We start from the raw sequence: 113074 nt of genomic DNA, 5'->3' as shown, positions 1-113074 counted from the left end.
TGGGAGTGCTTCTGTGGACGACCAGCGGCCCGCTCGCCGCCTACGACGACTCGCTCATCAGTATGCGATTCCTCTCCTTCGCTCTCCTCAGTCTCGCGATCCCCTTGCTCCTTGTCTTCGCGGCGCCCCTCACCCTCGCAACCTTGGTCATCCATCCACGGGACGATGGAAGCCGAGGGCCGCGGGAATGGCTTCTCTGGGCCGCCCGCAGCCCGCTGGCACGGTTCGCTCAACGCCCCGTCGTCGCCGCGGCTCTTTTCGCCACATCGCTGGGGTTGATCCACTACTCCGACCTGTTCCGATGGTCGCTCTACGACCAACTCGGCGCGGAATGGATGATCAGCCAGCTCCTCGTCACCGGGTGCCTCTTCGCACGATCGCTCGCCCTAAACGCGTCCACGACCCCCGAGGGGCGGTGGCGTTTGGCTTCACTCACTGCGCTCACAGGCGTGGCCACCTTCTTCGGCATCGCCACGATCACCCGCTCCGACCTCATCGTCGCGGAGTGGTTTGGCGCCATGGGGCGGACGTGGGGACCCACCCCCCTCCAGGACCAGGCCCTCGCCGGAGGCGCCACCTTGATGATCGCGGGAACGCTCGCAATCCTCACCGGCATCTCCGTCCTCCACACGAAACGCAACAACCGACCTACCGACAGCACCCCGGTGCCCGCCGTACGAAAGGACCCGAACCTGTGACCTCCACCCACCGCACCCGCTGGCTCGCCAGCACCCTTCTTGCCCTCATCACACTGGGAATCGTGGCCGCACCGGCCCCCGCAGCTCTCGCGCACGACAACCTCCTGGACACCGTGCCCGGGGCAGACGAAACCGTCGCCCAACTTGAGGACGTCGCTCTCACGTTCAGCGGGGAACTCATCGACTTCAGCCAGGCCAGCTTCGCCCAAGTGCAAGGACCCGACGGCCTCTTCTACGAGTCCAGCTGCTCCACCATCGACCGCAATATCCTCACCACCCCGGTCTCACTGGGAGAGCCGGGCGTCTACACCGTGCTGTGGAACGCCGTCTCCAGCGACGGTCACCCCATCTCCGAGAGCTTCACGTTCACGTACGCTCCCACCGGCAGCGAGCCAGGGCTGGGATGGGACAAACCAGCATGCGGGAACGAACAATCACGGATCCAACCGGCAAAGGCGTTGCCCTCCACCGCGCCAACCACCGAACCTCCAGCGGCCGACACTCCTCCCCCGGCGGCATCCGCAGGCGAGAACGAGGTGGCTTCGATCGCGATCCCGCTCATCATCGCCGTCACTGTCCTAGGTGCCGCGGTGATCACCGCCACCGCTGTCGTACGGCAAGTGAGGAAGAAGAAACACAACAGGTTGAGCGCCGACGTCCACACGGACACGAAAGAGTGAGCTTCGTGTCAGGGCAGTCGAACTCAAGTTCGCTGCGTCAGATATGGGCCACAGATCAGAGATCATGGGCGAGTCGGCTCTACTTCTTTCCCCACGAACGGACGATAGACCAGACGGCGGGCAATGCGGGCATGGCCAATCTGTGCGCCCATGGCGGCAGAATCCACGAAGCCGAGCTCGAGGAGAGGGCACAGTGAACGGACGAAGCATCTCTGCGGCTACGGAGGCGGCTGAAGAATGCGGGTGTGCACCCACGCCCGCCGAACGCGACTCGTTCTGGAAGCTGAGTGTTACTCGACGTGGCGCTTTCGGGCTCGGAGCCCTCGGCGTCGCTGCATTCGCTGCGTTCGGTATCGGCTCCGGCGTTTCAGCTGCGTACGCTGCGTCGTACCCGAGTTGGGACGATGTGCAACGCGCCAAGAACAGCGAAGCTGCCAAGGCTGCCGAGATCACCCGGATCGAAGGGCTGATCCAGTCCTTGACGCAGAAAGTCGCCGAGACTCAGGCTGCCGCCGATACAGCCTCCGACGAATTCTATGCAGCTCAGCAGGAATACTTCGCTGCGATCACGGAAGCCGAGAGCCTGCAGGCGCAAGCGGACGAACAATCAGCGATTGCCGAAGCCTCTGCGCGCAGGGCCGGTCAAGTTGCGACACAGCTGTACCGCAACGGTGGAGACGACTCAGCACTTCAACTGTTCTTCTCCGGTTCCGCGGCCAACGCCGATGAGCTCTTGTCCCGCCTGGGCACCATGGACAAGCTGCTCGAGTACAACCGATCGGTCTACGATGACGCAATCTCCGCGCGCGATACCGCCCAATCGCTCACCGATCAGGCGAAGGTCGCCCGCGACGAACGGGACCGACTGCAGCAGGTCGCAGAGCAGAAGATGATTGCCGCACAAGAAGCGGCCGACGCCGCACAAGCCGCCCTCGACGAGCAGGCCGCGAACCTCGAGACGATGCAGGCGCAGCTCGCCGCCCTGAAAGACACCACCACGCAGACGGTCGCTGGCTATCAGGCGGGTGTGGCCGCGCGCGAGGCCGAAGAGAGAGCCCGTCGCGAACGCGAAGCCGCCGAAGCAGCAGCCAACGGAGGCGGAAACGGTGGCGGGGGAGGCTCCGCCGGAAGCGGCGGGTGGGTTCGGCCACACGGAGGCGGCCGAAGTTCAAGCTACGGTCCTCGGACCCCAATCTGCGGTTCGCAGGGCTGCTCCTCGAGCTACCACTACGGCGCGGACATGGCCAACGGCTGCGGGGCGGCGATCTACGCCGCCAACTCCGGAACCGTGGACTACGCCGGCGCCAACGGCAACTATGGCAACTACGTCCGAATCCAACACGGCGGGGGCGTCAGCACCGGTTACGCGCACATCAAACCCGGTGGCATCGCCGTCGGCCGGGGGCAGTGGGTCAATTCCGGACAGGTCATCGCTTACGCGGGTGACACTGGACGCTCCTTCGGTTGCCATCTGCATTTCGAGGTCTACATCAATGGTGGTTACACCAACCCCGTCCGATTCATGGAAGACCGCGGCGTCTATATCTAAGGCTCCGACACGGAATCACGAAGTGGCGCCGTCGACATGAGCAGTCGGATAGAGAGGGCTGCTCCAGTCGTCACTCGCGACATCCTTGCTAGGGATCTCAGAGAGGGAGGATGACGCTGCCCATCACCGCTGTCAGCCGCGACATGATGTCGGTCCACAGCCCGGTCACCATCAGGATCCCGAGGACGATCAGCATGATGCCGCCGCAGACGTTCACCACCCGGATGTGACGTCGGAGAAACTCGACCGTCTTCGCCGCCCAACCGAAACCGAGCGCGACCAAAAGGAACGGGATGCCGAGGCCAAGCGAATACATGAGGCCAAGGAAGCCGGCCCGGACAGGGTCGCCAGCGTTGAACGAAAGCGCGATGATCGCGGCAAGTGTCGGCCCCATGCACGGCGCCCAGCCGATGCCGAGTGCCACTCCAAGTAGCGGCGCCCCGACGACACCGGCCCGGGAGCCGACGTGAAAGCGGACCTCCCGCTGGGCGAAACGGAGCAGGCCGAGGAAGACGAGACCCATCAGGATAACGACGATGCCGAGGATCCGTGTGATCACGTCCCCCCAGCGTAGGAAGAACACGCCGGCCGTCCCGCTCAGCGCGGTGATGAGAACGAAGACGACACTGAAGCCGAGGATGAACAGCAGCACGCCGACCACGAGCTGACGCCGCTCAGGCGCAGCTGCATGCGTCGCGTCGCCCCTCGACCGCGGCGCGACCGCTCCGCCGAGGAAGCCGAGGTAGCCGGGGACCAGCGGGAGCACGCAGGGCGACAGGAACGACACGAGGCCGGCAAGCATCGCAATGGGGACTGCGAGCCAGAGCGCACCGGACCCGATGATTGTGTCGGCGTTCACGGTGTCTCCGCTAGGGCGTCCTTGACGAGGGTCGAGAGGATCGAGGTGCCATCGATAGGCCCGATGATGCGAGCGGCGACACGGCCCTGTCTGTCGAGCACGAGAGTCGTCGGCGTCGCCTGGATCGGCACGGCCTCGGAGAAAGCGAGTTTCGCCTCGGCCGTGTTCACGTCGATCAGGCTCGGATAGGTGATGCCGAACTCGTCAGCAAAAGCCTGGGCAGTGTCCGCCTGGTCGCGGGTGTTGATGCCAATGAAAGCTACATCCTCGCCGCCGTATTCCTGCCAGACACTCTCGAGATCCTTCGCCTCGATGCGGCATGGCGCGCACCCGGCGTACCAGAAATTGACCACCGTCACCTTGCCGGCGTTGTCGGCACTGTCGAAATCATCACCAGTTTCCGTGATGCCGCTGAAGGCGACCGGTTCGCTCCGCTCGGCCACCGGGATCTCGACGATCGAGCCGTCAGCGGCCACATACCCGGTGTTCTCACCCTTGAGGAAGGAATCGCTGACCGGATCCGGCGCACACCCGCTCAGACCGATGGCGAACACGGCAGCGAGCATGACTCCGACCGCACCACGAACGGTACGAAAGCGTGGGTCTCGAGGCACATTCGCACTGTACGCAGATCCCCTATGCGTCCGCCGAACCAGGCCACCGCATTGTTGAACTCGCTTGCCGCTTCCGACGCTTCTCCAGAGGTAGTTGATGCGTAGGCGACGTCGGCGTTGCTGACGCAGGTGTCGATCCCGGAGGACCGTGTGACAACATCCGCGAGAATCCGCCACCTTTCATGAGAACAGCGCCAGGTTTCGTGAGAATGCGCCAGGTTTCGTGAGAAACGACACGATAGTTGTCCGATCTCATGAAAGTTGACAGAGAATGAGACGAAATCGGTGCGATATTCCGGGACTGACAGTTCCTAGGTGACAATCACCTCGTCTCACGAAACCTGTCACTGACGGTCGCCCCGTGCTCCAATGTGCCTGCGCTCGCGGTCGTCGGGCGTCAGCGCAGCATCAAGAAGCGTCATTCAGCGAGCGCCTCGGCCACCTCCAGATCTATGTCGGCCTGTACCGCCAGACTCGCGTACATGCTGAGCTGTCTCGCGATCGGGGTTTGCTGACCCCGAAGGAGCGCTACAAATTGAGCCGAGAACATCTCGTCTACGTCCCCTTCTGCTTCGCTGGCTACCTGTACGGCCAAGGAGTCGAGAAAGGCAGCAATGTCCTGAGTGATCCGATCGCGGTAAGCGCCGAGGGCCGCGCGAGCAGCGTGCAACTCCCGTTCCGCAGACAAACGCGTTTCGGCAAGCAGAGCGGTCGGCCGAGAGCGCTCTAGGAGGACGAGCCCAGACAACACAGCGAGCGCATGCTGTCCCACACCGAACGCCTCGGCCCTCGGCGTCTCCCACGCCTCCGGAAACTCTCCGCCCCAACCGGTGAGTGGTTCGACGATCGGGAACGCAGACCCTATGATCTGCCAGCCGTACGAGTCGATTCGACGTCCTGCTATCTCCGGGAAGACTACCAATGCGGGACGGTAGGCCTCTCTCATCTCCGCGGGAGTGAGAGCCGCGAGCGTTCTCTCCAGCACGAGGAGCCAGTCGACAACGTTCTCCGCCTTGACCGCGATCGCGTACTGCCGTGGCGGCCAGCCGTCACGAACGCCCCGGACGATCCGTGAGTAAGAATCAGCCTGCCGGCCGAATTCCCGGAGAACCGCGAGTCTCTCCTGCTGACCGCGCTCGGCACGCCGCAACGCGTTCCGAGTTGACAGGTCTTTCGCGCGAGACAAGGCCTGCTGCGAGTCGCCAGACCGTGCGGCTCGCCGAATGTCCTGCGGTGTCGTCCCCCCTGACCCAACCTCCTGGAGCACGGTCGCAAGCTGCTGGAGCTCTTGCTCGACGACGTCAAGCAGCCCGTCGGGATCAGCACCCACCATCTCCCACCGCTCTTGCCGTGCCTTGCCCACTGCATCCACGAGGGTGTCACTGATATGCGCCGCGAGCACTACATACCCTGAAGCGTCGGCCAGCCGAGCTGGGATGTCCACCGCGATCGCGGAAAGCAGAGTCTGGAGGCTATCCGCTGTAACGGAGCTTTCAGCGGCAATCGGCTCGCGAAACACCGGGACCAGGCGACGCGCAAGCGCGTCAAGTTCAACGCGAGAGGTGTGAATGGCAGACATGACAGAAGGACGATTCTCACCACGGAGCCACACACGGATAGTCCTTGGGAGGAGCGACGCGGCGATGGCGATTCCTGTTAGCGCGATCTCCGCACGATCAGTCGCTGTTAGGTCGTGCAAGCGAGCCGCGGCAAACCCAGCGGTCTGGCGATGGCCACTCACAGACGACCGCGAGTGAAGATACTGCCGACGAAGCGTCGACACACCCATCGAATGACCTGCGACCTCATACGGCGATCCGTCCGCCCAAATGGTGGTGATGTCTGCATGCACGACGCTCGGGTTGAGTGCGATCCCTAACCGAGCAAGTTCCTTGGCGTTTCTGTCAGCGTCGCCCTGCACTCGATCGGAAATGTGAAGGATCTGGCCACGGAAAACTGCACCCTCAGGACCGTCAACGATTCCCACCGTCGTCGCCCAGGGGAATCGCTCGAGGATGCGCTGTTGCGCGCCGTCAGCACCCCCCGCGGCCTCGAGCAGTAGTTCCGCGACTTCCGGAGCGAACGTGGCCGCTGCTAGCAAGAGCTCAGCCAACTCGTCCAGATCTGGCTCAACTTCGAGTGATCTGACGGGACGGCCTTCTTCGCGCATCCGCCCCAGTGTTTGCACCAGGTCGCTGGCGATCGCCGGCGCGAGGCTTCGAGAGTGTTCGAGGGCCTGGTTCACGCTGGCCGAATCTGGCAAGTCGAGTATCACTTCGCCGAGTCGTCGCACACCCACTCGTTGCACAGCCTTGTCCAAAAACTCGAACGGCTCGCGCACTGCGGCGCGCAACTCTGCAATCGCCGCTGAGACGTTTTCCGGGAACGGCAAACTCGCTAGGTCCGAATCGATCAGCGCTAATTGGATCGCGAAGAGTTTTGACGGCGGTTGCACATCGTGTCGATCGAGCACTTCGACCCACAGCCCGGATCGGGCGCTCAGATCGACGAACTTCACGGCGCGAAGCCCTTCAAGAACATCTGCGTTATCGCCTGACTGCATCCTGACGATAAGCGCCTCTACGGCCGCCGGTAAGGCACCCGGGAGATCTTGCGAGATTCCTGCCAACAGCGCCGGTAAGGCAGGAGCGGGAAGCATGGATACGAGCTTCACTGTCGTCATGCTGGCGGTCGGTGGCGGCAGCTCATGGAGAACCTCAGAGAGGAATCGTGATCTCACCGGATGTAGTCCTTGCACCGACTCACTCATGACTTGGACGAGGTGTTCCTCGTTCAGCCGCGTCAGGGCGCTTCGCAGGCTTCCTGATCCGTTCTCAAACTCCGACAGTTCCGAGATAGGCACTGAGATCGCCCATCTACCTGCGGTTGCGATCAGGGCGAGGATCTGGAGCTCGGTCTCTTGCTGTGCCCGCACGCGAGAGAGCACTTGGTCTCGCAGGACGTCTCGGAGCCGACGGCCACGCGTGAGCATGTAAGTGAACTCCATCGTCAGCCCGTCCGCTTCGACGTACGCTTCACGCCAATGCGCGTATGAGGTCAACCCGCGTCGCCGAAGATTCTCGTGCAGCGATTCGGCGACTTCCTCCGTGAGGGCAACTTCCACGATCGTGCACGCGGCCCGATCTTGTACGCTGACGAGGTCCTCGTTGCGAACCGTCCCGAGGAGCATGACGCCTTCGAAATCACTGGCAGCCTGGTTGATTGCGTCCCAACCGACAAGCTCCCCCGTCCCCACGCCGTCCACGACCAAACCGATCTGGTTTCGGCGGCTCGGTATACGCGCGGTGAGGAGATCTCTGATTGCCTGGATGGCATCGGCCGAGAGGCGAGTCACTCGATACCAGGTGACGTCGCGGCGCGTGTAGACCGTCGACCAGAGGGCGGTTGATTTTCCGACTCCGGAAGGACCGGTCAATAGGACGGAAACGCCCGAGTTCAGGCTTTCGATTGCCTGCGCGGCGATATCCGGCATCGGCGCTGGCAACCCAGATGCGATGTGTGAAGGCCGGGCTGCGGTGCCCAAGTAGTAGTCGTTCGCCGCCGCGTCGCTCGAGAACTGAACGGGAACACAGATGCCATCCAGGAGTGCCCGCTCCAGGGCATCCCGGTCAAGGAGAATTAGCACTTCTTCGATTCGCTTCGAGATCGAGCTCACGTTCACGAACGCCGCGTTGTCCGGATCAGGAGCTGCCGCGTTTTGATCCGCCGCGGTTGCTATGTCGATCCGCAGCAGGCGCTCAATAAGTTCTGCCGCACCGCGTACCGCCCCGGAGGCGGATGTAATCGCATCCACCGCGGCGGATTGCGCATCCTGCCAATCCAAAGTGATCAAGGTCGTCAGCTGTAGGAGGGTTCGGGCATGATCCAAGCCCAGTCTCTCCGTCACACCTTCCACGAGCGGGTGAGTCAGAGGCAGGTCTGCCAGGACTGCGGCATGCCCGTCGAAGACCTCCCCGGAGACGCTTCGCTCTTGGATGAGCATCAAGCGACCTGAAGCAATGCCTTCTGCTTCGCGGGCCAGGTGCTTGGCCCACATCTCCTCAAGAAATCCGAGAGTCTCGCCGACTGAGAATGCGCCTCGCTTCTCCTGTCGGCTCTTCACCTGCACGAACGTCAGCTCGGGCCCGTCGATATGTAGATCTTCGAATCCCTCCGGGACGATGCGTTGCGCATCCAGTTCGCCCGCGATCAGCCGACCGCTGAGCCACGCACCAACCGCGTCCTGATAGTGAAAACCTCGCCCCGCTACCGCCCCAGACCGACTCCAAACGTTGAGCATCCCCTGCCTCCTCTGCTCATGAATCTAACGACTGACGCGGGGTTCGTCGACGCCAAAGGATGTCTACCGCGGGATCTCATCGCCTCATTCGTCGCCGTCTGATTGCCTATGATCGACGGCGACGCAACGAGCTCATTCGCGACCGGGCCGGCGAGGCCAAAACGACGATCACCGCAGTGGCGATAGGCGCAGGATGCTCAGATGCTGTGAGAGGACTGACACCCAATGGCCTTTCCAACCCCGACGTCGCTGCGGGAGGCCTCAATGCGGATGCGCGCCTGTAGCCAGGGATCCGTCCTCGGCTCGATATCCTCCGCCTGCAGAGACAGATGGAGGAGCCCGGACGTGTCCGAAGGCATGGGCGCTGCCTCGCGTCCAAGTTCGTCCACGGCAACCTCGATTTCGGAGCCATCGTCGTCTCGGAGTGTTGCAGAATCCTTCTCGATGAACAGAACCACGTACTTGCGTCGACGCCACATGAGGGCCCCGCCGACCGCAACGCGCATTACGCGCTCCTTTCCCACACGATTGTCATACTGCTGAGCGGTTGCTCAAGATCTGCCTCGAGCGCACCCAACCAAAGGAGCGCGTAACAGTGCGCGTACCCCTTGGATCCGACGTCGAACAGGCTGGCGACCTCGCCTGGCGGCAAGCCACCCTCGGGCAATTTCGGAGAGTCCTCGCTGATCGCGCTATCTCGAAACGGCGCGAGGAATCGCAGGTTCGCCCCCCCCCGGATCGGCGATTCGGCGTCATAGACGACGTACCGCCATCCGCGCTCAGCAGCGAACAGGGCAGTCATGTCGAACTGCGCTCTGACGTCGTCATCGCTCTGATGCGCAGGCTTGACGTCCATCAGCACGGCCTGCCGGCCGTCGAGACGAACGAAGTAGTCCGGATAGTGCTCACGTATACCCCCAGCCGCGGTCCACCGAATCCACATCGGCTGGCTCGCGACGCCGACGACGCCGGGCGTGCGGTCCAACTCGATGAGGCAGTCCCTCTCTGTCAGCGACTCAAAGCCGATTGAGACGCCGAGCGCACCCATCCAGTGATATCCGTCGTAGTGCCGCTTCAAGCGCCAACTGGGGAAACTATGGACCGGAGCACCTCTTTCGAAGGCGACGTCGTTGCAATCGACTGCGTCGACTTCCAGTTGAACACCGTCGAGTCGATACTCGACGCGCGTTCGCTTCACAGCCGAGCCGGGAGCGGGGGAGGCGAGCCACTGCTGCGCCAGGTCCATAGGGATCCAATCGACATAGACGGATACGTCCTATTCGGCAGTCAGCCTCTCTCCTGGGGAGCGGTTCTGGCCTATGTCCTGAGCCCTGACAAGGATCGCCCGACTGGGGATCGGCTCACGGGCAGAGTACGTCCAGCACCCAACGGGTCTCGTCGACACGGAGTGCGACCGAGACCTCTCATGAGATTCCGACACCTTCGTGAGACGCTCCGACAGCTTTCGTGAGACTCCGACACTTTTCGTGAGATCGGACATACAGACACCCACCCGAACTTTCCGTGACCAAACCGTTGCATTCGTTATCTCGCCGTTATACAGTGATCACACGGTGAATGTTTGCTGTGGCACTCACCGCATGTGATTGCAGGACACTCTTGGTGCAAGGGACAAGGGCCGGTCGGGAGCCTCTCCGACCGGCCCTTTACTGTTCGCACTATCCTGTGATGATGACCGATCGCAAGCTCGCCCTGGAGGCCTGGGAGAGCCTGTTCCGCGCGCAGCACCAGTTGTTCACCGAGATGTTGAGCGACTTCGAGCACAGCGATATCACACAGGCCGAATACGATGTGCTGCTCACGGTGACCCGCTCCCCCGACATGACCGCGCGGCTGCGCGACATCACCTCGAACATGCTGATCAGTCAGCCCAGCGTCTCGCGTCTGGTCGACCGCATGGTCACGCGAGGACTCGTGGCGAAATGCGCGGACCCCGACGACGGACGCGGTGCCCTGATCCGCGCCACCGACGAGGGTGCGAAGGCCTTCCGCGCGCTCGCCACCGTGCACGGACGCTCGATCGCCGACCGCATGTCGCGCCTGGACGACGACGAACTGCGCGCGCTGCGCGACCTCGCGGAGAAGCTCCGCGCCCGCTGACCTCCCCTGCACAGCGCAGAGCGCCGTGCGAGGTCCTCCTGTTCCCGCTCACAACCGTCGTCTCCTCAACGCGGGCGGGCACTATCTGGCAGGGTGGGGGACGAAGGCGCGCACCACGGCGCGCTCGAGACCGCCCCCTCGGGGGGAACCAGGGAGGTCATCCATGGAGATCGCCGGAATCGTCGGCATCCTCGTCATCGTCGGAATCGCCGTCGTCGTCGTCGTCGTCCTACTGCTCATCCTGCTGCTGTTCGCACGCAGCTGGATCAAGGTCGCTCGCGCCGACGAGGCACTCGTGATCTCCGGTCGCAAGCAGAAGGTGCAGACCGCAGTCCTCTCGGCAGACGGCTCGAGCAGGTCCGAGATGTCGGAGTCGCCGGTCACGGTCATCGTGAACGGCAAGTCGCTCGTCAACCCGATCACGCAGCGCCACGAGATCATCTCGCTGCGCTCACGCCAGGTCTCCCTCAACGCCGAGGCCCAGTCGCTCGACAGCGTGACCCTGAACGTCGACGGCGTCGCGATCGTGAAGATCGGCTCCGACCCGATCCTGGTGCGCCGTGCCGCCGAGCGCTTCGCCTCGCAGGACAAGGCGATCGAGCAGTTCACCACCGAGCAGCTCGAAGGTGCCCTCCGCGGCATCGTGGCCACCCTCTCGGTCGTCGAGCTGATGCGCGAGCGCAAGAAGTTCTCCGACCAGATCGCCGCCGATGTCTCTCAGGAGCTCGCCGAGCAGGGCCTGATCCTCGACTCGTTCCAGATCAAGGGCATCACCGACAAGGTCGGCTACATCCAGTCGCTCGGTGCTCCTGAGATCCAGGCGAAGCGCCAGTCCGCGGAGATCTCGCAGACCAACGCCGACCGCGCGATCAACCAGAAGAACATCGCGAACCAGGAAGCCAACCTGATCGAGCAGACCGCGCTCGACACCAACACTGCGAACTCCAACGCCGGCATCGGTCGGGCTCGCGCCGAGGCCGAGCAGGCTGAGAACCTCGCCCGCGAGCAGGCGCAGCAGGCCGTTCTGCAGCAGCAGGCCGAGAACAAGCAGGCTCAGCTCGACGCCGACGTCAAGCGCGTCGCCGACGCGCAGCGGTATGAGGCGGAGACCCGCGCACAGGCCGAGCTGTACACCCGCGAGCGCGCGGCCGAGGCTGCCGCGATCGAGCAGGTCAAGCAGGCCGAGGCCCGCACTCGCATCGCCGAGCAGCAGGCCCAAGCTGACAGGGCACGCGCCGACGGTGAAGCAGCTGCGGCTGTCGCGAAGGCGCAGGGTGAGGCAGACGCGCTGCGGTCCCAGGCAGAGGCCGAGTCCGAAGCCCGCCGCCTGCGCGCCAGCGCCGAGGCCGACGCGATCCGTGCCGAGGGTGACGCGCGAGCGGCCGCCCTCGAGGCGGAGGCGAAGGCCATCGCGTCGAACCAGGACGCGTTCCTCTCGCAGCGGGTGCTCGAAGTGCTGCCGTCGATCATGGCGGAGTTCTCGAAGGGCTACGCCGCGATCGGCAACGTGTCGATCATCGGAGGCTCGGGCGAAGACGGCGCCTCGAACGTCGTCGGAGCCGACAGCGCAATCGCGATGAGGTCGGTGTTCGACAGCGTCCACTCGGCCACGGGGCTCGACCTCGCCGGGATCATCCAGGGGCAGGCCGTCGGTCGCGGCATCGGCGAGGGTGTGGCTGCGGCCGCCGCTCCTGCGCCTGCGCAGACGCGGGTTCCGAACCCGACCACTCCGCCGCCGCCCGCAGCGCCGGCTGCTGACGTGGAGTAGCCCCCGTCACCACAGAGACAGCGGATGCCGCGGCCGATTCCGGTCGCGGCATCCGCTGTCTTCGTGCGGGCACCCCGATCCCCCGTCCATAACTCAGGAGATTCGTCGCCGGCGGCCGGCCAGAATGCCGGATCTGACCGCATCGGACGCAACCGTCCTGAGTTGTGGACGACGCCGGACGACGCCGACCGGGCAGACTGGGACGATGACGTCAGCTGCCTTCGACCTCGCCACCATCGGCGCAGGACTCTCGTTCGCGGCTGCCCTCGACGAGCTCGCCCAGACGCTCGACACGAGCACGTCAGCGGTGGTGAGCGCGCCACCAGGCACCGGCAAGACGACGCTCGTGCCACCGCTGCTCGCCTCTCGTTCGACCGGCCGCGTCATCGTCACCCAGCCGCGTCGCGTCGCCGCCAGGGCCGCCGCGCGCCGGCTCGCACAGCTCGACGGTTCCCCGCTCGGCACTCGTGTGGGGTTCACGGTCCGAGGCGAGCGCGCGGTCGCAAAGGAGACGCGGGTCGAATTCGTCACGGCCGGCGTCCTGCTGCGGCGGCTGCTGAACGACCCCGGCCTCCAGGGCGTCGATGCGGTGATCATCGACGAGGTGCACGAGCGCGCGCTCGAGACTGACCTCCTGATCGGCCTGCTCTCGGAGGTACGCGAGCTGCGAGACGACCTCGTCCTCATCGCCATGTCGGCCACCCTCGACGCCGCGCGCATCGCCTCCGTCCTCGGCGTCGACGAGCAACCAGCCCCGATCGTCGACCACGATGTTCCCGCCTTCCCCCTCACCGAGCGCTGGGCTCCGAGCCCTGCACCGCGCCTCGACGAGCGCGGTGTCACCTGGGCGTTCCTGGATCACGTCTCGCGGACCACCGCATCCGCCGCTCGGGAGCTGCGCCGCGACGACCCCGCGGCCGATGTGCTGGTCTTCGCGCCGGGCGCCCGCGAGGTGTCGGAGATCGCCCGCCGCGTCCGCGACACGACCGACGCCTTCGACGTGCGGGAGCTGCATGGTCGCATGCCCGCGTCCGAGCAGGATGCCGTGATCCGCGGGCGCCGCCAGGACGAGCAGACCCGCATCATCGTCACGACCTCGCTCGCAGAGTCCTCGCTCACCGTGCCCGGTGTGCGGCTGGTGGTCGACACCTGCCTGGCGCGCACGCCTCAGCGCGACGCGGCGCGCGGGATGACGGGGCTCGTGACCGCCGCGGCTTCCCGTTCGTCGAGCGTGCAGCGCGCCGGCCGCGGCACTCGCCAGGGACCGGGGACCGTCGTCCGCTGCATCGACGAACGCACCTACGCCGCCGCCCCCGCCCGACCGACACCGGAGATCGCGTCGAGCGACCTGGCTGATGCGGCCCTGCTACTCGCGTGCTGGGGTGCGCCGGGCGGTGCCGGTCTGCGGCTGATCGACCCCCTGCCCGCTGACAGCCTGGCCGACGCCATCACGGTGCTGCACGGACTCGGCGCGATCGACGATGAGGGCCGCGCCACCGACGAGGGCCGCGCCCTGGCCCGCATCCCCACCGATCCGCGGCTCGCACGCGCGCTGCGTGATGGCGGTCCAGCGGTGGGCGCTCGACTCGCCGCCGAGGTCGTCGCGCTGGTGGGCGGCGACCTGCGCTCCGCGGACTCCGATGTCGCGCAGGCACTCATCGCCCTGCGAGGCGGACGCACGGCGGATGCCCGCCGCTGGCGCACCGACGCGGATCGTCTCGAGCGTCTGAGCACGGCGACACCGGGGTTGCGCTCCGACCTCGACGGCGTCGGCCTCGTGATCGCGCTGGCCTTCCCCGAGCGCGTCGCGCGTCGCGTGGACCGCTCGGCCGACGGGGCGACTTTCCTGCTGGCATCCGGCACCCGCGCGGGAGTGACCGGCCCGCTCGCGGCGGTCGAGTGGCTGGCCATCGCCGACGTCGCGCGCGCGTCCGGGCGCGGGTCCGCCGGATCCGGGGCGATCGTCCGGTCGGCGGCGATGCTCACCGAGGAGCAGATGGAGCACGCGGCGAGCCACCTGCTCACCGACCGCGTCGAGGCAGAGTTCGTCGCAGGTCGCCTGCAGGCACGACGCGAGCGGCGCGTGGGAGCAATCCTGCGTTCCTCGGCACCGGTGCGCGCATCGGCCGAAGAGGGCCGCGACGCCGTACGCCGCACGCTGCAGCGCGAGGGGCTGGGCATGTTCACGTGGTCCACCCCGGCCGCCGAGCTGCGGCGTCGTCTGGCGCTGCTGCATCGTGAACTGGGGTCGCCGTGGCCGGATGTCTCGGACGCCGGGCTGCTCGCCGCCCTCGACGCCTGGCTCGCGCCGGAGCTCGACGCACTGGCATCCGGCACTCCTGCCGCGCGACTGGAGCTGACGTCGGCGCTGCGCCGACTGCTGCCGTGGCCCGAGGCCGCGCGTTTCGACGAGCTCGTGCCCGAGCGTCTGGAAGTTCCCACCGGCTCCCGCATCCGCATCGCCTACCCGGCGCCCGACGACCCCGACGCCCGGCCCGTGGTCGCGGTGAAGCTGCAGGAGTGCTTCGGGTGGGCCGAGACTCCCCGGCTGGTCGACGGGCGTGTGCCGGTGCTCTTCCATCTGCTGTCCCCCGCCGGACACCCGCTCGCGGTCACCGATGACCTGAACTCGTTCTGGTCGGGCCCGTATGCCCAGGTGCGCGCCGAGATGCGCGGCCGGTATCCGAAGCACCCGTGGCCCGAGGATCCCTGGGCCACCGCACCGACCAGGCACACCAAGAACCGCTCCGCCCGCTGACGCTCCACTCACTGAGAGGGGCCTCGGCCGGCGTCTCAATGCGTGCGCGGCCGCAGCGTGAGTGCTGCCGCGCGGTGCCGCAGCTGGCGTGAACCGACTCGCCAGCCTGCGACGTGCGCCGCGGATCGAGCCGAGGTCAGTCGAGCAGATGACGCAGGTAGCGCGGAGGCGAGTCGAGGAAGGACCGCCAGTGATTCACGAGTTCGAGGTCGTTCCACTCGGCGGAGCGGATGCCCCAGTCACCGACCTCGAGGATGCGCGCCCCGGGCAACGCGGCGAGCACGGGAGAGTGCGTGGCACATAGCACCTGGCCGCCCTCGTCGACGATGCGCTGCAGTACGGCGATGAGCGCGAGCGTCGAGGAGAACGACAGTGCGGCCTCGGGCTCATCGAGGCAGTAGAACCCCGGCTCATCGAACCGGCTCTCCAGCAGCGCGAGGAACGACTCGCCATGGCTCATCTCGTGAAAGGCGATGTCACCGCGGGGCGAGGGATTCTCTTCCAGGTACGTGTAGAACGAGTGCATCGTCTCGGCGCGCAGGAAGAAACCCCACCGGTTCGCACCCACGCCACGCTGGAGCCGCAACCACTCCGACAACGGCGACTCCGTCGGGCGCGTGCTGTGCTTCGCCTGGCGCGACCCGCCCTCGGGCGACAATCCGTAGGCGATCGCGACCCCTTCGACGATGGTCGACTTGCCGCTGCCGTTCTCGCCGACGAGGAATGTCACTCCGGGGTCGAGATCGATACCCTCCCGCAGCACCTGGGCGACGGCCGGGATGCTCGTGGGCCACTGCGCGCCGGGCGTGGGCGCGTCATCGGTCGGATGCACGGCGACGACCGGCTGCTGGCGCCGGCGCTTGCTGCGCGGGTCCCAGAACGGATCCATCACACTCTCCTCGGTCGGTCTCCGAGGAGGCTATCCGCGACTACCGACACGGCGCGCCAGTGGCGCTCAGCACTCGATGACGTTGACCGCGAGTCCGCCCTCGCTGGTCTCCTTGTACTTGGTCGACATGTCGGCGCCGGTCTGGCGCATCGTCTCGACCACGGCATCCAGCGACACGTAGTGGCTGCCGTCTCCGCGCAGCGCGAGACGCGCGGCGGTCACGGCGGTCGAAGCGGCGATCGCGTTGCGCTCGATGCAAGGGATCTGCACGAGCCCGCCGATCGGGTCGCAGGTAAGACCGAGGTGGTGCTCCATCGCGATCTCAGCCGCGTTCTCGATCTGACGGTTCGTGCCTCCCATCACCGCGGTGAGGCCACCCGCGGCCATCGCGCAGGCGGATCCGACCTCGGCCTGACATCCGCCCTCCGCCCCCGAGATCGAGGCGTTCGCTTTGAACAGCGAGCCGAGAGCGGTCGCCGTCAGCAGGAAACGTCGGATGCCACGGCGGCGGTTGGCCTCGGCCGTCTGCTCCGGGTCGAGGTCGGCATCCACCTGCGCGGCGAGGCTGCGACCGTCAGGGCCGAAGCCCAGCAGCGCACTTCCGACCAGCTCGCCGTAGGGCGTCACGGCATTGCCGGCACCGAGCCCGGAGTCGGCAAGGAACCGCCACCAGTACATCGCTACGGCGGGCAGAATGCCGGCCGCACCGTTCGTGGGTGCAGTGACGACGCGCCCGCCCGCCGCGTTCTCCTCGTTGACCGCGAGCGCGAAAGCCCCGAGCCATTCGCCGGGGAGTTCACGGTGCCCGTCGGCCTCGACCTCATCGAGCTGCGCACGGATCGTGCTCGCCCGCCGCTTCACCTTGAGCATGCCGGGCAGCACACCGTCGGAGTGCAGGCCGGCATCGACGCACGCCGACATGGCATTCCAGATCGCGTCCAGCCCGGCAGCGACCTCTTCCTCGCTGCGCACCGCAGTCTCGTTCAGTCGCGCGACCTCGGCGATCGACAGTCCGTTCTCGTCACAGAGGGCGAGCAGCGACGCGGCATCCGCGTAGGAATAGGGGAAGCCGGCAGAGGTGATCGACGTTTCTTCCCCCTCACGCCGGATGAAGCCTCCGCCGATCGAGTAGTAGGTCTCCTCGGCGATCGTCGCGCCGGCGGCGTCCCACGCGGTGATCGTCATGGCGTTCGGATGACCGGGCAGCCTGGTGCGTGGCGCGAAGACGATGTCGGTCTTCGCGAACGGGATCTGCTGCTGGCCATCGAGAGTGAGCGGCTCACCCGCCGGGTACTCGGTCCAGGCCGAACGCACCTCCGCAGGGTCGCAGCTCTCCGGCGACAATCCCCGCAGCCCCGCCACGACGGCATCCGGCGTTCCGTGTCCGATACCGGTCGCTCCCAGCGAACCGAACAGCGTGCACTCGATCCGCGACACCGCGCTGAGCGTCTGGCTCGCGCCGAGCCGGTGGACGAAGTCCAGGGCCGCGCGCATCGGGCCCACCGTATGGGAGCTCGAGGGCCCCACTCCGATGGAGAACAGGTCGAAGGCCGAGACGTACGCAGTCACTCGTCCAGGGTACGCCGCCTTCCCCTCTTCAGTTCACCCCCATTAACCTGATCGCATGAGTGATGACACCGGGATCCTGCTGTTCCTCGCGGCGGGCGCGCTCGTGCTCGTGCTGATCGTCGTGTTCGGCGTTCTCAGCTCGCGCAAGAAGAGCAAGGCGACGACCCGCACCTGGAGCGTCCGCACCGGGTGGATCGGCGAGCAGCCGTTCCTGGAGAGCAGCGACCTGGCACCGGATGACAAGCGCCAGGAGGAGCTGTTCCGGCAGACCTACCCGATCGGCGGGACCGTCACGGTCGCGATCACCGATGATCAGGGAGAACGCGCCGAGCATGAGGTGCACGTCTCGCGGATCGGACGCAGCCTGCGTGCCGGTTTCCCGCAGGCGAAGATCGGCCTGAGCGCCTACTTCCGCGAATGGGAGGGAAGCGAGTTCCCCGCCGTCTTCCCGGTGAAGGGGTCCGACAAGATCGTCGAGATCGCGCTGGATGCCGACGGCGTCTCAGCCAGGGATGCCGCAGGGGCGACCGTGTTCACCTCGCCCTGGTCGACGCTGCTGTTCTCGAACGGACCCGACATCGTGCTCGCGGGCGGCACCGGCAAGACCGTGCGCGTGGAGTACAAAGACGGCGACGCTCTCGAGGAGTTGCTGATCAAGTACGGCACGCTGAAGCAGATGCACTTCTGAGGCCGCGTCAAGCCCCTTCATCCGGTGCGGTTGCGACGGCATCCTGATGGCGACGACATCGCGAAAGGGACGATCATGACGAACAGCACACCCGAGCAGGAACCGTCTCCCGAGACGCAGGCTCCCACACCCACCCCCTCATCGGGCGCCGATGCGGGAGAAGTGACGGCGGAGTCGCCCGCGCCGGATGCCTCCCCCGCACAGGCCGAGTCCGCTGAGCAGGCAGACCCCGATGAGGTGCCGAGCACCGAGCAGTTGCAGGAGCCGAGCACCGAGAAGGCTCCGGGCGAGGAACCCAAAGCACCCCAGCGCGACGAGGCCGAGCCCGATCATGAGGCCGTCGGCATCGGCGTGATCGACACCGAGGAGCCGCAGGCCGACTGAGCGTCGCCCCGGCGAGCCGGTTCCGGTCGCACTTTCTGCCGCCTGATCGGAGAGCGGACGGCAGAAAGTGCGACCCGGAGCGAGTCGGGTCCGCGACTACTCGACGAGCTTGCCCGTGGTGTCGACCTCGCGCATGAGCTCGGCGATCTCGGGCGAGATCTCGGGGATCGCCTCCCGGGTCACGCCGTCCTTCGGCGACCACACCAGGTTCACCTGCAGCGTGGGATCGCTGTCGGGGAAGTCGCTGCGGTTGTGGCATCCGCGCGTCTCGCGACGCTCCAGTGCGGCCTCGAGCGTGGCGCGAGCGGCGAGCGCTGAGGCCTTGAGGTCGAACGCGTGCGCGAGGTCCTGGAAGCCCGCGATGTCGGGGTGGATGCCGATGTCCTCCATGCGTCCCTCGATCATGTCGAGGTCGGCGAGGCCTGCCAGCAGCCCATCCTCCGAGCGCACCACACCGGCGTACCGGGTCATGAGGTTGCGGATCGCACGCTGCAGGGCACGCACGTTCTCGCGTCCTTCCGCGGCGAGCAGGTCATCGATCTCGGCGCGGGCCTCGGCGACCGCGGACGCCGAGCGACGCTGGGCGTCGAGACCCGCCGCATGCTCCATGGCCGCCTGCCCGACGATGCGCCCGTAGACGAGAAGCTCGATGAGCGAGTTCCCGCCCAGGCGGTTCGCGCCGTGCAATCCACTGGAGGCCTCGCCGATTGCGTAGAGCCCGTCGACGTCGGTCTGGTGGTCCTCCGATCGCACCCAGACGCCGCCCATCGAATAGTGCGCGGTCGGGGCGATCTCGATCGGATCTGTCGTGATGTCGAGCATCTGCAGCTCCATCATCGTCTGGTAGACGCGGGGCAGACGGGTCATGATCGTCTCTCGGGGCAGGTGCGACACGTCGAGCCAGACGCCGCCGTTCTCGGTGCCGCGTCCTTCCTGGATCTCGGTGTACGCGGCGAGCGCGACGCGGTCCCTGGTCGACAGCTCCATCCGCTCGGGGTCGTACTTCGCCATGAACCGCTCGCCGAGAGCGTTGCGCAAGATGCCGCCTTCCCCGCGAGCCGCCTCGGAGATCAGGGTGCCCGCTGCACTCTCCGGCTCGATGATGCCGGACGGGTGGAACTGCACGAGCTCGGGGTCGCGGAGCCTGGCGCCCGCATCGACGGCGAGACGGAAGGAGTCGCCCGTGTTCTCGTCGCGGCGGGAGGAGGTGCGCCGCCAGATGCGATTGTGTCCGCCGGCGGCGAGGATGACGGCGTCGGCGTGGATGAGGTAGCGGGTGCCGTCGGCCTGGTCGAAGCCGTAGGCCCCGAACACCACGTTGTCGCGCACGAGCAGGCGCGTGATGTAGACGTGATCGAGGATCGGGACCTCGAGCTGCTCGGCCTTGCGCACCAGAGTGCGCTGGATCTCCAGGCCCGTGTAATCGCCGGCGAAGGCCGTGCGGCGGAAGGTGTGGGCACCGAAGAAGCGCTGGGAGATGCGACCGTCGTCTTCGCGGGCGAAGTCCATGCCCCAGCGCTCGAGGTCGCGGATGCCGCGTTCGGCGCCCTGAGTGACGATCTCGACCGTGTGCGGGTTGGCGAGCAGGTAGCTCTCCTTGATGGTGTCGGCCGCGTGCTGCTGCCAGCTGTCGTCCGCGTCCATGGTGCCGAGCGCCGCGTTGATGCCGCCGGCGGCGAGCGAGGTGTGCGCATCCTGCCTCGGGCGTTTGCCGACGGCGAGCACGTCGACACCGTGTTCGGCGATCTCGATCGCCGCCCGCAGCCCGGAGCCGCCGGTGCCGATGACGAGGACCGTGGTGGATATCTGTCGTTCGCGCGTAGCCATGCGATCCACGCTAGTTAGGCGATCCTAATAACTCCAATGCATAGTTCGACTGGAAACGATGCGGGTAGGCTATGGCCATGAACCTCGAACAGCTCCGCGGGTTCGTCGAGGTCGCGCGTCTCGGACACTTCACCCGCGCCTCCGAGCACCTGCACCTGGCACAGCCGTCGCTGAGCCGGCAGATCTCGACGCTCGAACGCGAGCTCGGCGCCGAGCTGTTCCACCGCGCACGCGGCCACATCGCCCTCACGGCTGCGGGCGAGACGCTGCTCCCCCGCGCACAGCGCATGCTCGCCGAGGCCGATGCCATCCGCGACGAGATGGGCGAGCTGGCAGGACTCCGCCGCGGACGCGTACGCCTGGGTGCGCCGCCCACGCTCTGCATCAGCCTGGTCGCCGAGGCGATCCGCTCCTTCCACGCGAGTCATCCGGGCGTCGATCTGCATCTGACCGAGAGCGGTTCCCGCCGGCTCGTCGAACAGCTCGCCGTCGGCGCCGTCGACATCGCCCTCATCACCGAATCCGACGGCCCACCGCCCTCGGGCTTCAGCCTCACGCGCACCCCGCTGCTCGCCGAAGAGCTCGTCGTGATCTCCGCCGCCGCCGAGCCGCCGGTCTCGACCATGCCCGCGATGAGCCTCGCCCACCTCGCCACGCTCCCGCTGATCGCTCTCGACGAGACCTACGAGCTCCGCGCGACGACCGATGCCGCTTTCCGCTCGGAGGGGCTCCGGCCCACCCACGTGCTCGAGGGCGCCGAGATGGATGCGGTGCTGCGGTTCGTCGAGCGCGGTGTCGGTGTCGCGGTGGTCCCGGCGATGGTGCTGCTCGATCGGCCCGCCCTGCGGTCGGTTCGACTGACGCATCCGATGATGACCCGCACCGTGAGCCTCGCCCACCGTGCGGATGTCACCCCTGCCGTCGCCGTCGCCGCGATCCGCGAGGTCATCGTCGCCACGGCCGCTGAGGTCGCGCACCGCGACCCGGCCATCACGAGCCTGCTCTGAACGCAGAAACGGCCCCCACCGAAGTGGAAGCCGTTCCTTTACTGTCTCAACACAGTGTGCGCCCGAAGGGACTCGAACCCCTAACCTTCTGATCCGTAGTCAGATGCTCTATCCATTGAGCTACGGGCGCCCAGCCCGCTCAGCGGGCCGTAGAACAGCCTACAACAGTCGCGACGGGAAAGCGAAACGAGGCCTCACTCGTCGGCCGAGGCCGCCTTCTGCTGCTTCTTCCGCCGCTTGGCCTTGGCTCTCTGCTCCGACGAGAGCGCCTGCAGATCGACGAGCCGAAGCGCCTGCATACGCGCTTCGCGCATGCGGTTGTAGTCGGGATCCTGATCGGGACGCATGCCTTCGACACGCAGGCGACGGTCGAGGTTGTGGCGCACGTCGGCCCAGGCGGCGTCTCTCGCCTCCTCGACGATCTCGGCGAGGCGCTCGCGGTCCTGCATGATCTCGCGCAGACGCACGGCCACACCGGTGGACTGCTTGGCCCGACGGCGGAGGTTGCGCACATCGCGGTCGCGATAGTCGTGCGTTCCCACCGGATCGGAGTGCCGACCTCTCGCGCGTTTGCGGAGGGCGGTGACGGTGGCCGCAGCTTCTTCCGATTCCTCGGCCATGGCGCGAAGCGCCTCACGCGCATCGTCGATGTACTTGTCCATGTCGAAGACACCGTCTTCGGCGATGGTGCCGATGAGGATGTGGTTCTTCACCGCGAGGCGCGCAGCAGCGGTCGCGATCGCAACGCCTTCGGCGATGGCATCCGCTGTCCGTCCCACCGGTACCTCCTCTCCTTGAGCGTACCGGTATCACTGCGGCCCGGTGTCGGCCAGAATGGTTCGGAATCAGCTTGCCCCACCCATCCGACATCCGCGGGTTCGCACCCGGATCGCGCGCCGCAGGAGCCACATGAAGCACCTCGACCTCACCGGCAGCACCACCGTGATCACCGGAGCCGCCAACGGGATGGGCGCCGACATCGCGCGTCTGCTCGCCGGTCGAGGAACGCACCTCGCGCTCATCGATCACGACGCCGCGGCGCTCGCGACCATCGCCGCGGAACTCACCGACGCCCACGTGACGACGCACGTCGTCGACCTGCGCGATGACGACGCCGTGTTCGCCGCCGCCGCAAGCATCGCCGAGGGGCACCCACGCATCAACGCCCTGATCACGTGCGCCGGATCATCGATGCTCGGCGACATCGACCAGCTCACGATGGAGGAGATGCGCTGGCTCACCGATGTGAACCTGTGGGGCACGGTCTCGATCACCAAGGCACTCCTCCCCGCGCTCCGCGCAGCTCCGGCCGCGCATATCACGCACCTGGCCAGCGTCTACGCACTCGCCGCCCCCGCCGGACGCATCCCCTACGCCGTGAGCAAGTTCGCCGTGCGCGCCTTCTCCGAGGCACTGCGGCATGAGCTGGAGGGCACCTCGGTCAGCGTCGGCGCCGTCTACCCCGCGGGCGTGCGCACCGGCATCATCCTGCACGGGCGGTACGCCGCCGCGATCGATCCGGCCGTGGCCGCCCGCGCCGCCGCCGCGCAGGCCCGGATGTACCACACCGAGCCCGCGGACGCGGCGGCGCGCATCGTCCGGGCGACCGAACGACGCTCCGCGCGCACCATGGTCGGACGCGAGGCCCGCCTGATCGATGTGCTCACCCGCGTCGCGCCATCGTCGTACTGGCGGGTGATGCGGCGGCCGCTGCGTGCCGCCATCGACACGACGACACCGGCGGACTGATCCGGGCCTGTGAGCGACTCCGCTCAGCGGACGGCGCCCACCCAGATGCCCGAGGCCCAGGCCTGCTGCTCGCCGTCGCAGCTGACCGATCCGGGGTACCCCCGCACCACGGCCATGCAGTTGGCGAGGAACTCGGGGTCGCTGCCGAACAGCGCCCCGTAGGCTCCGGACGACGTGAGCGAGCCCCACACGCGGAACTGGTAGATGTGCGCGAGCTCGTGCGCCATGGCCCAGTTCAGCCGACCGTCGCTCCAGTTCACGATGTCGGCGCGGTACTTGATGTATCCGTTGCTGTTGGCGCACGCCGGGGCGTTGCCGCCCGCGCACGACGAGGACTCGTAGAGCCCGACACCTCCGCCCCCGACGAGGTCGAGGGCTGCCCGCACCCGCGCATACCCGTCCGGGCCGCTCGACGACCATGCCGGCCCGCCGGGGCCCGAGGTCTGAGCCGCTTGCCACGAGGCGACCTCGGTGCCCACCTTCTCGGCGAGCGCGTGGACGGTGGCCGTGGCCGCGGCGACCGTTTCGGGGTTCTCCTTCTCTGCGACCACGGTCTGCTGCGCCGAGAGTGCGGCGGCGCGATGCGTGGCCGTGTCCACCCGTCCCTCCGCCCCCTGGAGCGCGGTGGTCAGCGCCTGCAGTTCGGCGAGGAAGGCGGGGCGCAGGGCGAGGACCGCGGCACGTTCTGCGGTGTCCTGCTCCGCGCGGCCGACGGCGGCGTCGAGGTAGTCAGTGCGCTGACTGGCGTCGTGATATCGGTCGTTCAGGGCCTCGAGCTGCGCGATGGCTGCCGATCTCTCGTTCTCGAGAGCGTCGGCTCTGCCGACCATCCCCCCGACGAGCAGCACGGAGGCCGCGACCGTGACAGCCAGCACGCGCCGGATCACGGCAGGAATCCCGTCGTGTCGGCGATGTCCGCGTCCTGATCGGCGAGCTGCGAGCGAAGGGCTGTGAGCTTCTCTGCGAGCTCCAGGTTCTCGCCGCGAGATTCATCCAGCGCGCGCTCGATCCTCACGATCTCCGCTTTGACCGCGGCGATCGACTCCAGACGCTCCTGGTCGGCGATCACGACGAGCGAGATCCCACCGACCAGCAGGAGGCATCCGACAGCGACAGCAAGATTCCGCATCTCGCTCCCCAGGACAGCGCAACAGTTCCGGACCGACTCCGATCGCCCCAATATACAACCGGAGCCGTCTCTGCAGCCCCCCGACCGCGAGAGACGGTGGGCCCGACGGGTCAGGCGCTCAGATCGCCGCGCTCGGCGAGACGTCGCTCGGCTGCGGACTGTCCGCTGGCCAAGTGCGCCGGCACGATCCGACGCAGCGCTTCGGTGTCGCGCGCCGTCATCGCCTCGAGGATGATGCGGTGCTCGTCCGCCATCGCGAGCAGGTCGTCGTGCTGTCCGAACAACCAACGCAGACGCGTGAGGAAGACGGCGATGAGCTCGCCGAGCATCTCGTTCGCCGCGAGCTCGACGGCGATCTCGTGGAACTCCGCCGCGGCGACCCTGGCCGCCTCGGAGTCCTCGGCGCGAGCGGCCTCGAGTTCGCGTTCGTAGGCTCCACGGATGCGGGCGATCCCGGCCTCATCGTGCCGCTCGGCCGCGAAGACGAAGATCAGCGTCTCGATGGCCTCGCGCACCTCGGCGAAGTCCTGGATGTCGCGGTGGGTGAACTCCCGCACGACCGCCCAGGTACGGGGGCGTGCGACGACGATCCCCTCGGCCACGAGCGTGCGGATGGCTTCGCGAACCGGGAGCCGGGAGACGTTCAGCTCCGCCGCGATATCGCGCTCGACGAGCCGTGCTCCCGGTCTGCGCCGCCCGAGGATGATGTCGTCGCGAAGGACGCGCGTGACTCTCACCGACTCGAGTTCGCCGCCTGCTGCCATAGCCCCCGCCATCTGGGCATTCTCGCACTCCGGGCGGTGTTCCTCAACTTTTGGTATCCCAAGGGTCGCGTGGGTGCGGGCCCTGCGGCGAGGGAGCTCTCCGCCTCCCCCGCCGCACCGGTGCTCAGGGCAGGCGGTTCGCGATCGCGAGGTTCGCGGTGAGCTCCTCGGCGTTCTGCCGGACCACGTAGGCGGGACGGTCTCGCTCGACTCGCCAGGACTCGCTCAGCGGCCCCACATTGACCGTGTCGAATCCGGCCTCGTCGTAGAAGCGGGTCACGAAGGCGACGGCCTCCGCATCATCACCGGCCGTGGCCAGTGCGCGACGATCGGGGGTGCCGGCAGGTGTGCCGTCGGACGTGATCTCCGAAGCGAAGATGTGGTTGAACGCCTTCGCGATCTTCGAGTCGGGGAGGGCGCGCTGCACCAGCTCCGACGTCGTCGTCTCGCCCTTGTCGAGGGCCTCGATGCGGCCGTCCCGCTCGAAGTAGTAGTTGTTCGTGTCGAGGACGATCTTGCCGGCGAGCTGCTCGGCGGGGAGGTCGTCGATGGCGCGCAGCGGCACCGTGACGACCGCGACGTCGGCAGCGGCAGCGGCCTCCTGCGCGGTGGCCGCCCGAGCCTTGGGGCCGAGTTCGGCGACCAGATCGGCGAGCGTCTCCGGCCCGCGGGAGTTGGCGATCACCACGTCGTAGCCGTTCGCGATCGCCACGCGCGCGACCTGGCTGCCGATGTGTCCTGCACCGATGATTCCGAGAGTTGTCATGTGGGGACCAACGTCAGGCGCGCGCGGCTATTCCCGTCGAGTCGTCTCGTGACCGCGGATCAGAGGTCGCGCAGCAGGCTCTCCTCGGTGCGCCGGTAGCCGAGCTGTTCGTAGAGCTCGACCGCTCCCTCGTTGAAGCCGAAGACGTGCAGCCCGATCGACTCCGCGCCGAGCCGGCGGGCCTCGCGCTCGGCGGCGTGCATCAGCTCGCGCCCGTACCCCTTGCGGCGCTGATCCGCCGCCACCTCGATGTCGAGGATGAACGCCTGCGGACGGCCGTCGCGCCGACGCATGCCGAACCAGAGGATGCCGACCTCGGTGCCGGCGACGGTGGCGGTGAAGAGCTCCTGCCCCTCGGTATCAAGTCCGTCCGGAAGCTCCGCCCGCATCTGACGATGCGACTCGGCGGCGGCCTCCTCCGGCGTGTACCGGCCGGACTCGACGAGGTCGTGCGCGAAACCCTCCTCAGACGCGGCGACGAAACGGGGGAAGCGCTCCGCGGTCATCGGCCGCACATCGACGTGCCCGGCGACCTCGCGCACCGGAAGCGGCTCCAGCACCATCTGGATCGAGGCGACCTCGAACCCGCGTCCCTCGACGAATGCCCGTGCGGCCGCGTCCTGCGGGACGAGCGGCATGGCGATCTGCGTCGCGCCCCTGTCGCGGGCGATCTGCAGGATGCCGTGGAGAAGATCGCCGGGCCGGGCATCGGTCGACGTCGTCTCGAAGACGAGGTCGAGGAGGAGCAGCTTCTGACCGTTCAGGACCAGCAGGAGCGTTCCGAGCTCGCCATCCGCATCGTCCACGATGCTCGCGACCCACGCCGTCGATGTCGCGACGCCTTCGGGGAACAGCTCGTCGAAGGTGTGCTCGACGTGGCTGACCGCGTCTGCGCCGAGGCGTCGTCCCGAGCGCCTGTTGCCGTCGATGAGGCGCTGCCGCGACGCCGCCCTCCACTCGTCGAAGCGCGCGGCGGGCAGAGGCGTCAGGTGCAGGGGCATGCCTCCATCCTGCACCTCAGCTGCGGGTCAGCGCGTCCTCTGCGGCGACCCAGGCGAGCATGGCGCACTTGACCCTGGCGACGTACTTCGACACTCCGCCGAGGGCCGCGGCGTCGCCGAGCAGCTCCTCGTCGGGTTCGATCTTGCCGCGGGATCGCATCGCCTCACGGAATGCCGCGATGCGCACCTCGAGGTCTTCGATGCTGAGTCCTTCGGCGAGTTCCGCCAGCAGGGAGGCCGAGGCCTGGGAGATCGCGCACCCGTGGCCCTCCCAGGCGATCGCCTCGACGCTGCCGTCGGCGTCGCGATGCACCTGGAGGGTAATCTCGTCACCGCAGGTCGGGTTCAGCTGGTGGGACTGCGCCGGGATCTCCTCGCGGAGTCCGTAGCCGTGCGGCGTGCGCGAGTGGTCCAGGATCAGCTCCTGGTACAGGTTCTGCAGGTCGCTCATGCGCCCCTCCGGAAGAAGTCGATCGCTCCGGCGACGCCCTCGATCACGGCGTCCACCTCGGCATCGGTCGTGTACAGGTAGGTGCTCGCCCTGGTGGACGAGGTCACGCCCAGACGTCGGTGCAACGGCTGCGCGCAGTGGTGGCCGACGCGCACGGCGATGCCGAGGTCGTCGAGGAACTGCCCCACATCGTGCGAGTGGATGCCCTCGACGTCGAAGCTCGCCAGGCCCACACGGGGAAGATCGATTCCGGCGCCGAGCACGCGCACCCCGTCGATCGCGCTCAGCCCGTCGACGAGTCGGCGCCCGAAGGCCGCCTCGTGCGCGGCGATGCGCGGCATCCCCACCTCGGTCAGGTAGCCGACAGCCGCGGCGAGGGCGATCGCCTGCGAGACGCGCTGTGTGCCGGCTTCGAAGCGCTGCGGCGGCGGAAGGTACTCGGCCTCGGTCGTGGTGACCGTCGTGATCATCGACCCGCCCGTCAGGAACGGCGGCAGGGCTGCCAGCACCTCGCGGCGACCGTAGAGGGCGCCGATGCCGGTGGGGCCGAGCATCTTGTGGCCCGACAGCACGGCGAAGTCGACATCGAGGGCGCGGACGTCGAGGGGCAGATGCGGCGCGGACTGGCACGCGTCGAGCAGGGTCAGGGCACCGACCTCCCGCGCGAGGGCCACCAGCTGATCGGCGGGGTTGATCACTCCGAGCACGTTCGAGACATGCGTGAATGCGACGAGCTTCGCGCGCGGGGTGATCAGCTCGGCCGCGGCGTCGAGCCGCAGAGCGCCGTCGTCGTCGAGGGGGATGACCTTCAGCGTCGCACCAGTGCGCGCCGCGAGCTCCTGCCACGGGATGAGATTCGCGTGGTGCTCCATCTCGGTGGTCACGATCTCATCGCCCTCGCGGAGCCGGAATCGCTCGGCGGCGGCTCCCCCGCGCCCGAGCGACGCGTTCGACATCGAGTACGCGACGAGGTTGATCGCCTCGGTCGCATTCGAGGTCCAGACGATCTCGTCGTCGGCGGCTCCCACGAACCGGGCGACGGCGGCGCGCGCGTCTTCGAACAGCTCTGTGGCCTCGGCCGCGAGCGTGTGCGCACCGCGGTGCACCGCGGAGTTCAAGGAGGTGGCGAAGTCACGCTCGGCGTCGAGGACCGCGGTCGGTCGCTGCGACGTCGCTCCCGAATCCAGGTACACGAGCGGATGCCCCTGCACCCGCGCACCCAGGATGGGGAAGTCCCCGCGGATGCGCCGCACCTCGGCCTCGTTCAAGGGGGCGATCACGTCGACACCGGGAGAAACGCTCATCGTTCCAGTTTCCCACCTGTGGGCGACGGGTGGGCGCAGGCGGTCAGTGCCCGTCGAGCATCTTCGCGTCGGCGACCTCGTCGTAGCGGTCCTGCGCTTCGCGCACATCCTCCACATGCGACTCGGCCCAGACCTGCAGAGCCTGGAGCGGCTCGTACAGGGTGCGTCCGAGCGGGGTGAGCAGGTAGCGCGAATGGCCGTCTTCGCCGACCGCGCGGTCCAGCATCCCGTCGCGTTCGAGAGCACGGAGCGTGTCGACGAGCACCTTCTTCGCGATCCCGTCCATCCGGGTGTGCAGTTCGCCGAAGCGCAGCGGCTGCTCGTGCAGGAGCACGACGATCATCGCCGTCCATTTGTTCGCGATGCGCGCGAGCGAGGCGCGCGAGGGGCAGCTGGCGGAGAACACCGTCCACGTGCTCGACATTCGCCGCTCCTTCCGGGTGACGTTGAAGTAACCGCGCCGCTGTCGAGACGCTGGATGCTCCACAGTACCGACCCATCGAGAAGGAGCATCATGTCGGCTATCGACGTCGTAGGACAGTACGGTGCGGCCATGGCCGCCGGAGACATGGAAGCGCTGGCCGCGACCTTCCATCCGGATGCCGTCTGGCACCAGCCGGGGGCGAACCAGGTGTCCGGGAACCATGTCGGACCGGACGCGATCCTCGCGCACCTGGGTCGCTTCATGCAGCTGAGCGGCGGCACGTTCGCACTCGAGACCGAATCGGCGACCGAGAGCGGCAGCCTCGTCTCGGCCACGGTGCGCTTCCGCGCCCAGCGCGAGGGGCACGAGGATCTCGACCAGCACGGGGTCGACGTCTTCCGGGTCGCCGACGGCCGAATCGCCGAGGTCTGGCTGATGAGCGAGGACCAGGAGGCCGAGGACCGCTTCTGGGGCACGGCCTGATCGAGCGGCCGCTGGTCGCGGGCACCGGACGATCGGGAGCTCGACCGTCCGGTGCCTCCGCGTCTAGGCTCATCCCATGATCGCCCAGGACACGCTGCTCGCCTTCGTCGTCGCAGCCTTCGTCATGGTCGTGATCCCCGGGCCCACCGTGCTGTTCACCATCGGGCGGGCGATGGCGCTCGGGCGGATGGGCGGCTTCCTCAGCATCCTGGGCACGGCGGTCGGGTCCATCCTCCTCGTCGTGGCCGTGGCGCTCGGCGTCGGGACGGTGATCGCGCAGTCGGTCGTGCTGTTCACGATCGTCAAGGTGCTCGGCGCCGGGTACCTGATCTTCCTCGGCATCCAGGCCATCCGTCACCGCAAGGACGCGGCGAGAGCGATGGCATCGGCACCCACGCGACGCTCGGGCTGGCGGCTGTTCGCCGAAGGCTTCGTCGTCGGGGTGACCAACCCGAAGTCCATCGCGTTCTTCCTCGCGATCCTGCCGCAGTTCGTCCACCTGGATGCCGGGTCCGTTCCCGCGCAGCTCTTCCTGCTCGGGGCGATCGTCGTGACGATCGGTGTGACCTGCGATGCGGTGTGGGTGCTCCTCGCAAGCGCCGCCCGCGACTGGTTCGGCCGCTCGCCTGGACGCATCGAGGCGATGGGCGCGTCGGGCGGAGGACTCATGATCGCGCTCGGAGCCTTCCTGCTGGTGTGGAGCGAGAAGCCCGCGACTGCCTGAGCGCTCTCGGAGGTCGCGGTCACATGCGCGCGAAGCGGGCCCGAGCGATGCAGAACACGCCGTACACCGCGAAACCCGCTCCCACCGCTCCGAGGACGAGTCCGCCGAGGGGCAGCTCGAGCAGGCTGTGCAGTGCAGCATCGAGCCCTGCGCCCTTCTCCGGGTCCTGGGTGACGGCGGCCACGACGAACAGCACCCCGGTCACGGCCACCGCGACGCCCTTGCCGAAGTAGCCGATCACGCCCAGCGTCACGATGCCGCCGCGCGCGGCCCCCGACGGCAGATCGAGCAGCTTCTCGAAGCCGCGGGTGAAGCCGCCCACGACGAATCCGACCCCGACTCCGACCACGGAGAGACCGACCACGACGAGCAGTGCGACCCCTCCCGGTGCCGAGAGGAGGATCGCACTCAGGGTCTTCGAGGCCGTCTCCGAATCGGCGTTGCCGCCCACGGCGTAGATGAGCGCCATGCCGGCGACCACGAGGTAGGCGAGGGCGATGCCGAAGAGCTTGACGCGCTGACCCCACTTCTTGGTCTCGGCCGGATCGGCGGCGAGGAACGCGCTCGCGATCTGCCATACGGCCAGCGCGATCAGACCGGCCGCGACGAAGACGAGCAGCAGTCCTCCGACCGGGTTCTGGCGGATCTGCTCCATCGCACCGTCCTGGTCGGCGTCGCCCGAGGCGCCGGCGGCGATGGAGATCGCGATCGACCCGATGATGACGTGGATCAGGCCGAGGACGACGAATCCGGCACGGGCGATCCGCCGGAATGCGGAGGACCCTTTGGCGACGCGCGCCACGTGTTTGACCGTGCTCATCGTTGAAGCGTATCCGTCGTGCGGGAGGCCGCGGAGGGGCTTGCGTTCCCGGCTCCCACCGCTCAGACGCCCCGCGTCACCGGCTGCCGGAGGATCGTGCGCAGCTTCGCAGGGTCGGTGCGACGCAGATCGCTCAGGTAGATCTCGTGGTGGCGTCCGCGCATCTGCAGCCCGTTCTCGGGAATGAACCGGTAGTGGAGGTCGTCGAGCACCGGCCCCTCGTCGTCGAACGGACCCACATGCAGCGTCTGCACACAGGCCCCCTCCTCGAGCGTCTCGAGCCGCACCGCATCCAGCGCCGGGATCGGCTCCTTCTTCTTCGCCGCCTTCTGCGCCACGGATTCCACGGCGTGCGCGAACATCGACGCGGTGATGTGGTCGCCGACCATGATCATCGATGTCCACATCCATGCCGACTTGTCGCGCCGGGAGGTGAACGACTCCATGTCGGGTGCATGCCAGAGCCCTTCGAGGGGCATCACCACGGTGTCGATGCCGAGCTCGCTCCGACTCGCGAACTTCAACGCGTACGCCACGGGGAACAGGGCAGAGACAGCGTCCCGGTAGGCGGGCGAGGTGTTCGGATCCCCCGCGCCGTCGATCATCAGGTACTGCAGGGGCGGCACCTCGACGATGCGGAACTCCCCCCGCTTCGCCCGATACGCGTCGAGTGTCTTCTTGGGGTCGATGGCCACCATGATGTGCCTCCCTGGTCCGTGCGCCCAGTGTCGCACGGGGGGCGGACATGGGGCGGCGAGGCGGGGGCGGGTGGTGCGCGGATGCCCACCCGCCCCCGGCCGAGCGTCAGCCGTGCTCGACCGGAAGCCAGAGCTCACACGACGCGGAGTCCCCTGAGAACTCGAGGTAGCGCACGATCGAGGGGCCGGGACGCAGCCGCCAGGGGTTCGACGGGAACCACTCGGTCGCTGTGGCGGCCCACAGATCCTGCAGCGTCTCGGGGAACGGGCCGCGGGCGGCGAAGACCGCCCAGGAGCCGGCTTCGAGATGGAGGGAGTCGAGGTCGTCCGGAACGGGAGTGGTGCTCTGCAGGGCGACGCCATGCAGATAGGTGAGCAGCGTGCCCTCCGGCGCGTCCGGTTCGATGTCAGCGGTGACGGCCAGGATCCCCGACGGCTCGGCGTCGCCGAGATCCTTAAGCCGCGCATGCTCCTGGGACGGGATCGCAGCGATGTGCGCCTGGATGTGCGGGTTGACGCCTTGGTGGATCAACGGGACCTCGGCGGCGTGGCCGACGAGGACGAGCGCGGGCTGGTGGGTGATGGTGACGTCCATGGGGATTCTCCCTTCGACGCTCAGGCGGAACCGGAGCGTTGGTTGAGTGCGGAGAGGACCCCCGTCACGGCGCGCATCGGCTGGACTGATTCCGTGCACCGCCCGGAACGCGCGTCCGAATGCCTCGACCGACCCGTACCCGTGGCGCACGGCCACGTCGAGCAGACTCGCGGCGCCCGCAGCGAGCTCCGCCCCGGCGAGGGTCATCCGACGACGACGCACGTATTCCGAGAACGGCATGCCCGCGAGTGCCGAGAACATCCGGCGCAGGTGATACTCAGTGGTCCCGTGCTCATGCGAGAACGAGGCCACGTCGATCTCCTGGCCCGGGTCTCCCGCGTCGACCAGGTCGATCAGTGCGTTCAGCGTGCCGATCATGAGGTCCTCCTTTCCTCACCATCGTCACCGTCGCGTACCCATCGCGACCCGACTTCTGCGGTCCGATGCGATCAGCGCACGCACTCGATCGGCGTCAGAGTTCGATCACCGTCAGAGTTCGACGGGCGGCGCGGGCTCGGTCTCCGACTCCTCGGGATGGCGCGCGAGGTTCACGATCCCGGCGACCAGGCCGCCCCAGACCGTGACCATCGCGATGATCATCATGACGATCGCTGTCGTGGTCATGCGCCGGCTCCCTTCGTGGTCGTGTCGATCAGCGGGATCGCCGAGGTCTCCGCATCCGGTTCGTATTCTTCCTTCGAGAGGAACTCGTCGTACTCGGGATCGTCCTTCGCGTGCGAGCGCCCGCTCCACGGCAGTGCCGACAGGATCAGAGCCAGCACGACCAGCGCGATGACCATCCCCCAGCCGAAGATCGCGAGGAACCAGCCGGGGTAGCCGCTGTACGGCTCGGAGGTCTTGGCGATCAGTTCGCTGATGAAGAGGTATCCGAGCACCACCGGCGCGAGAACGCCGACGAGCACCTTCCAGATCGTCCCCACACGGAAGCTCGAGCGCCGGTTCAGGTGCTCCACCAGCACCGGCAGCTTGTGCAGCAGCCAGGCCACGATGATCACGGCCACCAGCGCGACCGCCATGATGCCGAAGGAGTTGACGAAGGCGTCCGCCGTATCGAGCACCGACAAGGCCGTGGTCGTGGAGAAGAGTGCCATCGAGATGATCGCCAGCGGGATCGCGACCGTGAGCGTGGTGCGCACCCGAGCCCAGCCGAGCTTGTCCTGCAGCGCAGCCACGATCACCTCGAGGATCGAGATCAGAGAGGTGACACCGGCGAACACCAGTGCCCCGAAGAACAGCACCCCGATGATCGACCCGCCCGTCGCCTGCGACACGATCGTCGGGAAGGCGATGAAGGCGAGTCCGATGCCGGAGGATGCGACGCCGGCGACCTCCGTGCCCTGCGCCTGCGCCATGAAGCCGAGAGCCGCGAAGACACCGATCCCGGCGAGGATCTCGAAGCCCGAGTTCGCGAACGCGACGACGAGTCCGGAGCCGGTGAGATCGGTCTTGCGCTTCAGGTAGGAGGAATAGGTCACCATGATGCCGAAGGCGACGGACAGCGAGAAGAAGATGTGGCCGTAGGCGGATGCCCAGACCCCGGGATCGGCCAGAGCCTCCCAGTTCGGGGTGAAGAACGCGTTCAGGCCGTCCATCGCACCCGGGAGGAACAGGGACTGCACCACGAGGATCGCGAACATGATGGTGAGCAACGGCATCAGGATCATGTTCGCCCGGCCGATGCCACGCTTCACGCCCAGCGCCATGATGACGATCACGATCAGCCAGACCACGACGAGCGGGATGCCGACCTGCGGCACGAACTCGGTGGACACGCCCACCTCGGCGACGTCGGCCGAGCGCAGGAAGTCGATGAAGAAGAAGTCGTTCTCGTTGCCCGCACCCCAGGTGAGCTGGGCCGAGAACCAGGTGTACATGGCCGCCCAGGCGATGATCACCGCGTAGTAGACGGCGATGACGACGCAGATGAGCACCTGCCACCAGCCGAGGGGCTCGGCAGCGCGGTGCATGCGGCGGAACGCCAACGGTGCCGATCCGCGGAAACGGTGGCCGATCGCGTAGTCGAAGAATAGCAGCGGGATGCCGGCCGTGAGCAGGGCGCACAGGTACGGGATCAGGAACGCACCGCCGCCGCCCTCGTAGGCGACGTAGGGGAACCGCCAGATGTTGCCGAGGCCGACCGCGGAGCCGATCGCCGAGAGGATGAACACGTTCCGCGAGCTGAACGCCTCGCGTTTGTGGGTCTGCGTCGTTGCGGTTGCCATGCGGGCGAGACTACCCGAGGGCAGGCCCGCTTCGCACTCGGCACCGGATTCCCCCGTGCAGGAACCAACGAGAAAACCCCCGCCTGAGCGGGGGTTCTTGTGCGGAGACGAGGGGATTTGAACCCCTGGTCCCCGTGAGGGGACTCCACCTTAGCAGGGTGGTGCACTCGGCCGGACTATGCGACGTCTCCAGGCATCCGACCCGAAAGCACGGATGCACCTAGCCATCATAACGGGTCAGACGAGCGGTGACGAACCAGCCCCCCGGGACTCTCCTTCTGGCCGACGCGCAACCGGCCTGAGCGGGGAGGCGCACTCGCGCTGGGATACTGGCCGCACATCGTGGGCGCCCCGCGTCCACCGCGCGGAAGAGGACCGATCATGCCCCGGACAGACACCGTGAAGCCGGAGCACTCCGACACGCCCCCTCGTCGCCGGCGAGACGGCCAGGCCCGCGGATACGCCATCATCCTCGTACTGCTCGTCGTCTCCTACGGCCTGTGCGCCGCGCAGCCGAGCACGGATCCGAGCCCCTGGGCCTTCCTCGCGATGCTGGCGACGATCGCGATGGTGTTCTACGTGACCAGGGCCCGGAACCTCGTCCAACGCGTGTCGTGGGTGGTGCTCTCGGTGGCCGGGGCCTCCGCCGTCGCCGCCGTCCTCTTCGGTGTCGAGGGTCCTCTGCTCGCGATCCCGCTGTCGACGGCGTCGATGATCGCGCTGCTGGTCGCCCCCTGGGCGATCATCGCGCACCAGGTCAACCGACGCGGCCTCGACCTGGAGGCCCTTCTGGCGGCGATCACCGCGTACATCCTGGTCGGGATGTTCTTCGCCTTCGTCTACAACTTGATCTCTCAGTTCTCACCCACCCCCATGTTCGGCGACGAGAATCTCGACTCGCTCGGCAACCAGCTGTTCTTCTCCTTCACGACGCTGACCACGACCGGATACGGCAACCTGGTGCCGGTCGGCACCACCGGACAGGGGATCGCCATCGCCGAGGCCATCACCGGGCAGCTGTTCCTGATCACCGCGGTCGCGCGGATCATGCGGGGTGCCAGCGCGAAGCGCGCCGCGTCATCCGACGCCTGACCCTGCGGCCGCGGTCGAGGAGCGTCGCCGACATCTCCCCGGCCTCGCCCGAAAGGGGTGATGCCCCTCCCGTGATCCCCCCGCGGACTGCGACGATGAGCAGTGCGACGCCGCCCGCATCCGGCCCGGGATCCTCCTCCGGCCCTCCGGCTCCCGCGCCGTCGACAGACGGGTGGGAGGTACGGCATGGGGGACATCGGAAGCGCCGAGGAGCGCGACGAGTTCGCGCCACCGGATGCGGTCGCGCCGGAGTTCGTCGCCAGGTGGAGCCGCGGTCGCGACGCCCGTGCTCGTGCCCCTCGCTCACACCAGGGCCCGTGGCGTCCGGGAGCGGACCGCCCCGACCCGGTCGCGCTGCTCGAGGGGCAGGCCACCACGCGGGATCTCGACATCGTTCCGTTGCGGTACGAGCGGATGTCGGCCTCGCCGTTCGCGTTCTACCGGGGGGCGGCTCTGCTGATGGCCGCCGACCTCGCCACCGCGCCGCACACCGGCATCACCGTGCAGCTGTGCGGTGACGCGCACCTGTCGAACTTCGGCCTGTTCGGCACTCCGGAGCGCCGGCTCATCTTCGACATGAACGACTTCGACGAGACGTTCCCCGGCCCGTTCGAATGGGACGTGAAGCGCCTGGCGACGAGCTTCGCCGTGGCCGGCCGCCATCGTGGTTTCTCCGCGGACGAGGTGCGTGCGTGCGTGCGCGCGTCGGTCGTGGGCTACCGGAAGGCGATGCGGCGCGCGGCCGACTCCCCTGTCCTGGACGCCTGGTACGACCGTTTCGACGCGGAGAGCGCGCGCCGACGGATCCGCGCGGAACGAGATCGGCGACGTGCGGACGACGTGACGGTCGCTCGATTGGATGCGGTGGTGAAGAAGGCGCGCAAGCGGGACCGGATGCGATCGTTCGCGAAGCTCGTGCACGTCGTCGACGGACAGCTCCGGATCATCTCGAACCCGCCGCTGGTGACGCCCGTCGAGGACTTCCTGCCGGGGGCCGGCGCCGACTTCGACGAGGCCGCCCTGATGCGGAGTCTCCTCTCCGAGTACCAGCACACATTGCCGGGTGAGCACCACCCGATCTCCGAGTACCGCTACCGCCACATGGCCCGGATGGTGGGAGGGATCGGCAGCGTCGGCACGAGGGCCTGGGTCGTGCTCCTCAGCGGCAGAGACGATCACGATCCTCTGCTTCTGCAGGCGAAGACCGCGCAGCCTTCCGTCCTCGAGCGCTACCTCGGTCCGGGAACGCACGGGAACGAGGGAGAACGGGTGGCGCGCGGGCAGCGACTCATGCAGGCGGCCAGCGACATCTTCCTCGGATGGCAGCGGGTGGCCGGCGCCGACGGCACGACCCGCGACTTCTACGTGCGCCAGCTGCACGACTGGAAAGGCGGGATCGATCCGGAGACGATGACTCCGCGCGGGGCGGCGCTGTACGCGCGCATCTGCGGCGAGACCCTCGCCCGAGGGCACGCCAGGAGCGGGGACCGCGTCGAGGTCGCCGGGTATCTCGGTCGCGGGCGGGCTTTCGAGGAGGCCGTCTGCGTCTTCGCCGACACCTACGCCGATCAGAACGAGCGCGACTTCACGAGCTTCCGCGACGCGCTCTCCGCGGGGAGGCTCCCCACGAGGGGATCCGCACCCTCGAAGGAGTCGCCATGAAGCGCTGGGGTGTCATCGCCGTCCTCGGATCCGCGCAGTTCGTGATGGTGCTCGACGGCACCGTGATGAACGTGTCGATCTCGACGGTGGTGTCCGACCTCGACACCACCGTCACCGCAATGCAGGGCGCCATCACCTTCTACACCCTCACGATGGCCGCGTTCATGCTGCTGGGCGCGAGGCTGGGCGACGTGTGGGGTCGTCGCAGGGCGTTCGTGATCGGGTCGTGCGTGTACGCGGCGGGCTCGCTGATCACTGCGTTGAGCCCGAACGTGCAGTTCCTCTTCCTCGGCTGGTCGATCGTCGAGGGGCTGGGTGCTGTGCTCGTCATCCCGGCCATCGCCGCGCTCGTCGCCGACAACTACCGGGGAAGCGAGCGCATCACGGCCTTCGCGATCATCGGCGCCGTGTCCGGAGCGGCTGTCGCAGCGGGACCCCTGATCGGAGGATTCGTCACGACGTACTTCGACTGGCGCTACGTGTTCGCCGCCGAGGTGCTCATCATGATCGGTGTGGTGCTGTGCGCCCGCATCGTCACGGATCCGACGCCACGGCAGAGCGTGCGCATCGATCTCCTCAGCGTCGCCCTGTCCTCGATCGGACTGGTCGCGGTGGTGTTCGGGATGCTGCAGAGCAAGACCTGGGGATGGGTGCTTCCGCTGAATCCGCCCACCATCGGCGACGTCGCCATCGCACCGCTCGGCATCTCCCCCGCCGCCTGGTTCATCGTGCTCGGCATCGTGCTCCTCGCACTCTTCTTCTCCCGCCAGCGTCTTCTCGAGAACCTGGGCCGCTCTCCGCTCATCCACGTGGGCATGTTCTCGATCACGTCGCTGCGCAGCGGGCTCTTCGTGCTCGGAGCGCAGTACACGGTGACGGCGGGGCTGTTCTTCATGGTGCCGGTCTATCTGCAGATGACTCTCGGCCTCGATGCGCTGGAGACCGGCGTCCGGATCTTCCCGCTCTCGATCGCCCTCGTGCTGTTCTCCATCGTCGGCACCCGGCTCTCGCGCGTGCTCTCGCCACGCATGATCGTGCGCATCGGGCAGGTGTCCCTCGTCGTGAGCGCCGTCATCCTGCTCGGCTCCGCGACGAGCGACCTGCGCAGCGTGTTCTTCGCGACCGGAATGTTCCTCGCCGGAGCAGCCCTCGGACTGCTCGCCTCGCAGCTGGGGAATGTCAACATGTCGAGCGTGACGGAGAAGGAGACGAGCGAGGTGGGCGGGCTCCAGGGCGTGTTCCAGAACCTCGGCTCGTCGCTGGGAACGGCGCTGATCGGCTCGATCCTCATCGGCGCCCTGTCGACCTCGTTCGCATCGGGAGTCGCGTCGAGCGCTCTCCCCGACGCCACGAAGACGACGGTGGCGAGCGCCACGCAGCAGGGCGTCGCGATCGTGCCGGCAGCGGACGTGGCCGCCATCGCGGAGAAGGCCGGTCTGAGCGACGCGGACGCCGACTCCCTCGCCACGATCTACCGCGACTCGCAGCTGTCTTCACTGCGTATCGCGTTCTTCGCGCTGATCCTCATCAGCCTCCTGTCGCTGTTCTTCTCGAAGGGGATACCCCGCACGAACGACGCCCACCTGCGACGCACCCCGACGACCGGGTGACCCCGGGGCGGCACGGGAGTCGTGGGGCACGAGATCGTCCGACTCCATCGCCGTTGTCCTCGGGATCGGCGAGGATGAGGAGCATGACGATCGTCTCCGCACCGCGCATCGAGCACCACAGGGATCCGATCGGCATCGGCGAGAGCCGCCCCCGTCTGAGCTGGAGGCTCTCCGGCGCACCCGACGGCTGGCGCCAGGAGCGGTATGCGGTCACCGTGGTGCGCGAGGACGGCGAGGAGCGCGTCGAGGTGACGTCCGCCGCCCAGGTCCTGGTCCCCTGGCCGGGCCGGGCGCTCGGTTCGCGAGAGCGCGTCCGTGTGCACGTCGCGGTGCAGGGCGTCGACGGCAGCTGGTCGGACCGGAGTCCCGAGACCTGGCTGGAGACGGGGCTGCTGCATGCCGACGACTGGTCGGCGCAGCCGGTCGGACTCGATCTCGACGAGGACCCGGAGAGCGACGCCCGCCGCGCCACCCTGGTCCGGCGGAGCTTCCGCATCGACGGCACGATCGCCCGCGCCCGGCTCTACGCCACCGCGCACGGCCTGTACGAGGCCGAGATCAACGGCATCCGCGTCGGCTCCGACACGCTCTCACCGGGCTGGACGGTCTACCGCGAGCGTCTGCGGTACTACACCTACGACGTGACCGACCTGCTCGTCGACGGCGAGAACGCGCTCGGCGCCTGGCTCGGAGACGGCTGGTATCGCGGACGTCTCGGCTGGCGCGGCGGCCACCGCAACGTGTTCGGCGGCGACCTCTCCTTCCTCGGGCAGTTGGAGATCGTCTACGCCGACGGGCGACGCGAGACGGTCGCGACCGACGGTTCGTGGAAGGCGGCGCTCTCCCCCATCCTGCGGTCCGGGATCTACGACGGTGAGGACTACGACGCGCGCCAGGAGATCCCCGGGTGGACGACGGCGTCGTTCGACGACGGCGGGTGGCTGCCGGTCGCGGTGCGCACGCGCGACCCGCGCACCCTCGTCGCCCCGACCGCCCCGCCCGTCCGGGTGACGCAGGAGGTCGCGCCGATCGCCGTGCTCACCTCGCCCGGTGGCGCGCGCATCCTCGACTTCGGGCAGAACCTCGTCGGACGGGTGCGCATCCGCGTCGCCGGGCCCCGTGGCGCGACCGTCACACTGCGCACCGCGGAGGTGCTGCAGGAGGGCGAGATCTACACGCGCCCTCTGCGCAGCGCACGCTCCAGCGACTCCTACACACTCGACGGACGTCCCGCGGGCGAGGAGTGGGAACCGCGCTTCACGTTCCACGGCTTCCGGTACGTCGAGGTCTCGGGGTGGCCGGGAGACCTCGATGCGGATGCCGCGGCCGGCGCCCTCATCGCGCGCGTACTGCACACCGACCTGGAGCGCACCGGATGGTTCTCGTGCTCCGACCCTCTGGTCGAGCAGCTGCACCGCAACGTCGTCTGGGGCATGCGCGGGAACTTCGTCGACATCCCCACCGACTGTCCGCAGCGCGATGAGCGCGTGGGCTGGACCGGCGACGTGCAGGTGTTCGGGCCCACCGCCTCGACACTGTTCGACGTCTCCGGGATGCTGTCGGGATGGCTCCGCGACGTCGAGGCCGACCAGCTGCCCGACGGCACGGTGCCCTGGTTCGTGCCGGTGATCCCCTCGCACAAGGTGTGGTCCCCGATCAGGGCGGGAGCCGCCTGGGGTGATGTCGCCACGCTGCTGCCCTGGACCCTCTACCAGCGCTTCGGTGATGACGGCGTGCTGGCGACGCAGTTCGAGAGCGCACGCCGCTGGGTCGACAAGGTCGACTCCCTGGCCGGGCCCGACCGCCTGTGGAACGAGGGCTTCCAGCTCGGCGACTGGCTCGACCCCGCCGCTCCCCCACAGGATCCCGCCGATGCGCGCACCGATCGATATCTCGTGGCGACGGCCTACTTCGCGCGGTCGGCGCGAGCCGTCGCGGATATGGCTCGCGTGCTGGGGCGCACGGCCGATGCGACACACTACGAGAGTCTCGCGGTCGACGTGGCCGCCGCGTTCCGGGATGCGTATGTGCGCGCCGACGGCACGATGACCTCCGACGCACAGACCGCTTACGCCCTGGCCATCGTGTTCGACCTACTCGCCGACGACAGGCGGCGTGCTGTGGCAGGCGCCCGCCTCGCCGATCTCGTGCACACCGCCGGCAACCGCATCGCGACCGGATTCGTGGGCACGCCGCTCGTCTGCGACGCGCTCACCATGACCGGCCACACCGATGCCGCCTACGATCTGCTTCTCGAGCAGGAGTGCCCGTCGTGGCTCTATCAGGTCGTGCAGGGCGCGACGACGGTCTGGGAGCGATGGGACGCGATGCTGCCGGATGGCACCGTGAACCCTGGAACCATGACGTCGTTCAACCACTACGCGCTGGGAGCGGTCGCCGACTGGCTGCACCGCAGCGTGGCCGGACTCGCCCCGGCGGAGCCCGGCTATCGTCGCATCCGCTTCGCCCCGCGGCCGGGCGGCGGTCTGACGCACGCGTCGGCGACGCAGCGCACACCCTACGGCGAGACCTCGATCTCCTGGCATGTCGAGCAGGATGAGCTGCGGGTCGAGGTCGTGGTGCCGGTCGGTGCCACCGCCGAGCTCGATCTGCCAGGCGCGGCCCGTGAGGAGCTCGGGCACGGCGCGCACACGCGCGCCGTGCCCCTGAGTGCGTGACGGCGGTCTCGGCTCAAGCGGCCGTGGGACCGCCCGCGTTCGCCGCCGCGATCAGCTGCTCGATCTGCGCGAAGTCGACGGGAAGCCCGGGGAATCCGGCGAGGCGTCCGATCGGGAAGGACGCCATCATCTTCTGCATCGCCTCGTCGTTCGGCATCATCGATGCCGCGGCCGCATCTCCGCCGAGCCCGCCCATCAGGCCGCCGAGCGCCTGCTGCACGATGGGTCCGGCGATCGGGTGTGTCATCAGGTCCCCGACGGAGGAGTTCATGGTCAGCTCCTGGTGCACCGCGTCACCCGAGATCTCGACCGAGACACGGGAGCGGATGTCGCGGCTGGAGGCGGCCACCTCGACGGTGTACTCGCCACCCTCGACGACCCAGCGGTCGACGCGGATGTCCCAGTAGGCGAGGTCCTCACGCCGCACGACGAGCTCGACGGAGCGGGTCTCCCCCGCGGCCAGGGCGACCGAGGAGAATGCCTTGAGCTCGCGGGGCGCGCGCTGCACGATCGAGGTCGTCGGTGCGACGTAGACCTGCACGACCTCGCGGCCATCGCGGTCGCCGGAGTTGGTGACGTCGAGGCGCACGACGATACCGCCGTCCGCTCCGACCTCGGCCGTCGCACCGGTGTACTCGAACGTCGTGTACGAGAGTCCATGGCCGAACGGGAAGGTCACGTCGAGACCCTTCGCGTCGTACCAGCGGTAGCCGACCAGCAGGCCCTCGCCATAGCGTACGTGTCCGAACTCGCCGGGGAAGTTGCCGAAGGACGGGTTGTCCTCGAGCCGCACGGGCACCGTCTCGGTGAGCTTGCCCGAGGGGTTCACCGCACCGTAGAGCACATCGGCGACGGCGCCGCCACCAGCCTGGCCCAGCAGCCAGCTCTCGATGATCGCGGGCACGCGGTCGGCGAAGGGCAGTGCCACGACCCCGCCGTTGGACAGGACGACCACGACGCGGGGGTTGACCTCGAGCACGGCATCGAGCACGGCCAGCTGCTCGGCAGGCAGGTCGATGTGGTCGCGGTCGAAGCCCTCCGACTCCTCCGCAGCCGGCAGACCGAGGAACAGCACCGCCACGTCCGCCGTCCGGGCGACGCCGACGGCCTCGGCCCGCAGCTCCTCCGCGGTGCGACCGGATGCCTCGACGGCTCCGCCTTCGACCGCGAAGCCCGCGGCATAGCTGACGTTCTCGCCGCCCACGACACGCAGCTCGTCGAGCGCCTTGTCCACGCGGGTGGGGTTGATCAGCGACGAGCCGGCGCCCTGGAAACGCGGTTCGGTCGCGAAGGCACCGATCACGGCGACCTTCTGGTCTGCGGCGAGTGGCAGCAGCGCGCCGTCGTTCTTCAGCAGCACGATCGAGCGACCGGCGGCTTCCCGTGCGAGCGCGTGGTGCGCGTCGACGTCGAGCGGACCTGCGACGGCCGGACGCTCCCCCGCTTTGCGCACGAGGTCGATGGCACGGGCGGCAGCGGTGTCGAGCACGCTTTCGGGAAGGGTTCCCGCGCGCACGGCCGCGACGAGCTGCGCATCGGTCCGTCCACCCGAGGCCGGCATCTCCAGGTCGAGCCCTGCCGCGACGCCGACGACGCGATCGTTCACGGCTCCCCAGTCCGAGACCACGAGACCGTCGAAGCCCCAGTCGTCGCGCAGCACGCTGGTGAGCAGCCACGGGTCCTCCGAGGTCCAGACCCCGTTGAGCTTGTTGTACGAGCACATGACGGTCCAGGGCGCCGCGTCCTTCACGACCCGCTCGAATCCGCGCAGGTAGATCTCGCGCAGCGGGCGCGGGTCCACATCCGAGCTCGCGCGCATGCGGTCGAACTCCTGGTTGTTGGCCGCGAAGTGCTTGAGCGAGGTGCCGACGCCCTTCGACTGGATACCACGGACCGATGCGGCGCCGAGGATGCCGGACACGATCGGGTCCTCCGAGAAGTACTCGAAGTTGCGTCCGCACAGCGGTGAGCGCTTGATGTTGATGCCGGGGCCGAGCACGACGGCCACGTTCTCGATCGCGGCCTCCACCCCGATCGCGGCACCCACCCGTTCGATGATCTCCGGATCGAAGGACGAGCCGATGCCGACGGCGGGCGGGAAGCAGGTGGCGGGGACGCTGCTGGCGAGACCGAGGTGATCGGTGCTGCCGGACTGCTTGCGCAGGCCGTGCGGACCGTCGGTCATCATCACCGACGGGATGCCCACGCGGTCGATGGCCTTCGTGGTCCAGAAGTCTGCGCCGCTGGTGAGCGAAGCCTTCTCCTCGAGGGTGAGGTCGGAAGCCGAGTTCTCGGTCATTGTGTCCCTTTCGCGCACGACGTCGATGTCCTTGCGAAAACCATATGCCCTTCAGTATTAGATATCAAACGACATCCAGGATTAGGGTCGGGGTATGGCACGACGAGGTTCGTACGCGAAGGGCGTGGCGCGACGCGAGGAGATCCTCGAGAGCGCCCTCGACGTGATCGGGCGCAAGGGGTATCAGAACGCCTCGCTCAAGGAGATCGCCGAGGTCGTCGGAGTGACCCCCGCCGCTCTGCTGCACTACTTCGGTTCGAAGGAAGAGCTCTTCACCGAAGTCCTTCGAAAGCGCGACGAGCACGACGGCCTCGATCCCTCAGGCCTCAGCGACGCCGAGGCGCGGACCGGGTTCATCGAGGTGATCCGCCACAACACCGAGGTCCCGGGGCTGGTCGCCCTGTTCTCACGCCTCTCGGTCGACGCCGCCGACCCCGATCACCCGGCCCACGAGTACTTCCTCGACCGCAGCGCCCGCCTGCGCGAATCGATCGCCGACAGCTTCGGCGCCGAAGAGCGGCGCTCCGCCCTCGATCCCGACACACTCGCTCGCGTGATCCAGGCAGCATCCGACGGTCTTCAGCTGCAGTGGATGATCGACCCGAGCGTCGACATGCCCGGCATCATGAGCGCCCTCATCGACGCACTCCATCCGCCCGCGCCGCCCACCGCCGACTAGACGGTCGCCGCATGTCGCGGCCCGGACTCAGCGGACGTTGCCGTTGGAGCAGGTCTGCTGCGCGGCGGAGTTGCCCTTGATCGAATCGGGCAGAGCCACGACATTGTCGGGGGTCGCTGCCGGATCCGGAGTCGCCGCGGGGTCGGTCGCCGGCTCCTCGACGGGTGCCGTCGGCTCCTGCACGACCACGCCGTCGTTCTTGTTGTTCTCATGCGTGATCTGCAGCTGCGCGTTCGCCGCGAGCGCCTCCCAGAGCGCCGAGGCGGCGGTGTAGTTGGGGACGACCTTGTTCGGGTTGGCCGAGTCCGTGCCGTTCGGGTACTGCACGAAGACGATGTCCTCGAACGGGACCGACTTGACCGCGAGAGCGATCTGGACCAGCGTCATCGGGTTCGTGAGGGACTCGCTCGGCTCCAGGTTCTGGATCGCGGTGTTCGCGAGCTTCAGCATGACGGGGACGTTGCCGAGCACGTCACCGCTGATCATCTTGCGGGCGAGGCTCGACATGTACTGCTGCTGGTTCCCGATGCGGCCCAGGTCGCTCCCGTCGCCGACTCCGTGACGCGTGCGCAGGAACTGCAGGGCCTGCAGCCCCTCGATCGTGTGGGTTCCTGCGGCCATGTCGAGGCCCGTGTAGCGGTCCTTGATCGGGTTGGCGAGACAGACGTCGACGCCGCCGATCGCGTTGGTGATCTCGATCACACCACCGAAGGTGACGCCGGCCGCGAACTGGATCTCCTGGTCGGTGAGCTCGGAGATCGTCTTCACGACGCAGTTCAGGCCGCCGTCGGTGTATGCGGTGTTGAGCGGCTGCTTGCTCATCGCGGAGGTGGCGTTGCCGTCCTTGTCGGTGCAGGCCGGGATCGGGACCATCAGGTCGCGCGGGAAGCTGACCACCGTGATCCGGCGCGGCTCCTGCGAGACATGAACCAGCAGGTTCACATCGTTGAGCGTGCCCTCGGAGTCCGCTCCGGAGCATCGCTCGCCGAAGAGGTCCTTGTACTTCTCTTCACAGGTGTCGACCCCGGTGAGCACCATGTTGAAGCCGCCCTCGTACTCGCCGATGTCCGGCGGGATCGGGTCCTGGCCCTCGATCTCGACCGCGTTCGCCGAGACGGTGCTCGAGAGGTCGTAGAAGACGTAGGCGCCGACGCCGAGCCCGCTCACCAGAACCACGGCGAGGCCGATCGCGATGAACTTCAAGAGCTGACCGACGGTGCCAGGAGTGCCCAGCTGACCATGGCGCGCGATCGTGTGACGGCGTCGGGTGTTCTGGCTCACTCGGGTCCTTTCGGATTAAGCGCCGGTGCGGGGGCACCGTGCTCAAATGCGGAGGGTGTGGGATTCGAACCCACGAGACATCTCTGCCCACTGGTTTTCAAGACCAGCTCCATCGGCCGCTCGGACAACCCTCCCGACAGACGCTTCTGTCGACCAGGCGTGAGTCTAGCCGAGAACTATTCTCCTGCGCTGACCTGGGCGGGGGCTGGAAGCGTGTCGAGCGCTCGCGCCAGGCCACCGTCGGCCACGTCTGCGGTGACTTCCCCGGCGGCCTCCTTCACCACGTCGGGCGCCTGACCCATCGCGACGGCGCGACCACCGAGCGCGCGAGCCCAGCCGAACATCCCGATGTCGTTGCGTCCGTCGCCGGCGACGAGGATGCGTCCCTCGTCGAGGCCCAGCTCGGTGCGCACCTGCTCCAGAGCGGTTCCCTTGTCCACGCCCTGCGGCGCGATGTCCAGCCATGCCGTCCAGCCGATCGCGTACGACACCTCGTTGAGACCGGCGTCCGCCACCAGGCGATGGAAGTCGTCTTCGTCATGGCCGGGCGAGACGACGACGATGCGTGAGACGGGGAGTTCCCCGAGCTCGTCGAAGTCGACCTGACGCCCGCCGTCGAGCGTCCAGTCATCGAGTTGCTCGGTGAACAACCGCTGCCCGGAGGCGAGTTCGACCATGTACCTGGCCTCGGGAAGACGCTCTCGCAGCAGGCCCAGGACCGGTGTGGGATCGAACGTCTCCACGTTCCAGCGCTCCCAGTCGTCGCCCGAGCGGCGCATCGTCACCGCGCCGTTGGAGCACACCACGTAGTCCGCGGTCAGTCCGAGTTCCTCGACGTATCGTCGGGTCGCCATCCAGCTGCGACCGGTCGCGATGGTGACCACGTGCCCGCCGTCGCGAAGCCGGGCGATCGCTTCCGGAACACCGGGGCTCATCGTCTCGTCCTGCAGCAGGATGGTCCCGTCGACGTCGAGGCCGACCAGCCAGGGCCCCGTCATCGAGCGACCCGCCCATCGACGAGGGGCTGGATCACTTCGAGGCCGCCGAGGTAGGGGCGCAGGACCTCGGGCACGCGCACGGATCCATCGGCCTGCTGGTGCGTCTCGAGCAGGGCGACGATCCAGCGTGTCGTGGCGAGCGTGCCGTTCAGCGTGGCGACGTGCTGCGTCTTCGCTGCTCCCTGCGTCGCTCCATCCGCCGCATCGACGAGAGGGCGATGACGCACGTCCAGGCGGCGCGCCTGGAAGGTCGTGCAGTTCGACGTCGAGGTGAGCTCGCGGAAGGCGCCCTGCGTCGGCACCCACGCCTCGATGTCGTACTTGCGAGCGGCGCTGGAGCCGAGGTCTCCCGCTGCCACATCGATCACGCGGTAGGCGAGACCGAGCGAGGTCAGCATCTCCTCCTGCAGGGCCACGAGGCGCAGGTGCTCGGCTTCGGCCTCCTCCGCAGTCGTGTAGACGAACATCTCCAGCTTGTTGAACTGGTGCACCCGGATGATGCCGCGGGTGTCCTTGCCGTGCGAGCCGGCCTCGCGGCGATAGCAGGTCGACCAGCCGGCGTAGCGGAGGGCACCGTCTGCCAGGTCGACGATCTCGTCCTTGTGATACCCGGCGAGCGCGACCTCGCTGGTGCCGACCAGGTACAGATCGTCGTCCTTGTCGAGGTGGTAGACCTCATCGGCGTGCTCGCCGAGGAAGCCGGTGCCCTGCATGATCTCCGGGCGCACGAGCGTCGGGGTGATCAGGGGCACGAATCCGTTCTGGAGCGCCTTGTCGAGCGCGAGGTTCATCAGCGCGATCTCGAGACGTGCGCCGATGCCGCGCAGGAAGTAGAAGCGCGCGCCGGAGACCTTGGCACCGCGTTCCATGTCGATCGCTCCGAGGAGCTCGCCGAGCTCGAGGTGGTCCTTCGGCTCGAAGTCGAACGCCGGGACGTCACCGACGCGGCGCAGTTCGACGAAATCGGCTTCGCCGCCGGCCGGCACGCCGTCGATCACCACGTTCTCGATCCGAGCCAGAGCGGCAGCCGCGGCTTCGGCGGCCTCGTTCGCCGCGTGCTGGGCCTGCTTGACGCGCTCGGCGAGGTCTTTCGCCTGCGCGACCAGCGCAGCCTTCTCCTCTTTCGGAGCCTTCGCGACGAGCTTGCCGAAGGCGTTCTGCTCGGCACGCAGCTCCTCGAACGCGGAGAGCGCGGCCCTGCGCGATCGGTCGGCCTCGAGAGCGACGTCGACGGTGCTCTGGTCGTTTCCACGAGCAGCCTGCGAGCGGCGGACGATCTCCGGATTGTCGCGGAGGAGTGCGAGGTCGATCATCCACCAAGTCTACGGTGAACGCTCCGAGGCGCCGGATGTCACACTCTCGGACCGGTGGCGTCTTCCTCTGCAGTGGTCGGCACCCCGTCGACCTGTGGAAAGGAATCCCATGAGCATCCGCGTCACCTCCCTCGACCAGCTGAACCTCGCCTTCGCCGATCGCTTCAACGCCCGCGACCTCGACGGTCTGATGGCGCTGAACACCCCGGACGTCGTCTTCGTGCCCGCACCGGGGGCGGCCGTGACGGGCACCGACGCCGTCAGAGGGGCTCTCGAGCAGTTCCTCGGTCTGAACCTGCCGATCTCGATGACGGTCCGTCACGTCTTCGAGAGCGAAGGCACCGGACTCGCGATCGCCGACTGGACGATCACCGGCACCGGTCCCGACGGATCCGCGATCGACCTCGCCGGCACGACGGCCGACGTCGCGGTGCACGACGACCAGCACGGCTGGCGCTACGTGATCGACAACCCCTTCGGCACGGCCTGAGGCGGCTCGGAGGCCCGGCCCTGCGCCCGGCCTCCGTCAGCCCTCGTCCATCCCGGTGCGTCGGCACACCCGCAACGCTCTCCGTGCACGCGAGATGCGCTGCCGTGCGGCCGCGGGTTCGATTCCGAGCCGGATCGCCACCTCCTCGGTGGAGAGGCCGTCGACCACGGTGAGCAGCAAGGGCTCCCGGAGCGTCTCCGGGAGCGAGTGGAGGGCGGCGAGCGCGCCGTCGAGGAACACCCGGACCTCCACGGCGGACTCCACGCTCGCCCCCTCGCCCGCCACGTCATCCTCCAGGACGGCCTCCGGCCGCCGCGCACGTTGCCGCGCGAGATCGATGGCGACGTTCCTGGCGATGACATCGAGCCAGGCGCACATGCGCCCGGGTTGCGGGGTCTCCAGGTGCGAGACCGAGCGCCATGCCCGCAGGAGCGCAGTCTGGGCCGCGTCCTCCGCGTCGGAGACAGGGACCCCCAGCGAGATGCTGCGCCGCCGAAGCCGGTCGGGCTCGGTCTCGATCAGCGCGGAGAGCACGGCCTGCGAGTCGCCATGGGAGACATCGCGCATTCGTTCGCTCCCCTCGTCGCGGTCGAGCAGGGTCGCCCTCGCGGATGAGGAGACCCGAGCACTTCCCGGTTTAGAGTAGCGCCATGACCACCAGCGCCCCCGTCCCGCGACAGGCGGCGCTCGTCTACAACCCGATCAAGGTCGACGGAAAGCACCTTCGAGCCCGTGTCCGCGACCTCTCGCGCGAGGCGGGATGGGAGCATCCGGCCTTCTACCCGACGACCGTGGAGGATGCGGGTCAGCATGCCACGGCGCAGGCTCTCGAGCGCGGTGTGGACGTCGTGCTGGTCGCGGGAGGCGACGGCACGGTGCGCGCCGTGTCGGAAGCGATCGCGAACAGCGGTGTGCCGCTGGCGATCCTGCCCAGCGGCACCGGGAACCTGCTCGCCCGAAATCTCGGACTCCCCCTGGGCGACCCGACGGAGATGATCCGCGCAGCGCTCGGCGACTTCCGGCATCCGATCGACATCGGCTGGGCCCGCCTCACGCGACAGGACGGCGAGGAAGCCCGGCACGCCTTCGTGGTGCTGGCCGGCATGGGCCTCGATGCCGACATGATCGCGAACACCCGCTCCGATCTGAAGAGATCGGTGGGGTGGATCGCGTACGTCGATGGCGCCGCCCGTTCCCTGCCGCGCGCGAAGCCCTTCCGCGCCGTCTACCAGGTCGATGAGGGGCGCCTGCACTCGCACCGTGCTTACAGCCTGCTCTTCGCGAACTGCGGCACCCTTCCGGCCGGCATCTCCCTGATCCCCGACGCGTCGATCACGGATGCCGCCCTCGACGTCGCCGTCATCCAGCCGACCGGCATCTTCGGCTGGTTCGGGGTGTGGCGGAAGATCTGGTGGGACAACTCCGTGCTGCATCGCTTCCGCGCGGGACGCCGCGTGCTCGAGCATCGCGGCAAGAACGCCTCGGTGCACTACTTCCACGGATCAGCAGCAGAAGCCGCGTCAACCGACCCCGTCCCTATCGAGCTCGACGGCGACGAGTTCGGCGAAGCCGTGCGCATCACCTGCTGGGCTGATCCCGGAGCTCTGCTGCTGGCACTGCCCTCCGGTCACCCGGTGCACACCCTCTGAGAGCCGAAGGGCGCCTCGGGATCAGCGGACCTCGACCGTTCCGTCGAGAGCTCCGCCGACGAGGGTCAGCGTGAAGGGAGCATCGTCGTCGACCGTGTCCTCACCGAAGGAGAGGATAGTCGCACGCGGCGCCATGTCCATCGTGCAGGCCTGGTCGGCGTCGGTCGCGAACGTCGCCGTCCCCGCGTTTCCCGATCCCTCGAGCGAATCGACGACCGGCGGGCAGGACGAGGAGCCCCAGGTGAGCAGCACGAGACCGCCGTCGTCGAACCAGCCGGCGGAAGGCAGGTACTCGGTCGAGGTGCCCGGCGTCCCCGTCGCGGCCGGGTCGGCGTCGAGGTCCACGTCGTCGGTGATGTCGCCGTAGGAGACGTTGAGGGTGATGTCGGCGGTCGGATCCACTCCCTCGGGAAGCGCGCCGATGCTCGCGCGCGGCGCGAGGTCGGCCGTGCAGGCCTTCTCGGCGCCATCGCCGTCCGGATCCACGAGCGTGACCGTGACGGTCTGACCCTGGGCCTCGACCGTGTCGACCTGCGGCACACACGTCGACGAGCCCCAGGTGACGACGGCGAACATGCGTCCGTCATCGAGCAGCGTGCCCTCGACATCGTTCTGGTCGTCGACGCCGCCTGCGCTGGGGGCAGGCGAGCTTGTCGGCGTCTGCGCACCCGGTCCCGAGGTGCACCCCGCGACGAGGAGCGCAGCGGCGACGAGACCGATGACGGAGGCGAGAGGACGAAGCGCGAGGGTCATGCTCACAGGGTAGTCCCGGAGAAGTTCGCGCGGATAGCCCGCATCGCCTACTGGAGAGCGGAGGTGAGCCGGGCGAGGTTGTCGAGCACGGTCGAGCGCAACGGCTGCTGCATCCACTCCTCCAGGGTCAGCTCTCGGCTGAGGGAGCGGTACTTGTCTTCGACCTCGCGCATCTCGGCGACGAACTCCTCGCCGCGCACCAGCATCGAGACCTCGAGGTTCAAGCCGAAGGAGCGCATGTCCATGTTGCTGGAGCCGATGACCGCGACCTCGTCGTCGATCGTCAGCGTCTTGGTGTGCAGGATGTAGGGCTTGCGGTACATCCAGATGCGAACGCCCGCCTTGAGCAGCACCTCGTAGTAGCTGCGCTGGGCGTGATAGACCATCGCCTGGTCGCCCTCTTCCGAGACGAACAGCTCGACGTGCACCCCGCGATCGACGGCTGCCGTGACTGCGAGCAGCAGCGCCTCATCGGGGACGAAGTAGGGGCTGACGATCATGATCTTCTTCTTCGCCGCATACAGCAGAGCGAGGAAGAGACGAAGGTTGTTCTCGACTTCGAACCCCGGTCCTGACGGCACCACCTGGCAGTCGAGGTCGCCGGAGCCGATGTTCGCGTGGGCGATGTCGATGCCCTCGAGCACCGTGTCGGTCTCGCTGTACCAGTCGGCGACGAAGATCGCGTTCACGCTCAGCACCACGGGGCCGTCGAGACGGACCATCAGATCGACCCAGTGCAGACCGCGCCTGATGTTCTTCTTCAGGTTGTAGGTCGAGTCGGTGACGTTCTGCGATCCGAGAAAGGCGATGTTGCCGTCGACGACGAGGAGCTTGCGGTGATTGCGCAGATCGGGACGCTGCATCTTTCCCTTGAGCGGCTGCACCGGAAGCATCAGGTGCCAGTCCGCGCCCATCGCGTTGAGCCGCGCGATGGTCTGCTTGTAGCGGGGTTTGCCGCGGTTGGCCCAGTGGTCGAGCAGCACGCGCACCTCGACGCCGCGCGCGCGGACCTCTTCGAGAGCACGGAAGAAGTTGTCGGTCGCGGCATCCGACTGCAGGATGTAGAACTCGACGTGCACATACTCCTGCGCCGTGCGGATCGCCTCGGCCATCTCGTCGAGCGACTCCTGGTAGTCGGAGATGAGATGAGCGCCGTTGTCGCCCGAGAGCGGGAGGGCGCCGAGCTTCTGGTTCATCTGCACGATCGGCCCGAACCACGCGGGGGCGTTCGGTCGGAGCGTGCCGAAATGCAGGTGCTCACTGGTCTCGGCGATGTACTCGTTGATCTGGTCCTGCTTGCGCCGGCGTGCCCGCGGGAGACGCGGATTGCCGATCACGAGGAACAGGAAGACACCGACGAACGGGATGAAGAAGACCGCCAGCAGCCACGCCATCGCCGCCGTCGGGCGGCGGTTGCGAGGGATGACGATGATCGCCGTGACACGGATGATGACATCGAGCACCAGCAGGAAGGCGGCGATCCACCATCCCCAGGTCTCCGCAGTCATCGCGCCCCCTTGCCACCGCAGTGACCATCACAGCAGTTGCGCACCAGAGTGGGTGCGCTGGCTTCACAGTAGCCGATGGGTCGGACTCAGGCGCGCGGCGGAAGACCCCGCGCGGCGCGCTCCTCGGCCTCGATCTGCGCGTGCACCTTGCGCTCGGTGCGGTCGAAGCGGAGGATGCCGCGGACCACGAAGAAGAACACGATGCTCACCCCGACGGTCGGCAGAAGCGACCATGCCGCGGCGAGCCAGAAGTTGTCCATCACTCCATGGTACGCGAGCCACTGTTCGTGCACAGTTCCGGGCTCACAGGATCTGTGTCCACAGGCCCCCGTTCGGCGCCCACCGGTGCGCGCGCTCGACCACACTCTGGGGATGACCACAGTTCTCCGCGCCGCAGATTCCGCCGCCTTCCTCGGCATCGTCCCCACTCTCGCGGGCTTCACGCCTCGTCGGAGCACCGTGCTCCTCCCCTTCCGGGGCACCCGCACCGACGGGGCCATGCGTCTCGACCTCCCCCGCGACGGCACCGACCTCGAGGCCTACGCCGACGCCGCGGTCGGCCTCGTGGCTCGCGTATCCGGGACGGATGCGGTCGCCGTCGTCGTCTACACCGACGAGGAGGCGCACCCCACACGAGACGGCCTCGTCCTCCCTCATGCGGTGATGCTCGACGAGCTCTTGGGATGCGCCGAGGATGCAGGGCTCCGCGTGGTCGACGCCCTCTGTGTGACCCCTTCCGGGTGGTCGAGCTACATCGACGACGAGCCGGAGCTCGGATCGCTGACGCAGATCAGTCGTTCGTCCGATCTGCTGCCGACGGGCGATGTCTCCGGAGACCAGAGCGTCGGCGCGGAACTCCCCACGATCGATCTCGCGGAGAAGGAGCGTGTGGGAAGAGCCTCGGTCGAGCTCGCCGCGCTCCTCGACGGGAAAGGACGAGGTCGGCTGACGGCGCGGGAGAATCCGCAGCTCGTCGCCGCGCTCGTCCTGCTCGAAGACGTTCCGGCCTTCTTCGAGTCCGTGCTGGCGGCGCCCGACGGTCTCCCGCCTCTCGCCACGGCCACGCTGCTGTGGTGCTTGGAACGACCTCTGCTGCGCGACGTCGCGATCGCTCAATGGGCGACCGACCTCGCGGGCGGCATCCGCACGCTCGATGCACAGACTGCTTTCGCCGCGTCCGGGGTGATGGTCCCCGACGAGGTGGGCCAGGTGTTCCTCGGACGCGGTCCCACCCCTGACACCGACCGCCTGCGATGCGCGCTGTCTGCGATGCGCGAAGCGGCCGCGAGGGCACCGCGACCCGCGCGACCTGCCCCGCTCACCGTCGCCGCGTGGCTGTCCTGGGCCCTGGGGCGCGCGAGCCACGCGGGCCGATACCTCGATATGGTGCGCGAGATCGACCCCCGCTACCCCCTCGCCGCCCTCCTCGAGACGATGATCGGCGGTGCGATGCTCCCGGAGTGGGCGTTCCGGTCTCGCTCGGCGGAGTGAAGGCGAGGCGGGGTGAAGGCGGAACGGATCGGGCTACTTGACCAGGGGGAAGAGAATGGTCTCGCGAATGCCCAGGCCGGTGATGGCCATCAGCAGGCGATCGATTCCCATGCCCATTCCTCCGGACGGCGGCATACCGTGCTCGAGAGCCCGCAGGAACTCCTCGTCGACCGGCATCGCCTCGACATCACCGCGGGCTGCGAGCTTGGCCTGCTCGACGAAGCGCTCGCGCTGGATCACGGGGTCCACGAGCTCGGAGTACCCGGTCGCCAGTTCGAAACCGCGGATGTACAGGTCCCACTTCTCCACGACACCCGCGATCGAGCGGTGCTCACGGACCAGGGGCGACGTGTCGACGGGGAAGTCCATCACGAACGTCGGGCGAACGAGATCGCCCTTCACGAAGTGCTCCCACAGCTCCTCGACGAGCTTGCCATGGGTGGCTTGCGGCGGCAGGTCGACGTCGTGCTCCTGGGCGAACGCGATCAGGTCTTCTACCGAGTCCTGAGGGGTGACGGTGCGACCCGAGGCGGCGGAGAGCGACTCGTACATCGAGATGCGGTCCCACTCGCCACCCAGCTCGTACTCGGTGCCGTCGGCCCAGGTCACGGTCGTGGACCCGGCGACCGCGATCGCCGCGTTCTGCACGAGCTCCTGCGTGAGCGCAGCCATCTGGTTGTAGTCGCCGTAAGCCTGGTAGGCCTCCAGCATCGCGAACTCGGGGCTGTGCGTGGAGTCGGCGCCCTCGTTGCGGAAGTTGCGGTTGATCTCGTAGACGCGCTCGATGCCGCCGACCACCGCGCGCTTGAGGTAGAGCTCCGGCGCGATGCGCAGGTAGAGCTCGGTGTCGAACGCGTTCGAGTGGGTGATGAACGGGCGAGCGGAAGCCCCGCCGTGCTGCACCTGCAGCATGGGGGTCTCCACCTCGAGGTAGTCGTGGCTCGTGAAGGTCGAACGCAGGCTCGCGTTCACGGCGGCACGGGCGCGCACCGTGTTGCGCGCCTGCTCCCGCACGATCAGGTCGAGGTAGCGGCTGCGCACGCGTCCTTCCTCGCTGAGCTCGGAGTAGGCGTTGGGCAGCGGCAGGATCGCCTTCGCGGCGATCGTCCAGTCGTCGGCCATGATCGACAGCTCGCCGCGGCGGCTGGAGATGACCTCGCCGTGCACGAACACGTGGTCGCCCAGGTCGACGTACTCCTTCCAGTCCGCCAGCGATTCCTCGCCGACGTTCGCGAGGGAGATCATCGCCTGGATGCGCGATCCGTCACCCGCCTGCAGCGTGGCGAAGCAGAGCTTGCCGGTGTTGCGGCTGAACACCACCCGACCCGCGACCCCGACGATGACGCCGGTCTCGGCGCCCGCCTCGAGCTCGCCGTACTCGGCGCGCAGCGCGGGAATCGTGTGCGTCACGGGCACGCCGACCGGGAACGCCCCGCCGCCCGCGTCCGCCCGCTTCTCGATCAGGCGCTCGCGCTTGGCGAGACGCACGGCCTTCTGTTCGTGGACGTCCTCTTCGAGGGAAGAGTCGGTCGAGGCCGATTCGGGCGCGGCGGACGCGTCAGTCATGTGCGGGGCTCCTTGGAAGTCCCTCCCAGTTTACCGAGGCGGCGTGCCGCTCCTCGGCACGCGCTGGGTAGCCTCGAAGAATGGCCCACACCCGCATCCTCCGCGCGTTCGCCGCCCTCTCGCTCTCGATGGCGGCGGTCCTCGCCCCGGCAGCAGCTCTGGCAGCGCCCGGCGGGTCCGCATCGTCGGTCGCCGCCGCGCCGCATCCGGCCGCTGCGGCAGATGTCGACGACTTCTCCTACAGCTCGTGGGATGCCGTCTACGAGATCGGTCTCGACGACGAGGGCCGTGCTCGCATGCGGGTGACCGAGACCTTGGTCGCCGACTTCCCGGACTTCGACCAGAACCACGGCATCGTCCGCGGACTCGTGACGTCGTACGAGGGGGCGAGCACCGAGACCTCGGTCCTGTCGGTGACCGATGAGAACGGCGCAGACGTGCCGTACGAGACCGACGAGGAAGACGGCCTCCTCTACGTGCTCACGGGCAACGACGATGACTTCGTGCGAGGGCTCACGACCTACGTGATCGAGTACGAGATGCGCGATGTGATCCTCGCGACCGCTCCATCGGCGGGATCATCCGCTCCCCCGGCCGACGAGTTCTACTGGGATCTGCTCCCCCTCGACAGCACGCAGCCCATCGACCGCTTCCGCGCCGAAGTCGTGTTCGATCCCGCATTGAGCGCGGAGCTCAACGGAGCCACGCGGTGCTACACCGGGCCTTCCGGCTCGACGGACGAGTGCGAGTTGGAAGGCCCGACCACCGACGGCGGTGTCGCGACATTCCGCGTCGAGTCGGGCGCGCGCCCGGCCGGCGACGGCGTGACCGTCGCCATCGGCCTCGACCCCGATGCCGTCGCCCAACCCCTCGCCCGCACTCCGGACCCGGTCGCCGACATCACTCCGATAGTGGCGGCGGTGGGCGCTCTCGGGCTCTCCGTCGGCAGCTGGGCGGCCGTGTCGGCGTTCACGCGCAGACGGCGCGTCGCCACGGGGATCGTGGTCGCCCAGTACGACGTGCCGGATGCGCTGCCGCCGCTGCTCGCCGCCGCTGTGGTTCCCGGCGCCAAGGACGTGATCCCGGCCGAGATCGTGCACCTCGCCGTGCGCGGCGTGCTGCGCATCGAGGAGGGAGGCGAAGACGAAGACCCGCGGCTGCGCCGTCTGCCCGGAGCGCGCATCCCCGACCAGTTGGACGTCGACGCCCTCGAAGCGCTCTTCGCCGATGCGGGCACCGACGATGTGGTCGATCTCCCCGCCGCCGACGAAGCCTTCGCCGCTCGCATGACCGCGCTCCAGCACAGCGGAACGACCGCGGCCCGGAACCGCGGACTCACCGAGAAGGTGCGCAGCCGAGGTGCGATGATCCTGCAGTGGTGCGCGATCGGCATCGCGGTCTTCGGCTTGGGGTTCGGGATCTGGAGCGCGGCCAGCGGACGACTGTCGGCGATTCCCGCCCTCGTCGTGATCGCGTTCGGCACGTTCCTCGTGCTCCTCTCCAGCCTCTACGCCTTCTCGAAGCACACCGTGCTCACCGCCGAGGGCGCCCGCACGTACGAATATCTGCAGGGGGTGAAGGAGTTCATCCGCGTCGCGGACGCCGACCGCCTGCGCATGCTGCAGTCGTACAGCGGGGCTGAGCGAAGAGCCGACGGCACCGCCGACGTCATCCACGTGTACGAGAGGCTCCTCCCCTACGCCATCCTGTTCGGCATGGAGGACGAATGGGGCGATGTGCTCGAGAAGGCCTATACGACGGCCCAGCGCGGAGCATCCTGGATCGGCGATCCCGCATCGTTCGCGCTTCGGGCGCAGCTCGCCACGTTCGTGGCCTCGTCCCACTCGGCCGCGACGTATTCGGCCGCCTCTTCGGGCACGTCGTCGAGCGCCGGCGGATCGTTCGGCGGCGGCTTCTCCGGAGGTGGCGGCGGCGGAGGGTTCTCCGGCGGACGCTGAGCCCGTCCTCCGCGACCGGACGTGCGACGCGGGTCGAGAGGAGGAGCTCTCAGATCAGCGGCGGCGCGTCGGAGGCTTCGCGCAGCGCCCGCTCGACGGTCGACTGCACCAGTGCCGAGAGATAGCCGCCCGGGTTCTCGACGCCGATCTCCCGCAGCCGTGCGGTCGACTGTCCGATGATCGAGCGTGAGAACTCGGTCGCCGTCGCGATGGCATCCGCATATGCCGCGCGATCGGTCTCGGCGATCACGACGGGCTCGCACCCCATCTCCACCGCGAGTGCCTGAGCGATCGGCAGCACGGCGGCTGGAGCGGTCACCGCGGCGAACCCGGCCTGGAGCTGTCGAAGGTCGATCGAGGTCCCGGTGAAGGTGATCGCAGGATGCACGGCGAGGGGGATCGCTCCGCGCTCGGCCGCCGGGCGGAGCACATCGATGCCGTACGCAGGATCGGTGTGGAGCACGAGCTGACCGACCTGCCAGCCTCCCACCTCGGCGATGCCCGCCACCAACGAGGGCAGCTGCTCGGAGGGGACGGCGATGACCACGAGTTCTGCTCGACGGACCACCTCCAGGGCCTCGAGCACCGGCACATTAGGGAGCACGGCGGAGGCGCGTTCGTCGTCGGATCCACTGGTGATCCCGATCACGGCATGCCCCGCGCCTCCGAGCGCCGCACCGACGACCGGGCCGACGCGCCCTGCGCCGATGATGCCGACGCCGAGGCGACCGTCACGCGTCATCGTCGCTCCTCCTCCTCCGCCGCAGCGGGGGTGCGGGAGGGGTGTCCGACGCAGCCGGGGGTGCGACCGGAGGTGCCGGCGGAGGCGTCACCTCCGGCGCGGCCGGGGGCGCCGCAGGAGCACTCGCGGGAGGTGCAGGCGGCGGAGTCACCGGAGGCATGACCGGGGGCGCAGGAGGAGCTACCGGGGGCGCAGGAGGCGTCATGGGAGCACCCGCGGACGGCCCGACCGGCGGAGCAGGCGGAAGAACCGGCGGAGCAGGCGGAAGAACCGACGGTGCAGGCGGAGCCGTCTGCACGGGGACGGGGAAGACCGGCGGCGGGCCGGTGTAGGCGGGCGGGGCCGCAGGAGCGGCCACCGTTGCCGCATCGGTGTGCGCGCTCCACCGGTGAGTGGTGTCGCGCGAGGCCGCCTCGGCGGCAGCGAGGCTGACCTCGTCGATCAGCGCCAGCGCGTCCGACCGCTCGAACCCCGAGAGGTATCCGGTGATGGGTCCGGGCACGGTGTGCACCTGCGCGCCGGAGACCCTCTGTGCCCGATCGATCGGTCCCTGGCTGAGGGAGACGCCCTGCAGGCGTGCCAGCGGGAACACCGCGAGCTTGCGCCACACGTTCCCGCGGCGCAGCAGCAGACCGAAGTCGGCGACCAGGTAGCCATGACGCTTCCAGGAGAACGGACGCCGCCACCGCGCGCGCCGCGCCATCGTGCGATAGGTGTCGCCGTCTGCGGGGCCGACGATGCCCTGTTCCCAGAGGAACGGGATGCTCTCCGCCGGCACGTCGGGCAGCACCAGAGCGAGCACTCGCTCGACGTCGGCGCGCTTGCCGACCGGCAGCACCACGTTGAACTGCTGCCCGCTCCCGGACGACTGCTGAGCGGCGCTCTTGCCGCTCATCCGGTTGATCTTGATCGTCCACCAGCCGAACGGGCGCCACAGCAGCGACTGCGAGACCTCCACCGCGAAGATGCGTCCGGGCGGAAGAGTCTCGGTCACGGTCGTGAGAAGACCGTAGGTGATCCGCACACCGTCCGGGGTCGGCGCGATCGAGTAGCGGAGGGACTTCGAGATCTGTGCCCAGGTGATACCGACCACGGCGATGACCATGGGCACACCCATGCCGAGGCCCATCCCGAGGATAACGATGCCGCCGTCGGTGACGCCGTCGGCCAGCATGCCGATCAGCGCACTGCCCATCGCGACAGCGAAGATCGCTCCGAAGAACACGAACCAGAGCAGGCCCGAGATCAGTTGCGATCCCACGAGCCGGCCGGTCGGGATCTTGACGACGCTCTCCGGGACCACGTCGGCGAGATCGACACCGGAGATGAGATCGTTCACCCCCGCGTTCATCGATCCGACCAGCTGCGCCCGAGCGGACGCCGATGCGGCAGCTGCCGCGCCCGGGTTCCGTGCGGCATCGCGCGCCGCGCGTGCCCCGGAAGCCAGGCGCAGGATGTCGGCGCGCACGGCCTCGGCCCGCGGCGTCGCAAGGTACTCGAGCTCGACGTTCGCGTCGTTGCCGGCGCCGACGACCTCGAGCTTGGCGAGTCCGATGATACGAGCGGGGAACGGACGGGTCAGGTTGACGCCCTGCACGCGGTCGAGGGGCGCGCGGCGGTGCGAACGGAAGATGATGCCCTTGCGGACCTCGACATGGTCTCCGGTGATCCGGAACTGCTGGAAGCGCCAGACGAACCAGAAGATCAGCACCAGCACGACCACGAGCCCCAGCACGCCGAGCAGCGCGACGAGGATCAGGTTGTTCGAGAGCACCCAGTCGACGGGGTCGGCGCCGCCGTAGTCGCCGTAGTGAGCCTCTTCGGGCGTGAACAGCGCCACGGCCCAGGCGATGAGCCGGTCCCGCATGTTCGCGATGACGATACCCGCGATGATGATCAGCGCCAGCCCGCCCTTGAAGAGCGGGGTGAGCGGGTGCATCCGGTGCCACTCGCCGTTCGCGAGCGTCTCGGAGGCCTCCCCGCCGACGGGTGCCTGAGCGCTCGGCGCGAGAGGGGGCTGCTGCTCGCTCACAGGCCTGTCCGGCGAGTCTCGGCGACGTGGATGAGCGTGTCGCGCAGCGCCTCGGCCGCCTCTTGGGTGAGGCCCGGGATCTGCACACCGGTCGTGGCCGCGGCCGTGACCATCTTGAGCTGGGCGATGCCGAACGCGCGATCGAGCGGCCCCTGAGTGATGTCGACCAACTGCATGCGGCCGTAAGGCACGGCGATCATGCGCTGCCAGAGGATCCCCTTGCGGAAGACGATGTCATCAGCACGGAGCATGTAGCCGATCGCCTTCGCCTGCCGCGGAAGGATGATGAGCGCGAACACGGTGATGAGCAGCATGATCCCGGCGGGGATCCACACCCACTGCTGGTGCAGCACGATGTTCAGCACGACGGCGGCGACGACGACGAGCACGATGAAGATCACGTTCTGCAGGATCTGCGAGACGACGTAGCGCGGCGAGATCTGGTGCCACGTGCCGTCGAGCTCGAGGCGGGCCTCGTTGCGTGCCGTGCGCAGCTGCGTGTACGTCCCCCGGTCGAGGGCGTCGAGGTCAGTGCCCTCCGCCGAGTTCAGGGGCGCGGTCTCTGGGTTCTGAGTCATCAGGATCCTTCGGCAGGGTGCAGAACTGTTCGGCGACGAGCGCGGCGATCACGAGGACGATCGCACTTCCGATCAGGGCCAGCATGGCCACAGTCGACCCTACCTGCGGAACCACGGGACGCGACACGAGGAAGACGAGCAACCCGCCTCCGAAGCCCGCCATGATGGCGCCGAGCAGGCTCGACGCCCGGGCGAGCGTGGCTGCCCTGAGCGCACGGAACGGATCGATGCGGATACCCGATCGCACGCTCCGGCGCACCGGCCAGGCGACGCCGAGGGATGCCGCGGCGATCAACAGCAGGAGCACCGGGAGCAGCAGCGACGGAGTGAAGGTGATGCGGCCCGACGCGGTCAGCAGGTGATCGAGCAGGAAGCCGCCGGCACCGGAGAGCAGGGCGAGGACGACGAGCACGCCTGCAGAGGTGCGTCTCATCCCTCGCCCCGGGCGCGCAGCTCGGCTGCGAGGTCGGCGACTCTGCCCCGACCGGGCAGCACCGCGTCCTGGTCGAGGTCCAACCAGGGATCGAGCACGAAGAGCCGCTCAGCGGCCCGAGGGTGCGGCAGCTGCAGACGCGGTTCGTCGGAGAGCACGCCGTCATACGCGATGAGGTCGAGATCGAGGGTGCGGTCGCCCCAGCGCTCACGGCGCTCCCGACCGTTCTCGTCCTCGATGGCGTGCAGCATCCCGAGAAGGATCTCGGGTGCGAGGCGCGTGGTGACCAGCGCCACGGCGTTGACGTATCCGGGCGCTTCGGGGTCGGGGCCGTCGAGACGGAGGGCCACGGTCTCGAACAGCCGGGAGAGGCGCACCCCACTAACCAGCGGCAGCCGGGCGATCCTCTCGGCGGCCGCCCTGATCGTGCCGTGACGATCCCCGAGGTTCGCGCCGAGCGCGACGACCGCGGTGGTCTCCGGGCGTCCGGGGCGAGGCCCCGGCATGTCGGGCGGGTTCGTGAGGTTGCGGCTCATGCGGTCGTGTCCTCCATCGCGTCGGTCGTGCGGCGGCGGGTGATGGTGACCGCCACATCGGCGAAGTTCAGCAGGATCGGCGCGTGCGGCTTGTGCACGGTCACGACGACCTCCTGCACTCGCCGGTCCTCGAGGCCCACGGCGGCGATGCGCTCGGCGAGCGTCTCGATCAGATTCACCGGTTCACCGGCCACCACGGCGGCGACCTTCTCGGCCAGCTCTCCGTAGTGCACCGTGTCCGTCACCTCGTCCGAGTCCGCGGCCTTCGCGAGCGACAGCCGCAGACGCAGGTCGATCGTGAAGTCCTGTCCGTCCCGGCGCTCATGGTCGAAGACGCCGTGACGACCGAATACGGTCAGACCGGTGAGGACGATCTCGTCGAGGGACTGCATGCTTCTAGCGTACGGGGCCGCCCCGATACGCCTCAGCCTTCCCAGGCGTGCGCGATCGCGAGGGCATCACGCGTGGATGCGACGTCGTGCACACGCACGGCCCAGACTCCTGCCCTGACCGCGAGAGCGCTGGTGACGGCGGTCGCGAGATCGCGCCGAGACTCCGACACCTCTTCGTCGGGGCCGGTCTCGTGACGCAGCACCTCGGCGAGGAACCGCTTGCGCGAGGTGCCGATGAGCACTCGCGGCCCCAGTGCGACGATCTCGTCGAGTCCCCGCAGCACATCCCAGTTCTGCCCACCCGCCTTCGCGAACCCGATGCCGGGGTCGACGATGAGGCGCGACGGGGCGATTCCGGAGGCCGCGGCCTCGCCGATGCGCTCCTGCAGTTCGCCGGCGACCTCACGCGCGACCCTCCGGTACTCGGCTTTCGCGTACATGTCGGCCGAGAAGCCACGCCAGTGCCCGATCGCGAAGTCGGCCCCGGACTCCGCGACGGCCGCACGCATGTCGGGGTCGGCGAGCCCTCCGGAGACGTCGTTCACGATCCTGGCGCCGGCCCGCACGGCCGCGGCCGCGGTCGAGGCGCTGAGCGTGTCGACGCTGACGGGCACTCCTGCGGCGGCGAGCTGCTCGATCACGGGGATGACGCGCTGCTGCTCGATCGTGTCGCCGACGCGGTCGGCACCGGGTCTGGTCGACTCTCCGCCGACGTCGAGTACTGCTGCGCCCTCGGCCCGCAGCCGCAGTGCATGGGCGACCGCGCGATCGACGTCGAGATAACGCCCGCCGTCGCTGAAGGAGTCGGGTGTGACGTTGACGATGCCCCAGATGCCGGTCATCAGCGCGCCGTCGCCCCGAGGGGGACGGACGCGCCGATCAGCGTGATCAGCTCCGCCCTGGCGACGGCGTCCGTGTACTCGCCGCGCGCCGCGATCGTGAGGGTCGATGCCTCGGTCTGCCGGCCGCCGCGCATCGTCACGCACCCGTGCGAGGCATCGAGCACGACCAGCACGCCCCGGGTGTCGAGGTGCTCCGCGATGGTGTCGGCGATCTGCTCGCCGAGGCGCTCCTGCACCTGGGGGCGAGCCGCGAGAATCTCGACGACACGCACGAGCGCTCCGAGCCCCACGACCTGCTCGCCGGGGAGGTAGGCGATGTGCGCATGCCCGGCGAACGGCAGCAGGTGATGCTCGCAGACGGAACGGAAACGGATGTCGCGCAGCAGCACCGCACCGGAGGGCAGGGTGTCGGGGGCGGGACCGCGCGAGACGCTGATGGTGCGCGCGAGCGGCTCCGCCGGGTCTTCACCGACGCCCGAGAAGAACTCGGAATACAGCTCTGCCATGCGCGACGGGGTCTGCTTCAGCCCCGGTCGGTCCGGGTCCTCGCCGATCGCCTCGAGCAGCTCTCTCGTGAGCCGTTCGACACGTTGCCTGTCTACCGTCACGTCACGCCGTCGCGGGCCGCGGGTTCCCGGCTCCCGCCGAACCCGGCTGCGTGCGCGGCGCGCTGGCCGGAGCCTCGACGGATGCCGCGAGCGAGACGTCCTTCTTCGGCACCTCGATCGGAGGGCGCTCGGACACCGGGCGTCTTTCGCTCGAAAGCCACAGCGGGCGCTCGGGGAGCTTCTTGATCTCGGTGAAGATCTCCGCGATCTGGTTGTGGTCGAGGGTCTCCTCCTCGAGCAGCGCGAGGGCGAGCTTGTCGAGGATGTCGCGGTTCGCGCTGATGACCTCGTACGCCTCGTTATGGGCCTGTTCGATGAGCGCGCGGACCTGGGTGTCGACCCGCTCGGCGATCGTCTCGGAGTACTCACGGCCTCGACCCATGTCGCGGCCGGCGAAGGGCTCGCCGCCTTCCGTCCCCAGCTTGACCGGACCGAGTTCGGCGGTCATGCCGTACTCGATGACCATCTTGCGGGCGATCGAGGTGGCCTTCTCGATGTCGTTCGAGGCACCGGTGGTCGGATCGTGGAACACGATCTCCTCCGCGACGCGGCCACCCATCGCATAGGTCAACTGGTCCTGGAGCTCGTTGCGGGTGACGGAATACTTGTCATCCAGCGGCAGCACCATCGTGTAGCCGAGGGCCTTGCCGCGGGGCAGGATCGTGATCTTGGTCACGGGATCGGTGTAGTTCATCGCAGCGGCGGCGAGCGCGTGACCGCCCTCGTGGTACGCGGTGATCAGCTTCTCCTTGTCCCGCATCACGCGGGTGCGGCGCTGCGGGCCGGCGATCACACGGTCGATGGCCTCGTCGAGGGCACGGTTGTCGACCAGTTGCGCGTTCGAGCGCGCGGTGAGCAGAGCGGCTTCGTTGAGCACGTTCGCGAGGTCGGCACCCGTGAATCCAGGGGTCTTGCGGGCGACGACTTCGAGGTCGACGCTCTTCGCCAGGGGCTTGCCCTTGCTGTGCACCTCGAGGATCTTCTGACGGCCTTTGAGGTCGGGCGCGTCGACGCCGATCTGACGGTCGAAGCGACCGGGGCGCAGCAGTGCGGGGTCGAGGATGTCCGGGCGGTTGGTCGCCGCGATCACGATGACGTTCGCGTTCGGGTCGAAGCCGTCCATCTCCACCAGCATCTGGTTGAGGGTCTGCTCGCGCTCGTCGTTGCCGCCGCCCATGCCGGCGCCACGGTGACGACCGACGGCGTCGATCTCATCGATGAAGATGATGGCCGGCGCGTTCTCCTTGGCCTGGCCGAAGAGGTCGCGCACGCGCGAGGCGCCGACGCCGACGAACATCTCGACGAAGTCGGAACCGGAGATCGAGTAGAAGGGGGCTCCGGCCTCGCCGGCGACGGCGCGGGCGAGGAGCGTCTTGCCGGTTCCGGGAGGGCCGTACAGCAGCACGCCCTTCGGGATGCGGGCTCCGATGGCCTGGAACTTCGCGGGGTCCTGGAGGAACTCCTTGATCTCATGGAGCTCTTCGATGGCCTCGTCGGCACCGGCCACGTCGGCGAAGGTGACGGTGGGGGTCTCCTTGTTGACGAGCTTGGCCTTGGACTTGCCGAACTGCATGACCTTGCCGCCACCGCCCTGCATCGACGACAGCAGCCACCAGAACAGCAGACCCAGCAGCACGAGGGGAAGGAGGAGCGAGAGGAAGCCGTCGAACCAGGTCGCGCGCGGGACGGTGTCGTTGAAGCCGTCCTTCGGAGCTGCCTCGTTGATCGCGGTGACCACCTCGTCGGCGCGCGCGTCGACGTAGTAGAACTGCACGTTCTCCGAGCCCTGGAACGGCTTGGAGAGCGTCATGTCCACGCGCTGATCGCCGTCGGTGTTCACGACCTCGGTGACCGTGGTGCCGGAGAGGAGCTTGAGCCCCTCCTGCGTCGTGATCTGCTTGGGCGCGCCCAGATTCGAGATCAGCAGGAAACCGCCGAACAGGAGCACGCCGATCAGCGCGACGTAGATCAGCGGATTCCGGGTGAGCTTCTTCACATCCATGATCGGATCAGCGTATCGCGCGCGCCCTAGGGGGCCGCTGTGCGTTCACCCACGGCGTAGCGTGGCGCCGGCGTCAGCTGTACACGTGCGGCGCGAGCACCGCGACATCGCGCAGGTTGCGGTAACGCTCGTCGTAGTCGAGGCCGTATCCGACGACGAAATCGGTGGGGATGTCGAAGCCCACGTACTTGCAGTCGATGACCACCTTCGCGGCCTCGGGCTTGCGCAGGAGCGCCAGCACCTCGATCGACTCGGCTCCGCGGGATCCGAAGTTCTCCAGCAGCCAGCTGAGGGTCAGGCCGGAGTCGATGATGTCCTCGACGATCAGGACGTGCTTGCCGTTGAGGTCGGTGTCGAGGTCCTTGCGGATCTGCACCACGCCGCTCGACTTGGTGCTCGCTCCGTAGCTCGAGACCGCCATCCAGTCCATCGGTGCGTGGAACGGCAGCGCCCGCGCGAAGTCGGCCATGACCATCACGGCGCCTTTGAGCACCCCGACGAGGACGAGGTCCTTGCCCTCGTAATCCTCGGCGACCTGCGCCGCGAGCTGGTCGAGCTTGGCGAGGATCTCCTCCTCTGTGACGAGGATCTGTGCAAGGTCGTCCTGGATCTCCGCGGCGCGCATGGATCGATTTTAGGCGACGCGATCGGATGCTCGGTCCCAGGTTCGTCGATCGGGGAGGCATCTCCCCCTCGCGCGGCATCCGCACTACTGTGAGCGGTGATGTGGGCGGACGCCCCGACGGAAGGATTCACCATGGCTCTTGACGACATCCTCACGCAGGTGCCGATCGACGACATCGCCGAGAAGCTGGGCGTCTCGCGCGACGAGGCCAAGGTCGCGGTCGAGCAGGGCGGCGCGGTGCTGCTGGGCGGGCTCGCCCAGAACGCGCAGACGGATGAGGGCTCCGCCGCCATCCGGAACGCGCTCAAGAAGCACGAGGGCAGCTCCGGTGCCTCGAAGGTCGACGACATCGATCAGGCGGACGGCGGCAAGATCGTCGCGCACATCCTCGGATCGAAGGAGAAGGAGGTCACGAAGGAGCTCACGGAGTCGAAGGCGACCCCCGGCATCGACTTCGGCAAGCTCCTTCCGATCCTGGCCCCCATCGTGATGGGCCTCATCGCCAACGCGAACAAGGACAAGACGGCGAAGGCCGATGCCGGAGCCGAGAGCTCCGGTGGCATCGGCGACCTCATCGGCGGCCTGCTCGGCGGCAACGACAAGGGCGGCGCGTCGGGTGGCATCGGCGACGTGATCGGCGGGCTTCTCGGTGGCGGCAACAGCGGTGGCTCCGGCAGCGGCATCGACCTCGGTGGGATCCTCGGCGGCCTCCTCGGCGGAAAGAAGTAAGGCCTCAACCCACCCATCCGGCCGTCGGGCACGGACGCGGAGAGCGTTCGAGACGAGACGCGCTCAGCGGCCGGATGCGGTGAAGACGATGCGCCCGCCGTGACGAACGGCCGAGCACCCTGGCAGGTCGATCGGTCCCTGACCGCTCCAGTCGGTCACCAGTCGCGCGACCTCGACGGTCTGCGTCCTCGTGAGGCTGACCCCGAACTCGCTGTCGACGACGAGACGGATGATGCGGTTGCGCAGCGCCGCAGGGTTGGCGGCGAGCGCTGCCACGCTCACCGAGATTCCCGCCTCCGCGTGTTCGACGATGTCTTCGATCGTCTCCTGGATCATCTCGTCGAACGCCTCGGCGTCTTCCCGCAGCTGCTCGGCCGTGCGCACGAGGGCCTCGGCGATGCCAGGGCCGAGCTCGGCCTCGAGAACAGGGAGCACGCGCTCGCGCACCCGGACCCTCGCGTAGCGGTCGTCGAGGTTGTGCGGGTCGTCCCAGGGGTCGAGCGCGGACGCCGCGCAGAATGCCCTCGTCGTCTCCCGCCGCACACCGAGCAGCGGTCGCACCCACCGCACGCCGTCGTCGTCTTCCCGCACCGGGGCCATCCCCTGCAGACTCGCGGCGCCGGATCCGCGGGCGAGTCCGAGGAGCACCGTCTCGGCCTGGTCGTCGAGGGTGTGGCCGAGCAGCACCGCTGCGGCGCGCACATCTGCGGCCGCATCGCGCAGCACCCCGTAGCGAGCATCGCGGGCGGCAGCCTCGGGGCCGCCCTCCCCCGCGACGTCGACGCGCACGATGAGGGGGTCGAGGCCGAGCTCGGCGGCGGTGCGCGCTGCGCGAGCGGCGACCTCTGCGGAGTCGTCCTGCAGACCATGATCGACGGTCAATGACGCCGCGCGGAGCCCGAGTCTCGAGGCCTCGAAGGCGGTGGCAGCGGCGAGCGCGAGTGAGTCCGCTCCACCGGACAGAGCGACGATGACCGTCGATCCCTCGGGGAGCGCGGCGAGCGCGGTGCGCACGGCCAGGCGGATCTCGGCGATGGCGGGAGGAAGTGACGGCACGATTCCACGCTAGGGCAATCCTCCGATCCGCGTGCCCGCCGCCGTGCGCAGCGGCGTCCGGGGCTATCCTGACGCCGTGACCGACAACACGCGTGCACTCCCCTTCCGGACCGAGAGATTCAAGGCGTTCGTCGACGCCGTCGTCGCTATCGCGATGACGCTGCTCATCCTCCCGCTGATGGAGTCGGTCTCCGAGGCCGCGTCCGGTCACATGAGCACGGCCGAGTTCCTGAACGAGCATTCGGGTCAGCTGCTCAGCTTCGGGCTGAGTTTCCTTCTCATCGCGACCTTCTGGATGGGGCATCACCGCCAGTACCGCGATGTGGAGTGGATCACGGGACCGCTGCTGTGGATCAACGTCGCCTGGATGGCGACGATCGTCTGGCTGCCGGTTCCCACGGCGATGATCGGACAGATGGACACCGACGCTCTGCAGGCCGTGGTCTACATCGGAACGCTGATCATGACGCAGGTGACCACCCTCGCCGGCTGGCTCTACCTGGCGCGTCATCGCGAGCTCAGCACCGTGTCGACTCAGACCATCCGTCTGGGGGCTATCGGCGACCTCGCCGCCATCGTCCTCTTCGGCGCCGCCCTCATCATCGCGGTCGCAGCCTCTCCGAACGGGTACTACGGACTCCTCCTGCTGCTTCTGAGCGATCCGATGAGCCGCGTGCTGAATCACCTGTTCCGGAGTCGGTCGCACGAAGACGGTGCCCCACCCCTCGACGCAGGATCCTGAACGATCACGGCCTCCGAGCGTGCGAGTGCCGCAGGTAGGCTAGTCCGCGGCATCCAACCGAACTTTTCCTGAGGAGCACACGCATGGGCGCACACGACGCCGTCATCGAGATCCCGCGCGGCAGCCGCGTGAAGTACGAGGTCGACCACGAGACCGGACGAGTGCACCTCGACCGCGTGCTCTACACGACCTTCGGCTACCCGGCCGACTACGGCTACTTCGACAACACGCTCGGCGAGGACGGCGACCCGCTCGACGTACTGGTGCTGCTCGACCACGCGATCTACCCCGGCGTCGTCGTCGAGGTGCGTCCGGTGGCCGTGCTGAAGATGAGCGACGAGGCCGGCGGGGACGACAAGCTCGTCGCCGTGCTCTCGAAGGACCCGCGCTGGGCGCACATCCAGGACATCGACGACATCGCCGAGTACACGAAGAAGGAGATCGCTCACTTCTTCGAGCACTACAAGGACCTCGAGCCCAACAAGTGGGTCAAGGTCGACGAGTGGGGTGACGCCGCCGAGGCGCAGCGCATCCTCGACGAGGCGATCGTCCGTTTCGGCGAGCAGGGCCACTGATCCCGCCGCACGCATGAAGAAGACCCCCGGTACCGCACAGCGGCCGGGGGTCTTTCTTCGTGTCAGGAGTGGTCGACGCTCAGGCGGGTACTCCGCGATCGCCGAGGAAGGCCACGGGGTTCACGGGTCGGCCGCCGACGTACACCTCGAAGTGCAGGTGGCAGCCGAACGAGCGACCGGTGTTGCCCGCGTAGGCGATGAGCTGACCGGAGTTGACCCACTGCCCCGAGCGGACGAGGATGCCGCCGTCGCGGATGTGGGCGTAACCGGTGCCGACGCCACCGCCGTGCTGGATGCGGATGTAGTTGCCGTACCCGTCGTTCGGGCCGGCGTAGTCGACGGTGCCGGAGTTTGCGGCGTAGATCGCCGAGCCGCAGCCGTTGGCGAAGTCCGTGCCGTAGTGGAACGAGGAGGAGCAGCCCTTCGGACCGCACTGCACGGAGCGAGGACCGTATCCGGAGCTCTTTCCTCCGCCGTGCGGACGGCACCAGCCACCCGAGCCCTGGCTTCCGCCTCCGCCGCCTCCGCCGCCACCGGCAGCGGCTGCTGCCGCGGCCGCGGCACGCTCGGCGGCCTCGCGTTCGCGACGGGCCTTCGCCTCTGCCTCGACGCCGGCCTGGTATCCGGCGACCGTCTGGGTCGTCGCATCCTTGAGGGCTGCGAGCTGCGCCTGCATCGTGGCCAGGTTCGCCGACTGCTCGTCCAGGGCTGCCTGCGCCGCATCCGCAGCCTGCTGCGCCGCGACCATCTTCTCTTCGGCGACCTTCTGCAGCCGGTCGCGCTCGTTGCGAGCGACGACCGCCTGGTCGCTGAGGGACTGCGCGGAGTTGCGCGCCGCGACGGCCTTGTCGTAGACGGACTGGTTGTATTCGAGGAGCTTGTCCATCGTGCCGAGGCGCGCGAGCAGCTCATCGGCGTTGTTCGCCGAGCCGGCGAAGAACAGTTCCATCGACGTGTCGTCGCCGCCGTTGCGGTAGAGCTGCGCGGCGACCTGCCCTGCCTTGCGGGCAGAGCTGTCGGCGACCGCGGCCTGCTCGTCGGCCTTCGCCTGCATGGAGTCGGCTTCGGTGGCCGCAGCGAAGTAGGCCTGCTGAGCGTCGTAGAACTCCGCCGACGCGACCTTCGCCGCTTCCTGAGTCTCGGCGACCTTCTGCGTGAGCGACTGGATCAGTCCCTCGATGCGCGAGACCTCGGCAGCCTTCGCCGCCTCGTTGTTCTTCGCGCGCTGCACATCGTCCCAGCTCGGGTACGTGGCGGCATAGGCCGCCGACACACCGTTGGTGATGCCGAAGGCGCTGAGGGCGACGACGCCGAGAGCGCCGATGCCGAGGGCACCGCGACGGCTGATGCCCGTCTTGCCGAAAGCACGGCGTTCTGTCGGAGTGGGCGCGCAGCCGCAGTCCTCGGACGCCGCAGCAACTGCAGCATCCAGCGTGATCTTGTCGTTCACACGGCCCCTTCCGCCGGTTTCACAGTTGCCACACTAACAACAACTTTCACATCCGCACCAGGGGGCATCGCGGCGATCTCGCCCGCTCCCGACACCTCGATCGTCCCCCCGGAACACGCCCGGGGTGCAGCACCACGCCCTCGATTCGCGATTTACTCAAAACATCCCTTATGCTTGAGCGTCGGCAAGGAAGTCCCCCGGGACTGACTCGGCCCCATCGTTTAGCGGCCTAGGACGCCGCCCTTTCACGGCGGTAGCACGGGTTCGAATCCCGTTGGGGTCACACCTTCCGGTACAATTGAAAACAAGTATGGCCCTGTAGCGCAGTTGGTTAGCGTGCCGCCCTGTCACGGCGGAGGTCGCGGGTTCAAGTCCCGTCAGGGTCGCTCCGTGCGATGAGCTCTTTCTTCGGAGAGGGCTCTTCGTCTAGGACGCGACAGGTTCGCCGGTCGCGCGGCTCTGTAGCTCAGTTGGTAGAGCGTTCGACTGAAAATCGAAAGGTCACCGGATCGATGCCGGTCGGAGCCACACGAGTGATCGTTACAATCACTCCAGAAACCCTCGCCTAGCTTCTACATGGCGGGGGTTTTGCTTTGCCCTGGGCACGTCTGGCTCTCGCCCGCTCCCCCGGCTGTTTCGGCCCGGTTGTCGAGCACGCGGAACCCACGGTACTGAGCGAGTTCAGCGAGGCGAAGCGCCCTGGACATGCACCTTGTCCCCCGAAGTGCCTACAGACGGCGCAGTGGCCTCCATCTACGCTCATGACGAATCGCTGGATTCGACCATCGAGTCACCGGGACATTTTGAAGATGCTGATGAATGCACACCAGTCCCTGAAGATCGTTGTCACGGAGGCGCTGTCGGAGCCTATGCTCACCGCGATACCAGCGTTCGCCGAAGCCGCTTCATGTCTGGATGGCGAGGCGGTGACAGCCCAAGAGGTCTCCAGCGCACTCCACAACCTGGGTGATGGGCTTCTCGAGGAATCAGTCAGCGCGCAGCTGTCCACGAAGAATGGCTTCACCGCGCGGTGCGTGCGATGACTACCACCGGGAGCAATCTGGGCGGCAGTTCAGTGGCGACGAGAGCCGGTGTCGTGCTGATCGTGATTCACGCGTTCATGATCTCCACCGGGTTGCTCCTCATCGCGGGGATGCTCAGTGCCGCTGCGGCGTTCACAGGCGGATTGACGATCACCATCCCGTTGGTCGCCTCGTTTCAGGGCTCCTCGGAGGTGGGTACCTCGCCGGCCATGACCCTGACCGGATCCTGGTTCGCTGCCGCCGTCCTGGTCGCAACCTTGACGGTGGCGCTCAGCCTCTTGATCATCAAGATCTCGCGGCTGAGGGACGTGCGTAACTCACGATCCTGATACCCGCCGAGAACTCGTTCAGAAGGTAGCTGCCTACCGTGCCGGTGTTGTGCCGGTAGCTCAGCAGAAGCCACTTCAACCTCCAACGGAAAGCCGAATGGCCACCAGATCGCTGCCAGTCGGAGCCACAAGAGTGATCGCTACAATCACTCAAGAACCCTCGCCAGCTTCTGCATGGCAGAGAGTTCGCTTTTCCCCGGCGAGCCCACCCCGTGTCACCGTTCGACCGGGAGCCCCAAGACGAGGAGCACAGATGAGCACCCGCCGGATCGAGCTCACGATGCACAGGCCGCGCCTCGCGCTCTATGCGGGCATCAGGCCGACGCTCGTCATCGGCGGACGGGGCCAGCCGACGCAGTGGGGCGATGGCACCTGGCAGGTTCCCGCCGACCGGCACACGACCATCGGCGTCTACCTCTACAACCGCATGTGGCGTTTCGGGCAGGCGGAGCTCGTTCTCGATCCCGAGGACACGTCAGCTCTGGAATACAGAGCCCCGGTGCTCCCGTTTCTCCGCGGCCGCCTCATCCACCGCCCGCTCTGACCTTCCCGCGCCGCAAGCGCCACGGAGCGCAGGCGCCGTTCAGAGCGCGTCTTTCGCCTTCCGTGCCGTGTCGAGGGCATCGGCCGCAGCATCCGCCCGCACCGCCGCGTCCCGCCGGCTCTGCTCCGCCTCCGGAAGGTCGCGCTCTGCCCTGGTCAGATCGGCGCGAGCTCGGGAGAGTTGGGCCTCGAGTTCCGAAACACGCGCGGTGAGCTCGTCTTTCCGGGTACGCAGCTCCCTCAGCGCCGCATCACGTTCGGCGAGCTCGCGCTCGGCCGACGCCTGTTCCTTCTCGGCCATGACGATCGCGCGCTCCGCATCGCGACGGGCCCTTCGGTCTCGCAGTTCGTCCACCGCGGGCGCTGAGAGCGGCTCCAGCTCGGGCAGCTCGCCCGCGACGGCGTCGCGCACATCGGTCGCCGTCGCCGAGGGCGCGAGGGCGCGCACCAGCCGCCCTGACGCGACGGCAGACGCCGCCACCGGGTCGAAGAAGGCGGCGGAGATGCTCTGCTCGACCGCCTCGAGCGTCGACGGTGTGACACGCTCGCCCCGCGACGCGGCCAGCTCTCCCGCGGCCTGAGCGAGCTTCCTCGTCAGCAGACGCCGTTCACGGCCGAGTTTCGCCAGTGCCGCGGCATCCAGGTCGTCCTGCGCCTCGCGAAGTTCCCGAGCCAACGCCAAGGCTTCGCCCAGCTGCCCGGCCCGCTCCTGGGCGAACACGTTCACCACCCACGCCGCGATCGAGGGCTTGCGCAGAGCCATGATCCGCGACGCGAGTGCAGCCTGCCCGGCCTCCTCCGCGCGCGCCTTTCGCGAGGATACGAACTCTTCCGGAGGCCCGGAGTACAACCCCGCCGCGATCTCCTCGAACGTCGGCTCGGCCATGCGCCCACCCTACGCCGCGCTCTTGGACGCGGCGGGCATGCCGTCGACTACTCGATGGCGAGGTGATCGGCCCAGTCGGCGCTGACGAGCCTCCGCGCGCCGAATCCGCCGTCGCCGTTGCCCGGATAGAAGAAGAGCTCGCCCGCCGCCGTGCGCACCAGCAGATCGGCTCGCCCATCGCCGTCGTAGTCGGCCCCTCCCGTCGCCGCGGTGAACTCCAACCATCCACTTCCGACGACGACCGGCGGCGAGGCCCCGCCCGAGACCCGCGGGTAGAAGTAGAGGGTGCCGTTGTCGCTCATCGCCATGAGATCCCCCCACCCGTCATTGTTGAAGTCGCCGCCGACGAGGAAGTGGAAGCCGTGCCAGCCGCCGCCGACGGTCTTGGGCGTTCCCCCGAGGCCGCCGGCACCGTTCCCGGGGTAGATGACGAGGACACCGCCCGGCGAGACACCCACCACGTCCTGCTTCCCGTCGCCGGTGTAGTCGGCACCGGAGGTGACGTGCAGCATGTCGTACCAGCCTGCACCGATGCCCACCGGCGCCGCCACCCCTCCGGCACCGTTGCCGGCAGAGAACTCGAGCACACCATCCGTCCTGGCTGCGAGGACGTCCCCTCGTCCGTCGCCGTTGAGGTCGGCGCGCGTGAGGTGCCGGCGGTCGCCGGCCCAGCCACTGACCAGGGTCGTCGGAGCCTGAAAGCCTCCGGAACCCGTTCCTGCCCGCAGGCGCAGATCGCCGTTGCCCGCCACCAGCAGCAGGTCGGACCTGCCGTCGCCGGTGAAGTCAGCGGGCGGGATCGGAGGGCCGGACTCCGTGCGCAGTCCGGGGAACGTCAGGGGGATCGTCCCTCCGCGCGCGACGTTCGTCAGGCACACGAAGCCGTCGTTGATCCCGGTGTAGACGGCGCCGTTCCGCCGGACCTCGAAGTGCAGGTGGTACGCCGGCGAGTTCCCTGTGTTGCCCACGATTCCGATCTGCTGTCCACGCTCCACCCGGGTGCCGGGAGCGTAGGTTCCCGGCGAAGCCATGTGCGCGTACCGGGTGACGTAACCGCCCGGATGCTCGACATCGGTGTAGTTGCCGTAGCCGCTGTTCACCGTCCGCGACTTGATCACGCCGCTGTACGCGGCGAGGATCGGCGTGCCACCGGCGGCGGAGATGTCGATACCCTCATGCGCCCGATAGTTGCCACGGCAGCCGTCGCCGACCTTCGATTGGATGTTGCCCGAGGCCGGATACACCATCTGCCCATCGGTGGCCGCGGTCGCCGAGATGCTCGCCGACAATGACGGCACCAGCGCACCGATCACGACCGCGAGCGCGGTGGCGATCCCGATACGACCAAGACGCAGACGGGACGGACCCTTCATCTCGAAGTTCCTCTTGTTCGACGGCCCCAGGGGCGCGATGCCCACCGTCGTCACCGTAGCAGTGCGCCGCGCTGCGCCGCAGAGCGCGGCCGAGGCTCCCGCACATCCGTCTCGGGAGCCCACGGCCCGCGATCACAGCAGGTCGTACTCCCCGCCGTACGGCACGGCACTGTCCCCGGTGTCGCGCGCGTCGTACTCCACCGTCTCGACGGAGATCACGACCTGCGTCGCCGCAGTGATCAGCACGCTCACCGCGCGATTGCCCACCACGACGAATTCGACGAACCCACCGCCCGCGCGCATCGCTCCTTCCATCCGGCCTCTCAGCTCCGCGACGTCCTGGCCCTGCGCCAGGAAGAACTCTGATTCGTTGAGCGCAATCCGCGTACGCGCCATCGTCTGCACCCCGCCCTCCTCGTTGTCATTCCACTGTCGTCATGCTGCGACGGTATCGATCCGACGGCCCTTCGCAGAGGGGGTTGCGCACGGGCCGCAGAAGAGGCAGAACGCGCGCGGTGTAGCGTTCTCTCATGGGCAGACTGCGCTACGACGGGACCTCGGATCCGATCCTCATCGAAGACGCGACGCTGGCGCATCTGAAGATCGTCATCTCGACGAAGCTCCGCCGCCAGGAGAGTTTCATGATGACCTGGCGCCCCGTCACCGACGGCGTGGACAAGCGCGCCACCGTCTGGATCCACCCGGCGATCCCCCTGCAGTTCGGGTACGACGCCGCCGAGCAGCCACCGATCGATCCTCGACTGATCGCGGAGATGATGCAGGCTCTCAACGCGTCGGGCGAGCTCGTGCTCGACCATCTGATGACCTCCGTCTGACGCGCTCTGCGCGAAGGGCACGTCGGGTGTCCGGATACGCTGTGCCCGTGGATGCTGCTGCGTACCTTCTCCTCGGCCTGCCGATCCTCGCGTTGATCATCGGCGGTCCGATCCTGAAGAGCCGCCTGGGCCGCAGAGCGTCGGAGGCCGGCGCCCGAGCCGGCAAGAAGTTCGCCTCGGACCAGCTCGACGCGGCACTCACCGAACTCGGCACCACAGTGGTGATCCAGGCCGCGGAACCCCGCGCTCGCGAGATCGTGGCATCGGCGATGGCGACGAAGGAGCGCGAGTACGTCATCCGCAGCGACGGCGCCTACGGCATCCGGTTCGTCGAGCCCGATGACACGGTCGCCCGGCTCGTTCCCGTCGCAGACGGAACCCGGATGCAGATCGAGACCTTCCGCGAGTACTTCGGTTTTCCGCAGACCGTGCAGCTGTGGACCGATCTGCGTTCGCGCATCGCCGCCGCAGCGGAGGTCCGCGAGGTCGCGGTCGCCCCAGGAGAACCCGTGCGATACGTGCGCGGCGAGCCTCTCGACGACAGGAACGCGCGCTGGGTGAACGAGGCCTGACCACCCGGCGCATCGAGCGCCCTCGACCGCAGCGCCGGCGGAGCAGGAAGACGAAGGCGAAACATTCAGCAGACGCAACTAGGCTGTAGGGCGCGCCCTGCCCGCCGGTCCTCCGCCGGGTCACGGTGGTGGCGTGCGCCCTGACGACCTCCTCCGGTCCACACCGTCCCGACTGTCGGGATGGAGCCGCCGCTCCCGGTGTGGCCCCGCCAGAAAGGCAAGAAACCCATGAGCGAATCTCCCGGTACCTCCGACCGCGACGGCGAGCGCTCGCCGGACTTCTTCGACCAGCTGATCGAGACCGCGCCCCGCGAGCAGCAGGGTGCGTTCACCGTCGGCTTCCGCGGCTACGACAAGACCGAGGTCGACGCGGCGCTCTCGACTCTCCGCAACCAGCTCAAGCAGGCCGCCGCAGAGGTCGCCGAGGCCCAGGCCCGCGAAGAGGAAGCCGTCGAGGCGGTGCGGGAAGAAGAGCGCAAGGCTCGCGAAGCTCTCGAGAGCGAGCTGACGGCCGCGAACGCGAAGGTGTCCGACGCCGAGCAGCAGGTCGCCACCCTCACCTCCGAACTCGTCGACGCTCCGCAGCCGGACGGCGAAGAGGCTCCGTCGCGCCAGCAGTTCGAGGCGATCCTGCGGGTCGCCGAGGAGCAGGCGAACGTGCTCATCCAGAACGCGGCCGTGCAGGCCGACCGTCTGATGACCTCTGCCCGTGAGGAAGTGACCGCGCAGCGCGCTGAGGCCGAGGCCGACGCCGAGCGGATCACCGCCCAGGCGCAGCGTGACGCCGATCAGGTGCGCCTGAAGATGGACACCGAGTACACGGCGCACGAGGCACGCATCGAGCGCGAAGCCGCGCACGCCGCGGAGAAGGTGAACCAGGCCGCACAGGAGGCCACGGCGATCCGTACCGAAGCTGAGAAGGGCGCGGCCGCGCTGCGCTCGCTCGTCACCCGCGAGACAACCCAGCTGCGTGCCGATGCCGAGCGCGATGTGCGCGACATGAACGCCCGTGTGCTGGAGTTCGAGGAGACCCTCACCCGCCGCCAGGACGACGCGCAGCAGGAGTTCCTCGTGCTGCACAACCAGGCCGTCGCTCACGCGGAGCGGATCACCAACGACGCGAACGAGCAGGTCACGGCATCGCTCGAGCACGCCCAGCGCATCTCGGCACGCGCCGAGGACTACGAGCGCCTGACCCGCTCGCAGGCGCAGGCGATCGAGGCCGAAGCTCAGGTCCGCGCTCGCGAGACGCTCGAGCGCGCTCGCGCCAAGGCCCAGAAGATCGTCGACTCGGTCACCGGCCACACCACTGCGGTACTGCACGACGCTGAGGACCGCACCCGTCAGCTGCGGTGGCAGCAGCAGCAGCTGACGAGCTTCATGGCCGAGGTGCGCGAGCTGATCCGTCCCGACGGGATCTTCTCCGACGACTCGCTGCCCACGGAGATCACCGGAGCGGACGCGACCGCAGCGGACGCGCCCGCCGCGCCGACGTCCGCGCCCGCGCCGGTCATCGCCGACGAGGTGCCGGAGGAGACCTTCCTCGGCGACGAGGTGCTCGAGGACGAGCTCGACGACGACCGCCCGCTCGAGAAGATCACGATCGACGTGGTGGAGACCAAGAAGAAGTCCTCCAAGTAGACCCACGAACGACAGAGGCGCGAGCAGGGATTCCTGCTCGCGCCTCTGTCGTTCCCGGACTGATCACGCCCGGTGATGTCTGGGAGCTACCCCCGGCCGAACTGCGCGACTGCCGGGCAGTCGAAGGGATCTGCTCCGGCGGAGAGTCCGACCCGGTTCAGGTACTCGATGACGATCATGTAGGACCGACCGAGGCTGGTCTCCGTGTAGGGCACGTCGTTCGCCGCGCAGTAGTCGCGTACGATCTCCCGCGCCTTGGCGAGGTGCGGTCGCGGCATGCTCGGGAAGAGGTGGTGCTCCACCTGGTAGTTGAGGCCGCCCATGAGCCAGGTCGTCCACCATCCACCGCTGATGTTGCGGGAGGTGCGCACCTGCTTGGTGAAGAAGTCGAGACGGGCGCCGGGCTCGATGATCGGCATCCCCTTGTGGTTCGGCGCGAACGCGGCTCCCATGTAGACGCCGAAGACCGCGAACTGCACCCCCATGAAGGCGAAAGCCATACCGAGGGGGAGCATCATGAACACTGGCACCAGGATGAGGGCGAACCGGAGCGCGATGATGCTGAGCTCGGTCCAGCGTCCCTTGACGTTCTTCGTCGTCATGAGGTACTTCAGGCCGAGGAAGTGGAGGTTCAGCCCCTCGAGGGTGAGGAGCGGGAAGAAGAGCCAACCCTGCTTGCGGGTGATCAGCTTGATCAGGCCCTTCGCCTTGGCGGCGTCCTCCTCGAGGAACGAGATCGTGTCGACCTCGATGTCGGGGTCCTTCCCGACCTGGTTCGGGTTTCCGTGGTGCTTGGTGTGCTTCGAGTCCCACCACGAGTAGCTCATGCCGATGCTGGCGATCACGATGCGCGCGAGCTTGAAGTTCGCAGGCCCCGTGCTCAGGATCTGGCGGTGCGCGGCCTCATGCCCGAGGAACGCGATCTGCGTCAGGACGATGCCGAGCCCCGCAGCGATCAGCAGCTGGAACCAGCTGTCGCCGAGCAGGATGAAGCCGGTGATGAGGCCGCCGAGGGCCACCGCGATGCCTGCGGCCACGAAGATGTAGAACCACTGGGTGCGCTGAAGCAGGCCGGTCTCCTTGACCACCTGCGACACCTGCTTGTACGCCTGGGCCATGGGCGGGAAGTCCGCATTGCCGGAGTAAGTCTGACGAATCGGGCCCAGCGTTGCCGCGGTCGGTTCGATCTGTGTGATGGAGATGATCTTCTCCTGACGTTCGGAGCCCTCGAGCTGTGAAAGCCCAAGGCAGATGCCCAACGCTTACCTCACAGTAGCCCCGCCCACATGCGCCTTCGGGAATACATCCGCACCCCTTGACGGACCACGCTCGTTGTGCGTGAATCGCTGATTTCAGGCGCGGGCGCGGCGGGTGCGGCGACGCCAGGCCCGAGGCAGCATCGACGGAAAGACGGGCCCACGTCGGGAAGGCTGGTTCGCGTCTTCGAGCGCACGGAAGGCGTCATCGAGCGAGTCGAAGACGCCGAGCTCGGCGCCGTGGTTGTCGCGCACCAGGTGCGCGCTGCCGTCGAACTCGACGAAGCCGGCGAATTCGCCGCCGCGCGTCGCGACGTGCACATCTGTGTCGGCCTGCTTCCAGGTCAACGGATCGGACGGGGGAAAGGTGGTGGTGCTCATGGTCATGCTCATTGCTGTGTGGCGGACACGCGTGGCGCTCCGCAAGATGTGAGACCGAGGGCGGATTCCGCACGCATCGATGTGCGCGGTCCGTAATGGCCCTGATCAGTGGCGACGTGGCGGCCGAGAGGGGCGATGCACACACGCTGCTCCATAAGCATAGCAGACCGGCCCACCCGGCCCCCCATCCACGGTTTCGGCTCAGCTCGACGGCGGCCGACCCCCGCCGCCCGACCCGCCCTGGCCCCCGCCCGCAGCCGGGGTGGTCGCCGTGTCGACGCCGACCGCGAGCGTGGCCGAGTACCCGCCCTGCACGCTTCCGGTGACGGCGGCCACCTGCAGGACACCGGAGTCGTCACCGAAGACGTTGTCGCTCGCGAGCGTGATCTGCGAGAGATTCCTCGCGGAGCCGTCATACGCAGCCTCTGCGTAGACGGCCGCGCACGCCGCCTCGGGAAGGGCCAGTTGCGACGTCGCGATGGCCGCGCTCGAGTCGGTGATCGAGCCCACATCCGGGTACACCTCGAAGTGGATGTGCGGCCAGCGCCCCGAGTAGCACCCGGGGAACACCGAGGTGAACGACACTCTGCCATCGGCATCGGCGACCTGCACACCGCGCAGGTAGGTGACATCCTCCAGCCCGGAGGAGTACATCGAGTACTCGCCCTGCGCCGTGCAGTGCCACGCGTACACCGCGACGCCGGCGAAGGGGACTCCCCCACTCGCGAGATCGATCACCTGCAACGCGAACGTGAGCGGAACACCTTCGGCGGTCGCACCGCCGTCGATCGACGAGCGGATGTCCTGTCGAACGATCCCCGAGTCCTCGAGCACATCGGGACCGTTCGATCCGTCTCCCGGGTAGGGCCCTGCCGTCTCGTCGGGGATCTCGCCGACGCTCACGGCATCGCCCGCCGAGGCCCCCGACGTGGCCGTGGGCGTCGGGCTCGCCGACCCGACCGACGCCGGCGGCGCGCAGGCCGCGAGCACGACGGCGCCCAGACCCACACCCGCGAGTCCGAGCACACCGCGCCTGGTCACCAGCGTGCGGATATCGAAGGCGGCCCCCTGATCGACGATCTCCTCATCGCGTCGATCGAGCAGGCGCCCCTCGTACGCGGGACCATCGGGGGTCTGGGTGGGTTCCGGAATACTCATGATCTGTCTCCTCCTCGACGGACTGTTGCGTGTCCTCAGCGTCGCGGAGCTTCCGATCAGGAGACTTTGCCCGATCTATGCCTTGTCTATGCGCGAGGACGCGACCGGGGGGCGGAGCACCAGCACGACCACGATGCCGACGAGCACCAGGGCGGTGAGCGTGACCGGGATCGGCAGGACCGGATCGAGCAGCACCAGCACCGCACCTGAGGGCACCACCGTGTTCACGACACGGTCGGCGTTCTCACGGATGGCGATCCACCAGATGGCGAGGAGGAAGATCGCGATCGGGATCGTGACGGTGAGTGATGCCGCGATGCTCGACAGGTGGCTCTTCCCGGTCAGGACGTCGAGCTCCACCTCGATCCCGGCGGAGAAGGCGGCGGCCGCCCCGAACACGAAGTAGTGCGTGTAGCCGTAGCGGAGCGAGCGTCCGAAGCTCGTGATGGCGCGCTGGTGCGGCGGCCAGAAGTAGATCCACCACAGCGACGCCGTGACCACGAGGGTGAGCACCGAGATGGCGATCAGCGGCCCGAGGCTCTCGACCTTGTCGAGGGCGTCGATGATCGCGTTGGCGGAGGCGAGCAGGCTCTCTCCGAGCACGATGAGCGTGAACAGCCCGTAGCGCTCGGTGATGTGGTGTGGATGCCACGGAGTCTGCCTGCGGTACTCGGCGAACACCGGGACGCTGATCTCGGCCAGCACGAAGAGCACGAACGCGACGATCTGCAGCGGGCCCACCGGGATCAGCAGGAACAGGATCCACAGCACCTGGACTGCGGCGATGCCGAGAGCGTACCGACGCGTGGCCGACCGCAGGGGGCCTGCCGATCGTGACGCCCGCAACCACTGCGTCACCATCGCGACGCGCATGACGACATAGCCGAGGACGGGGAGGGTGAAGTCCCCCTCGTTGAAGGCCCCGGGGATGCCCGCAGCCAAGACGAGGACCCCACCCATCTGCACGAACGTCGTGACCCGATAGAGCCAGTCGTCCGTGTCGAACGAGGTGGCGAACCAGGTGAAGTTCATCCAGGCCCACCAGATCGCGAAGAACAGCATCGCGTAGGAGGTGATGCCGTGCAGGAAGTGCCCCTCGCTGAGCGCATGGTGCAGCTGCGCGGAGGCGATGCTCACGGCAACGACGAAGACCAGATCGAAGAAGAGCTCGAGCGGGCTCGCGGTGCGGTGCGGCTGAGAAGGGTCGCGTGGCAGCATCGGTCGAAGCTGGAAGCGCGCAGTGTCTGTATTCACGGTCACCGCGACAGAATAGCCCCGGCTCAAGGGCTCCTCGCAACCTTCTTTCATCCATTCATCAGATTTACCTTCCCGTGGCGGCGATGTTCCGCTACAGTGGTCAAGGTCTGCAGTGCCTGCTGTCAGCGATCATCGTTTGGGACGATGAGAACGCACTCCGTGATGTGGGAATCACGGGGAGTTTCAGCAGGACCCGAGGGGTCGGGACGCAGACGAAAGCCGTGAACGTGGGGTTCATGGTCTGGGGAAACTGGGGAATCACATGTCGCACTGGGTTTTTTTGCGTACATTCACGGCTCATGAGGCTTCGGCATGACTTCGGTCGAGGATGCCCTGAGCATCGCTCGTACCGGCTTCGTGCCGGTCGCAGCTCCGCGAGCCACCAAGTCGGTGACGCGCACGGTGGTCACACCGCGCCCTTCGGCGACTCTGGAACGGCGCCGTCAATGGGAGCGTCGCTATCGGATGCGGCTGCGGACGACGGATGCGGCTGTCATCCTGTTCGCGATGGGTCTGACGGCAGCGGTCGAGCTGGCCACCGGCGTCTCCGTGCCCGAGGTCCTGCGCAACGGCATCCCGCTCGCCGCGCTGTGGTACCTCATGCTCAGCGCGCTGCACACGCGGGACGCCGCGTTGTTCCGCGCCAGCGCCACCGAGTACCGCGGCGTCGCGCACGCCACCGGACTCGCCTTCGGGATCATCGCCATCGTGGCGGTCCTGCTCGCATGGAAGTCGATGCAACTGACGCTGCTGCTGGGGCTGCCCGTCGGTGTGCTGACGCTTCTGGTGACCAGGTGGCTGTGGCGCCACTGGCTGCAGAAGCAGCGCACCCAGGGGAGGTTCGCCTCCCGCACCCTCGTCGTCGGCAACAGGGACGACGTGGAGTATGTGGTCCGCACGCTGCACCCGATCGGCGCATCCGGGTACCAGGTGGTCGGCGCGACGCTCCTCGACGGCAATGCGCGCGACATCGTGATCGACGACACGAGGTTCCCGGTTCTGGGGAACGTGAACTCCGTGTCGTCGGTCGCGGCCGAGGTCGGCGCCGACACGATCATCGTGGCGAGCCGCCCCGAAGGCGAGCCGGAGTTCGTCAAGCAGCTGAGCTGGCAGCTCGAGGGAACCGCTGCCGAGCTCGTGCTCTCCAGCCGGCTCACCGACGTCGCGGGTCCGCGCATCTCCTTCGCGCCCGTCGAGGGCCTGCCACTGATCCAGGTGCAGATCCCGACCTACGAAGGCGGACAGCACCTGCTGAAGCGGGCACTGGACGTCGCCGTCGCCACGCTCGCGCTGATCCCGATCGGCCTGCTGGCGCCTGTCCTCGCGCTGCTCATCAAGATGGACTCGCCCGGTCCCGTCTTCTTCTTCCAGGAGCGCGTCGGCCGTGACGGCCGCCGCTTCAAGATGGTCAAGTTCCGTTCGATGAAGACGGACGCCGAGAAGCAGCTCGCCATGCTCAAGGAGCAGAACGAGGGCGCAGGTCTCCTCTTCAAGATGAAGGACGACCCGCGCGTCACCCGTGTCGGCAAGGTGCTGCGCAAGCTCTCACTCGACGAGCTGCCGCAGTTCTGGAACGTGCTCATCGGCGACATGAGCGTGGTCGGTCCTCGACCGCCGCTGCCGAGCGAAGTCACCGCCTACGACGGCACCGTCTTCCGTCGCCTGTACATCAAGCCCGGGATCACCGGCCTGTGGCAGGTCTCCGGACGAAGCGACCTCTCCTGGGACGAGAGCGTGCGCCTCGACCTGCGATACGTCGAGAACTGGTCCGTGATGAACGACCTGCAGATCATGTGGCGTACCGCCAAAGTCATGGTGCAGCCCAGCGGGGCATACTGATCGGATGAGCAATTCGAACCGCCTCACCATCGCGATGGTGGGGACCCGAGGAGTGCCCGCGGCATACGGCGGTTTCGAGACCGCCATCGAAGAGGTCGGACGCCGGCTCGCGGACCGCGGTCACGACGTCGTCGTGTACACCCGTGGTTCCGAGCGGCGTGAGAAGGAGTACCTCGGAATGCGGGTCGTCCACCTTCCCGCGGTCCCCGTCAAGCAGATCGAGACGTTGAGCCACACGGGGCTGTCGGCCCTGCATCTCATGTTCCGACGCCGGCCCGACGCGACCTTCGTCTTCAACGCCGCCAACTCGCCGTTCCTGCCCCTGCTCCGGATGCGCCGAGCACCCGTCGCCCTGCACATGGACGGGCTCGAATGGCGACGCTCGAAGTGGGGACCGCGCGGCAAGGCCTACTACCGCTGGGCCGAGCAGTTCGGGGTGCGCACCGCCGATGCTCTCATCGCCGATGCGCCGGGAATCGCCGACTACTACCGGCACCAGTTCGATGTGCCCACCGAGCTCATCCGCTACGGCGCCCCCATCCTCGATCAGCTGCCCGAGCGCGGAGTCGCCGAGATGGGGCTGGAATCGGGCGGATACCACCTCGTGGTGGCCCGGTTCGAGCCGGAGAACCATGTGCTCGAGATCGTGGAGGGCTACCGCGACAGCGACGCGAAGTTGCCTCTCGTGGTGGTCGGCTCCGCACCGTACAGCGCGGGATACACCCAGGAGATCGAACGCGTGGCCGATGGTGACGAACGGATCCGACTCGTCGGCGGCGTGTACGACCAGGAGCTGCTCGACGCGCTCTATGCGAATGCACTCACGTACGTGCACGGCCACTCCGTCGGCGGAACCAACCCGTCGCTCCTTCGCGCGATGGGTGCCGGCACCGCCGTCATCGGCTTCGACGTCCCCTTCAACCGGGAGGTGCTCGACGGCAACGGTTGGTTCTTCTCCGATGCTGCCGACGTCGCCGAGCACGTGGTGTCGGCAGAGGCCGACCCGGCATCGACCGAGGCCCGCGCCACGGCCGTGCAGGAGATCGCGCGCACCCGGTTCCGCTGGGACGACGTCGCCGACGAATACGAAGCACTCGCCCATCGCATAGCCGAACGCGCGACGATCCACCCCTCCGCTCGACGGGCACGTCGCCGGTCGACCGACTGGGTCCCCGCGCCTGCCGGATCGGGGGCGTGATGAGCGGCGAGAGGAAGAAGCACACCGTTCTGCTCGTGCATCCCGGCGCCGAGCTGTTCGGCTCCGATCGCATGCTGCTCGAGAGCGCGATCGGCCTCGTCGAGGCGGGCGCACGCGTGGTCGTGGCCCTCCCGAGTACCGGACTGCTCGTGAACGAACTCCGCAGCGCCGGCGCCGAGGTCGTCATCGTGCCGATGCTCGTGCTGCGCAAGGTCCTGCTGACGCCACGGGGCCTGCCGAAGCTGTTCCGCGACACTTTCCGCGGCCTGGGTGCCGCGTGGCGCCTGATCGGACGAGTGCGCCCCGACGTCGTCTACGTGTCGACGATCATCATCCCCGAATGGCCGCTGATCGCGCGGTTGCGGGGTATCCGGTCGGTGAGCCACGTCCACGAGGCCGAGGCATCGGGCAACCGAATCGTCAACCGCATCCTCTACTCCCCTCACCTGGCCTCCCACCGCACGCTGGTGAACAGTCGCTTCAGCCTGGATACGATCCGAACCGCGCTTCCTGCCCTCGCGCGTCGGTCGCACGTGGTCTACAACGGTGTCGCCTCTCCTGCGCAGCCGATTTCTCCCCGTCCTCGCACCGAGGGACCGCTCCGTGTGCTGTATATCGGACGACTCTCCCCCCGCAAGGGACCCGACCTCGTGATCGAGGCCGCAGCCCGGCTGCACTCCGCCGGGCGCCCTGTGGATGTGACCCTCCTGGGCGCAGTCTTCGAGGGGTATGAGTGGTTCGAGCGCGATCTGCGCGCGCAGGCCGCAGAAGCCGGGGTCTCCGTCGACTTCGCCGGATTCCACACCGACATCTGGCCGTTCCTCGAGAAGACGGATGTGCTGCTCGTGCCTTCCCGCATCGATGAGCCTTTCGGGAACACCGCCGTCGAGGGAATCCTCGCGCTGCGTCCGGTGATCGCCAGCGACAGCAGCGGTCTCCGGGAAGCGGCAGGCGGCTACGGCACCGCGCAGCTCGTCACCGCCGGCGACTCCGCTGCGATCGCGTCCGCTCTGACCGACATCGACACCCGCTGGGACGAGATGGTGTCGACCGTCGCAGACAGCCGTGGCGAGGCCCTCCGCCGTCACGCGCCCGAGGTGTACCGCTCGAGCATCACCACGCACCTGCTGGGCTGACGCCCCGCATGCGGGACTGACTCCCCCACCCATCCGGCACGGTTGCCACGGTCGCGCACCGCGCGGCTAGACCTGCTCGAGGTCTCCGACGGTCAGTCGCTTCTTGTTCCGGACGATGTAGATCGAGAACGGGATCAGCTGGCAGACGACGAGCGCGAAGGCGACGCCGATCAGCGGTCCCGCGATTCCCAGCACGGGCGTCAGCACGAAGGAGAGCGTGATCCCCACGGCGGCCATGCTGAGGGTGGGGATCACCTGGAAGCGGATGCCCGGCTTGTCCATGATGAACATGCCCAGCGGATACACCGCCGCGGTCATCATGATCATCAGGCCGAAAGCGAAGATCGTACTGGGACGCACGGTCAGCTCGCCCTGCGTGATGAACCCGAACAGCCACGGACCGACGAGCCACACCATCACCGTGGCGAGCCCGATGGCGACGGCGAACAGCGCCGACAGCAGGAACGGCCCCCGCCGGAGGTCGCCATCGTGCCTGCTCTTCGCGAAATGGGGCCAGAGCGCGAGTCCGCCCGCCATCACCAGTCCGTTGAGGGCGAAGAAGACCTGCCCGGCCACACCGTACTCGGCGACGTCGGTGGGGCCGCCCAGCTGAGCGATCACGTACCGCTGGGAGCCGACCGCGATCGGATAGGTGACCATCTGCGCGAGCATAGGCCAGCCGACATCCATCACCCGGACTCCCGGATACCGCCGGGGTCGCAGAACCATCCGCGCGGCCGAGGGGATCAGGGGCGACGTGGTGCGCGCCGTGATGAGGATTCCGAGCACCGAGACGAGGAAGGATGCCGCGAAGGACGCGATGGCCACGAAGGAGTGCAGGTTCTCGCCGCCGAACGTGAGCATCAGCCAGACACCGGTCATGGTCAGCGGAGAGATCAGCCCTTGGAGGAGGATCACGATGTGATTGCGGCGCTGTCCCAGCATGATCCGCGCCCAGACGCCGAGAGGGATGCCCAGGCAGAAGATCGTCACGCAGTAGAACGCGGCCAGCGAGGCGCCGGGGCGTCCTCCTGCCTCGCCGAACACCAGCTCCCAGGCCCCGGTGAGCACCAGGATGGTGTTGATCGCCATCGCCGTGGCCGCGAACATGAGCAGCACGCGCCCGACCGACGTGAGCTGGTAACGCAGCTTCTCATCCGTGCGCACGTTCTCGCTCGTCGCGACGGCGTTGACCAGCACCGCCCCGCTGCCGAGGTCGGTGAAGGTCAGCAGCGACGGGATGGTCGTCAGAAGCGTGTACAGGGCGAAGCTGTCGACGCCGGCACCGCCGATGATCATCCGGGTCGTGAGGACGCCGCAGACCAGCGCGATGACCATCGTCAGCGCACGCGCGCCGACAGCGAGAAGAGAGCCCATACTTACATCGTCACCGGGGCAGGGCCCCCAGCGTCGCGCCGTTGCCGGGGAGTCGCGATACTGAGGCGATATCAGACGGCACCGGAACCGCCACGGATCCCTGTGCGGCCGCGTACGCGGGCAGCAGCGCATAGCCGCCGTCGACCACCGGCGCGCCCTCGACGAACTGCGAGCGCCGATCCTGGCCCGTCGCTGCCGTGAACGCGGCGAGCGTGTCGGTCACCGCAGGGTCTCTCGAGACCGAGCCCTTCGACCACGCGGAGAACCACCTGGGGGTCCCCGGCGACGTGCGGTGGTAGAGGTTGCCCTCGACGCTCGACACCATCTGGGATCCGGTGTACTGCAGCGAGAAGTCCTGCACGCAGACCAGGCAGTTGCCGGCGCTCTCGGCGATGACGTTGTTCGACATCACCACGTTGCGCACGATCCACGAGGCCTGTGGCGCGTACCGGGTCCGCGGGTCGTGCCCCGGGGTGTTCGGGTCGGAGGCACGGCGGGAGTCCATCCCGATGCTGATGTTGCGGTTGCCGTTGCCGACGAACGTGTTGTTCCAGATCTTCACGTTGCCGGAGTTGAGCACGAACAGACCGAACTCGCCGTTGCGGGCGATGACGTTGTCGGCGATTACGGCCCGCTCCGAGAGTTCGACCATGACGCCGTGGCCGGTGTTGCCGATCACGTCGTTGCCGGTGAACGCGACGTCGAGCACGGACTCGTCGAACCACGGGCCGCGCCCGTCATTGCCGGTGAACGCGCTGTCCTTCACCGTCACCCCGCGGGTGCGCGTGACCTTGAAGGCTCCTGACACCGGCGAATGGTTGAAGTGCTCGGCGTTGTTGCCGACCGAGAGCATCTGCGTCACCGTGAGTCCGTCCGCCTGCGACGCACCTCCGCCGAGCAGGCCGTTGCCGATCAGCGAGACGCGCGTGAGCGTGGTCGCCGGCGCCCAGGAGTAGAAGCCCGTGGTCGAGTTGTCGCGAATCGTCACGTCGGTGAGCGAGACGTTCGGGGCGGCTGCGACCACGGTGCCCATCTGCGGAACGCTGGTGGCGTACCGGCGCACTCCGATTCCCCTGACCTCGGAGCCCGCCGAGCGGATCGAGAGAGCCTGCGTGAGCACGCTCGCCTCGACCGACTTGCCCGTCGGGTTCGTGCCGATCACCAGACGCTTGGCGGAGTCGTCGACGAAGAAGGTGCCTTCTTCGACCTGCGATGCGGAGGCCACCTCGCGCAGCTGCACGCCCGCGACCCAGATCTGGTCGGGGTGCGCGGCCATCGGGTGGGCCGGGTCGACGAACCGCCAGTCCGCCGCCGTGTTGTCCGGAGCGCCCTTGGTGTACGTCGGGCTCGCGTCGAGAGCCGTGTTCCAGCCATCGACGACCCACGCGCTTCCCGAGGCCTTCCAGCCGGTGACCGGCTTCGCACCGTCGAGCCACACCGACTCGTTGGGTGCGGGTTGGATGGTGACCCGCTTCTGCGCAGGCACCACGATCTCCTCGTGGTAGGTCCCGCCGCGAAGGACGATCGTGCCGCCGTTCGGGACGACCCGCAGCGCGGCAGCGATCGTCTTGACGGGTGAGTTCTTGGTCCCCGACGCTCCATCGAATCCTGCGGGAGCGACGTAGACGGCCGTTGCAGGGGCGTCATAGGAGAGCGTCCCCGGCGCCTTGGCACCGGGTTCGCCACGCACGCCCTCCGGCGTGACCGGGGGTACCGGCTCCGTCACCGGGGGCACCGGCGTGGGCGTGGGCGTGGGCGTCGGCGTGGGCGTCGGCGTCGGCGTCGGCGTCGGAGTCGGAGTCGGAGTCGGAGTCGGAGTCGGAGTCGGCGTCGGAGTCGGCTCGGTCGTCGGCTCGGGCGACGGCTCGGTCGTGGGCTCGGTCGTGGGCTCTGGCGACGGCTCGGTCGTGGGCTCCGGCGACGGCTCGGTCGTGGGCTCCGGCGACGGCTCCGGCGACGGCTCGGTCGTGAGCGCGGGCGTGGTGACGGTGACGTCGTCGATGCCGACCGGCACAGCGGTGCGGGCCCCTGAGGACGTGTAGAGCGCGAACGCGTAGCCGCCTGCGGCCTGGATGCGGGCGTCGGAATCGTCGGTGTACGTCACCTGCCAGTCGCTCGGCTCGGCAGCGCTCGACTCCCAGGCCTTGGCGCCCAGTTCCACAGGACTCGCACCGGTGACGCTGAGCGCGACCGTCATGGTCGTGCCGCTCGTCACCGTGAGGGGCAGCTTGCGCTCGCTGAGGTGCTGCACACGCATGAGGTCGGAGAGCCGCACGATCGAGACATATGCCGAGCCGTCGGGATGAACGCGCACGCGCACACCATAGGAGTCGGCGCCGGAGACCCGAACCGCTTGAGAGAGGTAGAGCGGCCCTCCGACGGGAAGCTCGGGCACCGTCAGCGAGAAGCGGCTGTCCACGTCGCCCGCAGCGACGCCGTCGAGAGTGGCTCTGGCGGTGATTCCCGGCTTGCGGCTGGCGAGCTGGGCCTGTTCGCCCGACACGCTCGCCGTACCTTCCACCACACGCCATGCGCCCTCAGGAGACGAACCCCATCCCGAGCCGACCGTGCGATCCATGTCGTCGTCGATGACCGGGGTGTCGGTGGACGCCGCACGCTGGGAGAGGGGCACGGCGTCGTCTGCGAGCGCCGACGCGGGAACGGCCGTCAGCGCGGCGGTGACCGCCAGGACAGCGCTCAGTGCGCCGGCGAGGACCCTTCGAGGGTGTCGGTGAGGCGGAGTGGAGGTCTCACGTGATGCGAGATCGAGGAACGGAGTGGACACGATGTCACCGTCTTCTGGGGCAGATTCATGATCACCCCGCATCTCCGCCGCAGTTTAAACCCCGGCAGCAAAGAGCGAGTCCCCCTCGCAACTCATGAAGAATACCCGGCTACCCGGGCAAAGACAAACGGACACAGCGTCTCACCGATATGCTGCGCTGCTGCGTCTTCCGCGCCTGACCCGACGACGCCTCAGTCGCTGTAGTACTCGCTGCGATGCCGATCCGGGCGGGCGCGGTTGAGCACCGTGCCGAGGATGCGCGCGCCACCCGACTCGAGCGACTTGATGCTCTTCGCGAGCGCGGCACGACGAGTCTTCGTCGCGTCGACGACGAGGATCACGCCGTCTGTCTGGGTTGCGAAGAGGTTCGCATCGGCCACGCTGAGGATCGGAGGAGAGTCGATCACCACGTAGTCGTACTCCGCCGCGGCGAAGTCGAGCAGCTGCGCCATGCGCGCCGAAGTGAGCAGCTCTGCGGGGTTCGGAGGCACGGTGCCCGCGGGCAGGATGTCGAGCGTGCTGTCGGCCACGCTGTGCTTGGCGACCTCGAACTCGACCTCGTCGAGCAGCACGCTCGTCAGCCCGATCGAGCCGTCGATGCCGGCGTGTTCGTGAGCCCGCGGCCGCCGCATGTCGGCGTCGATCAGCAGCACGGAGTTGCGCAGCCCGGCGAGGGTCATGGCCAGATTCACCGAGACGGTCGACTTGCCCTCGGAGGGCATGCCCGACGTCACCAGCAGCACCTTCACCCGCGAGGAGACGTTCGCGTAGGCGAGCGCCGAGCGGATGCGACGGAACTCCTCCGAGGTGTGGCCCAGTGGCTCCTGGGCCACGGCGATGCCTCGCATGGCCAGCAGCGGAGACTTCGAGACGACGCCCAGCACAGGATCGCCACCCGCCTCGGTCAGCGTCTCCTCGGTGCGCATGCGGGTGTCGAGCACACCGATCAACGCCGCGATGGCGAGTCCGAGGACGGCACCGAGGAAGCCTCCGAGAAGGGCATCCCGAGGCTTGCTCGGTGTGAACTGGAACTCGGGCACGACGGCGTCATCGATCACCTGCGCGGTGATCGTGGACTCGCCCTGCGGGTCTTTGGGCGCCACGTCCTTGACCACGATGATGAGCTGTTCAGCCACGGCGTCAGCCAGCTCGGCGGCCGCCTTCGCGTCATCGGTGATCCCCGTGATGCGCAGTGTCACGGTGCTCTGCGGGATCGTGACCTCGATGTCGCGCGCGAGAGCACGCGGCGTCGTGTCGAGACCGAGCTCCTCGATGACGGGATCGAGCACCCGCGAACTCGTCGCGAGCTGCGCGAAGGAGAGCATCTGGCTCTGCGTGTACACCGAGCCCTGATTGAGGTCGGATGCGCTGGTGCCCTGGTTGAGAGCGAAGTACAGCGAGGTCGTCGCCTGGAAGAGCGGAGTCTGCAGAGAGGCGTAACCGTAGGAACCTGCGGCCCCGACGACCCCGAAGAGCACGACCATCCACCAGAACTTGCGCAACGAGCTGGCGATGACGCGCAGACTCACCCGGCTCTCGCCCATGACTCCCCATTCCCCCCTGAGACTTCGATTCTAGAGGAGTGTTCTCTTCGACGACTTCATGATTGCCCAGGCACTGCTCTGCGCCCTGCTGCAGGCGCGAACGGATCGGCTGATCCCTGCCGCAACTCCGAAGGCACTTCACGCGCTCCGCGCAGCATGTCGGCGTCACGGGCCCACGTGATCGCGAGCCCCACGCAGAACCAGAGGAACATGCTGTACTGCGTGATGAGCGCGACGACCACCAGGCTCGGCAGCTGGCCGACGACGGCGATCGACGCCGGACTCCGGGTGGAGCGCCGCACGGTCATGATCGCCGCGCAGACGAGGGCCGCCATGATCAGAAGGGTCGGCACATAGCCGTACCGGAGCAGGGTGAGGACGAGCGCGTTGTCGACCGAACGTGCGAAGTAGCCGAGGTAGTAGTCGCCCGACACGAGCGAGTGCCAGTCGCCCGGGTTGCCGAACAGCTGCACCTGCTGGAGGAGGACGAGCAGATCGGTGCGATAGTCCGCGCTGCCGCCGGCTTCCTCCCCCGCCGCCCCGAAGACCGAGTCGATGATCGGGATCGCGATGGCGGTGCCGATGACACCGGCGACGACGACGGAGATCCGGAACTTCCTGGACACCCCGACGATCAGGAAGGTGGAGAGCACGAGCGTCAGCACGAGGGTGAGCTGACCGGCGCGACTGAAGGTCAGCACGGTCGCCACCGCGAGGATCACCACCCCGCCGATCTTCGGGATCAGCCGCCACTTGGTCGCCACGACGAACGCCGACGACATCGCCAGTGCCGCGCCGAGGGCGATCGAGTGCCCGAAGGCGCCCTCGACCCTCAGCACACCGCCACGCTCTTGGAGCGGGCTCCACGTGTCGTAGACCACGCCTGATCCGGGGATCAGGACGAACGGGTTGAACGAGGTGAAGAACTCGACGATGCCGAGGACCGCCGCGACGATCGCGACCACGGCGATCGTCGACGTGACCCACTCCGCGCCGATCCGTGCGAGCACGACGCGACCCCAGAGGTACGGGATCACCCATTCGAGCAGTGCGGCGACGAGCGACGCGAGGTCGACCGTGCCGAAGCCGTACAGCCCCACGATGACGATGACGAACGCCACGACCCAGGCATCCGCAGCACGCAGCGGTACCACCGACCAGTTGACGATGATCATCAGAGCCGTGAGTAGAGTGATCGCCGCCCAGTAGAAGCCCACGTTCACACCGACCCAGAGCGGCACGAAGAAGAGCACGCAGGCCCACACCACGAAAGCGGTGCGCGGAAGCAGTCGGAGCACGAACACGACGATGGCCACTGCTGCGATTCCTCCGACGGCGAGGAGCGCGATCGGAACAGCAGTGGCCATGCGTCAGGATCTTACTGGGGCGCGGTGACGCGGAACGAATCGAACGAGACGTTCAGCGGCGCCGTCGAGCTGCCCGACCGGTTGCCGCTGAGACCGACGGAACCTGCCGCCAGCCCGGTCGCGTCCGTGGCGTTGAGCTGCCAGTTCGCCGGCTCCGTGGTGCCGGTCGCCCAGATCTTCGCCGAGATGGCGGTCGATGCGGACCCGGTGACAGACACCTTCAGGCTGTACGACGTGTTCGCCGCCCAGACGAGTCCGGGTACGGCCTGCGTCAGCAGCACCGTCCCTTCACGGTGGACCACGAGCCACACGGTGCCGTCAGGACGCAGCCACGCACGGGCGAAGTACTTCCCGGCAGCGGTCTGTCGCGCGATGACACCGATGTAGGCGCCACCGGCGGCAGGAGCCTGGTCGACGCGGAACTGCGTCTCGAGGATCGCATCGCCGATCGAGGTCGTGTTGAGCGTCGCGTGGCGGGTGTCTCCGGCGACCAGGCTCAGCTTGCCCTGGCCGTCGGCGACGGTCGCCGCCGCCTGCGAGCCCCCGGCGATGCTCCAGGCGCCGCCCGTGACCGCCGAGCCCCATCCGGGACCAGCCGTACGGTCGAACTCATCGCTCACCAGCGCGGCCGGGTTGGGTTCAGGCTGCGGGTCGACCGGCGGTGCCGTGACCGTGACCTGCTGGGTGGCGGTGTTGGTCGCACCCTTGTCGTCCGTCACCGTGAGGGTCACCGTGTAGGTGCCCGCCGCAGCGTAAGCGCGGGAACTCGTCGCTCCGGTGCCCGTGGATCCATCGCCGAAGTTCCAGGCGTAGGAAGCGATGGTGCCGTCGGAATCCGTCGATGCTCCACCATTGACGTTGACCGTCAGGCCCGTGGCCGTCGCCGTGAACGCGGCCGTCGGGGCGACGTTCGTGGGCTGGGGTTCGGGCTCCGGCTCGGGCTCCGGTGCCACCACGCCGAGGTTCTTCAGCGTGTAGTCGTCGAAGCTTGCGAGGTTGGTACCGGTCGCACTGCCCGCACGGTAGGAGAAGACGGTCGGCGCTCCGGCCGTCTGCAGTGCCGGCGTCGCGTCTGTCGTGGAGAGCTGCCAGTTGGCAGGCTCGGCGGCTCCGGCAGCCCACACCTTCGCGCGGATCGTCGTGGTTCCGGAACCGGTCGTCTCCATGGCGAGGTTGAACGTGCTTCCTGCGGTCCAGGTGAGACCGGCGACAGCGGTGCTGGCGATGGCCGTACCGTTGCGGTGGATCACGAGCCACGTGCTCCCGTCTGCTCGGTGCCACGCGAGCGCCCGGTAGCCGTTCGAACCCGAGCGGCGTGCACCGAGACCTTCGTAGGCGACGCCCGTCGACGGACCGGAGGCCAGCGTGTAGGTGATCCGTGCCGAGGTGTCGAGGAGCGACGTGCCCTGCAGCAGCATCTCGCGGGTCTCACCCGGCGAGAGGTTCACCCTGCCGACTCCGTCTGCAACGGAGGTGACGGCGGCCGAACCGCTCATGGGCGCCCAGGTGCCGCCGACATCAGCCGCACCCCAACCGCTCGAGACCACACGACCGAACGAGTCGGACGCGGCGAACACCTGCGCCTGGACCGTCACGGACTTCGTGACGCTCGCCGATCCGCCGAGGCTGTCGGTCACCGTCAGGGTGATGTCATGCGCGCCCGGCTGGGCGTAGGTGTGACCGGCGGTCGCGCCGGTGCCCGTCGCGCTGCCATCGCCCCAGTTCCAGGAGTAGGAGAGCGTCGCGCCGTCGGAGGCACTAGACCCTGCGGCAGAGACGTCGACGTTCATCCCCGACGCGGTCGAGGTGAAGGTCGCGACCGGATTCGCGTGGGTCGTGACGGCCTCTCGCGTGGTCGTGGCCGTGCCACCGCGGTTGTCGGTGACCGTCAGAGTGACCGTGCGCGTGCCCGCCGAGGCGTACACGTGACTGGCGACCTGGCCGGTCGAGGTCGAACCGTCTCCCCAGTTCCAGTCGTACGACGCGATCGTGCCGTCGGAGTCGACAGAGGCGGAGGCGTCCGCCGAGACCGAGAGCCCGGCACCCGTCACCTCGAAGGAGGCGGTGGGCAGCACGTTCGCCGCCTCGACCACGACGGGATTCTCGGTCGTGGTGGCCAGACCGTTGCTGTCCGTGACCGTGAGCTTGACGGTGTAGGTGCCGGCAGCCGCGTAGGTGTGCGAGGCCGTCGCACCCGAGGCCGTCGCCGAGTCGTCGCCGAAGTTCCAGCTGTAGCCGGTGATCGTGGCCGAGCCGGTCGGCGCGGACGCGCTGGCGTCGAACGCCACAGCGAGATCGGTCGGTGTCGCCGTGAAGGCGGCCGTCGGCGGCTGGAAGCCGTTGCCGATGCCGTAGTGCGTCTGCACCTGTGCTGCGGTCAGCGCGTAGGGGTATACGGCCACCTCGTCGAGGGCTCCCTTGAAGTACTTGGAGCTCGGCGCGGAGGGCCAGCTGGTGATGTTGTCACCACCGATGCGCCAGTACCCCAGGGTGTTCTCTGCGCTGGTCGCACCGGGCGCGGACGCGACGAGCGCGCCGTCGACATACAGCTTCATGCCGTCCGCGCTCTGCGTCGCCACCGCGTGGTGCCACGCGTTGTTGTTCAGCGCCGTGGAGTTCTGGATCGTCTGCGTGCTGCCCTGGTAGGTGCCGAAGATCAGGCGACCGTTGTTGGTCATGTAGAGATGACGGTCGTAGCTGGTGGAGTCACCAGAGGCCGCGTTCCCGTAGCCGATCAGCTTCCCACCGGTCGTGGTGTTGGTCTTGAACCACAGCTCCGTCGAGAACTCCGCGGGTGGGGCGACCTTGTTGGTCGATGCGACGCGGCCCGTGGAGGTGCCGGTGAAGGTCGATGCTCCTGTTGCCGTGTTCTCCACACCGGACGACGAGGAGGTCACACCCGAGCCGAACACCGGGGTGTTCGATCCCGCCCAGTCCTGCGGCGCGGTGCCCAGCGGGTAGTACAGCTGAGGGTTGTCATCGATCACCGTGTTGGTGTAGCTCGAGACAGCTCCCGACGCGACGGTCACCGACATGGCCTGGCTGCTCACCGTGTTGCCACTGGCATCCTTCGCGACGACGGTGTACTCCTGCTGCGAGCCCGGCGTAGCGGTCTTGTCTTCGAGAGTGACGGCCGGTCGCTTCCACCAGGTTCCATCGGCCGTGGTCGTGGCGACGGGCGTGGCCGTGCCGGTGCGCCGAAGCTCGTAGGTGAGCGTCAGGTCATCGCGGTCCCAGTTGGCCGGGATCGAGACCCGGACTCGTCCAGGGATGAAGGACTGTGCCGTGCCGGTCCAGTTGGCCGCCGAGAGACGAGGGCCGTCCTTGGCTCCGCCAGGAGGGTTCGTCGAGAAGCGCACGAGCCCCTCGAAGCGACCGTTGTTCACGGAACGGAACTCTCCGCCGATCGAGATCATGTTGCCGGTACCGGTGATGGAGAGTCCGGCCTGTCCCATGCCCGTCGTCACACCGACAGCCCAGTCGGGCGTCCAGGCGTACGGCGACGGACCGGGGGTTCCCGCCCAGTTCTTGTAGGTGCCACCGGCTGCCGGCTGGTTGCCGAGCGTTCCGCGAGCATCGGCCGTGTACGCCTCCGAGTAGCGGTGCGTGCGCGGGCTCTGCTCGGGGTGCAGGCTCATCGTGCCGCAGGCGTGGGTGTGGCTCGTCGTGTAGACGACCTTGCCCGTCGAGTAGACGCCGTAGTGGTCGCCGAGGCAGTCGGCGATCCAGCGGACTTGTCCGGTGCCGGCTTCCGCCGCGAAAGTTCCCTCGAGGTTTCCGGTGGCGGCGTCGGCGTAGACCCAGCCGGTGCCGTAGACGGCCGTCGAGTCGGCGGCGAGGCCGAAGATGCCGGCCTTGCCGGAGTTGCTGCCCGTGTTCGAACCGTTCTTCACGGTCTGCGGCAGCGCCCAGGACGAGTCCACGGCACCGGTCGTCTTGTCCAGCGCGACCGTGCCGCGCATGGTCAGGTCGCCGTTCACCTGCGAGAAGCGACCGGCGGCGATGACGTTCTGACCCGCGGGGTCCATGACCATCGCATCGACCTGGAGGTCGGTCTGCGGAGCCCAGTTCAGCAGGGCGCCGTTGGTGGCGCTGAAGGCGGCGAGGTTCTTGCGGGCGGTGCCGTTGCCCTGGGTGAACAGACCGCCCACGTAGACACTCGATCCGGAGGCCGCGAGGGCGTAGACGCCACTGCCGCCGATCGACGGCGAGAAGCCGGGGACGAGCTGGCCGGTCGTGGCGTCGAGGGCCGCGAAGTTCCAGCGTGCCTGGCCGTTGACCGAGTTGAACGAGCCGCCGATGTAGATGCGGGTGCCGTCGGGCGACGCGGCGACGGCCTTGATCACGCCGTTCACCTGCGGGGCGAACGAGAGCAGCTGACCCGTGTTGATGTCATAGGCGAGAACGTTGGAACGCGCCGTCAGGCTGGTGCCGGGTGCGGCCAGGGGTGCACGGGCGTTGTCGAACTTACCCACCGCGTACACGGTCGACCCGATCATCGCCTGAGCCCAGACATAGCCGTTGTCGATCTGCACCGTCGGAATCGGGTCGGACGTGACGACGTTGTCGTCGCGCTGCAGCAGGGGCGGTGGCGTCGACGGGACGTCTGCCGACGCCGCCTGCGCGCCCAATGTCGTCATGCCTGCGACGAGCAACGCCGCCGTCACGACAGACGCAAGCGCGCTCAGCGCCCGCCTCGTGGTCGATGTGTTCCCCATAGTGACTCCCCAGCCGCCAGTTTTCTTCTTTGAAAGTGAGTTAGTGCAAGAACGAAATACCGAAATGTTGCGATGGTGCGCGTGTGCGAGCGTCAGGAAAGCTGGCCGGCGAACGTCGCCACCGGCTCCCCCGCCGCGTAGTTGACGCTGATCTTCACCGAGCGCCCCTGCGTCGGATCGAGCATGAACACATAGGTGCCGGTGGTCTTCGCACCGGCGGCGAGCTCACCCTGCAGGGGCTTGTTCGGGCCTGCAGTGGTGGCGACCCCGATGTCACCGTCGTCTGTGACGAGGCTGACCACCGCGGAGTCGACGCTCTGTGCGCGCTTCGAGTCGTTGGCGACCGACAGTGTGACGACGACCGCAGACCCGGCGTACTCGCCGGGTGTCTTGGGCTCGATCGTGGTGGTCGAGATCTTGTCGATCGTGACGACCACGTCGGTGGAGAGAGTGATCGGGGCGTCGAGCGCCCCGTTCTCCTCCGTGAGAGCCGGGCCCTCGGTGGGGCCCTCGGCCTCCGCGTCGGCGGGCGGCGTCCAGTCGGTGGTGCTGGTGCCCTCAGGCGCCGGCGTCTCCGACGCGTCTGGCGCTGCGGTGCAGCCAGCCGTCACGAGTGCGAGCGCCACCAACGGCGCGACGAGTATCGCGCGTAGCGATCGCGAAGTGCCGTCCCCAGAACGGCATGATGAAACGTTGAACACTGCAGCTCCCCAGAACCCAGATTCCCCATCCCAAAGCCCCCTCGGCTTCGGGTCCCCTTCAACCGCGCAGAACGCGGCGTCGGCTAATCGTAGTGCGAGGAGCGGAATATCGCAAGTGTTCACTCAGGACGAATGGCGCCGATGTCCTCCGAGTTGAGCGAGGATGGTCGCGACGGAGGCCTCGACCTCCGCGACCGTCTCCAGGTGTCCGCGGCTTCCGTGGCGATCGGCGATGCTCGTCGGATCGACGGTCGTGCGGCCGCCGAAGAGCTGCCGCAGGCGGGCGCCGACGCCTCCGGACGGAGTCAAGGGAACGGCTCGCGAGCGGGCCCGGTCGAGATGGGCGACATACTCCGCCACCCGATCGGGCGCGGACGACGCGAAGCCCTCGCCGAGGTGGGCGGCTTCCTTGATCGTGAACATCCAGTCACGGGACCGCGGCGCGAGTCGCACCAACTCGCCGCGGATGTCGCGCGATGCCGTGAGCACGATGCTCGCCTGCTCGATCTGCTCGATCGTGACCGGCGTCGCCTGGTGCGCCTGGGCCTGGGCCTGCCACTGCGCGTCGTCATGCAGCGACGCCACGGCGGAGCAGATCGGATCGCCGTCGTTGACCCGGACACCGGCGCTGCTCACGGAGAGGGGGGAATCCGCCCCGAGTCCGCGCCGCAGTGCGAGTTCGGCCAACGGCGATCGACAGACGTTGGCGGCGCAGACGACCAGGATCCTCTCGTCGGTCATGCGGACGCACCGAGCCTTCCGATCTCGCGGAACCACTTCACCGCGGCGAGCGCGAGGAACAGGACGGCGGCGAGGCAGAGCGCGCCGTAGCCGAACAGGAATCCCGGGGTCCACCCCCACAGCACGAACACGAGGCACACGAGGCCGAAGTCGGTCGGCAGCAGGATGAGGGAACGCACCAGGGTTCCCCCGCCGCGCTCATGAGTCGACGCCACCGCATGCTTGCCCTTGAGCAGGTCGTTGAGGAGCATGCCGGAGAAGGTGGTCGTCGCGACGATGCTGAACACGATGGGGATCAGCAGAAGCAGAGGCGTCTCCGGAACGACACGGTAGAGCCCGATCAGCACGGCCAGATGCAGCGAGGCGATCTTGAGCGTGTCGATGAAGTGGTCGAGCCACTCGCCCTGGGGGCTTCCACCCCCACGCAGACGTGCGACCTGGCCGTCCGCGGAATCCCAGGCATACCCGAGCACCAGAAGGAGGGCGATCAGGAGTCCCATCGGCACGTTCACCGGCCCGAAAGCGATGAGACCGATCGCGACGAACGAGTGCACCGCGCTGATGATCGACACCTGATTGGGGGTGAGCCCGATCCGATAGGCGACGGCGGCGAGCACCCTCCCGATGCGGCGGTTGACGTACACCGAATACGCGGGCGCCCCGCGGGCATGCCCCTTCTGCGCACGCGCGAGACGATGGTAGGCGTCTACGACCATTTCCTGCCCTTCTGGACCGATGTGTGCGTCCGTGCGATCCGGCGAGCCTCGCGCACACCGCGGAGGTAGGCCCGGATCGGCGCGGCCGACTGGATCAGCTGTCGACGTCCGCCGCGGAGGATGACCTCCCTGGCCGTTCGGGGAATCGAACGGCGCCAGCGCTGCACGGCCGCGTCATCGAGATGGCGCACGGCGTACAGCATCCGGTTGCGGATGTTGTAGTAGTAATAGCCCTCGGATTTCGCCCGTGAGGTCTCGGGCTCCGCGCGCTGCGTCCCTCCCTCGTCGTGCACCGCCCTGGCGTCTTCGACGAGCATGAGGGAACCGCCGGCTGAGACCACCCGACGCGAGAAGTCGACGTCTTCCCAATACAGGAAGTAGTCGTCATCGAAGCCGCCGGAGAGCTCCCACACCTCGCGCGTGATCCACAGGCAGGCCCCGCTCAGCCAGGGCTCGAACGGCTGGGTGTCGCCCTCGACGCGCTTGCGACGAGCGCGCATGGTGCCGTCGTGGAGCAGAAGGTCGATCCCGGCGAACCACGTTCTTCCCTCCGAGTCCGTGATCATCGGCGACGCGAGCGTCGTGCGCGAGGCTGCGGTGGCAGAGGCGAGTCGATGCAGCGAGTCGCGGTCGATGTGCGCATCCGGGTTGATCACGAGCACATCGGTCGCCCCTTCGGCGAGCGCACGCGTCACTCCGAGGTTGACGCCGCCACCGAAGCCACAGTTCGCCTCCGGCTCCATCAGCATCCAGTCGTGCTCGCGCGCGATGTCCTGCGCGGCGCGACGCTCGTCCGCGTTCGACCAGTTGTCGACGACGATGACGAGAGCGTCCTGCGCGATCGCTCGTGCTTCCCGCTCGACCGTCACCAGGTTGCGCTGCAGAAGCGCGGCCGAGGCGTAGTTGACCACGACCACGGCAAGCCGTCCGTGCACGATTGACACGCGATCCTCCCCCCGGATCCGGCTCGCGGATCGCCTCGGGCGCCGGTCGAATTCCCCAGAGTCGCGACCGACGTCGACTCCCAGGACAAAGACTATACGCGAGCCCGCTCCGCAGACCGGTCTCAGGGGTTCACGATACGATGAGCCGGCGTCGGAGTCGAGGCGCGCTACTGCCATGGGGATGGGGCGGATGACCAGGGGACCGGAATCGAACGACATGATCGCGGTGACGATCGGCGTACCTACGTATCGGAGGCCGGAGCTTCTGGAGGCACTGCTGCGCACGCTGCCGTCGCGCATCGCGGAGTGCGACGACCTCGGCATCGCGGTGGACGTGCTGGTCGTCGACAACGACCCTGCAGGCTCTGCCCGCGAGGTGGCCGCAGGCGCGGACCTTCCGGTGCGCTACGTCGTCGAGCCCGCACCGGGCATCGCCGCAGCCCGCAACCGGATCCTGGATGAGTGCGTGGATCGCGATCTGGTCGCCTTCATCGACGACGACGAGATCCCCCGGGAGGGATGGCTCTCCTCGCTCATCGAGGTCTGGCGCGAGCACGGGGCCGACGCGGTGATGGGTCGCGTGATCTCGGTCTTCGACGAGGACGTCGATCCGTGGCTGCTCGCATCCGGAACGTTCCGACGACCGCCCAGGCAGACGGGCACCGTGCTGCAGGTGGCCGCCGCCGGCAACCTGCTCCTCGACCTGCGGTCCATCCGCCGGCTCGGGCTGCGCTTCGACACGTCCCTCGGCCTGGGTGGTGGCGAGGACACTCTCTTCTCCCGCCAGCTCGCCCAGCGCGGTGGGTTGATCGTGTGGTGCAACGAGTCCGAGACCGAAGACCTCGTGGTCGCCTCGCGGCTGAGCCGATCCTGGGCGGCGCAGCGCGCGTTCAGCTCGGCGAACGCCGGCACTCGCATCCAGCTGCAGTTGACCGAGGGGAAGGCCCGGCGCGGCGTCCTGCGATTGCGGGCTCTGATCGGCGGTGTCGCGCGGATCGTCGTCGGCGGTCTGCGGAGGACCTTCGGAGCCCTCACCTCGAACATCACCCACCACGCCAGGGGGACCCGCCTGGTGCACCGCGGCCGCGGTACGATCGCCGCCGCCCTCGGCCGCCGCTACGACGAGTACCGTCGCCCATCGGAGGATGACACGACCATGACCGATACCGGATCGACCATCCGCGTGATGCAGTCGCTGGGCGCTCCGCGTCCGACGACGAACCCGTACAACAAGATGCTCGATGAGGCACTCGGCTCCACAGAGGGCCTCACCCGTCTGCGCTTCTCCTGGGGCACGGCCCTCTTCGGGCGCTACGACGCCTTCCACTGGCATTGGCCGGAGGCGAAGCTGCACGGGTCCACGTGGTGGAAGTCCACGGGCAAGTTCCTGCTCACCGCAGCACTCGTGTTCCGCCACCGCCTCTCGCGCCGCATCGCTGTGGTGCGCACGGTTCACAACATCGAGCTTCCGGACGACAATGCGCCGCGGCTGTGGCTGCTGCGCTTCATCGATCGCCACACCGACTACCGGATCGTCATCAACGAGACGACTCCGCTCGCGCCCGGCACCCCCCACAGCCTGATCCTGCACGGCGACTACCGCGGCTGGTACGCGAAGTTCCCCGCGGCGGAGCGGGTGCCGGGTCAGCTCGGGTCGTTCGGTGGAATCCGTCGCTACAAGGGGCTGGAGGGCTTCATCGACGCGTACGGCGAGGCGGTCGCCGTCGAACCGGCACTGAGCCTGCGCATCGGCGGACGCCCGTCCACCCCCGAGCTCGGAGACGACCTCCGCGCACGCACCGCAGACCTGCCCGGAGTGTCGCTGCACCTCGACTTCCTCAGCGACGCCGAACTCGTCCAGCTCGCCACATCATCCGACCTCATCGTGCTGGCCTACCGCTTCATGCACAATTCCGGCAGCGTCCTCGCCGCCCTGTCGATGGACCGCCCGGTGCTCGTCCCCCGCAACGAGGCGAACGAGGCTCTCGGACGCGAGGTCGGCCAGGAGTGGGTTCTGATGTACGACGGCGACCTCGACGCTCCTACGGTCGTCGAGGCCTGGCGTGCCGCGACGACGCTCACGGGCTCACCCGATCTCTCCCGGCGCGACTGGGCCGACGCCGGTCGAGCGCACGCCGATGCGTTCCGCGCGGCCGTGCGGGTGAAAAGACGCGGCGCGAAGCACTAGAGCGCCCCGACCGTCGTCGGCTCGAGGTCAGATCGCGGGCAGCAGTCCTCGCGCCAGGGATGCGACCATGATCTGCGTCGTGAAGTGCTGTTCCACCTCGATGCGGCCGTTCTGCCCGAGCTCTGCGGCGTGCGCCGGATCATCGAGCAGGCGGAGCACGGCGAGGGCGAGCTCCGCCGGATCCTCCGGGGGGACGAGGTGTCCGGTGCGGCCCTCGCTGACGTACTGGTGCATCCCCGGCGTGTCGGTGACGACGACAGGACGGGCCGTCGCGAGTGCTTCGAGCGCCACGGTCATCCCGGAGGCGTGCAGGTTCGGTCTGGTCGGTATGACGACGACGCTCGCGGTCGCGTAGAGGTCGCGGAGTTCCGCGTGCGGCAGGTGCCGGACGACCTGCACCCCCTCAGGCGGGGCGAGGTCCGACCGCGTCTGCACCACCGCTTCGGTCTCGGGACGGATCGCGAGGATGCGAGTGAGCGCCGCGAAGAGGGTGGCGGGATCGCGATCCCTGTCGTTGCCCACGCTCACGATGCGCGGACGGGCCGGATACGGCCTCGGAACGAAGAACGCGCTGTCGATTCCGAAGGGCACGGCGAACACCCGAGTCGCGCCAGACCCCAGCATCCTCCGCACGGGCTCCACCTGAGCTTCGCTGAGCACCCACGCAGCCTCGGCCCGCCCCAGCATCGAGACCATCCGCGTCGGCGCATCGCCGGTCTCTGCCATGTCCGTGAGCCAGATCACGCCGGTGGCGAATCGGGTGCGCGGATGGGTCGTCTGCATCCGATAGGCCGTGTTCTCGTCCCAGGTGAGCGCGAGCCCGTCGACGGGCCGCGGCCCGACCGCGAATCGAGCACGGGCTCGAGCGATCCGGCCGGGTGGGGCGAGATCGATCAGCTCGACGTCGGCATGGTCGCGCAGCGCGTCGAGGCCGTAGGGCCAGATGCTGGGCACCTCTCCCCTGGCGTGGCTCTGCTCCCAGGTGCGCACCGACTGTTCGGCACGATGCACCCAGGTGAGAGACAGCGAGGGACCGCCCTCGGATTCCACGAGCCAACTATGGACCTCCCCAGGCGTCCTGGCAAGAGGCGTCACCGCCGACAGCCCTGACGGCGATGCCGCAGGAGTCGATGCCGCAGGAGTCTTAGAGCTCGCCCGGCTTCATGACCTCGACGTCGATGGCGCGGATCACGCGCTGAGCCGCGGTATCCGTCGGCGGCTCGGCGCCGACGGCCGCCCCCTTGCGCCGCCGTCGAGGCGCGTACACGACGAGGGAGTGGAACAGGAACCGGGCGAAGAAGGCCACGATGAGCGAGAGCCCCGTCGCGACGACGCTCGAGATGTGCCACGACTCGACCATCAGCGCCATCACCGGGATCCGCAGCGCGGCCTCGACGTTGTTGAACGCGAAGGAACTGGCGAAGCGGATGCCGAGAGCGCGGGCATCGGTGCGCATGTCGGCGAACACGAAGCGCTCTTGCAGCACGAAGTTGCCGATGATGGTGACCTCGGCGCCGATGATCGCCGCCCAGATGTACGGCACCCCCGCAGCAGTGAGCGCCCACATGATCCCGAGGTTCGCGGCGGCGCCGATCACGCCGATCAGCGCGAACAGCGACATCTTGCCGAAGCGCAGTCGCGCGAGGTGCTCGAGGAACATCGCGCCCTGGCGAAAGCTCGCCTTCGACGTGCCGTGTCGTCGCTCGGCGAACTCCATCGGCACCTCGGCGATGCGCAGGTCGTTGCGCGCGAGGATCTCGAGGAGGATCTTGAAACCCCGAGGCTGGAGCGTCGAGACGTCGAGGCGACCGCGGTCGACCAGGAAGAACCCCGTCATCGGGTCGGTGCTGCGAGCGAGGCGAATCGGGAACATCGCCCTGGTCAGCCAGGTCGCGACGCGGGAGACGCCGAAGCGCACCGCTGTGCCGAGCCCGCTCGTGTCTCCTCCGCCGACGTAGCGGGAGGCGGCGACGACGTCGGCGTCCCCCTGCGCGAATCGAGCGAGCAGGACGGGAAGGAGCTCGGGCGGATGCTGCAGATCACCGTCCATCACGATGCAGACATCGGAGGCCGCCGCCTCGAGGCCGATGACGACGGCGCCGCCCAGCCCTCCGGTGTTCTCGGAGCGATGGATCACGCGCACGGGGATCGGAGCATCGGCCGCGACGCGCTCGACCTCAGCGGCCGTGTCATCGGCGCTGTCGTCGACGAACAGGATCTCGGCGTCCCACCCCTCGAGCGCCACGGCGGTCCGCGCGACGAGCTCGGCGACGTTGTCGCGCTCGTTGAACGTCGGCACGATGATCGTGACCGGTGTCCCCACGTCCGCCCCCTGTCCCCCACGCGCATCGCGTGCGGCCTCCATCGTTCCACGGGATCCTGTGCAGAGAGAAACCCGAACCTGCTAGACTCTCGAACCGCGGCTGTGGGAGTCGCGAAGCGGATGGGGATCCGCTTACTGGGGAATTACTGATCTGGGGAGATCATGGGGACGCGTATCGGCTATGCCGTTGGTGCTTTCGACCTGTTTCACGTCGGGCATCTGAATCTACTTCGTCACGCCAAGCAGCACTGCGACATTCTGATCGCAGGCGTCGTCAGCGACGAGATGCTGCGTCAGGTGAAGGGCATCGAGCCCGTCATCCCGACCGCGGAGCGTGCGGAGATCGTGAAACACATCTCGTTCGTCGACGACGTCTACGTCGAGACGACGCCGTCGAAGATGGACTCGTGGCGCGACGTGCAGTTCACGCACTTCTTCAAGGGCGACGACTGGCGCGGCACCGACAAGGGCCTGCGCCTGGAGCGCGAGTTCGCCGAGGTCGGGGTCGAGGTCGTGTACTTCCCGTACACGGCGCACACGTCGAGTTCGTCGCTGCGGCGTGCGCTCGATGCGATCACCGCGGGTGCCAACGCTCCCGCGGTCGCCGCCTCACGCTGAGCAGCACGCCGCCAGGCAGTCAGTTCGCGACGCCGAGCAGGCTGCGCGCCATGCGCGCCACGTGCGGAGGCGTGTGCGGTCCGAGCCACACCGTCCACTGCGACGGCGGCTCGCTGCACGCCCACTCGACGCACCAGGCGTGCACGGCGTTCGCGAGCCGTTCGCCGCGCGTATGCGCCCTGGTGCCGTCTCCCCGCACCAGCCAGCGCACCGACACCCCATCCGGAACGTCGATGTGTCGGAACTGGATGCGAGCCGCAGCCTCGAGGATGACGACGCCCTGGGCGTCCCACGGCAGCCGCGCGGCGATGCTCGCGATGAAGCCGGCGTCAGCCGCATCGCCGGCGATGAGCACGGCACCTTCGATGTCGTCCCAGTCGGGATCCTCCAGGTGCTCGCATGCGCCGCTCATGCCCCCAGTGTAAGTAAGGGCACCCTTACTTACAAGAGATGCGCGCGGATCCGCGCCGACGGGGCCCCCCTTCGCACGAGTCCGACCATGGGCCGATCGACACTCAGCGCCACCTCACCCGAGCGGTCGTAGGCTGGGTGCATGACTTCTCCTGCCTCCGACACCATCACGATGTTCGGCGCCGACTGGTGCCGCGACTGCATCCGCACCAAGAAGCAGCTGGATGCACTCGGGGTCGAGTACACGTACGTCGACCTGGTCGCCGAGCCCGCCGCCGCAGACGTGGCGAAGGAGATCTCGGGTCGCACCAACATCCCCGTCGTCGTGTACCCCGATGCCTCGCATCACGTCGAGCCGTCGAACGCCGATGTCGAGTCGAAGCTGCGCGAGCTCTCGCTGATCTGATCCCGCGACATCGCGCCACTACACTGGCGCGATGAGCACCGAGGCTCGGTCCGAACGAGCGCCCGTCCGTCTTTCTCCGCGAACGATCGCGCTGTACGCGATCGGCTCGCTCGGGACCGGAGGCTACGCCACACTGCCCGGGCTGGTGCTGACGTACTTCCTCACCGACAACCTCGGCGTCGCCGCACTCGCGGCAGGGCTGATCGTCACGGCGGCGAAGATCTGGGACGTGCTGATCGACCCGTTGATCGGGGCCGCGTCCGATCGCCAGCTCGCGCGCACCGGCTCTCGCCGCGGGTTCATGGTGACCGGCGCGCTCGCACTCCCCCTCTTCTTCGCCCTCACGTTCGCCGTACCGCCCACCTGGGGTCCCGTCGCCGGAGCGATCAGCGTGCTGCTGGCCTTCCTGGCGACCGCGACGGCTTTCAGCTTGTTCCAGGTGCCGTACGTCGCCCTTCCCGCGGAACTGACCGGCAGCTACGACGAGCGCACGCGTCTGCTCGGGTGGCGCGTCGTCGTGCTCACCGCAGCGATCCTGCTGTTCGGCGCCGGCGGGCCCGCGCTGCGCAATGCAGGCGACGACCCGGTCAGGGGATACCTCTTGATGGGCATCGCCTCGGGCGTCGTGATCGGCGTCGGGATGCTCGTGGCCGCTCGAACCGCGGATGACGCCGCCCAGCGGACCGCGGTCTCTCCCGCGACGGCCGTGACCGCCTCGACCTGGCGAGACCAGTACATGTCGGGCTTCCGCACCCTCGGTCGCAGTCAGCCCTTCCGCGCGCTGCTGGGCACATTCGTGCTGCAGGCGCTCGCGACGGGAACCATGCTCGCCGGCGCGCAGTACGTCGCGACCTGGGTGCTGCGGTCGGAGGATGCGGTGACCTTCGTCTTCGTCGCGCTGGTGGGACCAGCGCTGCTGGCCACCCCGGGGTGGACGGTCATCGCGCGACGGGTCGGCAAGGAGCGGGCCTTCGCGATGGCCAGCCTCCTGTTCACGGCGGCAGCGGCATCACTCGTCTTCGCGGTGTGGTCGCCAGGTGCGTGGATCTACGCATCCGTCGCCGTGGCCGGCCTCGCCTATGCAGGCCTGCAGTCGTTGCCGATGGCGATGCTCCCCGACGTGATCTCCCACGACGAGCGCACGAGCGGGCCCGGCCAGGCCGGCACCTTCACCGGCATCTGGACCGCGGGCGAGACGGTCGGCTTCGCACTCGGAGCGACCGCGGTGTCGCTGACGCTCGCGGCGACCGGGTACATCTCGACCGTCGCCGGCACCACCGTCGAGCAGCCGGAGGCGGCGATCACGGGTATCGTCCTCAGCTTCAGCGTCCTGCCCGCCGTGCTGATGGGCGCCAGCCTGCTGACGCTGCGCCGGTACCGCCTGCGTCGCGCGGACATCGATGCCGTCGCCGATTCCGACGCCTAAGCTGGGATCCCGTCCGAAGGAGACGTCGATGACTTCTGCGAGCACAACCGCCACCTCCGCCACGCCCTCGAAGCGTGCGCCGAAGAGCGGGGCCCCGACGCTGGGCGAAGCCGAACGAGAGCGCCTCGACTCCGCTGTCGACGCCCTCCAGACCGGAGCCCGCACCTGGTCGGCCCTCACGGTCGCCCAGCGGGTCACGCTGCTGCGCGCGGTGCGCACGAGTGTCGCCGCGACCGCGGAAGACTGGGCGACCACGGCCGCGGCCTCGAAGGGCCTCGATGCCCGCCATCCGCTGCGCGGCGAGGAGTGGCTCAGCGGGCCGTACAGCGTGCTGGGCGCGCTCGACGCCTACATCGAGACCCTGTCTCGTCTGGCGAAGGGCGCGAACCCCCTCGACGGGATCACGCTCGATCGCGCCCCGGGAGGGCGCACACGCGTGCATGCCTTCCCGCTGACCGGAATCGATTCCTTCCTCCTTTCGGGTTTCACGGGCGAGGTCTGGCTGGAACCGGGCGTCACACCGGGCGCCGCTCGCGCGTCGGCCGGTCTCGCGCAGCGCACGCCCACCGAATCGGGCGGCGTCGGCCTGGTGCTCGGCGCGGGCAACGTGACCTCGATCCCGGTGCTGGACGTGCTCTACGAACTGCTGGCCCACAACCGCACCGCGCTGCTCAAGGTGAATCCCACGCAGGATGCCCTGGTGCCGGTCTACAAGCGCGCGCTCGCACCGCTCATCGAGCCCGGCTTCCTGCGCATCGTCCGCGGCGGCCCCGAAGTCGGCGCCCACCTCACCGCACACCCCGGTCTCGTGCACGTGCACATCACCGGCTCCGCGGCGACGTTCGACACGATCGTGTGGGGCCCGTCGAAGGGCACGGGAGCGGCGGCGACCACGCGTCGTCGGCGCGAGAACCGCCCGCAGCTGAAGAAGCCGATCACCGCAGAGCTCGGCGGCGTCTCACCGATCATCGTCGTCCCCGGCGCATGGACCGACGCCGACCTCACCTACCAGGCCGAGCACATCGCCACAATGCGTCTGCAGAACTGCGGCCACAACTGCATCGCCGGTCAGGTCGTGATCATGTCGTCCGACTGGGACCAGGCCGACGCCTTCCGCGCTGCCCTCCGACGGGCATACGCCAATGCGCCGGAGCGCCCGATCTGGTACCCGGGGTCCTCGTCGCGGATGGAGCTCGCGACCGACGCCTACCCCGACGCGCTCGTGCTGGGTGACCGGCTGCTCGTCGAGATCGACGCGGACGACGACCCGAAGGCGCTGGAGACCACCGAGTACTTCGCGCCGGTGCTGGGGGTCGTGGCGCTGCCCGGCACGGGCCAGCAGTTCCTGGACGCCGCCGTGACTCACGCCAACGACAAGCTCCAGGGCACCCTCGGCGCGAACCTGCTGATCGACCCCGCGACCGAGAAGTCGCTCGGGGCCGGCTTCGAGAGGGCGATCGCGGCACTCCGCTACGGCTCGATCGCGATCAACAGCTGGACGGCGTTCGCATTCATCACTCCCACTCTCACGTGGGGCGCGTTCCCGGGCGGGACGATCGGCGACGTGGGCAGCGGCATCGGCATCGTGCACAACGCGCTGCTGCTCGACCGGGTCGAACGCTCGGTGCTCCGCGGCCCGTTCCGCCCGTTCCCTCGATCTCTGCCGATCGCGAACGGCGGCGGGCGATTCACGATCCTGCCGAAGCCGCCGTGGTTCGTCTCCTCCCGCACCGGCGCGACCGTGAGCGAGGGGCTGACTCGCTATCGGGTGGACGGGCGCATCGCGGGTCTCGTCAAGACGCTGACGAAGGCGCTGCGGGCCTGAGGGTCAGCGCGCCGCGCGGGCGAATCTGTCGGTCGCCGCGCGGAGCGCCTTCGTCGTGCCGGGCTCGGTGGCCGCGTGACCGGCATCGTCGACCACGACGAGCTCCGCCTCCGGCCACGCCCGGTGCAGATCCCAGGCCGTCATCATCGGCGTCACGACATCATGCCGCCCCTGCACGATGACGGTCGGGATGTGACGGATGACGTCTACGCCGGCGATCAGCTGTCCCTCTTCCCACCAGCCTCGATGGACGAAGAAGTGGTTCTCCATGCGAGCGAAAGCGGTGGCCTTCACCGGGTCGGACATCGCCTCGATCTGCGCAGCGTTCGGCGTCAGCGTGACGGTCGACGCCTCCCAGGTCGCCCAGGCGACCGCCGCCGGCACGTGCACGGCGGGGTCGGGATCGAACAGTCGGCGGTGATACGCCTCGATCATGTGCGACCGCTCCAGCACCGGGATCGGCGCGATGAAGCTCTCCCAGAGATCAGGGAACAGGGCGGCGGCACCGCCCTCGTAGAACCACTCGAGCTCGACCCTGCGCAGCGTGAAGATCCCGCGGAGCACCAGCTCCGTCACGGCATCCGGGTGCGCCTGTGCGTAGGCGAGGGCCAGGGCGCTGCCCCACGATCCGCCGAACACCTGCCATCTCGCGATGCCGAGATTCTTGCGAAGGAGTTCGATGTCGGCGATCAGATGAGCCGTCGTGATGTGACGGAAGTCGGCATCCGGGGCGCTCGCGTGCGGTGTGCTCTTGCCGCAGCCGCGCTGATCGAGCAGCACGATGCGGTAGCGCTTCGGGTCGAAGAACTGCCGCTGCCACGGCGAGGTTCCACTCCCCGGACCGCCATGCAGGAACACCACGGGCTTGCCCTCGGGGTTGCCGCTGACCTCCCAATAGACGCGGTGGCCGTCGCCGACGAGCAGCTCCCCCGTCTCGTACGGTTCGATGGGTGGATACAGTGCATCCGTCTTCTTCATCATCGGCCCCCCAGCCGGTCGTGCTGACTGCTTCGTCAACGGTAGCGGACGTTCATTCGTGCGTCGGGATCACGGCGCCAGCTGGTCAGCGGGAAGGGTCAGCGTCTGCTCGCAGACCCCGAGCCCGTTCTGGTAGCCCTCGGCGAACCAGCGCTGCCGCTGCTCGCTGGAGCCGTGCGTCCAGCTCTCCGGGTTCGAGAACCCCGACTGCGCTTGGATGCTGTCGTCACCGACCGCCGAAGCCGCGTTCAGGGCGTCTTCGATCTGCTGTTCCGTCGGCGCGATCAGGTAGGGGTCGCCGTCGGCATCCGTCTGCTCCGTCATCCGTCCGAGCCATGCACCGGCGTAGCAGTCGGCCTGCAGCTCGATCCGCACGCCGTTGCTGCCGGGACCGGTCCCGTTGTTCGGGTACCGATCCATGTAGCCGGTGATGTTCTGGATGTGGTGGCCCCACTCGTGACCGACGATGTAGAGCTGCGCGAGATCGCCGGCCGATGCTCCGAACTGCTGCTGCATGAGCTGGAAGAACGTGGGGTCCACGTACACGTTCTCCTCGGGCGGGCAGTAGAACGGACCGACGGCATTGGAGGCGGTGCCGCACTGCGTCGATGTCGCGCCGTCGACGACGATCATCTCCGGCGCGCGGTAGCCCTCGACGTTGTCGCTCCAGAAGGCATCGAGCGCGACCTGTGCCCCGGCCATGCGGCAGTCGACGTCGGCGTTCGCGTCGGCACCCGTGTCGCAGTTCTCGATGGCCGACCCGCCGGCGGGCTCGCTCCCGCCGCCCGTGGCTCCCCCGCCGAGCAGCCCGGTCAGGTCGATGCCGAGCAGAGGCCCGGCGATGAGGGCGATGATGCCGAGCACGCCGACACCGGCGCCGCCCGCGATGGCTGCCGTGCGTCCGCGTCGACGTGTGGTGTTGCCCGAGATGTCGGCGTCGGGATTGAAGGTCATGCGTCGAGGGTACTCCGAGCGGAGGCCCCTCCAACGGACGTAGGCTCGGGGCATGACGACCACGATCACCATCACCGGCGCCGGCGGACAGATCGGCTACGCACTGCTGTTCCGCATCGCGGCGGGCGACCTGCTCGGCCCGGATGAGAAGGTGCGTCTGCGACTGCTGGAGATCCCGCAGGGGCTCGGCGCCGCGGAGGGTGCCGCGCTCGAGCTGCAGGACGGCGCGTTCGGTCTGCTCGAGCACGTCGAGGTGACCGATGACGCCGCGGTGGGCTTCGACGGTTGCGACCTCGCCCTGTTGGTCGGCGCACGACCGCGCGGCCCTGGCATGGAGCGCGCCGACCTGCTCGCAGCCAACGGCGGCATCTTC

Annotated in this window: 103 protein-coding genes and 6 tRNA genes (2 of these 109 only partly in view); 42 read left to right on the top strand and 67 right to left on the bottom strand. The window is 68.2% G+C overall.

The features are described from left to right. The 3 genes from ACP699_RS14790 to ACP699_RS14780 all read left to right on the top strand — a co-directional run. Window positions 1-698, top strand: partial view of a cytochrome c oxidase assembly protein gene (locus tag ACP699_RS14790; protein WP_055876955.1) — the 3' portion only. It extends 1018 nt beyond the left edge of the window; 698 of the gene's 1716 nt are visible here — the last part of the coding sequence; its start codon lies off the left edge, out of view; the stop codon is at window positions 696-698. Beyond that, a complete protein-coding gene (locus tag ACP699_RS14785; protein ID WP_055876950.1) occupies window positions 695-1378 on the top strand; it encodes a copper resistance CopC family protein in 684 nt (227 codons plus the stop codon). Before ACP699_RS14790 ends, ACP699_RS14785 begins: the two co-directional genes overlap by 4 nt. A gap of 193 nt (window positions 1379-1571) precedes the next feature. Next, window positions 1572-2927 (top strand): M23 family metallopeptidase, encoded by a 1356-nt coding sequence (locus tag ACP699_RS14780; RefSeq protein WP_055876944.1) that lies wholly within the window; start codon window positions 1572-1574, stop codon window positions 2925-2927. A 97-nt stretch (window positions 2928-3024) separates the two neighbouring features. Here the strand turns inward: ACP699_RS14780 and ACP699_RS14775 are convergent, their stop codons facing one another. From ACP699_RS14775 to ACP699_RS14755, 5 genes are all read right to left on the bottom strand, one after another. Continuing rightward, entirely contained in the window at window positions 3025-3729 is a 705-nt protein-coding gene (locus tag ACP699_RS14775) for a cytochrome c biogenesis CcdA family protein (RefSeq protein WP_417541106.1), read from the bottom strand. Between the two features lie 53 nt (window positions 3730-3782). Beyond that, a complete protein-coding gene (locus ACP699_RS14770) occupies window positions 3783-4352 on the bottom strand; it encodes a TlpA family protein disulfide reductase (RefSeq protein ID WP_055876938.1) in 570 nt (189 codons plus the stop codon). Window positions 4353-4818: 466 nt separating this feature from the next. Continuing rightward, on the bottom strand, window positions 4819-8700 hold the full coding sequence (locus tag ACP699_RS14765) for a hypothetical protein (RefSeq protein WP_302791050.1): 3882 nt from the start codon (window positions 8698-8700) through the stop codon (window positions 4819-4821). A 197-nt stretch (window positions 8701-8897) separates the two neighbouring features. Beyond that, the gene (locus tag ACP699_RS14760) at window positions 8898-9206 is read right to left on the bottom strand and encodes a hypothetical protein (RefSeq protein WP_055876933.1); all 309 of its coding nucleotides are present in this window, start codon (window positions 9204-9206) and stop codon (window positions 8898-8900) included. Next, window positions 9206-9946, bottom strand: a complete 741-nt coding sequence (locus ACP699_RS14755) for a TnsA-like heteromeric transposase endonuclease subunit (protein WP_426172038.1) — start codon at window positions 9944-9946, stop codon at window positions 9206-9208. Before ACP699_RS14755 ends, ACP699_RS14760 begins: the two co-directional genes overlap by 1 nt. Before the next feature lie 446 nt (window positions 9947-10392). On the opposite strand from ACP699_RS14755, the gene ACP699_RS14750 reads away from it, so the two are divergent. From ACP699_RS14750 to hrpB, 3 genes are all read left to right on the top strand, one after another. Continuing rightward, window positions 10393-10821, top strand: coding sequence for a MarR family winged helix-turn-helix transcriptional regulator (locus ACP699_RS14750; RefSeq protein ID WP_055877883.1), 429 nt, complete (start codon window positions 10393-10395; stop codon window positions 10819-10821). 163 nt (window positions 10822-10984) lie between these two features. Beyond that, window positions 10985-12589 carry an SPFH domain-containing protein gene (locus ACP699_RS14745; RefSeq protein WP_219869592.1) on the top strand — a complete coding sequence of 535 codons (1605 nt, stop codon included), beginning with the start codon at window positions 10985-10987 and terminating at the stop codon, window positions 12587-12589. A 205-nt stretch (window positions 12590-12794) separates the two neighbouring features. Further along, window positions 12795-15347, top strand: coding sequence for an ATP-dependent helicase HrpB (gene hrpB / locus ACP699_RS14740; protein ID WP_288969970.1), 2553 nt, complete (start codon window positions 12795-12797; stop codon window positions 15345-15347). A gap of 136 nt (window positions 15348-15483) precedes the next feature. Here hrpB and ACP699_RS14735 read toward each other — a convergent pair whose 3' ends face one another. Then, complete coding sequence (locus tag ACP699_RS14735; protein WP_127481796.1) at window positions 15484-16236, bottom strand: AAA family ATPase; 753 nt, start codon at window positions 16234-16236, stop codon at window positions 15484-15486. A 66-nt stretch (window positions 16237-16302) separates the two neighbouring features. After that, window positions 16303-17805, bottom strand: a complete 1503-nt coding sequence (locus ACP699_RS14730; protein ID WP_055876921.1) for an L-serine ammonia-lyase, iron-sulfur-dependent, subunit alpha — start codon at window positions 17803-17805, stop codon at window positions 16303-16305. 55 nt (window positions 17806-17860) lie between these two features. On the opposite strand from ACP699_RS14730, the gene ACP699_RS14725 reads away from it, so the two are divergent. Beyond that, window positions 17861-18493, top strand: a complete 633-nt coding sequence (locus ACP699_RS14725; RefSeq protein ID WP_426172034.1) for a hypothetical protein — start codon at window positions 17861-17863, stop codon at window positions 18491-18493. Window positions 18494-18568: 75 nt separating this feature from the next. Further along, a complete protein-coding gene (locus tag ACP699_RS14720; RefSeq protein WP_055876915.1) occupies window positions 18569-18877 on the top strand; it encodes a hypothetical protein in 309 nt (102 codons plus the stop codon). 96 nt (window positions 18878-18973) lie between these two features. Here ACP699_RS14720 and ACP699_RS14715 read toward each other — a convergent pair whose 3' ends face one another. Further along, complete coding sequence (locus ACP699_RS14715; RefSeq protein WP_426172032.1) at window positions 18974-20704, bottom strand: L-aspartate oxidase; 1731 nt, start codon at window positions 20702-20704, stop codon at window positions 18974-18976. 71 nt (window positions 20705-20775) lie between these two features. On the opposite strand from ACP699_RS14715, the gene ACP699_RS14710 reads away from it, so the two are divergent. After that, the gene (locus ACP699_RS14710; RefSeq protein ID WP_017828050.1) at window positions 20776-21711 is read left to right on the top strand and encodes a LysR family transcriptional regulator; all 936 of its coding nucleotides are present in this window, start codon (window positions 20776-20778) and stop codon (window positions 21709-21711) included. A gap of 57 nt (window positions 21712-21768) precedes the next feature. Here ACP699_RS14710 and ACP699_RS14705 read toward each other — a convergent pair. Both ACP699_RS14705 and ACP699_RS14700 read right to left on the bottom strand, forming a co-directional pair. After that, window positions 21769-21841: transfer RNA gene (locus ACP699_RS14705), tRNA-Arg, on the bottom strand. 64 nt (window positions 21842-21905) lie between these two features. Then, window positions 21906-22490, bottom strand: coding sequence for a hypothetical protein (locus tag ACP699_RS14700; protein WP_017828049.1), 585 nt, complete (start codon window positions 22488-22490; stop codon window positions 21906-21908). Between the two features lie 130 nt (window positions 22491-22620). On the opposite strand from ACP699_RS14700, the gene ACP699_RS14695 reads away from it, so the two are divergent. Next, window positions 22621-23460, top strand: coding sequence for an SDR family NAD(P)-dependent oxidoreductase (locus tag ACP699_RS14695; RefSeq protein ID WP_127481792.1), 840 nt, complete (start codon window positions 22621-22623; stop codon window positions 23458-23460). A gap of 23 nt (window positions 23461-23483) precedes the next feature. Here the strand turns inward: ACP699_RS14695 and ACP699_RS14690 are convergent, their stop codons facing one another. From ACP699_RS14690 to ACP699_RS14655, 8 genes are all read right to left on the bottom strand, one after another. After that, a complete protein-coding gene (locus ACP699_RS14690) occupies window positions 23484-24347 on the bottom strand; it encodes a hypothetical protein (protein WP_426172029.1) in 864 nt (287 codons plus the stop codon). Continuing rightward, window positions 24344-24589: a hypothetical protein gene (locus ACP699_RS14685; RefSeq protein ID WP_055869848.1), complete on the bottom strand. Its 246-nt coding sequence runs from the start codon at window positions 24587-24589 to the stop codon at window positions 24344-24346. The genes ACP699_RS14690 and ACP699_RS14685 overlap by 4 nt, the downstream gene beginning before the upstream one ends. A 110-nt stretch (window positions 24590-24699) precedes the next feature. Then, window positions 24700-25365 (bottom strand): GntR family transcriptional regulator, encoded by a 666-nt coding sequence (locus tag ACP699_RS14680; RefSeq protein ID WP_127481790.1) that lies wholly within the window; start codon window positions 25363-25365, stop codon window positions 24700-24702. A 112-nt stretch (window positions 25366-25477) separates the two neighbouring features. After that, a complete protein-coding gene (locus ACP699_RS14675) occupies window positions 25478-26119 on the bottom strand; it encodes an NADPH-dependent F420 reductase (protein WP_055869845.1) in 642 nt (213 codons plus the stop codon). Between the two features lie 59 nt (window positions 26120-26178). Then, complete coding sequence (locus tag ACP699_RS14670; RefSeq protein ID WP_426172026.1) at window positions 26179-27120, bottom strand: GNAT family N-acetyltransferase; 942 nt, start codon at window positions 27118-27120, stop codon at window positions 26179-26181. Between the two features lie 16 nt (window positions 27121-27136). Further along, window positions 27137-27571, bottom strand: a complete 435-nt coding sequence (gene sufU, locus ACP699_RS14665; RefSeq protein ID WP_426172024.1) for a Fe-S cluster assembly sulfur transfer protein SufU — start codon at window positions 27569-27571, stop codon at window positions 27137-27139. Next, complete coding sequence (locus tag ACP699_RS14660) at window positions 27568-28875, bottom strand: aminotransferase class V-fold PLP-dependent enzyme (protein ID WP_426172022.1); 1308 nt, start codon at window positions 28873-28875, stop codon at window positions 27568-27570. The genes sufU and ACP699_RS14660 overlap by 4 nt, the downstream gene beginning before the upstream one ends. Window positions 28876-28918: 43 nt before the next feature. Next, window positions 28919-29299 (bottom strand): winged helix-turn-helix transcriptional regulator, encoded by a 381-nt coding sequence (locus tag ACP699_RS14655; RefSeq protein WP_055869835.1) that lies wholly within the window; start codon window positions 29297-29299, stop codon window positions 28919-28921. A gap of 90 nt (window positions 29300-29389) precedes the next feature. Here ACP699_RS14655 and ACP699_RS14650 point away from each other — a divergent pair, with 90 nt between their 5' ends. Continuing rightward, window positions 29390-29782 (top strand): nuclear transport factor 2 family protein, encoded by a 393-nt coding sequence (locus ACP699_RS14650; protein ID WP_426172020.1) that lies wholly within the window; start codon window positions 29390-29392, stop codon window positions 29780-29782. Window positions 29783-29858: 76 nt separating this feature from the next. Next, complete coding sequence (locus ACP699_RS14645; RefSeq protein WP_426172018.1) at window positions 29859-30506, top strand: LysE family translocator; 648 nt, start codon at window positions 29859-29861, stop codon at window positions 30504-30506. A 19-nt stretch (window positions 30507-30525) separates the two neighbouring features. Here ACP699_RS14645 and ACP699_RS14640 read toward each other — a convergent pair whose 3' ends face one another. From ACP699_RS14640 to ACP699_RS14615, 6 genes are all read right to left on the bottom strand, one after another. Continuing rightward, window positions 30526-31326 carry a DUF1206 domain-containing protein gene (locus ACP699_RS14640; RefSeq protein ID WP_055869829.1) on the bottom strand — a complete coding sequence of 267 codons (801 nt, stop codon included), beginning with the start codon at window positions 31324-31326 and terminating at the stop codon, window positions 30526-30528. 62 nt (window positions 31327-31388) lie between these two features. Further along, a complete protein-coding gene (locus tag ACP699_RS14635) occupies window positions 31389-32024 on the bottom strand; it encodes a GyrI-like domain-containing protein (RefSeq protein WP_426172015.1) in 636 nt (211 codons plus the stop codon). Window positions 32025-32130: 106 nt separating this feature from the next. Then, window positions 32131-32997 (bottom strand): AraC family transcriptional regulator, encoded by an 867-nt coding sequence (locus ACP699_RS14630; RefSeq protein ID WP_314475394.1) that lies wholly within the window; start codon window positions 32995-32997, stop codon window positions 32131-32133. 111 nt (window positions 32998-33108) lie between these two features. Further along, window positions 33109-33243 (bottom strand): methionine/alanine import family NSS transporter small subunit, encoded by a 135-nt coding sequence (locus tag ACP699_RS14625; protein ID WP_082524373.1) that lies wholly within the window; start codon window positions 33241-33243, stop codon window positions 33109-33111. Next, entirely contained in the window at window positions 33240-34862 is a 1623-nt protein-coding gene (locus tag ACP699_RS14620; RefSeq protein WP_055869823.1) for a sodium-dependent transporter, read from the bottom strand. The genes ACP699_RS14625 and ACP699_RS14620 overlap by 4 nt, the downstream gene beginning before the upstream one ends. Before the next feature lie 102 nt (window positions 34863-34964). Continuing rightward, window positions 34965-35053, bottom strand: a tRNA-Ser gene (locus ACP699_RS14615). Window positions 35054-35243: 190 nt separating this feature from the next. Between ACP699_RS14615 and ACP699_RS14610 the strand changes: the two genes are divergently transcribed. The 4 genes from ACP699_RS14610 (at window position 35244) to ACP699_RS14595 (ending at window position 41904) form a co-directional block, all read left to right on the top strand. Continuing rightward, on the top strand, window positions 35244-35954 hold the full coding sequence (locus ACP699_RS14610) for an ion channel (RefSeq protein ID WP_426172012.1): 711 nt from the start codon (window positions 35244-35246) through the stop codon (window positions 35952-35954). Window positions 35955-36140: 186 nt separating this feature from the next. Then, window positions 36141-37616, top strand: coding sequence for a DUF2252 domain-containing protein (locus ACP699_RS14605; protein WP_426172010.1), 1476 nt, complete (start codon window positions 36141-36143; stop codon window positions 37614-37616). Further along, the gene (locus ACP699_RS14600; protein WP_151486906.1) at window positions 37613-39226 is read left to right on the top strand and encodes an MFS transporter; all 1614 of its coding nucleotides are present in this window, start codon (window positions 37613-37615) and stop codon (window positions 39224-39226) included. Before ACP699_RS14605 ends, ACP699_RS14600 begins: the two co-directional genes overlap by 4 nt. Window positions 39227-39309: 83 nt before the next feature. Beyond that, the gene (locus tag ACP699_RS14595) at window positions 39310-41904 is read left to right on the top strand and encodes a glycoside hydrolase family 78 protein (RefSeq protein ID WP_127481781.1); all 2595 of its coding nucleotides are present in this window, start codon (window positions 39310-39312) and stop codon (window positions 41902-41904) included. Between the two features lie 13 nt (window positions 41905-41917). Here ACP699_RS14595 and ACP699_RS14590 read toward each other — a convergent pair whose 3' ends face one another. Next, window positions 41918-44203, bottom strand: coding sequence for a glycoside hydrolase family 3 C-terminal domain-containing protein (locus ACP699_RS14590; protein WP_127481780.1), 2286 nt, complete (start codon window positions 44201-44203; stop codon window positions 41918-41920). A gap of 94 nt (window positions 44204-44297) precedes the next feature. Between ACP699_RS14590 and ACP699_RS14585 the strand changes: the two genes are divergently transcribed. Further along, window positions 44298-44882, top strand: coding sequence for a TetR/AcrR family transcriptional regulator (locus ACP699_RS14585; protein WP_017831502.1), 585 nt, complete (start codon window positions 44298-44300; stop codon window positions 44880-44882). A gap of 27 nt (window positions 44883-44909) precedes the next feature. On the opposite strand, the gene ACP699_RS14580 is transcribed toward ACP699_RS14585, so the two are convergent. From ACP699_RS14580 to serS, 4 genes are all read right to left on the bottom strand, one after another. After that, a complete protein-coding gene (locus ACP699_RS14580; protein ID WP_017831501.1) occupies window positions 44910-46163 on the bottom strand; it encodes an LCP family protein in 1254 nt (417 codons plus the stop codon). A gap of 49 nt (window positions 46164-46212) precedes the next feature. Next, window positions 46213-46297 (bottom strand) — tRNA-Ser (locus ACP699_RS14575). Between the two features lie 42 nt (window positions 46298-46339). Next, complete coding sequence (locus tag ACP699_RS14570) at window positions 46340-47161, bottom strand: HAD family hydrolase (RefSeq protein ID WP_055869792.1); 822 nt, start codon at window positions 47159-47161, stop codon at window positions 46340-46342. Then, complete coding sequence (gene serS / locus ACP699_RS14565; protein ID WP_426172006.1) at window positions 47158-48474, bottom strand: serine--tRNA ligase; 1317 nt, start codon at window positions 48472-48474, stop codon at window positions 47158-47160. The genes ACP699_RS14570 and serS overlap by 4 nt, the downstream gene beginning before the upstream one ends. A 109-nt stretch (window positions 48475-48583) precedes the next feature. On the opposite strand from serS, the gene ACP699_RS14560 reads away from it, so the two are divergent. Beyond that, complete coding sequence (locus tag ACP699_RS14560; protein ID WP_017831498.1) at window positions 48584-48964, top strand: YybH family protein; 381 nt, start codon at window positions 48584-48586, stop codon at window positions 48962-48964. A 36-nt stretch (window positions 48965-49000) separates the two neighbouring features. Here ACP699_RS14560 and ACP699_RS14555 read toward each other — a convergent pair whose 3' ends face one another. Further along, entirely contained in the window at window positions 49001-49531 is a 531-nt protein-coding gene (locus tag ACP699_RS14555; protein WP_426172003.1) for an RNA polymerase sigma factor, read from the bottom strand. Between the two features lie 83 nt (window positions 49532-49614). Between ACP699_RS14555 and ACP699_RS14550 the strand changes: the two genes are divergently transcribed. After that, complete coding sequence (locus tag ACP699_RS14550) at window positions 49615-50613, top strand: diacylglycerol/lipid kinase family protein (protein ID WP_017831496.1); 999 nt, start codon at window positions 49615-49617, stop codon at window positions 50611-50613. 21 nt (window positions 50614-50634) lie between these two features. Here ACP699_RS14550 and ACP699_RS14545 read toward each other — a convergent pair whose 3' ends face one another. The 3 genes from ACP699_RS14545 to ACP699_RS14535 all read right to left on the bottom strand — a co-directional run bounded on the left by ACP699_RS14545 (window position 50635) and on the right by ACP699_RS14535 (window position 53134). Next, window positions 50635-51366: a hypothetical protein gene (locus tag ACP699_RS14545; RefSeq protein ID WP_426172000.1), complete on the bottom strand. Its 732-nt coding sequence runs from the start codon at window positions 51364-51366 to the stop codon at window positions 50635-50637. Between the two features lie 47 nt (window positions 51367-51413). After that, window positions 51414-52874 (bottom strand): cardiolipin synthase, encoded by a 1461-nt coding sequence (cls, locus tag ACP699_RS14540; RefSeq protein WP_055876855.1) that lies wholly within the window; start codon window positions 52872-52874, stop codon window positions 51414-51416. An 86-nt stretch (window positions 52875-52960) separates the two neighbouring features. Continuing rightward, on the bottom strand, window positions 52961-53134 hold the full coding sequence (locus tag ACP699_RS14535; RefSeq protein WP_017831493.1) for a hypothetical protein: 174 nt from the start codon (window positions 53132-53134) through the stop codon (window positions 52961-52963). Window positions 53135-53246: 112 nt separating this feature from the next. Between ACP699_RS14535 and ACP699_RS14530 the strand changes: the two genes are divergently transcribed. Continuing rightward, window positions 53247-54365, top strand: coding sequence for a DUF4192 family protein (locus ACP699_RS14530; RefSeq protein WP_426171997.1), 1119 nt, complete (start codon window positions 53247-53249; stop codon window positions 54363-54365). A gap of 33 nt (window positions 54366-54398) precedes the next feature. Here ACP699_RS14530 and lysS read toward each other — a convergent pair whose 3' ends face one another. Beyond that, window positions 54399-55931, bottom strand: coding sequence for a lysine--tRNA ligase (gene lysS, locus ACP699_RS14525; RefSeq protein ID WP_426171995.1), 1533 nt, complete (start codon window positions 55929-55931; stop codon window positions 54399-54401). A gap of 80 nt (window positions 55932-56011) precedes the next feature. Between lysS and ACP699_RS14520 the strand changes: the two genes are divergently transcribed. Further along, entirely contained in the window at window positions 56012-57889 is a 1878-nt protein-coding gene (locus tag ACP699_RS14520) for a DUF2207 domain-containing protein (RefSeq protein ID WP_426171993.1), read from the top strand. Window positions 57890-57938: 49 nt separating this feature from the next. Here the strand turns inward: ACP699_RS14520 and ACP699_RS14515 are convergent, their stop codons facing one another. The 10 genes from ACP699_RS14515 to hpt form a co-directional block, all read right to left on the bottom strand. After that, entirely contained in the window at window positions 57939-58631 is a 693-nt protein-coding gene (locus ACP699_RS14515) for a DUF2520 domain-containing protein (protein WP_426171991.1), read from the bottom strand. After that, window positions 58621-60663, bottom strand: coding sequence for a PH domain-containing protein (locus tag ACP699_RS14510; protein ID WP_426171989.1), 2043 nt, complete (start codon window positions 60661-60663; stop codon window positions 58621-58623). The genes ACP699_RS14515 and ACP699_RS14510 overlap by 11 nt, the downstream gene beginning before the upstream one ends. Continuing rightward, window positions 60660-61241, bottom strand: coding sequence for a PH domain-containing protein (locus tag ACP699_RS14505; RefSeq protein WP_055869760.1), 582 nt, complete (start codon window positions 61239-61241; stop codon window positions 60660-60662). Before ACP699_RS14505 ends, ACP699_RS14510 begins: the two co-directional genes overlap by 4 nt. Continuing rightward, on the bottom strand, window positions 61192-61674 hold the full coding sequence (locus ACP699_RS14500; RefSeq protein WP_055869757.1) for a DUF3180 domain-containing protein: 483 nt from the start codon (window positions 61672-61674) through the stop codon (window positions 61192-61194). The genes ACP699_RS14505 and ACP699_RS14500 overlap by 50 nt, the downstream gene beginning before the upstream one ends. Further along, window positions 61671-62210: a 2-amino-4-hydroxy-6-hydroxymethyldihydropteridine diphosphokinase gene (folK, locus tag ACP699_RS14495; RefSeq protein ID WP_426171986.1), complete on the bottom strand. Its 540-nt coding sequence runs from the start codon at window positions 62208-62210 to the stop codon at window positions 61671-61673. The genes ACP699_RS14500 and folK overlap by 4 nt, the downstream gene beginning before the upstream one ends. After that, the gene (gene folB / locus ACP699_RS14490; RefSeq protein WP_426171984.1) at window positions 62207-62602 is read right to left on the bottom strand and encodes a dihydroneopterin aldolase; all 396 of its coding nucleotides are present in this window, start codon (window positions 62600-62602) and stop codon (window positions 62207-62209) included. Before folB ends, folK begins: the two co-directional genes overlap by 4 nt. A 32-nt stretch (window positions 62603-62634) precedes the next feature. Continuing rightward, complete coding sequence (gene folP / locus ACP699_RS14485; RefSeq protein WP_426171982.1) at window positions 62635-63444, bottom strand: dihydropteroate synthase; 810 nt, start codon at window positions 63442-63444, stop codon at window positions 62635-62637. After that, on the bottom strand, window positions 63444-64052 hold the full coding sequence (gene folE / locus ACP699_RS14480; protein ID WP_055869750.1) for a GTP cyclohydrolase I: 609 nt from the start codon (window positions 64050-64052) through the stop codon (window positions 63444-63446). The genes folP and folE overlap by 1 nt, the downstream gene beginning before the upstream one ends. Before the next feature lies 1 nt (window position 64053). Beyond that, entirely contained in the window at window positions 64054-66054 is a 2001-nt protein-coding gene (ftsH, locus tag ACP699_RS14475; protein WP_426171980.1) for an ATP-dependent zinc metalloprotease FtsH, read from the bottom strand. A gap of 73 nt (window positions 66055-66127) precedes the next feature. Next, window positions 66128-66679, bottom strand: a complete 552-nt coding sequence (hpt, locus tag ACP699_RS14470; protein WP_017831480.1) for a hypoxanthine phosphoribosyltransferase — start codon at window positions 66677-66679, stop codon at window positions 66128-66130. 132 nt (window positions 66680-66811) lie between these two features. Here hpt and ACP699_RS14465 point away from each other — a divergent pair, with 132 nt between their 5' ends. Further along, window positions 66812-67408 (top strand): DUF937 domain-containing protein, encoded by a 597-nt coding sequence (locus tag ACP699_RS14465; protein WP_426171977.1) that lies wholly within the window; start codon window positions 66812-66814, stop codon window positions 67406-67408. Window positions 67409-67471: 63 nt separating this feature from the next. Here ACP699_RS14465 and tilS read toward each other — a convergent pair whose 3' ends face one another. Next, window positions 67472-68464 carry a tRNA lysidine(34) synthetase TilS gene (gene tilS, locus ACP699_RS14460; protein ID WP_055869742.1) on the bottom strand — a complete coding sequence of 331 codons (993 nt, stop codon included), beginning with the start codon at window positions 68462-68464 and terminating at the stop codon, window positions 67472-67474. A 76-nt stretch (window positions 68465-68540) separates the two neighbouring features. Here tilS and ACP699_RS14455 point away from each other — a divergent pair, with 76 nt between their 5' ends. Then, window positions 68541-69206, top strand: a complete 666-nt coding sequence (locus tag ACP699_RS14455; RefSeq protein WP_235562586.1) for a TMEM175 family protein — start codon at window positions 68541-68543, stop codon at window positions 69204-69206. A gap of 83 nt (window positions 69207-69289) precedes the next feature. Further along, window positions 69290-69781 (top strand): inorganic diphosphatase, encoded by a 492-nt coding sequence (locus ACP699_RS14450; RefSeq protein ID WP_055869737.1) that lies wholly within the window; start codon window positions 69290-69292, stop codon window positions 69779-69781. A 79-nt stretch (window positions 69782-69860) separates the two neighbouring features. On the opposite strand, the gene ACP699_RS14445 is transcribed toward ACP699_RS14450, so the two are convergent. Then, the gene (locus tag ACP699_RS14445; protein WP_210697742.1) at window positions 69861-71231 is read right to left on the bottom strand and encodes a M23 family metallopeptidase; all 1371 of its coding nucleotides are present in this window, start codon (window positions 71229-71231) and stop codon (window positions 69861-69863) included. Between the two features lie 210 nt (window positions 71232-71441). On the opposite strand from ACP699_RS14445, the gene ACP699_RS14440 reads away from it, so the two are divergent. The 6 genes from ACP699_RS14440 (at window position 71442) to ACP699_RS14415 (ending at window position 73147) form a co-directional block, all read left to right on the top strand. Continuing rightward, window positions 71442-71514 (top strand) — tRNA-Glu (locus ACP699_RS14440). A gap of 29 nt (window positions 71515-71543) precedes the next feature. Next, a tRNA-Asp gene (locus ACP699_RS14435) sits at window positions 71544-71617 on the top strand. A 69-nt stretch (window positions 71618-71686) separates the two neighbouring features. Further along, a tRNA-Phe gene (locus ACP699_RS14430) sits at window positions 71687-71759 on the top strand. A 281-nt stretch (window positions 71760-72040) separates the two neighbouring features. Further along, window positions 72041-72274 (top strand): hypothetical protein, encoded by a 234-nt coding sequence (locus tag ACP699_RS14425; RefSeq protein WP_426171974.1) that lies wholly within the window; start codon window positions 72041-72043, stop codon window positions 72272-72274. Further along, a complete protein-coding gene (locus ACP699_RS14420) occupies window positions 72271-72603 on the top strand; it encodes a hypothetical protein (protein ID WP_055869727.1) in 333 nt (110 codons plus the stop codon). Before ACP699_RS14425 ends, ACP699_RS14420 begins: the two co-directional genes overlap by 4 nt. Before the next feature lie 253 nt (window positions 72604-72856). Next, window positions 72857-73147, top strand: coding sequence for a hypothetical protein (locus tag ACP699_RS14415; RefSeq protein WP_141387558.1), 291 nt, complete (start codon window positions 72857-72859; stop codon window positions 73145-73147). A 39-nt stretch (window positions 73148-73186) separates the two neighbouring features. Here the strand turns inward: ACP699_RS14415 and ACP699_RS14410 are convergent, their stop codons facing one another. From ACP699_RS14410 to ACP699_RS14400, 3 genes are all read right to left on the bottom strand, one after another. After that, window positions 73187-74032 (bottom strand): transposase, encoded by an 846-nt coding sequence (locus ACP699_RS14410; protein ID WP_426171971.1) that lies wholly within the window; start codon window positions 74030-74032, stop codon window positions 73187-73189. Between the two features lie 47 nt (window positions 74033-74079). Then, a complete protein-coding gene (locus ACP699_RS14405; RefSeq protein ID WP_051056645.1) occupies window positions 74080-75405 on the bottom strand; it encodes a VCBS repeat domain-containing M23 family metallopeptidase in 1326 nt (441 codons plus the stop codon). Between the two features lie 132 nt (window positions 75406-75537). Further along, window positions 75538-75801, bottom strand: a complete 264-nt coding sequence (locus ACP699_RS14400) for a hypothetical protein (RefSeq protein ID WP_235563402.1) — start codon at window positions 75799-75801, stop codon at window positions 75538-75540. A 134-nt stretch (window positions 75802-75935) separates the two neighbouring features. Here ACP699_RS14400 and ACP699_RS14395 point away from each other — a divergent pair, with 134 nt between their 5' ends. The 3 genes from ACP699_RS14395 (at window position 75936) to ACP699_RS14385 (ending at window position 78454) form a co-directional block, all read left to right on the top strand. Further along, window positions 75936-76241 carry a hypothetical protein gene (locus tag ACP699_RS14395; protein WP_017831470.1) on the top strand — a complete coding sequence of 102 codons (306 nt, stop codon included), beginning with the start codon at window positions 75936-75938 and terminating at the stop codon, window positions 76239-76241. A 47-nt stretch (window positions 76242-76288) separates the two neighbouring features. Further along, the gene (locus ACP699_RS14390) at window positions 76289-76813 is read left to right on the top strand and encodes a hypothetical protein (RefSeq protein ID WP_318278890.1); all 525 of its coding nucleotides are present in this window, start codon (window positions 76289-76291) and stop codon (window positions 76811-76813) included. 228 nt (window positions 76814-77041) lie between these two features. Further along, window positions 77042-78454 (top strand): cell division initiation protein, encoded by a 1413-nt coding sequence (locus ACP699_RS14385; RefSeq protein ID WP_426171968.1) that lies wholly within the window; start codon window positions 77042-77044, stop codon window positions 78452-78454. Between the two features lie 86 nt (window positions 78455-78540). Here ACP699_RS14385 and ACP699_RS14380 read toward each other — a convergent pair whose 3' ends face one another. The 4 genes from ACP699_RS14380 to ACP699_RS14365 all read right to left on the bottom strand — a co-directional run bounded on the left by ACP699_RS14380 (window position 78541) and on the right by ACP699_RS14365 (window position 82467). Further along, window positions 78541-79659 (bottom strand): fatty acid desaturase family protein, encoded by a 1119-nt coding sequence (locus ACP699_RS14380; protein ID WP_174799596.1) that lies wholly within the window; start codon window positions 79657-79659, stop codon window positions 78541-78543. Window positions 79660-79806: 147 nt separating this feature from the next. After that, entirely contained in the window at window positions 79807-80091 is a 285-nt protein-coding gene (locus ACP699_RS14375) for a hypothetical protein (RefSeq protein WP_151486879.1), read from the bottom strand. Between the two features lie 201 nt (window positions 80092-80292). After that, window positions 80293-81249 (bottom strand): 3,4-dioxygenase subunit beta, encoded by a 957-nt coding sequence (locus ACP699_RS14370; protein ID WP_426171966.1) that lies wholly within the window; start codon window positions 81247-81249, stop codon window positions 80293-80295. 75 nt (window positions 81250-81324) lie between these two features. Beyond that, the gene (locus ACP699_RS14365) at window positions 81325-82467 is read right to left on the bottom strand and encodes a low temperature requirement protein A (protein WP_426172559.1); all 1143 of its coding nucleotides are present in this window, start codon (window positions 82465-82467) and stop codon (window positions 81325-81327) included. 351 nt (window positions 82468-82818) lie between these two features. Here ACP699_RS14365 and ACP699_RS14360 point away from each other — a divergent pair, with 351 nt between their 5' ends. The 3 genes from ACP699_RS14360 to ACP699_RS14350 are packed head-to-tail and all read left to right on the top strand — an operon-like array spanning window position 82819 to window position 86679. Further along, window positions 82819-84345 carry a sugar transferase gene (locus ACP699_RS14360; RefSeq protein WP_288968093.1) on the top strand — a complete coding sequence of 509 codons (1527 nt, stop codon included), beginning with the start codon at window positions 82819-82821 and terminating at the stop codon, window positions 84343-84345. Window positions 84346-84349: 4 nt separating this feature from the next. Beyond that, window positions 84350-85543: a glycosyltransferase gene (locus ACP699_RS14355; RefSeq protein WP_127481759.1), complete on the top strand. Its 1194-nt coding sequence runs from the start codon at window positions 84350-84352 to the stop codon at window positions 85541-85543. Then, window positions 85543-86679 carry a glycosyltransferase gene (locus ACP699_RS14350; RefSeq protein ID WP_127481758.1) on the top strand — a complete coding sequence of 379 codons (1137 nt, stop codon included), beginning with the start codon at window positions 85543-85545 and terminating at the stop codon, window positions 86677-86679. The genes ACP699_RS14355 and ACP699_RS14350 overlap by 1 nt, the downstream gene beginning before the upstream one ends. A 66-nt stretch (window positions 86680-86745) precedes the next feature. Here ACP699_RS14350 and ACP699_RS14345 read toward each other — a convergent pair whose 3' ends face one another. The 9 genes from ACP699_RS14345 to ACP699_RS14305 form a co-directional block, all read right to left on the bottom strand. Next, entirely contained in the window at window positions 86746-88056 is a 1311-nt protein-coding gene (locus ACP699_RS14345) for a lipopolysaccharide biosynthesis protein (RefSeq protein WP_055869694.1), read from the bottom strand. Window positions 88057-88066: 10 nt separating this feature from the next. After that, a complete protein-coding gene (locus ACP699_RS14340; RefSeq protein WP_426171963.1) occupies window positions 88067-90841 on the bottom strand; it encodes a right-handed parallel beta-helix repeat-containing protein in 2775 nt (924 codons plus the stop codon). Window positions 90842-91032: 191 nt separating this feature from the next. After that, window positions 91033-92385, bottom strand: a complete 1353-nt coding sequence (locus tag ACP699_RS14335; protein WP_017831458.1) for a polysaccharide biosynthesis tyrosine autokinase — start codon at window positions 92383-92385, stop codon at window positions 91033-91035. A gap of 56 nt (window positions 92386-92441) precedes the next feature. Next, window positions 92442-93752 carry a hypothetical protein gene (locus tag ACP699_RS14330; RefSeq protein ID WP_055876788.1) on the bottom strand — a complete coding sequence of 437 codons (1311 nt, stop codon included), beginning with the start codon at window positions 93750-93752 and terminating at the stop codon, window positions 92442-92444. Window positions 93753-93763: 11 nt separating this feature from the next. Continuing rightward, a complete protein-coding gene (locus ACP699_RS14325) occupies window positions 93764-98470 on the bottom strand; it encodes a PKD domain-containing protein (protein WP_426171960.1) in 4707 nt (1568 codons plus the stop codon). Between the two features lie 92 nt (window positions 98471-98562). Beyond that, window positions 98563-99096 (bottom strand): DUF4352 domain-containing protein, encoded by a 534-nt coding sequence (locus tag ACP699_RS14320; RefSeq protein ID WP_055876782.1) that lies wholly within the window; start codon window positions 99094-99096, stop codon window positions 98563-98565. A gap of 198 nt (window positions 99097-99294) precedes the next feature. Next, window positions 99295-99912 carry a hypothetical protein gene (locus ACP699_RS14315; protein ID WP_426171958.1) on the bottom strand — a complete coding sequence of 206 codons (618 nt, stop codon included), beginning with the start codon at window positions 99910-99912 and terminating at the stop codon, window positions 99295-99297. Continuing rightward, window positions 99909-100628: a CDP-alcohol phosphatidyltransferase family protein gene (locus ACP699_RS14310; protein WP_426171956.1), complete on the bottom strand. Its 720-nt coding sequence runs from the start codon at window positions 100626-100628 to the stop codon at window positions 99909-99911. The genes ACP699_RS14315 and ACP699_RS14310 overlap by 4 nt, the downstream gene beginning before the upstream one ends. Next, window positions 100619-101572 (bottom strand): glycosyltransferase family 2 protein, encoded by a 954-nt coding sequence (locus tag ACP699_RS14305; RefSeq protein WP_426171954.1) that lies wholly within the window; start codon window positions 101570-101572, stop codon window positions 100619-100621. Before ACP699_RS14305 ends, ACP699_RS14310 begins: the two co-directional genes overlap by 10 nt. 190 nt (window positions 101573-101762) lie before the next feature. On the opposite strand from ACP699_RS14305, the gene ACP699_RS14300 reads away from it, so the two are divergent. Then, a complete protein-coding gene (locus ACP699_RS14300; protein WP_426171952.1) occupies window positions 101763-103760 on the top strand; it encodes a glycosyltransferase in 1998 nt (665 codons plus the stop codon). Window positions 103761-103787: 27 nt separating this feature from the next. Here ACP699_RS14300 and ACP699_RS14295 read toward each other — a convergent pair whose 3' ends face one another. Then, complete coding sequence (locus ACP699_RS14295) at window positions 103788-104810, bottom strand: glycosyltransferase family 4 protein (RefSeq protein ID WP_426171950.1); 1023 nt, start codon at window positions 104808-104810, stop codon at window positions 103788-103790. Window positions 104811-104904: 94 nt separating this feature from the next. Further along, window positions 104905-106125, bottom strand: coding sequence for a glycosyltransferase (locus ACP699_RS14290; protein ID WP_426171948.1), 1221 nt, complete (start codon window positions 106123-106125; stop codon window positions 104905-104907). Window positions 106126-106245: 120 nt separating this feature from the next. Here ACP699_RS14290 and ACP699_RS14285 point away from each other — a divergent pair, with 120 nt between their 5' ends. After that, the gene (locus ACP699_RS14285; RefSeq protein WP_017831449.1) at window positions 106246-106701 is read left to right on the top strand and encodes an adenylyltransferase/cytidyltransferase family protein; all 456 of its coding nucleotides are present in this window, start codon (window positions 106246-106248) and stop codon (window positions 106699-106701) included. 19 nt (window positions 106702-106720) lie between these two features. Here ACP699_RS14285 and ACP699_RS14280 read toward each other — a convergent pair whose 3' ends face one another. Continuing rightward, entirely contained in the window at window positions 106721-107113 is a 393-nt protein-coding gene (locus tag ACP699_RS14280; protein WP_017831448.1) for an SIP domain-containing protein, read from the bottom strand. Window positions 107114-107254: 141 nt separating this feature from the next. On the opposite strand from ACP699_RS14280, the gene ACP699_RS14275 reads away from it, so the two are divergent. Genes ACP699_RS14275 through ACP699_RS14265 form a run of 3 tightly spaced genes read left to right on the top strand, consistent with a single transcriptional unit; the run spans window position 107255 to window position 110769 of the window. Then, on the top strand, window positions 107255-107518 hold the full coding sequence (locus ACP699_RS14275; RefSeq protein ID WP_017831447.1) for a glutaredoxin family protein: 264 nt from the start codon (window positions 107255-107257) through the stop codon (window positions 107516-107518). A gap of 31 nt (window positions 107519-107549) precedes the next feature. After that, window positions 107550-108944 (top strand): MFS transporter, encoded by a 1395-nt coding sequence (locus tag ACP699_RS14270; RefSeq protein WP_426171944.1) that lies wholly within the window; start codon window positions 107550-107552, stop codon window positions 108942-108944. A gap of 28 nt (window positions 108945-108972) precedes the next feature. After that, complete coding sequence (locus ACP699_RS14265) at window positions 108973-110769, top strand: aldehyde dehydrogenase family protein (protein WP_426171942.1); 1797 nt, start codon at window positions 108973-108975, stop codon at window positions 110767-110769. 3 nt (window positions 110770-110772) lie between these two features. On the opposite strand, the gene pip is transcribed toward ACP699_RS14265, so the two are convergent. Together pip and ypfJ are read right to left on the bottom strand one after the other, a co-directional pair. Next, window positions 110773-111750, bottom strand: a complete 978-nt coding sequence (gene pip, locus ACP699_RS14260) for a prolyl aminopeptidase (RefSeq protein ID WP_426171940.1) — start codon at window positions 111748-111750, stop codon at window positions 110773-110775. 66 nt (window positions 111751-111816) lie between these two features. Then, a complete protein-coding gene (ypfJ, locus tag ACP699_RS14255; protein ID WP_055869650.1) occupies window positions 111817-112701 on the bottom strand; it encodes a KPN_02809 family neutral zinc metallopeptidase in 885 nt (294 codons plus the stop codon). A 52-nt stretch (window positions 112702-112753) separates the two neighbouring features. On the opposite strand from ypfJ, the gene ACP699_RS14250 reads away from it, so the two are divergent. Beyond that, on the top strand, window positions 112754-113074 hold the 5' portion of the coding sequence (locus ACP699_RS14250) for a malate dehydrogenase (protein ID WP_151486866.1). 669 nt of this gene lie beyond the right edge of the window; the window shows 321 of its 990 coding nt (coding positions 1-321); its start codon is at window positions 112754-112756; the stop codon falls past the right edge of the window.

Origin of the sequence: Microbacterium sp. DWRC1-3, from assembly GCF_049896645.1 — a bacterium.
Classification (GTDB): domain Bacteria; phylum Actinomycetota; class Actinomycetes; order Actinomycetales; family Microbacteriaceae; genus Microbacterium; species Microbacterium maritypicum.
Note: the sequence above shows the minus strand (reverse complement) of the source record. Positions and strands in the feature narration are given on the sequence as shown.

Coding starts and splice junctions, on each gene's coding strand:
- ACP699_RS14555 (WP_426172003.1), bottom strand. CDS start 49,531: ATGCGCGATGTCTCCCATGGCGACTCGCAGGCCGTGCTCTCCGCGCTG.
- hpt (WP_017831480.1), bottom strand. CDS start 66,679: ATGCGCGCCGCGGAGATCCAGGACGACCTTGCACAGATCCTCGTCACA.
- ACP699_RS14395 (WP_017831470.1), top strand. CDS start 75,936: ATGGGCAGACTGCGCTACGACGGGACCTCGGATCCGATCCTCATCGAA.
- ACP699_RS14645 (WP_426172018.1), top strand. CDS start 29,859: ATGATCGCCCAGGACACGCTGCTCGCCTTCGTCGTCGCAGCCTTCGTC.
- folK (WP_426171986.1), bottom strand. CDS start 62,210: ATGAGCCGCAACCTCACGAACCCGCCCGACATGCCGGGGCCTCGCCCC.
- ACP699_RS14635 (WP_426172015.1), bottom strand. CDS start 32,024: ATGGTGGCCATCGACCCCAAGAAGACACTCGACGCGTATCGGGCGAAG.
- ACP699_RS14710 (WP_017828050.1), top strand. CDS start 20,776: ATGGCCATGAACCTCGAACAGCTCCGCGGGTTCGTCGAGGTCGCGCGT.
- ACP699_RS14670 (WP_426172026.1), bottom strand. CDS start 27,120: ATGCCCCTGCACCTGACGCCTCTGCCCGCCGCGCGCTTCGACGAGTGG.
- ACP699_RS14775 (WP_417541106.1), bottom strand. CDS start 3,729: ATGCTTGCCGGCCTCGTGTCGTTCCTGTCGCCCTGCGTGCTCCCGCTG.
- ACP699_RS14530 (WP_426171997.1), top strand. CDS start 53,247: ATGACCACAGTTCTCCGCGCCGCAGATTCCGCCGCCTTCCTCGGCATC.
- ACP699_RS14735 (WP_127481796.1), bottom strand. CDS start 16,236: ATGGATCCGTTCTGGGACCCGCGCAGCAAGCGCCGGCGCCAGCAGCCG.
- serS (WP_426172006.1), bottom strand. CDS start 48,474: ATGATCGACCTCGCACTCCTCCGCGACAATCCGGAGATCGTCCGCCGC.
- ACP699_RS14330 (WP_055876788.1), bottom strand. CDS start 93,752: ATGGCCACTGCTGTTCCGATCGCGCTCCTCGCCGTCGGAGGAATCGCA.
- ACP699_RS14590 (WP_127481780.1), bottom strand. CDS start 44,203: ATGACCGAGAACTCGGCTTCCGACCTCACCCTCGAGGAGAAGGCTTCG.
- ACP699_RS14655 (WP_055869835.1), bottom strand. CDS start 29,299: ATGTCGAGCACGTGGACGGTGTTCTCCGCCAGCTGCCCCTCGCGCGCC.
- ftsH (WP_426171980.1), bottom strand. CDS start 66,054: ATGGATGTGAAGAAGCTCACCCGGAATCCGCTGATCTACGTCGCGCTG.
- ACP699_RS14750 (WP_055877883.1), top strand. CDS start 10,393: ATGACCGATCGCAAGCTCGCCCTGGAGGCCTGGGAGAGCCTGTTCCGC.
- ACP699_RS14325 (WP_426171960.1), bottom strand. CDS start 98,470: ATGGGGAACACATCGACCACGAGGCGGGCGCTGAGCGCGCTTGCGTCT.
- ACP699_RS14630 (WP_314475394.1), bottom strand. CDS start 32,997: ATGATCGGCACGCTGAACGCACTGATCGACCTGGTCGACGCGGGAGAC.
- ACP699_RS14350 (WP_127481758.1), top strand. CDS start 85,543: ATGAGCGGCGAGAGGAAGAAGCACACCGTTCTGCTCGTGCATCCCGGC.
- ACP699_RS14300 (WP_426171952.1), top strand. CDS start 101,763: ATGACCAGGGGACCGGAATCGAACGACATGATCGCGGTGACGATCGGC.
- ACP699_RS14755 (WP_426172038.1), bottom strand. CDS start 9,946: ATGGACCTGGCGCAGCAGTGGCTCGCCTCCCCCGCTCCCGGCTCGGCT.
- pip (WP_426171940.1), bottom strand. CDS start 111,750: ATGATGAAGAAGACGGATGCACTGTATCCACCCATCGAACCGTACGAG.
- ACP699_RS14355 (WP_127481759.1), top strand. CDS start 84,350: ATGAGCAATTCGAACCGCCTCACCATCGCGATGGTGGGGACCCGAGGA.
- ACP699_RS14425 (WP_426171974.1), top strand. CDS start 72,041: ATGCTGATGAATGCACACCAGTCCCTGAAGATCGTTGTCACGGAGGCG.
- ACP699_RS14620 (WP_055869823.1), bottom strand. CDS start 34,862: ATGGCAACCGCAACGACGCAGACCCACAAACGCGAGGCGTTCAGCTCG.
- ypfJ (WP_055869650.1), bottom strand. CDS start 112,701: ATGACCTTCAATCCCGACGCCGACATCTCGGGCAACACCACACGTCGA.
- ACP699_RS14365 (WP_426172559.1), bottom strand. CDS start 82,467: ATGCTGCCACGCGACCCTTCTCAGCCGCACCGCACCGCGAGCCCGCTC.
- ACP699_RS14420 (WP_055869727.1), top strand. CDS start 72,271: ATGACTACCACCGGGAGCAATCTGGGCGGCAGTTCAGTGGCGACGAGA.
- lysS (WP_426171995.1), bottom strand. CDS start 55,931: ATGACTGACGCGTCCGCCGCGCCCGAATCGGCCTCGACCGACTCTTCC.
- ACP699_RS14595 (WP_127481781.1), top strand. CDS start 39,310: ATGACGATCGTCTCCGCACCGCGCATCGAGCACCACAGGGATCCGATC.
- ACP699_RS14505 (WP_055869760.1), bottom strand. CDS start 61,241: ATGACTCAGAACCCAGAGACCGCGCCCCTGAACTCGGCGGAGGGCACT.
- ACP699_RS14560 (WP_017831498.1), top strand. CDS start 48,584: ATGAGCATCCGCGTCACCTCCCTCGACCAGCTGAACCTCGCCTTCGCC.
- sufU (WP_426172024.1), bottom strand. CDS start 27,571: ATGAGCGACCTGCAGAACCTGTACCAGGAGCTGATCCTGGACCACTCG.
- ACP699_RS14585 (WP_017831502.1), top strand. CDS start 44,298: ATGGCACGACGAGGTTCGTACGCGAAGGGCGTGGCGCGACGCGAGGAG.
- ACP699_RS14605 (WP_426172010.1), top strand. CDS start 36,141: ATGGGGGACATCGGAAGCGCCGAGGAGCGCGACGAGTTCGCGCCACCG.
- ACP699_RS14500 (WP_055869757.1), bottom strand. CDS start 61,674: ATGAGACGCACCTCTGCAGGCGTGCTCGTCGTCCTCGCCCTGCTCTCC.
- ACP699_RS14410 (WP_426171971.1), bottom strand. CDS start 74,032: ATGGCCGAGCCGACGTTCGAGGAGATCGCGGCGGGGTTGTACTCCGGG.
- ACP699_RS14625 (WP_082524373.1), bottom strand. CDS start 33,243: ATGACCACGACAGCGATCGTCATGATGATCATCGCGATGGTCACGGTC.
- ACP699_RS14345 (WP_055869694.1), bottom strand. CDS start 88,056: ATGGGCTCTCTTCTCGCTGTCGGCGCGCGTGCGCTGACGATGGTCATC.
- ACP699_RS14375 (WP_151486879.1), bottom strand. CDS start 80,091: ATGAGCACCACCACCTTTCCCCCGTCCGATCCGTTGACCTGGAAGCAG.
- ACP699_RS14765 (WP_302791050.1), bottom strand. CDS start 8,700: ATGCTCAACGTTTGGAGTCGGTCTGGGGCGGTAGCGGGGCGAGGTTTT.
- ACP699_RS14280 (WP_017831448.1), bottom strand. CDS start 107,113: ATGAGCGGCGCATGCGAGCACCTGGAGGATCCCGACTGGGACGACATC.
- hrpB (WP_288969970.1), top strand. CDS start 12,795: ATGACGTCAGCTGCCTTCGACCTCGCCACCATCGGCGCAGGACTCTCG.
- ACP699_RS14570 (WP_055869792.1), bottom strand. CDS start 47,161: ATGACGGGGCCCTGGCTGGTCGGCCTCGACGTCGACGGGACCATCCTG.
- ACP699_RS14640 (WP_055869829.1), bottom strand. CDS start 31,326: ATGAGCACGGTCAAACACGTGGCGCGCGTCGCCAAAGGGTCCTCCGCA.
- ACP699_RS14515 (WP_426171991.1), bottom strand. CDS start 58,631: ATGACGCGTGACGGTCGCCTCGGCGTCGGCATCATCGGCGCAGGGCGC.
- ACP699_RS14770 (WP_055876938.1), bottom strand. CDS start 4,352: ATGCTCGCTGCCGTGTTCGCCATCGGTCTGAGCGGGTGTGCGCCGGAT.
- ACP699_RS14550 (WP_017831496.1), top strand. CDS start 49,615: ATGACCACCAGCGCCCCCGTCCCGCGACAGGCGGCGCTCGTCTACAAC.
- ACP699_RS14520 (WP_426171993.1), top strand. CDS start 56,012: ATGGCCCACACCCGCATCCTCCGCGCGTTCGCCGCCCTCTCGCTCTCG.
- ACP699_RS14285 (WP_017831449.1), top strand. CDS start 106,246: ATGGGGACGCGTATCGGCTATGCCGTTGGTGCTTTCGACCTGTTTCAC.
- ACP699_RS14545 (WP_426172000.1), bottom strand. CDS start 51,366: ATGACCCTCGCGCTTCGTCCTCTCGCCTCCGTCATCGGTCTCGTCGCC.
- ACP699_RS14335 (WP_017831458.1), bottom strand. CDS start 92,385: ATGGGCGAGAGCCGGGTGAGTCTGCGCGTCATCGCCAGCTCGTTGCGC.
- ACP699_RS14310 (WP_426171956.1), bottom strand. CDS start 100,628: ATGGTCGTAGACGCCTACCATCGTCTCGCGCGTGCGCAGAAGGGGCAT.
- ACP699_RS14715 (WP_426172032.1), bottom strand. CDS start 20,704: ATGGCTACGCGCGAACGACAGATATCCACCACGGTCCTCGTCATCGGC.
- ACP699_RS14290 (WP_426171948.1), bottom strand. CDS start 106,125: ATGGAGGCCGCACGCGATGCGCGTGGGGGACAGGGGGCGGACGTGGGG.
- ACP699_RS14680 (WP_127481790.1), bottom strand. CDS start 25,365: ATGGCGGGGGCTATGGCAGCAGGCGGCGAACTCGAGTCGGTGAGAGTC.
- ACP699_RS14360 (WP_288968093.1), top strand. CDS start 82,819: ATGACTTCGGTCGAGGATGCCCTGAGCATCGCTCGTACCGGCTTCGTG.
- ACP699_RS14660 (WP_426172022.1), bottom strand. CDS start 28,875: ATGAGCGTTTCTCCCGGTGTCGACGTGATCGCCCCCTTGAACGAGGCC.
- folP (WP_426171982.1), bottom strand. CDS start 63,444: ATGACCGGCATCTGGGGCATCGTCAACGTCACACCCGACTCCTTCAGC.
- ACP699_RS14600 (WP_151486906.1), top strand. CDS start 37,613: ATGAAGCGCTGGGGTGTCATCGCCGTCCTCGGATCCGCGCAGTTCGTG.
- ACP699_RS14610 (WP_426172012.1), top strand. CDS start 35,244: ATGCCCCGGACAGACACCGTGAAGCCGGAGCACTCCGACACGCCCCCT.
- cls (WP_055876855.1), bottom strand. CDS start 52,874: ATGACTGCGGAGACCTGGGGATGGTGGATCGCCGCCTTCCTGCTGGTG.
- ACP699_RS14405 (WP_051056645.1), bottom strand. CDS start 75,405: ATGAAGGGTCCGTCCCGTCTGCGTCTTGGTCGTATCGGGATCGCCACC.
- ACP699_RS14745 (WP_219869592.1), top strand. CDS start 10,985: ATGGAGATCGCCGGAATCGTCGGCATCCTCGTCATCGTCGGAATCGCC.
- ACP699_RS14275 (WP_017831447.1), top strand. CDS start 107,255: ATGACTTCTCCTGCCTCCGACACCATCACGATGTTCGGCGCCGACTGG.
- ACP699_RS14450 (WP_055869737.1), top strand. CDS start 69,290: ATGGGCGCACACGACGCCGTCATCGAGATCCCGCGCGGCAGCCGCGTG.
- ACP699_RS14270 (WP_426171944.1), top strand. CDS start 107,550: ATGAGCACCGAGGCTCGGTCCGAACGAGCGCCCGTCCGTCTTTCTCCG.
- ACP699_RS14400 (WP_235563402.1), bottom strand. CDS start 75,801: ATGGCGCGTACGCGGATTGCGCTCAACGAATCAGAGTTCTTCCTGGCG.
- ACP699_RS14725 (WP_426172034.1), top strand. CDS start 17,861: ATGAGTGATGACACCGGGATCCTGCTGTTCCTCGCGGCGGGCGCGCTC.
- folB (WP_426171984.1), bottom strand. CDS start 62,602: ATGCAGTCCCTCGACGAGATCGTCCTCACCGGTCTGACCGTATTCGGT.
- ACP699_RS14760 (WP_055876933.1), bottom strand. CDS start 9,206: ATGCGCGTTGCGGTCGGCGGGGCCCTCATGTGGCGTCGACGCAAGTAC.
- ACP699_RS14465 (WP_426171977.1), top strand. CDS start 66,812: ATGGCTCTTGACGACATCCTCACGCAGGTGCCGATCGACGACATCGCC.
- ACP699_RS14265 (WP_426171942.1), top strand. CDS start 108,973: ATGACTTCTGCGAGCACAACCGCCACCTCCGCCACGCCCTCGAAGCGT.
- ACP699_RS14315 (WP_426171958.1), bottom strand. CDS start 99,912: ATGACCGACGAGAGGATCCTGGTCGTCTGCGCCGCCAACGTCTGTCGA.
- ACP699_RS14535 (WP_017831493.1), bottom strand. CDS start 53,134: ATGGACAACTTCTGGCTCGCCGCGGCATGGTCGCTTCTGCCGACCGTC.
- ACP699_RS14650 (WP_426172020.1), top strand. CDS start 29,390: ATGTCGGCTATCGACGTCGTAGGACAGTACGGTGCGGCCATGGCCGCC.
- ACP699_RS14720 (WP_055876915.1), top strand. CDS start 18,569: ATGACGAACAGCACACCCGAGCAGGAACCGTCTCCCGAGACGCAGGCT.
- ACP699_RS14675 (WP_055869845.1), bottom strand. CDS start 26,119: ATGACAACTCTCGGAATCATCGGTGCAGGACACATCGGCAGCCAGGTC.
- ACP699_RS14685 (WP_055869848.1), bottom strand. CDS start 24,589: ATGCGGAATCTTGCTGTCGCTGTCGGATGCCTCCTGCTGGTCGGTGGG.
- ACP699_RS14385 (WP_426171968.1), top strand. CDS start 77,042: ATGAGCGAATCTCCCGGTACCTCCGACCGCGACGGCGAGCGCTCGCCG.
- ACP699_RS14370 (WP_426171966.1), bottom strand. CDS start 81,249: ATGAGTATTCCGGAACCCACCCAGACCCCCGATGGTCCCGCGTACGAG.
- ACP699_RS14695 (WP_127481792.1), top strand. CDS start 22,621: ATGAAGCACCTCGACCTCACCGGCAGCACCACCGTGATCACCGGAGCC.
- ACP699_RS14415 (WP_141387558.1), top strand. CDS start 72,857: ATGAGCACCCGCCGGATCGAGCTCACGATGCACAGGCCGCGCCTCGCG.